We start from the raw sequence: 112148 nt of genomic DNA on the forward strand, positions 1-112148 counted from the left end.
CGTGAAATTGGCGTTCGCAAACGGCTTGGCGGCGATGTCGTCGAACTTGAAGCCCTGCTTTTCGACCATGCACCAGACGATGCGGCGTTCGGCATCCATCACGGCATCGGCGTCGGCAAAGTAGCGCGGCATCTTGACGTAGGCGCCTTCGACCTTGCCGATGCCCTGGCCGAGGTCGCAGCTTTCGGCCAGCGAGACATTCTTCGGGCCGCGCTTGGTCTTCCACTGCTCCTGCCCCTTCATTTCGAACAGCTCGGCCGGGTTGCTTTCCTCCATCTCGGCGCGGAACTTCTCGAACTCCAGGGTCGCGGCATCCTTTTCCTCGACCGCTGGCGCCATTTTGGCTGCGGGCTTCGCTGCCGGCTTCTTCGGGGTCTGGGCGAACGCGCCTCCCATGACCGCCACGGCGCAGAGCGCGCCAATGAGGTTCTGTTTCATGTTCTCCTCCTGTCCAATTAAGGGCTCGGGCGGGTATGTCCCGCCGCGGTTTGTGTTATGTCCCTGCGCGCCGCCGGAGCATGTCCCCGGCGCCGCACATGGATGAGACGGTCAGGCTACTGCGGCTTCGTCGGTTCGTTTGTCGCCCTTGTTGTCCACCCAGCTGACGACAACCTTGTCGCCCGCCTTGGCGCCCTTGACCTTGAAGCCGAAGACGGGGTTGCGCGACACGGAGGTGCCGATCTGTCCGTCGACGACACGCTTGCCGCCCACATCGACCGTCATCGACTGTATGAAGTGGGCGGGAATGGGCTTGCCTGCGGCATCCTTGCGCTGGCCGGTTTCCATCGCGTGCCCCATCAGGATGCGAATTTCTGCGACGTCGCCTTTCATCTGGGCGCGAATTTTCATCGGATCTGCCATGGTGTCTTCCTTATATCCGTTGGGTTGGATCAGCCGCCGCAGCCGCCGACCGTGACCTTGACTTCTTTTTGAGCCGTATAGAACTTGCCGTCTGCCTTGGCTATCGCCTTGACCAGGGAGGTCTGGCCCATTTTCAGGCGTGCCGAGACTTCCGCCACAGCGCCGTTGGCAAAGTCGAACTCAGCGCAAAGCGGTTGCGGATTCTTTTCGACCAGGATCGCGATCGAACTGGTGTTCGGAATCTTGCTGACCACGTCCACGGGCACCACGGCGCCGTTTTCCGCAATGTCAGGTACCTTCAGCATCAGATCCTTGCTGTCGGCAGTTGTCGCTGCGCCCAGGCCCTTGAGCGCGCCGGCCGTGTCCTTGGCCTCAAAGGCGGCCTTGTTCCATTCCGCGGCGTAGGCCGCGGTCGGCTTCAGAACGCCGGCCATGATCAATGCAGAAAGCGCCCCCAAGCTTCCTGCGCCGCGCAGCACGGTCCTCCGTGTGACGTTCATTTCCATTGTTTTGTACTCCTCCGTATCGTCAGATGTCTGGCTATTTCCTGGGCAAACCTAGCACCTTATGTATAGAAAATTAAGTGCCTTATTGGATTGCCGAGAGAGCCAGTTTTGCATACTAATTGCGCAAGGTAAATCGAAATAAACTAATTTGGCTAATCGCTCAAACAATGGAATAAAACAGCCTCCGCAATCGTCAGCTAGTCTGCTGCGATGCACCAGATGCGCCGGTTTGTCAGAGCTCAACCTGGGTTCCAAGTTCGACGACGCGATTGGTCGGCAGCTTGAAGTAATCGGTCGCCGTACCCGCATTGCGGAACATCCACATGAAAAGTATTTGCCGCCACAAGGTCATGGCCGGCACACGATTGGGGACGATGGTTTCATGACCGAGGAAAAACGAGCTTTCCATCATCTCGACCGGAGCCATGCCGTGACTGCCGCATAGTTCGAGCGCCAGCGGGACGTTGGGATCGTCCTTGAAGCCGTAATTCAGGACGATGCGGTAGAAGCCATCGCTCAGCGCTTCGACCAGAATCCGTTCGCTGGCGTCGACATGGGGGATGTCCTGCATATTGACATTGAGCAGGATGACCCGCTCGTGCAGCACCTTGTTGTGCAGCATGTTGTGCAGCATGGCGCGCGGCACGCCGTCGGGGCGGGTAGTCATGAATATGCCGGTGCCGGCGACGCGATGCGGCCCGCCGTATCTAAGGCTGGCGAGAAAGACATCGAGCGGCATCGAATCCAGCTGTAGCTTCTCGTAGAGCAGGGCGCGACCACGCCTCCAGGTGGCGAACAGCGTGAATATGCCGAGGCCGAGCACCAGGGGGAACCAGCCGCCGTCGAATACCTTGATCAGATTGGCCGAGAAAAACGCGAAGTCGACCACGATGAACAGGATCAGGAACAATCCGGCCTGCAGCCAGTTCCAGTTCCACAGGGCGCGCACCACGACAAACGCCAGCAGGGTGTCGATCATCATGGTCAGGGTCACGGCGATGCCATAGGCCGAGGCCAGGTTCGACGAGGACTTGAAGCCGAGCACCAGAATGATCACGGCCAGCAGCAGCAGCCAGTTGATGTTGGAGATGTAGATCTGACCTTTTTCGCGCTCCGAGGTGAACTTGACCTGGAGCCGCGGGCAATAGCCCAACTGCATGGCCTGGCTGGTCAGCGAAAACGCCCCGGAGATCACGGCTTGCGAAGCGATGACGGTGGCGGCGGTCGCCAGGCCGACCATTGGATACAGCAGTTCGTCGGGTACCAGCATGAAGAAGGGATTCTTCACGGCCGCCGGATTGTCGAGGATCAGCGCACCCTGGCCGAGATAGTTCAGGTAAAGGCAGGGAAATACATATCCCAGCCACGCCCACTTGATCGAGCGCCGGCCGAAATGTCCCATATCGGCATACAGCGCTTCGCCGCCGGTGATCGCCAGCACCACCGCGCCCAGGGCGAGATAGGCGTGGGAGCGGTTTTCGAGGAAGAAGTGCAGTGCATACCAGGGGTTGATGGCAGCGATGACGGCGGGGTGCTTGAGGATGTTCCAGATGCCCAGCACGCCGAGCGTGCCGAACCAGAACAGCATCACGGGTCCGAACAGGGCGCCGACGCTGGCCGTGCCGCGCGGTTGAAACAGGAACAGGCCGCAGAGCACCAATATGGTGATCGGGACGATATAGGGTTTGAACATCGGGGTGGCGACTTCCAGGCCTTCGACGGCGGACAGCACCGACATCGCCGGCGTGATCACCGCGTCGCCGTAGAACAGGCCGGCGCCGAAGATGCCCAGTCCCGACAACAGCCACATCATCTGCGGTCCGGCGCCACGGGTGCGCAGGGCGAGCGATGTCAGCGCCATGATGCCGCCTTCGCCACGGTTGTCGGCGCGGGTGATGAACATCACATACTTGAGCGACACCGTGATGGTCAGTGCCCAGAAAATCAGCGACAGAATGCCCAGCAGGTTGTCCGGCGATACCGCGACGGCATGGGGGCCGTTGAATACTTCCTTCATGGTGTACAGCGGGCTGGTGCCGATGTCGCCGTAGACCACGCCCATGGCCGCGACGGAAACGGCGGCGAGGCGAGGCTTCATGCTGCCCGGCGGATTATTATTGTTGCTCTGCACCATTAAATAATTATAGGCGCATTGCAAATCATGAGTTGCCGCGCCGCGGCCGGCATCCCGATCGCCAGGGGCACAAGCGGTGCGACGCTTCGATGCGCGACTTTTCGTCTTGAGGTGGATTGTGGGACGCCCGGGTTTGTCGGATAATGCGCGCCTCGCGTGCTGCATATCCAGTACCGCGACATCCCGGGCCGGGGTGACGGAATCGGTAGACGTAGCGGTCTCAAACACCGCCGCCGCAAGGCATGGGGATTCGACTTCCCCCCCCGGCACCAACAATACTTGTCTGGCAAACCGAGTCGGGCCGGCAAGACGGACGCCGGCAGAAAAATCGGCGATATTCCGATTACACTTGGCTCCCGGTGCGATGTAGTGGTTTTCACGGAGGGGATGTAGTGATTGCGCGGAATGCTGGAGTTTCAATGACCGTCCTGCGGGCGTTGCCGATCTTCGAGATGCTCGATGACGAATGCCTGAAGCCGTTGACCCGTGTCGCCATGCTGCGCCAGATTCCGCGAAATACCGTCGCCCTGCACGCCGGCGACCATACCGACAACATCTACTTCGTGCTTTCGGGCTCCTTGAAGGTTCAGGTCAGCGACGAGGAAGGCCGCGAAGTCATTCTGTCGATGCTCGGACCGGGCGAGTTGTTCGGCGAAATGGGAGTGCTCGACGACCATCCGCGTTCGGCCACTGTGCTGGCCGTCGAACAAAGTGAAGTCGTGGTGATGGGCAAGGCGGATTTCAAGCAATGCCTGGTGGAAAACCCCGATGTTTCCCTGTTCATCATGCGCAACCTGACCAAGCGCCTGCGTCTGGCCGACCGCAACATCGAGAGCCTGGCGCTGCTGGATGTCTATGGACGCGTTGCACGCCTGCTGCTCGAGGCGGCAGAGACCATCGACGGGCGCAAGGTGGTGACGCACAAGTTGAGCAAACAGGATATTGCCAAGATGATCGGCGCTTCGCGCGAGATGGTCAGTCGGGTGATGCGCGATCTCATGGCTCAGGGCCTGATCATGGAACGCGGCGGACAGTTGATCCTGGTGGACCTGGCGGCGTTCAGGCGCCATGGCGACCTGGACGTGACGAATTGATCGTCGACGCCGCGGATACTGCGGCGCCCGAGGCCTAAAGAGCGGCCGCTCTGCTACCATGCGCGCCGGCCGACGCAAGGCCGGCCAAAGCTGCAAGCCCTTCTCCGCTTCCCGATGCCTTTCACACTCGCCGATTTCGATTACGCGCTGCCGCCGGAACTGATTGCCCAGGCTCCCCTGGCGCAGCGTTCGGCAAGCCGTCTGCTGGTCGTCGATGGCGACCGTCGCAGCGATAGCCGCTTTGTCGATCTGCCGCAATGGCTGCGCGCCGGCGACCTGCTGGTGATGAACGATAGCCGGGTCTTGCATGCGCGCTTGCTGGGACGAAAAGACAGCGGAGGACAGGTCGAAGTCCTGGTCGAACGTCTGCTCGATCACAACACCGTGCTGGCCCAAGTGCGGGCGAGCAAATCGCCGCAAGCCGGCAGCAGGCTGCGGCTCGAAGGTGAACTCGATGTCGAGGTGCTGGGGCGCGAAGGTGAGTTCTATCGCCTGCGCTTTGCCGACGATGCCGCCGAATTGATCGAGCGTCATGGCCGGCTGCCCTTGCCGCCCTATATAGAACGCCAGGTCGAAGCCCCCGACGAGTTGCGCTACCAGACCGTGTATGCGCGCGAGAGGGGTTCGGTGGCGGCGCCTACCGCCGGCCTGCACTTCGACCAGGACATGCTGGCGCAGCTGCGCGAGCGGGGAGTCGGCATCGCCTATGTCACCTTGCACGTGGGCGCCGGAACCTTTCAGCCGGTGCGCGCCGGCAAGCTGACTGAACACCGCATGCATACCGAGCGCTATGTCTTGCCGCCGGCCACGGCGGAGGCGATTGCAGCGACCCGCGCCGGCGGCGGCCGCGTCGTGGCTGTCGGCACCACCTCCTTGCGCACCCTGGAATCCGCGGCGTTGGACGGGGGATCGAAAGCCCCCCCCGAAAATCCCGCTGCGCTCGATTCTCCCCCCGGGGGGCCAAAAAACACTGGGGACGGCCCGGCGTGTTTTTTGAAAGTTGGCGCTGGCGAGACGGCGCTGTTCGTCACTCCCGGCTTTGAATTCAAGATGGCGGACATGCTGATCACCAATTTCCACTTGCCCAAGTCCACCTTGCTGATGCTGGTTGCGGCGTTTTCGGGCATGGAGGAAATCCGCTCCGCCTATCGGCATGCGATTGCGGCGCGCTATCGCTTTTTCAGTTATGGCGACGCCATGTTGCTGCATCGAAGGCGGGAACAATGAACTTTGAGCTGCTTGCCAGCGACGGCGCGGCGCGACGCGGAACGCTGACGCTGACGCATGGTGCGGCGCCGACACCGACTTTCATGCCGGTCGGCACCTATGGCACGGTCAAGGCGATGTCGCCGGACGAGCTGGTCGATATCGGCGCCTCCATCGTGCTCGGCAACACCTTCCATCTCTGGCTGCGGCCAGGACTGGAGGTGGTTGCGGCGCACGGCGGCCTGCACCGCTTCATGGGCTGGAACGGTCCTATCCTGACCGACTCGGGCGGCTTTCAGGTGTTCTCGCTGGGCGAGCTGCGCAAGATCAGCGAGGAAGGCGTCAGGTTCGCTTCGCCGATCAATGGCGACCGGCTGTTCCTGACGCCGGAGGAGTCGATGCGCATCCAGCATGTGCTGAACTCCGACGTGGTGATGATTTTCGACGAATGCACGCCCTATCCGGCGGACCTGTCCACGGCGGCGCAATCGATGCGGCTCTCGCTGCGCTGGGCGCGGCGCTCGCGCGACGAACATGACCGGCTGGAGAACAGCAATGCCCTGTTCGGCATCGTCCAGGGCGGCATGCACGAAAGCCTGCGCGACGAATCGCTGGCGGCGCTGGTCGACATCGGCTTCGACGGTTTTGCCATCGGCGGCCTCTCGGTCGGCGAACCCAAGGAGGAAATGGCGCGCATCCTGGCCCACACCGCGCCGCGCCTGCCGGCCGACAAGCCGCGCTACCTGATGGGCGTCGGCACGCCGGAAGACCTGGTGTATGCCGTGGGGCAGGGCATCGACATGTTCGATTGCGTGATGCCGACGCGCAATGCGCGCAACGGCTGGCTATTCACGCGCTGGGGCGACGTCAAGATCAAGAACGCCAGCCACAAGAACGATACCCGGCCGCTGGACGAGGCCTGCGGCTGCTATACCTGCCGCAATTTCACGCGCGCCTATCTGCATCATCTGCATCGCGTCGGCGAGATACTCGGCGCGCGGCTCAATACCATCCACAATCTTTACTATTACCAAACCCTGATGGCGGAAATGCGCCTCGCCATCGAGCAGGGCGACTTCGCCGGCTTCCGTCTCGGCTTCAAGCGGGGACGGGCCGGCGAGCAGGTATAATTCGCGGCTTCATTTCAGACATTCCTGGAGATTCATAGTGCTGATTTCAAATGCTTACGCGCAGGCGGCCGGCGCCGCTGCTGCCGATCCGTTGGGTGGCCTGATGGGCATGCTGCCCATTCTTTTGATGTTCATCGTGCTCTGGTTCGTCATGATCCGGCCGCAGATGAAGAAGGCCAAGGAACAGCAGAAAATGGTCAGCGAACTGGCCAAGGGCGACGAAGTGGTGACCCAGGGCGGTATCACCGGCCGCATTGCCAAGGTGGGTGAAAACTACCTGAGCCTCGAAGTGGCCGAAGGCAAGGACGGCCCGGTGGTGATCACCGTGCAGAAGAACGCCGTGGGTGCGCTGCTGCCCAAGGGTACGCTGAAGAACCTGTAATTTTTCGGGCCGGCCGCGTCAAAGCGCGGGCCGGGTACCACGCCATGAACCGCTACCCCCTCTGGAAAAACGCCACGGTGCTGATCGCCCTGGTGCTTGGCCTGCTCTACACGCTGCCCAACTTCTTCGGCGAGGCACCGGCCGTGCAGGTGGCCAGCGTCAAATCGACGCACAAGGTCGACGCCAAACTCCTGGCCCAGGTGGAAGCGGCGCTCAGAACTGCATCGATCGCCCCGCAAGGGATGGTGCTCGATCTCAACAGCGTGCGCGTGCGGCTGGCCGACACCGATACCCAGCTCAAGGCGCGGGACGCCATCGAGAGAGCCCTGAACCCGGTGGCGGCGGATGCGACCTACAGCGTGGCGCTGAATCTGGTCTCGGACTCCCCCAACTGGTTGAACAGCATCAACGCCCTGCCGATGTATCTCGGCCTCGATCTGCGCGGCGGCGTGCATTTCCTGTTGCAGGTCGATATGAAGGGTGCACTGACCAAGCGGCTCGATTCGATCGGCGCCGATTTGCGCAGCCTGATGCGTGACAAGAACATCCGTCATGGCGGCATCAGCCGCGAGGGACAGACCGTGGCGATACGTTTCCGCGAGGCGGAAACCCGCGACAAGGCGCGCGGCGTCCTGGCCGACAGCCAGCCCGACCTGGAACTGGTCGACGCCCAGGAAGGTGCGGATCTCAAACTGGTGGCGACGCTCAAGCCGGTGGCGCAAAAGCGCATCCAGGAATTCGCCGTCAAGCAGAACATCACCACCCTGCACAATCGCATCAACGAGCTCGGCGTCGCCGAGCCGGTGATCCAGCAGCAGGGCATAGACCGTATCGTGGTGCAGTTGCCGGGGGTGCAGGACACCGCCAAGGCCAAGGACATACTCGGCCGCACGGCAACGCTGGAAGTGCGCATGGTCGATGACGAAGCCAGTGCCAATCCGAGCGTCATGGATCAGGCCGCCCGCGGCCAGCCGCCTCCCGGGACCGAATACTACGTCGAGCGCGGCGGCCGCGGCCTGCTGGTGAAGAAGCAGGTGGTGTTGACCGGCGAGCGCCTGACCGATGCCCAGCCCGGATTCGACAACCAGACCCAGGAACCGGCGGTGCACCTGTCGCTCGATTCCGCGGGCGCACGCATCTTCAAGGACGTGACGCGCGAGAGCGTGGGCAAGCGCATGGCCATCCTGCTGATCGAAAAGGGCAAGGGCGAGGTGGTCACGGCGCCGGTGATCCGCACCGAGATCGGCGGCGGCCGCGTGCAGATATCGGGCCGCATGAGCACCGTCGAAGCCCACGATGTCGCCCTGCTGCTGCGGGCCGGCTCGCTGGCGGCGCCGATGGAAATCATCGAGGAGCGCACCGTAGGCCCCAGCCTGGGTGCCGAGAATATCGCCAAGGGCTTCAACTCGACCATGTGGGGCTTCATTGCCATCGCCGTGTTCATGATGTCCTACTACCTGCTGTTCGGCGTCGTATCGGTGTTCGCGCTGTCGGCCAACCTGCTGTTCCTGGTGGCGCTGTTGTCGCTGCTGCAGGCGACGCTGACCCTGCCCGGCATTGCGGCCATCGCCCTGACCCTGGGCATGGCGATCGACGCCAACGTGCTGATCAACGAGCGGGTGCGCGAGGAACTACGCGGCGGAAATTCGCCGCAGGCGGCGATCACCGCCGGCTACGAGCGCGCCTGGGCGACCATTCTCGACTCGAACATCACAACGCTGATCGCCGGCATCGCATTGCTGATTTTTGGCTCCGGTCCGGTGCGCGGCTTTGCCGTGGTGCATTGCCTGGGCATCCTGACCTCGATCTTCAGTTCGGTCGTGGTGTCGCGTGCGTTGATCAACTGGATCTACGGCCGCCGGCGCAAGCTGGAAGCGGTGAGCATCGGGCAAGTCTGGAAGCCGGGAGTCTGACATGGAATTTTTCCGCATACGCAAAGATATTCCCTTCATGCGCCATGCCCTGGTGTTCAACATCATCTCGTTGATCACCTTTTTGCTGGCAGTGTTCTTCCTGAGCACCAAGGGGCTGCATTTTTCCGTCGAGTTCACCGGCGGCACGCTGATGGAAGTCAGCTATGCCCAGGCGCCCGACTTGCGACAGATCCGCCAGCAACTGGAGTCCGACGGGTTTGTCGACCCGCAGGTGCAGAACTTCGGTTCCTCGCGCGACGTGCTGATTCGCGTCCCGCTGACGAAGGGCGCCGAAAGCTCGAAGGTCGGCGAGCAGGTGATGGCCTCGCTGATGAAAGTTGGTGCTGGCGGTACGGCGCCCGCGATAACGCCCGAACTCAAACGGGTCGAGTTCGTCGGGCCGCAAGTCGGCAAGGAACTCGCCGAAGACGGCGCGCTGGCGCTGCTGCTGGTGGTGGTCGGCATCATGCTGTATCTGGCCTTCCGCTTCGAATGGCGCTTCGCCCTCTCCGCCATCATCGCCAACATGCATGACGTGGTGATCATCCTCGGCTTCTTCGCCTTCTTCCAGTGGGAGTTCTCGCTGCCGGTGCTGGCGGCCGTGCTGGCGGTGCTGGGCTATTCGGTCAACGAGTCGGTGGTGGTGTTCGACCGGGTCCGCGAAACCTTCAAGAAGAAGCGCGGCATGACCACGCCGCAGGTGCTCGACCACGCCATCACCAGTACCATCTCGCGCACCATCATCACCCATGGCTCGACCCAGATGATGGTGACCTCGATGCTGATTTTCGGTGGCGCTGCGCTGCACTACTTCGCCCTGGCGCTGACCATCGGCATCCTGTTCGGCATCTATTCGTCCGTTCTGGTGGCGAGCCCCCTGGTCATGTGGCTCGGCGTTTCGCGCGAGCAGTTCGTCAAGCCCAAGGTAGAAAAGCAGGAAGCCGTGGTCTGATGCAACGCATCAGCATCTGGGATCTGCCGACCCGGGTGTTCCACTGGGCTTTGGCGCTCTGCGTGGTCGGCTCCTTTGTGACGGTGAAGATAGGCGGCAATGCCATGGTCTGGCATGGCCGCATCGGCGTGACCGTGGTCGGTTTGCTGGCGTTTCGCCTGGTCTGGGGTTTTGTCGGTTCGACCCATGCGCGCTTCAGCCAGTTCGTCCGCGGGCCGCGCGCCATCAAGGACTATATCGGTGGGCAGTGGCAGGGCGAAGGACACAACCCGCTCGGCGCGCTGTCGGTCTTGGCCATGCTGGGCACGTTCATGCTGCTGGTGGCGACCGGAATGTTCGCCAACGATGACATCGCCTTCGAGGGACCGCTCTACGCACTGGTGGGCAAGGAATTCTCGGATCGGGTGGCCGGCATCCATCGCCTGATCGAGCCCTTGACCATCCTTTTGGTGCTGGCACACCTGGGCGCCATTGCGTATTACGTCCGCTTCAGGAAGCAAACCCTGATCATGCCCATGATCACGGGCTGGAAAGTTATGCGAAGCGGTATCCCCGGGGATGGTGCTGGCGAGACGGCGAAGGGCGGCGGAGCGCTGGCCTTCTGCTTCGCGCTGTCGATTGCCCTGGCAGCCGCCTACGGCGCCAGCGGCGCCTGGATCGCGTCACCCCAGCCCACCCTGGCGCCTGCCACGGCGCCGAGCTGGTAATACAAAACGGCCACCCGAAGGTGGCCGTCGCAGCGGTATCGAATGCTTCCGCCATGGGCGATTTATTTCTTCTCTTCCTTGCGGAATTCGTCGTGGCAGCCCTTGCAGGCCTTGCCCAGATTGCCGAACTGGGCCTTGACCGCAGCGGCATCTCCGCCAGCGGCAACTTTGGCTATTTCGTTGGCTTCCTTGTTGTAAGCCATGCCGACTTCCCGCAATTTGGCGGCATTGGTGAACAGTTCCGGTTTCACATTGGTGTCGCGCCAGCCCTTGCCGGTGTCGGTTCCCGGCTGGAACAGCCCGCCTGATCCTGAGTTGGCCAGCGCCTGAATGGTGTTCGCGGCCTGGATCACCTGATCCTTGTTGTAGCTGCCTTCGATGTTGGCCTTGATGCGGCCCATGCTCCAGCCGAGGGTCTGCATTACGGACTGGCGCCAGCGAATCTGATCTTCGGCCTTGCCTATCGTTTGGGCCAGGGTTGCGCCGGAAAGACCAATGGCGAGAGTGGCGACGACGAACTTGTTGAATTTCATTTGAACTCCTTTTTCTGTCGAGGGGAAGGCCAGCAGGTACCGGCATCCGGTATACGATCAGTGTCCGGAAATTATTCCATGCTTCCGTCAACGGCTAAGTGACCTGGGTTACAGACGCAGGAGCTCGCGGGGTATCGCCCCAAATGCCGGGGATGGCGCCGGCTATTCGATTCCAGTGGCGAAGAGGTGTTTGACGCGCAGCAGGCGCTTGCCGTCGGCCGCCAATGCCAGCAGGCGGTCGATGTTGGGATGCTTGCCGGGATTCTGCCTCGCATCGTCGGTATGCTCGGCGTACAGCTCCAGCCCCTTTTTGGCCGCCTCGGCGGTGATCGCTCCGTATATTTGCCCGAGATGGTTGTAGACGGAAAGCGAGCCGGTCTGGCCCGGCTTGTTTTCTATCGTTGCGGCAACTGCGCCTTCGCTGTCCAGCAACTGGATTGCCGCCAGATGCGAGATGCGGGGCAGCTGTTTGAGATTGTCGGCAAACGCCATGTCAGATCCGCCTGGCCAGTTCCGCCGCCTTGCCGATGTACGAAGCGGGTGTCATTTCGAGCAGGCGCTGGCGGTCTGCCTCAGGCAACGGCAGTTTGGCGATGAACTCGCGCAGGGCCTGTTGCTCGATGCCTTTGCCGCGCGTGAGTTCCTTGAGCTGCTCGTAGGGGTTGGGCACGCCGAAGCGGCGCATCACCGTCTGTACCGGCTCGGCCAGCACTTCCCAGGCTTCGTCGAGATCTTCGGCGAGGCGTAGCGGGTTGGCTTCGAGCTTGTTCAGCCCGCGCAAGGTCGAATCGAAGGCCAACAGCGTATAGCCGAAGGCCACGCCCATGTTGCGCAGCACGGTCGAGTCGGTGAGGTCACGCTGCAGGCGGGAGATCGGCAGCTTTTCCGCCAGGTGACGCAATAGCGCATTGGCCAGACCCAGATTGCCCTCGGAGTTCTCGAAGTCGATCGGATTGACCTTGTGCGGCATGGTCGATGAGCCGATCTCGCCTTCCTTGAGCTTCTGCTTGAAGTAGCCCAGCGAGATGTACTGCCAGAGGTCGCGGTCGGCGTCGATCAGAATCGTGTTGGCACGGGCCATGGCATCGAACAGTTCAGCCATCGCATCGTGGGGTTCGATCTGGATGGTATAGGGATTGAATTCCAGCCCGAGAGACTCGATGAAGCGGCGGTTGAAGCTCTCCCAGTCGATATCCGGATAGGCCGCGAGATGGGCGTTGTAGTTGCCCACGGCGCCGTTGAACTTGGCACTGAGCGATACCGCGGAAATCTGCTTGCGACTGCGGATCAGGCGCGCCGCGATATTGGCCATTTCCTTGCCCAGCGTGGTCGGCGTGGCGGGCTGGCCGTGGGTGCGGGCCAGCATCGGCAGCTCCGCCAACTGATGGGCCAGGTCGCGCAGGCGGGCGATCAGGCGGTCGAGTTCCGGCAACAGGCTGCCGCCGATCGCATCCATGAGCATCAAGGCATGGGACGTGTTGTTGATGTCTTCCGAAGTGCAGCCGAAATGGATGAACTCGCTGACGCGCATTACTTCGGGATTGCTCGCCAGGCAGTCCTTGAGCCAGTATTCCATGGCCTTGACGTCGTGATTGGTGCGGGCCTCGATGGTCTTGACGGCCTCCGCATCTGCGACCGAGAAATTGGCGATAACCGAGTCCAGCTGTTTGATCGTGGCGGTCGAGAACGCTGGACATTCGGCGATTTCCCCTGCGGCGGCGAGCGTCTTGAGCCATTCGATTTCGACCCGAATGCGATTGCGGATGAGGCCGTATTCCGAGAAATGAGTGCGCAGGTTTTCGACCTTTGCGGCATAGCGACCATCGAGCGGAGAAAGGGCAGTGAGTGCGGTGAGTGTCATGTCTTTGGCGAGGAGAGGACGATGCGCGGGAGGTCCCGACAGCATAGGTAATTTTAACATGCAGGCTATCGCCCTCCGATCACCGGTCCGCGGCCACCAACGGGCGGCGTGCTATAGTTTCCTTGCCCGAAACCTTGTGATTCATCCCAATGAAACTGATCGGTTCACTTACCAGCCCTTATGTCCGCAAGATACGCATCGTGCTGGCGGAAAAGAAGATCGACTACGATCTGGTCATCGATTCGCCGTGGGCGGAGGGCAACCAGGTCGCCGCGCTCAATCCGTTGGGCAAGGTTCCCGTGCTGGTGCTGGACGACAACAGCACGCTCTACGATTCCCGGGTCATCGCCGAGTATCTGGACATGGTGGCACCCAACAGTCGCCTGCTGCCTGCTTCCGGCCGCGAGCGCATCAGCGTCAAGCGTTGGGAGGCTCTTGCCGACGGCGTGCTGGATGCCGCCGTGGCAGCGTTTCTCGAGGCGCAGCGTCCTCTTGGCGAGCGCAGTCCGTCATGGATAGCACGGCAGCGCGGCAAGACTACCCAGGCGCTGAAGGCCATGTCGGAAGATCTGGGCGAGCAGCCCTGGTGCCATGGCAACAGCCTCTCGCTGGCGGACATTGCCGTCGGCTGTGCGCTGGGCTATGTATCCTTCCGCCTCGGCGACATCCGGTGGCGCGAGGACTACCCCAATCTGTCGCTGCTGTATGAAAAACTGATGCAGCGTCCCGCGTTCGCGGAAACCGTACCGCCGGGCTGATTCCCGACTCGGCCCGGGGCACTGCCGGGAAAGTCCGCCTTCCCTGGATTTATTCTTCGGCCGGGTTTTGCTCGGCGGTGCCGTCGAGTCTCGCAATCAGGCGCGGCAGCAACTTCTTTTCGGCTTGATGGGTGAGTTCCCCCATCAGTTGATCCGCCAATCCATCCGTGACTTTCAGGACGGCGTGCGGCAATTCCCGCTCAAGCCAGCGCGAAAGTTCCTCGCGCAAGGCGTCGAGATGCTCCTGCAGGTGCGGCGGCGCGGTGGCCAGCGCGGCTTCCTGATCCGTGACGATGTCGGTAAGGACAGGCAAATCGTCGTCGGGTGGCGGGACCTGAGGGGCTGCCGGGACCGAGCCGGCAACATAGGTCCGGTTGCGCCGAATCAGCGCATCGGCCTGGCGCAGAAGATCAGCCGTATCGTCGTCAGCCATCTATCGGAAGCCTCCGGAGATGTCACGGTTTTCCAACGGGTAACCGCGTTCGCGATAAAAGCGGAAGCGTTCGCGACCTGGCAAGCGGTCGGCATCTTCGATGCTGACGATTTCGATCAGTTCCTCGAAGCGGCTGAAACCCGACGGGACTTCGTCCGACAGATTCAGCAGGCATTCGTCGTGGAGGGGATTGTCGAGCCCCGATGCGAAGACGATAGGGGTTTCTGCCGCCAGATCGTTCTCGGCACGGCAGTGGGGCGTGAAGCCGGTAGCGGGTTGAGTCCACAGTAGGCGGTCGAGATGGTCCCGGCGGTCGCCGGCAGGTACATACACCAATACTCGTCGGCCTTCGCCGCTGGCGCGCTCCAGCCATGCGGCGACAGCCTGCAGCCGGTCGCGCGCGCCATGGAGAAAGGTGATTTTGGTCATCCCCGCTTGCGCTTGGCTACCGGTTTCGGGGCGCTTTTGGCGCGATCCATCAGAAAATGGCTGAGCAAGGGCACCGGTCGTCCGGTGGCGCCCTTGTCCTTGCCGGAACGCCAGGCGGTGCCGGCAATGTCGAGATGCGCCCAATGGTACTTATCGGTGAAGCGTGCGAGGAAGCAGGCCGCGGTGATGGTGCCGGCCGGCCGGCCGCCGATATTCGCCATGTCGGCGAAGTTGCTCTTCAATTGCTCCTGATAGTCGTCCCACAGGGGCATTTGCCAGGCGCGATCGTAGGCGTCCTGGCCCGCATCGAGCAGTTCCCTGGCGAGGCCGTCGTTATTGGCGAGCAGGCCGGTGGCGACATGTCCCAGTGCAATCACGCAGGCGCCCGTCAGCGTGGCGATATCGACCACGCATTCCGGGTCGAAGCGCTCAACGTAAGTGAGGGCGTCGCACAGGATCAGGCGGCCCTCGGCGTCGGTGTTGAGTATTTCCACGGTCTGCCCCGACATCGAGGTGATTACGTCGCCCGGCTTTGTCGCCGCGCCGCCGGGCATGTTTTCCGTGGATGGAATGACGCCGACGACATTGAGCGGCAGCTTCATCATGGCAGCCGCCTTGAGCGTTCCGAGTACGCTGGCAGCACCGCACATGTCATACTTCATCTCGTCCATTTCCGCCCCGGGTTTGAGCGAAATGCCACCGGAATCGAAGGTGATGCCCTTGCCCACCAGTACCACCGGTTTGGCTCCGGAGACACCTCCGGAGTGGCGCAGGACGATGAACCTGGGCGGCTCATGCGAGCCGCGCGCGACGGAAAGCAGGGTGTGCATGCCGAGCTTTTCCATATCGGCACGATCGAGAATATCGACGCCCAATGCGTGCGATTTTGCGAGCTGCCTGGCCTGGTCGGCGAGGTAGCTCGGCGTGCAGATGTTGCCCGGCAGATTGCCGAGATCCTTGGCCAGATCCATCCCGGCCGCAATCGCCAGCCCTTCCGCCAGCGCGTTTTCGGCGGTGGCAAGTTCATTGCGACGGGTGACGCAGAAGGTCAGTTTGCGCAGCGGGCGACGCACTTCCTCTTTCTTTGATTTGAGGCGATCGAAGCGGTAGAGCGTTTCCTGCACCACCAGCGCGGCCTGTCGAATTTTCCAGGCGACATCGCGCTTCTTGACCGCAAGTTCGGTCAGATAAAGCGTGCCGTCGAAGCCCCCGGTTTCGTTGAGCTGTCGCACCGCGGTGGCCACGGCGGTGCGGTATTCCTTTTCGCGGAATTCCCTTTCCTTGCCAAGTCCGACCAGCAGGATGCGATCCGCCTCGACGCCGGGAACACCATGGAGCAACAGGCAGCTACCGCTCTTTCCCTCCATGTCGCCGCGGCGCAAAATATCGCTGAGAAACTGGTGGGCGGCATTGTCAATGACCTCCGCCGCTGCGGAAAGCTTCCTCGGTTCGAAGACGCCGACTACAACGCACGCGCTGCGTTGCTTTTCCGGGCTTCCGCTTTTTATGCTAAATTCCAAAATGCTCTCCTTGGAGGTGGCGGAAAATCGGAGAAATTGTTCTGTTTCGAGTGGTTTCCGCCAATACCGCGATTATTCCCCAAGTTTTCACCAAAAGTCAAAGCAGATATTCTGTTACACGATGATTTTCCAGCGCGCCGCAATTAGGGAGTTCACCCATACGGCGGTGGGGGTTTTTGTCGCCCTCTTCGCGATCCTGATGACCACCCAGTTGATTCGTCTGCTGGGGGACGCGGCGGGTGGAAAGCTGGCTTCCGAGGCGGTAATTGCTCTGCTGGGTTTTCGTGCGATCAGCTATCTGCCGGTACTGCTTTCGCTGACCCTCTTCGTCGCGGTGCTGATGACGCTGTCGCGCTGGTACCGCGATTCGGAGATGGTGGTCTGGCTGTCATCAGGGATCCCCCTCACCGCCTGGGTCAAGCCGGTATTGAAGTTCGTTGGGCCGCCGGTACTCGTGATAGCCGTTCTTTCACTGCTGCTGGCGCCATGGGCGACGCAAAAGAGCGAGGCATACCGCCAAAGCATGGATCAGCGCGACGACGTGGCACGCGTGTCCCCGGGCGCATTCAACGAGTCGAGTGGCGCCGACCGCGTATTTTTCGTGGAAAGCGTTGCCGGCGAGGATGGGAAGGTAAAGAACGTATTCATCAGCTCCATCCAGCAGGGCCGGTTGGGCGTCATGGCGACGGCGCAAGGCCACACCGAAACCGTTCCCAACGGTGATCGTTTTCTCGTGCTGGATCATGGGCGGCGCTACGAGGGTACCGCGGGAACACCGGAGTACCGGGTGATGGAGTTTGATCGCTATGCCTTGCGCATCGAAACCAAGGAAGCCCGCGGCTTTGAGGATTCGCCGCGCACCAAGCCGGTGTGGGAACTCGTGCGAGATCCTCAGGCGGCCCATCTGGCCGAACTCCTGTGGCGTCTCGGCCTGCCTCTTGCGGCATTGAATCTGGCCGTTCTGGCGATACCGCTGGCATTCGTCAATCCGCGTGCCGGACGGACCAACAACCTGATATTCGCACTGCTTACTTACATGATCTACAGCAATCTGCTCAGTGTCAGTCAAGCTTGGGTTGCGCAAGGCAAACTGCGTTTTGAGATTGGCGTCTGGGCGGTTCACGTCGGCATGTTCGTGCTGCTGCTGGTGCTTTTCTATCGACGGCAGAATCCCCTGGCATGGGGGAAACTGCGGTGGCGCTGAAACTCTACGAACGCCACCTGGCGCGTGAGATCTACGCGTCGACTGGCTTGGTGTTGCTGGCATTCCTGATGCTCTTTGCGTTCTTTGACCTGATTCATCAACTTGAAAGCATAGGCAAGGGCAGTTACCAGATTCAGCATGCGCTGGGCTATGTGATTCTGACCTTGCCCGGCCGGCTCTATGAGCTGTTCCCAATCGGCGTTTTGATCGGCACGCTGTACGCCCTTACCGTTCTGGCGCGTCACTCCGAAATTACCGTGCTGCGCGCCGCCGGCCTCTCGACGAAGGATCTACTGTTCACTTTGGCCAAGATCGGACTGGTGTTCTCTGCATTGACCCTGCTGGTCGGCGAGTTTGTGGCTCCGCCATCGGAGCGGGCAGCTCAGCAACTGAGGCTCGAGGCAATGGGCTCCCTGGTGGCACAGGAGTTTCGTTCCGGCCTGTGGGTCCGGGACGAGCGCTCGTTCGTGAATGTTCGCGAGGTGCTTCCGGACGCGACTTTGCACAACGTGCGCGTGTTTGAATTCGATGACCGGTTTCAGCTGCTTTCCATCACCCAAGCGGACGGAGGCACCTATTTCGGTGCGAATACATGGTCACTCGATGGCGTAGTCCGCACGGTATTTTCCGGCGATATGGCACACGTGGAAAGGTATCGCGAGCTAAGCTGGAAATCAGCACTCAATCCGGACCTGTTATCCGTGCTATTGGTGGTGCCGGAGCGCATGTCGCTGGTCAATCTATATCTCTTTATCCGCCACTTGAGCGGCAATCAGCAAAAGACAGATCGCTATGAAATAGCGATGTGGAAGAAACTCTTCTACCCCTTGGCGGCGCTGGTGATGATGTCTTTGGCCCTGCCGTTTGCCTATATGCAGGATCGAATGGGCGCGGTGACCATCCGCGTATTTGCCGGCATCATGCTCGGCATCGGTTTCCACATGTTGAATGGTCTATTTTCAAGTCTCGGCGTAATCAACAGCTGGCCACCCTTCTACTCCGCGATAACGCCAAGCGTGCTGTTCTTGATGACCGCCGCCGGAATGCTATGGTGGGTTGATCGACGCTGAGGAACCCTGCTGTCGCTTGAACACCAATCGGGTCCCCGCCAGGCGATCATGGAGGAATTGGCGATCGCGATCGAACAGAGCCCAGAGCACTCCGGCGCCAAAATAGAGGAGGCTGGGCCAGGCCAGAACATAACGCAGTGCGAGACGTGCCGAGGATGGTTGAGCGCCACTTGGAGTGGTCAGCCTGATATTCCAGGTCTGCATCGCCAGCGTCTGCCCACCATGAATCCAGTACCAGAGAAAATAGGCGCCCAGCACGACGAATACGTGGCCGAGCAGCACCCAACCCGGTAAGACGATGTCGAATCCCATTCCCAGGGCAAGGTGCGGCAGCATGAAACTGACGGAAAGCACCCCAAGCAGCAACAGACTCTCGTAAAGCATGCTTGCAACCCGGCGACGCAGGCTCGGCAGTTGGGCGGTGGCAGGCGCCGCTGCGACAGACATAATTGCCGACTAACGTGTTGTCGCGGGAGCGACCGGGGCGACAGGCGGCGGTCCGCCCGATGGGCTCGATGGTTTGGGCACAACGGCTGGCTTCGAGGGCGCAGGGCGTGGCGTGGGCTTGCGCGCGGCCTCAGTCTTGAGGCGGGTTTTCTCGCTCTCCGGAAGTTCTTTGTACTCCTGCCACTTCAACTTGACCGCTTCCTTTTTTTCTGCGGGCGCTTTTTGCAATGATCTGTACTTGTCTCTTGCCCGCTTGCGCTCGTCGGGCGTGAGTTTGGCCCAATCGGTCATGCGTCTCTGCATGCGGGCCTGTTCGCCGGGAGCCATGGACTGGTAGCGCTGAGCAATACCCAGCCACTTCTTTCGTCGGAAACCTTCCATACTGTCCCATTCGCTGGAAAGCGGAGCGAGAACGCGCTTCTGCTCCGCAGTCAACTCGGACCAGGACGGCTGCGAAAGCGGAGGAACTATGGCTGCATGACTGGGCGGGAGGGCCAGCCAGAACGCTACTGCGAGGATGAGTCCGAAGCGTACTCGAGCCATGCGTGGAAGCCTCGATCAAGATAGGCGGCAGGGGGTAGTTCGTCGGCCAGTAGTGCGCTGTCGATTTCCTCGAATTCCCGGGCCTGCTCATAGGCATCCCAGTAGTAGGTTCCTATGGCACCGACACTCAAAGCCACAACAGCAAGCAGGTTCCGCACTTGCGGAAAAATTGCAAGCTCCACGCTGTGCCCAATTCCTGCGATGCGCAAGCCCATTACCGTCGGGCGCTGCCCATTCAGGGCGGTTTGGCGAGCTTCATAAAGACGAGCAGTCACCTTCTTGTCGAGAATATCAACACCCTCGTTCAGGATCTGCCTTGTCTTGTAGCCAAATTCCGTATTTTCATTCATAGCTCTATGCCTTTTGCCCTGAGCGCTGCGGCCAGGGTATGCGTGGCGCGCGAACAGTGTGTCTTAACGCTGCCTTCCGTGCAACCCATCACCGCCGCGGTCTCAGCAATGTTCATTTCCTCCCAGTAACGCATCAGGAAGGCTTCACGTTGACGCGGCGGTAGTTTTTCAATCTCTTTTTCAATAATACCAAGGAGTTGCGATCTTTCCAGCTGCTGGTGCGGCGGAGCCAGGGCGGCTGACTCGTTCTCTCCGGCAAAGGTTTCAAGCGGGTCGGTATCGTCATTTTCATTCGGCGACAGGGATGACAGCAGCGTAGTCCACAAGGACCTTACCTTGGATCGCCGGTAACAGTCGCGAATGGCATTTTGCAGGATTCTCTGAAACAGCATCGGCCATTCCGCGCCTGGGCGGTTGCCGTATTTTTCCGCGAGACGCATCATCGCATCCTGAACAATGTCCAGTGCGGTCTCCTCGTTTCGAATGGCAAACATGGCCTGTTTGAAGGCGCGCCGCTCTATGCCGGCAAGGAAATTGGATAGTTCAGTTCGGGAACTCAGGAGTGACTCCTGTCACCTTTCGGCAGTTTTTCACTGCGAGAGACAGACTATATCCGCAAGGGATACCGTCTGCGGTGCGAGCTCCGCAGACATAAATCTTGACCATTCGCGGGCGAGTCAGTAAGGTTATACGTTTCACTCGAAAAGTGTAACAGGTGTAATCAATGCAGCTAACCGGCGCAGAAATTGTAATCAGGTGCTTGCAGGAGGAAAAGGTCGAATACGTATTCGGCTATCCCGGCGGCTCGGTCCTATATATTTACGACGAACTCTTCAAACAGGACAAGTTCAAGCATGTCCTGGTTCGCCATGAACAGGCGGCCGTTCATGCGGCGGATGCCTACTCGCGGTCTTCGAACAAGATCGGCGTCTGCATGGTCACCTCGGGGCCGGGTGTGACCAATGCGGTAACCGGGATCGCCACGGCCCATATGGATTCAGTGCCGATGGTTATCATCAGCGGCCAGGTACCTACGGCCTACATCGGCCAGGATGCCTTTCAGGAATGCGACACAGTCGGCATTACCCGGCCCTGCGTCAAGCACAACTTCCTGGTCAAGGATGTCAGGGATTTGGCAATAACCCTGAAAAAGGCTTTCTACATTGCCAAGACGGGCCGCCCCGGTCCGGTCCTGGTGGATATCCCTAAGGACATCACCAACCAGAAGTGCGAATTCGAATACCCCAAGACCATCGCCATGCGCTCCTATAACCCGGTGGTCAAGGGCCATAGCGGGCAGATCAAGAAGGCGGTGCAGATGCTGCTGGAAGCCAAGCGGCCGATGATTTACGCGGGTGGCGGCGTGATTCTTTCGGATGCGGCTGAAAGGCTGGTCAAGCTTGCCCAGACCCTCGGGTATCCGGTGACCAATACCCTGATGGGTTTGGGGGGGTATCCGGCGACCGACAAGCAATGGCTCGGCATGCTGGGCATGCATGGCACCTACGAGGCCAACATGGCCATGCAGAATTGCGATGTGCTGATCGCCGTCGGTGCGCGCTTTGATGATCGCGTAATTGGCAATCCGGCGCATTTTGCCGAGGTTTCGCGCAAGATCATCCATATCGACATCGATCCCTCCTCGATTTCGAAACGGGTCAAGGTCGATGTACCCATTGTCGGTAATCTGCCTGATGTGCTTGACGAATTGCAGAAGCTTCTCGAGGCCTCTGCCGGAGTGCCTGATCCGAAGGCGCTGGCTGCCTGGTGGAAGCAGATCGACGAGTGGCGCGCCAAGAAGTCGCTCAAGTACAAGCAGGGCAAGGAAATCATCATGCCCCAGTATGTGGTGGAAAAGCTCTATGAAGTTACTGGCGGCGAGGCCTTCATCACCTCTGACGTGGGGCAGCACCAGATGTGGGCGGCGCAGTACTACAAATTCGACAAACCCCGTCGCTGGATCAATTCCGGCGGCCTCGGCACCATGGGCGTAGGTCTGCCCTATGCGATGGGCGTACGCTTCGCCAATCCGAAAGCGACTGTGGCGTGCATTACCGGCGAAGCCTCGATCCAGATGAATATCCAGGAGTTGTCTACGGCCAAGCAGTTCCGCCTGCCGATCAAGATCATCAACCTGAACAATCGCTATTTGGGGATGGTGCGCCAGTGGCAGCAGATGTTCCATGGTAATCGCTACTCCGAGTCCTATGTCGATGCCCTGCCGGATTTCGTCAAGCTGGCGGAGTCCTACGGCCATGTAGGCATGAAGATAGAGCGTCCGGCCGACGTGGAGCCGGCGCTGCGTGAGGCTTTCACCAAGCACAAGAACGACCTTGTGTTCATGGATTTCCTCACCGATCAGACGGCCAATGTCTATCCGATGGTGGCGGCCGGCAAAGGCTTGTCGGAAATGATTCTGGCCGAGGAACTGTAAGCATGCGACATATCATTTCCATTCTTATCGAAAACGAGGCCGGCGCGCTTTCCCGTGTTTCCGGCTTGTTCTCCGCCCGGGCGTTCAACATCGAGTCGCTGACCGTAGCGCCGACCGAAGACGCCTCGCTTTCCCGCATGACCATTGTCAGCACCGGATCGGACGATGTCATTGAGCAGATCACCAAGCAGCTCAACAAGCTGATAGATGTTGTCAAGGTGGTGGATCTGTCCGAAGCTGCGCATATAGAGCGCGAGCTGATGCTGGTAAAGGTGCGCGCCGCCGGCAAGGATCGTGAGGAGATGAAGCGGATTGCGGATATTTTCCGCGGCCGCATCATTGATGTCACCGATTCGACTTACGTGATCGAACTGACGGGCAACGGCTCCAAGCTGGATGCCTTTCTTGAAGCCATTGATCGCTCCCTGATACTTGAAACCGTTCGCACCGGCGTTTCAGGCATCGGACGCGGCGATCGAATCCTCAAAGTATGAACTCTGGAACGAAGGAAAACGAATGAAAGTCTATTACGACAAGGATGCCGACCTTTCCCTGATCAAGGGCAAGAAAGTCACTATCGTCGGCTACGGTTCGCAAGGCCACGCTCACGCGCAGAATCTCAAGGATTCGGGTGTCAAGGTGACGGTTGGTTTGCGCAAGGGAGGGGCTTCCTGGGACAAGGCGAAAAAAGCCGGACTCAAGGTCGAGGAAGTTGCCAAGGCGGTGAAAGATGCTGACGTCGTCATGATGCTGCTGCCCGACGAGACCATTCCTGCGGTCTATTACAGCGAGGTCGAGGGCAACATGAAGAAGGGTGCCGCGCTGGCCTTCGCTCATGGCTTCAATGTTCACTACAATCAGGTGATTCCCCGCGCGGACGTGGACGTGATCATGATCGCCCCGAAGGGCCCCGGCCACACCGTGCGCTCCGAATATCTACGGGGCGGTGGAGTGCCCTCACTGATCGCGATTCATCAGGACAAGTCGGGCAAGGCCAAGGATATTGCCTTGTCCTACGCAGCGGCGAACGGCGGCACCAAGGGTGGCGTGATCGAAACCAACTTCCGCGAGGAAACCGAGACCGATCTGTTCGGTGAGCAGGCGGTGCTTTGTGGCGGCCTGGTGGAATTGATCAAGGCCGGCTACGAAACGCTGACCGACGCTGGTTACGCGCCGGAGATGGCGTACTTCGAGTGCCTGCACGAGGTCAAGCTGATCGTCGATCTGATATTCGAGGGCGGCATTGCCAACATGAACTACTCGATCTCGAACAACGCCGAATATGGCGAGTATGTGACCGGACCGAAGGTAATCGGCGCCGAAGCCCGTGCCGCCATGAAGGATGCCCTGAAGGCGATTCAAGAAGGGGAATATGCCAAGAAGTTCATCCTTGAAGGCCGCACCAATTACCCGGAAATGACCGCCCGTCGGCGTCTGATCGCCGCCCATCCGATCGAGCTGGTCGGCGAGCAGTTGCGCGCGATGATGCCGTGGATCAAGAAAAACAAGCTGGTCGATCAAACCAAGAATTGATTCCTGCCGTCGTATCGCGAAGGGCGCAGCTGTGCTGCGCCCTTTGTGTTTTTCGTGGTCGGAGCTGTGCGAGCGCCTCGGAACAGGCTCGACGCTCAAGCAGTACGACGCGTGTTGGTTGCCGAACCAGCATGAGCCGTTAGAATAGGCTACGTTCCCTTCTGTAATTCAACCATGCCGGCAATTCCACCTCGCAAGGCGCTGATGAATTCCGAACTGCGTCGGCGCGGCATTTACCTGCTGCCCAACCTGCTGACGACGGCAGCGCTGTTTTCCGGTTTTTACGCCATAGTCCAGGCGATGACCGGACGCTTCGAACATGCGGCGGTGGCAATTTTCATCGCCATGGTATTCGACGGCCTGGATGGCCGTGTGGCGCGCATGACGCGAACGCAGAGTGCTTTCGGCGCGGAATACGATTCACTTTCCGACATGGTGTCCTTTGGCGCGGCTCCGGCACTGATTGCCTTCGAGTGGGCGATGAAGGGCATGGGCAAGTGGGGCTGGATTGCTGCATTCGTCTATTGTGCCGGCGCAGCATTACGCTTGGCCCGCTTCAATACCAATATTGGAATTGTGGATAAGCGCTATTTCCAGGGATTGCCCAGCCCGGCAGCGGCCGCGCTGGTGGCGGGTTTCGTATGGATAATCAACGATCTGAATATTCCCGGCGAAGAAGTGCGCTGGTATGCGTTTGCCTTGACGCTGTTTGCCGGCATCACCATGGTCAGCACTGTGCCCTACTGGAGTGGTAAGGATATCAATCTGCGCCGTAGCGTGCCATTCATCGTCCTTCCCGCCATCGTCCTCGGTTATGGACTCGTGTCGTCGTATCCGCCGGGAATTCTGTTCGCCCTGTTTCTTGCCTATGCCCTGTCGGGTTACGTCATGGCGCTGTGGAAGCGTAGTCGGCGAAAGCACAATGCCGGCGATAGCTGACATCGGATTTGCCGGTGTTTCGCGCGGCGGTCCTGACAAAATCTGTTGCGCGACCAGAGCAATATCTTTATAGTCGTAGCTATGTTTGAGATGCTGACTTTTCCCATACTGTTTCTTGCCCTCTCCGGCGTGCTACTTGCGCGCCTGCCGCTGCGCGCCAAGCTGCTTCCGCTGCTGCGCCGCGCGCGCTAAATACACCTCCCCCACAATCCGGTTGTTGACAGTGCCCGCGCCACGAGGGGCGGGATAAGCCATTTTTTGGTTTTAGTTGCGGTCGCTGCGCTTAATACGAATACACCGGCGTCAGCCTCGACTGAAACTTGATTTTCCCCAGGAGAAAACCATGTCCAAGGAACAGTTGATCATTTTTGACACCACCTTGCGCGACGGCGAACAGAGTCCCGGCGCTTCAATGACCAAGGAAGAAAAGCTGCGGATTGCCCGGCAACTTGAACGGATGCGTGTGGATGTTATCGAGGCAGGGTTCCCTGCTGCGTCCAACGGTGATTTCGAGGCGGTCAAGGCCGTTGCCGAAACCATCAAGGACTCGACGGTGGCCGGTCTGTGCCGGGCTTTCGACAAGGACATTGCGCGGGCGCTCGAGGCGGTCAAGCCGGCGAAATCGGGGCGCATCCATACCTTCATCGCGACCAGCCCGATCCACATGGAAAAGAAGCTGCGCATGTCTCCCGATGACGTGCTTGTCGCCGCCCAGCATGCGGTGCGCTTCGCGCGCAACGGAATCGACGATGTGGAGTTTTCCTGCGAGGATGCCGGGCGGTCGGATCTGGATTTCCTCTGCCGCATCATCGAGGCGGTGATCAAGGAGGGGGCGTCCACCATCAATATTCCGGACACCGTCGGCTATAACGTTCCGGAACAGTATGCCGAACGGATTCGCCAGCTGCGCGAACGCATTCCCAATTCGGACAAGGTCATCTGGTCGGTGCATTGTCATAACGACCTCGGTCTGGCGGTTGCCAACAGTCTTGCCGCGGTGATGGCGGGTGCGCGTCAGGTCGAATGCACGATCAACGGCCTGGGCGAGCGAGCCGGCAATGCCGCGCTGGAAGAGATCGTCATGGCGGTGCACACCCGGCAGGATGTGTTTCCCTGCATTACCCGAATCGATACGACGCAAATTGTCGCGGCATCCAAGATGGTGTCGAGCATCACCGGATTTCCGGTGCAGCCGAACAAGGCGATCGTCGGTGCCAATGCCTTTGCCCATGAGTCCGGCATCCACCAGGACGGGGTGCTCAAGCACCGTGAAACCTACGAGATCATGCGTGCCGAAGATGTGGGCTGGAACGCCAACAAGCTGGTGCTCGGCAAGCACTCCGGTCGCACCGCCTTCAAAGCGCGCCTCAAGGAACTCGGTATCGAGGTCGAGAGCGAACAGGTTCTGAACGCCGCCTTCACCCATTTCAAGGAACTGGCCGACAAGAAACACGAGATTTTCGATGAGGACCTGCACGCGCTGATGAGCGACGAAATGGTCCTCACCGACGACGAGCACTACAAACTCGTGTCCTCGATGTTCCACTCGGAAACCGGCGAGGTGCCTCAGGCGCGGCTGACGCTTTCTGCCGGCGGCGCCGAGCAGCAGGCCGAAGCCAGCGGCAGCGGACCCGTCGATGCAACCTTCAAGGCGATCGAGGCCATTGCAACGAGCGGTACCGAACTGCTGCTCTACTCGGTGAATGCCATCACTACCGGCACGGATGCCCAGGGCGAGGTGACGGTTCGCTTGTCGAAAGACGGTCGAATTGTGAATGGCCAGGGCGCGGACACGGATATCGTGGTTGCGTCGGCCAAGGCCTATATCAACGCCCTAAATAAACTGCGTTCCGGGCAGGAAAAGCTCAATCCCCAGCTTTGATCGTTCTGGAGGGGGCGGCTGCACGCGCGTGGCCCAGGCAACCGGCGAAAAGCAGGGTTGCCAGGGCGGCTTCAGCCATTGCCAGTGCCTGGCTCGCGCCCTGGTCGGATGCCGCACGCACCAGACCTTCGGTGACATAGGCCAGCGCCAGCATGGAGGTCCATTGGTGCGTGTAGCGTTTGCCGCGCAGGATGCCGAACAGCGGCAGCAGCAGCGGCAGGGCTTTCAGCGCCAGCATCGAGCCGCCGGGACGCAGCGGAGCCAGCCACAGTTCCCATGCCAGGCAGAGAAACAGCAGGCCGACGAGGCTGACGGATGCCAGGCGGTTGAACCATGGATTCATGGCGCGAGTTTTTTCGCCGTTTCGGCCAAGCGGCGTCCGAGCGCGACGGCAAGCAGCTTTTCATGTTCGCTGGCAGCCGTATCGCCGTTGTCGCCGCTGACATGGCTCGCGCCATAGGGTGTACCGCCTTCGCGTGTCGTGGAAAGCGCTGCCTCGGTATAGGGGATACCGAGGATCAGCATGCCGTGATGCAGTAGCGGCAGCATCATCGACAGCAAAGTGGATTCCTGGCCGCCGTGCATGGTCGTTGTCGAGGTGAACACGGCCGCTGGCTTGCCCGCCAACGCGCCCTTGAGCCAAAGGCCGCTGGTCGAATCGAGGAAGTATTTCAACGGCGCTGCCATGTTGCCGAAGCGGGTCGGACTGCCCATCGCCAGACCGACACATTCTTCGAGATCGCGGGTTTCGGCATAGGGTGCTCCCTCATCCGGGATCGCCGCGGCGGTTGCCTCGCAAACTGCGGATACCCTGGGTACGGTGCGCAGGCGCGCAGCAATGCCGGGTATCTGCTCTATGCCACGCGCGATGTGGCGCGCCAAGTCGCGTACCGAGCCATGGTGGCTGTAATAGAGCACGAGAATTTCGCGAGTGTCGTTTGCCTTCTGCATTTACCGGCCTCCAGTAGAATCCGATTATATGTGGCTCCTGGCACCCTTCCGGCTGATCGTGCGGACATTAGGTCGTTTTCACGATGAGCATTGCGTACAGACGGCGGCGGCACTTTCCTTCGCCACCCTGATCGGCCTGGTGCCGATGATCGCAACGGCGTTTGCGCTGATCTCCTGGTTCCCGGTTGGGGTCGGACTTGGTTCCGCGCTGGAGAAGTTTTTGCTGGCCAACCTGTTGCCTGAGAAGGCCGGCGCCATAATCGCCAAGTACATCGGGCAGTTTGCGTCTCGTGCCGGCCGCATGACCGTGCTTGGGATTGTGGTGCTGGGAGCTACTGCGCTGATGCAGATGCTGACCATAGAACGGGCCTTCAACCACATTTGGCGGGTCAAGTCCGGGCGTCCGCTGTTGCGACGCTTGGCCATGCACGGCTTGGCGCTGTTGCTCGGACCGCTGGTGTTCGGTGCCAGCATTGCCGCGATATCGTTCGTTGCGGGGGTATCGCTTGGCCTGGTCGACGAACCGCGCTGGGTGAATACCTTCGTGATCCGCGGTCTCCTGCCTTTCGCGTTCATGACCGCCCTGTTCGGTCTGCTCTATTGGGGCGTACCCAACAAGCGGGTAGTGGCCTGGCATGCGGGTCTTGGCGGAGCGGCCGCTGCGCTGGGCTTTGTCGGTCTGCAGAAGTTGTTCACACTGTATATCGCAACCGGATTCACGGTGAATGCGGTGGTCTATGGCGCCTTCTCCGCAATTCCGGTATTTCTGGTCTGGCTCTATGCATCGTGGAGCGTGATCCTGATCGGCGCATTGATTGTCGCCGAGTTGCCGCAATCCGCACGCGCCTAATTGGCCGCCTGGTTGCGAGTGAATTCAAAGACTTCAACGCTGGAGGTTTCGATGAGGCTGCGCTGCGGCATGCATTCGGCGACGAGCAGGTTGTCCGCACGTTCCTGCAGTAAGGTGAATGGCCGGGCGTTGTAGTCGCCCCGCATAGCCAGGATCGCTTCGCTGCGGTTGAGGCTTGGCAGCGGCGGAAGCAGCAAGGCGGGTACCGGCGGTTCCGAATTGCGATTGCCGAGAGCCTGTATCCTGACCGGTATGGCTGACGGCGCAAGAACCTCCAGCCCCAGCTCAAGTTGGCTGCTGCTCTTGCTGCGAGCCCAGCGCACCAGGCAAATCTGCCAGGCGGCGCCGTTGCCGGTGCGCAGGCCTACGGCGCAGCCCGCCACGATCCCGGTGATCCCGCCGACGACATGTACGATCGCGTAGCCCGAGGGACCGTCGTTGAGTATCGTCCAATCGCTGTAAGTCAATTCGCAGGCGCAGGAATCCGCCTCCTGATGGGAACCGCTTTCCAGGGACGACCAAAGGGAACTGAGCTGGGTGCAGACCTCGACTGGCAGCGACTGTGCGCGGCGATTGAATGTACGTCGGCGCGGTGCTGCCCAGCATTTGCGGGCCCGTTCCAGCGCGTTGCGGTAGTCGGCACCGGCGGCTTGCAGTGGCAGCCCGAGCAATGCCGGTGGCACGCCGTCGTTAAGTTGGTCGAGATGTCGCGTCGCCTGTTCGGCAAGTTCGCCAAAGCGGAAGAACAGACAATTTTGGCCAGCCGGCCTCATGCGCTCCAGCGCAACCGGTGGCTGATCAAGATTGGCGTCGAGCCAGAACCAGTCGCCGGCGCTCTCGGGACAGATCATGTCTATCCTGGCAAGGGCTGCGTGAGTCTCCAGGTACTCGGCGAGGAAAACGATTTCGCGCGGCGCGAGCCCTTCGGGTTGCGCCGCGGTGAGCGCCAGGATGGCCCTGAAGCGTACATGGATCGCGCTGATTTCGACGGGCAGGGTCGCCGTCGGGTCGACTGACTTATGGGCGCAATGATACAAAGCCTGGGTATTGCGCCAGAAACCCGTGGGCATCGGAATCGCCACCAGCAAGGTGGCAATGAACTGCCGCGACAGATTGAGCACTCCCTGCAGGCAAATCTGTGCGCTGCTCCGATGCACTCGGGCAAGTTCCTGCGGATCGGCCTCGCCGGCGAGCTTCAACCATGCTTCGCCCAGTTCCGCACGCAGGCTGATCAAGCCTTGGGCGACGGTTCCCAGGTGAACCGGCAGGGGTAGCTTGACATCGAGCAGCATCGGTATCAGCGCATCGTCAATATGCGCGGAACGCTGCTGGAGCAGTTCGTAGATCTTGAGACGGTGCAGGGCGGGAAGTTCCAGCGCGTCGATCGCCGCGATGTGGTTGCGCAAGGGAACCAGGTCAAGCAGGGGATCGTCCTGCGTTGGCTCGACGAGCCAATCCAGCACTTGCTGAAGCTGGATGGGGGGTGGAGTAGGGGTCTTCTTGCGGCGCATGATGATCTCAACGGCCGGGATCGAAGCATTATTCTAGTGGAATCCGGACACTTTATCTTAGGTTGAAAGGAGTCCGGATTGAGTAGTTTGCAGTCGACCAAGCCCGGCGATTCCTAATGGCGGCGTGATCGCGGTCCAGGTTTTTCGGGAAGCCGATGTTGTTCGCGTCTTCTTGAACGAGCTTGGCGAGACGTCGAATTTGGTGGCTGCCCCAGGTGGTGCGCCGCATACCGCAGGCGGGCCGCGAGGTGTTTTCCAGACACGGCTGCCGGCATGGCGGGTGCCCCGGTCGCGTAATGGCCGGCAAAATGGCCAACGCTACGCCTTGTTTTCTCCGGGTTTTTGCAATAAAATCGCCGGCTTTCCGGCTTTTCAAGAGAACACCATGGTTGTTATTCGTCTCGCCCGCAGCGGTGCCAAGAAGCGCCCGTTCTTCAATATGGTGGTGGCTGATTCGCGCAACCGTCGCGATGGCCGCTTCATCGAACGCATCGGTTATTACAATCCCGTCGCCGCCGCCAACGAGCAGGGGCTGGTGATCAACACCGAGCGTCTGGCTTTCTGGCAGGGACATGGCGCCCAGCTGTCGCCGACTGCCGCGCGTCTGGTCAAGCAAGCCGCAGCGACCAAGGCCGCCTGAATCGCATGATTGTATTGGGGCGCATAGTCGCCCCGTTCGGGGTGCATGGTTGGCTGCGGGTTCATCCCTTCGGCGATGACCCCGAGGCCTGGAAGAAGATGCCGCAGTGGTGGTTTTCCGCGGATGTCGATGCCCCGGCAGAAAAGTGGCAGGCACGCGCGATCGAAGCGGTCAAGCGGCACGGCGATGGCGTCGTGGCGAAGTTGGTCGGCATCGACGATCGCGATGCATCCGAGGCGCTGGGCAGCTGTTATTTCGGTGCGCCGCGCGAGGCTTTGCCGGCGCCGGCGCAGGACGAATACTACTGGGCTGATCTGATCGGCCTGGCAGTGAAGAATATGCAGGACCAGCCCCTGGGCCGGGTCAAGTCTTTGATCGAGACGGGCGCGAATCAGGTGCTGGTAGTGGTTGACGGCGAGCATGAACGCTTGCTGCCCTTCGTCGAACAGGTAGTGAAGGCGGTGGATGTTGCGGGAGACCTGATCCGCGTCGATTGGGGCAGCGACTGGTGAGCTTGCGCTTTGATGTCATCACGCTGTTCCCCGAGATGTTTGCGGCACTTACCGCATCGGGAATAACGCGGCGGGCATTGGAGCGTGGCTTGTGGCAGCTCGAGTGCTGGAATCCGCGGCAGTGGACGCAGGATGTGCATCGCACGGTGGATGACCGGCCTTACGGCGGCGGTCCTGGCATGGTGATGATGGCGTCGCCGCTGGAGCAGGCGATCAGTGCGGCCAAGGCGGCGGCAAAAGCGGCCGCAGGAGTTGACGCTGGCGGTACGGCGAAAGTGATTTATCTATCGCCGCAAGGGGCGCCAATTGCCCAGCGGCGGGTGGTGGAACTGGCGGCAAGCTCGGGGGCGATTCTGCTTTGCGGACGCTACGAGGGAATTGACGAGCGGCTGATCGAGCGCTGCGTGGATGAGGAGTTGTCGCTGGGGGATTTTGTGCTTTCCGGCGGCGAACTGGCGGCGATGGCCTTGATGGACGCCTGCATCAGGCAGTTGCCGGGTGCATTGAATGACGAGGCTTCGGCGGTGGAGGATTCATTTGCCGCCGGCTTGCTGGACTGTCCGCATTACACGCGGCCGGAAGTGTATGAAGGATCAACGGTGCCGGAGGTCTTGTTGTCCGGCAACCATGAAAGAATCCGCCGCTGGCGCCTGAAGCAGGCGCTGGGACGGACCTGGCAACGGCGCCCGGATCTCCTGGAGACGAGGGTGTTGAGTAGTGAAGAGGCCGAACTGCTGGCGGAATTCCAGCGGCAAGGTAATTAGAAACGGCGCGTATCAGGACCTTGTCGGTCCTGCTCTGGGCGCAAGGTTGGCGGGCAGTAACCGCAGCCATAAATGATGGAGTAAAGCATGAACCTGCTTCAGCAACTCGAAAACGAAGAAATCGAACGCCTGGGCAAGACCGTCCCCGCGTTCGCCCCCGGCGACACGGTGATCGTCAATGTGAATGTGGTCGAAGGCGATCGCAAGCGTGTCCAGGCTTTCGAAGGCGTCGTCATTGCCAAGCGCAATCGCGGCCTCAATTCGAACTTCATCGTGCGCAAGATTTCGTCCGGCGAGGGTGTCGAGCGCACCTTCCAGACCTACTCGCCGCTGATTGCCAGCATCGAGGTCAAGCGTCGCGGCGACGTGCGTCGCGCCAAGCTGTACTACCTGCGCGATCGTTCCGGCAAGTCGGCGCGCATCAAGGAAAAACTCACCCGTAGGGTTTCTCCCGCAGCCTGAGAACTCACGCGCCGGACCTGATTCGGCAGCAGACGGCAAAACGGGCCGCCCGGAGGATACTCCGGGCGGCCCGTCGCGTTTGGAACGATGAGTAGCTGCCTCGGTCGGGTCGGATCAGAAGCGCTTCTTGTTCCACTCGATCAGCGCATAGGCCGAATGGTTGTGGATCGATTCGAAGTTTTCGCTTTCGACCACATAGGCATCGATGCGCGGGTCGGCATTGAGCGCGCCGGCGACATCGCGCACCAGATCCTCGACGAATTTCGGATTGTCGTAGGCCCGCTCCGTGACGAATTTCTCGTCAGGGCGCTTGAGCAGCCCGAACAGCTCGCACGAAGCCTGGGTTTCGGCCATGTGCACGATGTCCTCGATCCACACCAACTGGTTGGTGGTTGCGGTGATGGTGACGTGCGAACGCTGGTTGTGCGCGCCGCGCTCGGAGATCTTCTTCGAGCAGGGGCACAGGCTCGTGACCGGGACCACGACCTTGATGGTCTGCCGGTAGCGGCCGCCTTCGATGATTTCGCCGATGAAGGTCACGTCGTAATCCATCAGGCTCTTGACGCCCGATACCGGTGCCACCTTGTTGATGAAATAAGGGAAGCTCATTTCGAGATGCCCGGTCGCCGCCTCCAGACGGGTGACCATTTCGCGCAACATGGTCTCGAAGCTCTCGACCGATATCTCATCCTCGTGCGAGTTGAGAATCTCGACGAAACGCGACATGTGGGTGCCCTTGAAATTATGCGGCAGCCCGACATACATGTTGAAATTGGCGATGGTGTGACGCACTCCGCCGCTCTTGTCCAATACCTTGAACGGATGGCGTATGTCCTTGATGCCGACCTTGTTGATCGGCAACTGGCGCGAATCCGGGGTGCTTTGAACGTCGGCAATGACGGATTTTTCGGGTGGGGCCATGGGATTCCTGCAATTCATTCTAATTTTGGGTGGTTGTCGGATTTGGGCTAACGACTATATCATTATCCGACGAATTTACTCAACTATTAATTTCAGCGGCCAATCGCGCCTCGACGCTACGCACAATACCGGCTTCGTCGAGTCCGATTTCCGCCAGCAGCAAGGTCGAATCGCCATGGTCGATGAAATGGTCCGGCAGTCCCAGGCGCAACAGGGGAGTACGCAGGCCCGATGCTTCCAGGGCGCGTGCCACTTCGGCGCCGGCGCCGCCGATCAAGGCATTTTCTTCTATCGTAACCAGCAATTCGTGGTTTGCGGCAAGTTCTTCGACCAGCTTGCTGTCCAATGGTTTGACGAAGCGCATATTGGCGACCGTGGCGTCGAGCGTTGCGGCGGCCTTGAGCGCCGGTGCGAGCATGGCGCCAAAGGCCAGCAGAGCCACACGCTGCCCCTGGCGCCGGAGTTCGCCCTTGCCTGTCGGCAGGGTTGTCAGACCCGGCTCTATGGCGGCTCCAGGGCCGCTACCGCGCGGATAGCGCACCGCGCTGGGCCCGTTCAGGGTCAGCGCGGTGGAGAGCATCTTGCGGCATTCGTTTTCATCGCTCGGCGTCATCACCACCATATTGGGGATGCAGGTGAGGTAAGACAAGTCGAACGCGCCGTTATGCGTGGCACCATCGGCGCCGACCAGCCCGCCGCGGTCGATGGCGAACAGCACCGGAAGATTCTGCAGGGCGATGTCGTGAATCAGCTGGTCATAGGCACGCTGGAGAAAGGTCGAATAGATGGCGACCACCGGCCTCATGCCCTCGCAGGCGAGCCCGCCGGCAAAGGTGACCGCATGCTGTTCGGCAATACCGACATCGAAGTAGCGGTGGGGGAACTCCTGGGCGAAGCGGACCATGCCCGAGCCTTCCCGCATCGCCGGTGTGATCCCGATCACACGCGGATCGGCCTGCGCCTGGTCGCACAGCCAGTCGCCGAACACCTGGGTATAGGTCAGCCGGCCAGACGCCTTGCCCGCTTCGATGCCATTCACGGCATCGAACTTGCCGACGCCGTGGTAAAGGATCGGGTCGGCTTCGGCGAGTTTGTAGCCCTGGCCTTTGCGCGTGATGACGTGGAGGAACTGCGGACCCTTCAGTTTGCGCAGGTTCTGCAGCGTGGGAATCAGCGCGTCGAGGTCGTGGCCGTCGATCGGGCCGAGGTAGTTGAAGCCGAATTCCTCGAACAGGGTGCCCGGCGAGATCATGCCCTTGACGTGCTCCTCGACGCGGTTGGCGAATTCGAGGACGTTCGGCATCGAAGCCAGCACCTTTTCTCCGGCGCGGCGCGCGGCATTGAAGGTGCCGCCCGACAGCAGGCGCGCCAGATACTTGTTGAGCGCGCCCACCGGCGGCGAGATCGACATGTCGTTGTCGTTGAGGATGACCAGCAGGTTGGCATCGATCACGCCGGCGTTGTTGAGCGCCTCGAAGGCCTGGCCGGCCGACATCGCGCCGTCGCCGATGATGGCGGCGACGCGCCGTTCCTCGCCCCGATTCTTCGCCGCGACGGCCATGCCCAGCGCGGCGGAGATTGAGGTGGATGAATGGCCGACGCCGAAGGTGTCGTATTCGCTCTCGCTGCGGCGCGGAAAGCCCGACACGCCGCCCTTCATGCGCAGGCGTTCCATGCCGGCACGGCGACCGGTCAGCGCCTTGTGCGGATAGGTTTGATGCCCGACATCCCACACCAGCCTGTCCTCGGGCGTGTCGAATACATAATGCAGCGCCACGGTCAGTTCGACCGTGCCGAGGTTGGAAGACAGGTGCCCACCGGTCTTCGACACCGATTCGAGCAGGAAGGCCCGCAGTTCGGCGGCGACCTGGGGCAACTGGTCGCGTTCCAGTGCACGCAGATCGGCAGGGGATTGGATGCAGTCGAGCAGCGGATAGCTCATCAGAAAGTCCGCTCGACGATGAAATCGGCAAGTTCATGCAGGCGCCGGGCGGAGTCGCCGAACGGCGCCAGTGCGTCGTGCGCGTCCTGTCTCAGTTTGCTTGCCATGGTTTTCGCTTCTCTTGCGCCGAGGATATTGACGTAGGTTGGTTTGTTCTGCGCGGCGTCCTTGCCGGCGGTCTTGCCCAGGGTGGCGGTGCTGGCTTCGGCGTCGAGGATATCGTCAACCACCTGGAACAGCAGTCCGATGCGGTTGGCAAAGTGCCGCAGGCGCTCCAAGGCATCCGGCGCAGCTTCGCCGCAATGGGCGCCCAGCAATACTGCAGCGCGGATCAGCGCTCCGGTCTTGTGAATATGCATGTATTCCAGCTCGCCGATGGTCAGCTGCTGGCCCACCGCGGCGAGATCGATGGCCTGGCCGCCGGCCATGCCGCGCGATCCGGAGGCGAGCGCGAGCAGATGCAGCATGTCCAGCTGGCGTGCCGCGGCGATGCCGGCGAGGCGAGTCGAAAGCGTCTGGAAAGCCAGCGTCTGCAAGGCGTCGCCGACCAACAGGGCTGTTGCTTCGTCGAACTGGACATGGCAGCTGGGCTTGCCGCGGCGCAAATCGTCGTCGTCCATGCAGGGGAGGTCGTCATGCACCAGCGAATAGGCGTGGATCAGCTCGACGGCGATCGCCGGTGCGTCCAGAACCTTGCTGTCGACATCGAAGATCGCGCCGGCCGCGTGGCACAGCAGGGGGCGCACGCGCTTGCCGCCGCCCAGCACCGCATAGCGCATGGCGTCATGCAGTCGGGCGGGCGCGAGGTCGGGCGCGGGCAGGGCGGCTTCCAGGGCCGACTCGGTGCGCTGCTGGATGGTGTCCATCCAGGTCAAGAAATCCATGAGCGTTTCAGCCTTCCTGTTTGCCGTCGGTTCCGGCATCCCCCGGGGCTAGCTGCGCGGCATCGAAGTCGCGCAAGCCATCGGCGTCCAGGATGCGTATCTGCTGCTCCGCCGCGGCCAGGGTGGCCTGGCACTGGCGCAACAGCGCCGCGCCGCGCTTGTAGGCGTCCAGCGCGTCCTGCAAGGGCATTTGACCGGCTTCCATCGCGGCGACGATGCCCTCCAGTTCGCTGAGGGCGCTTTCAAACGACGGGCTAGCGCTTGCTGAATCGGTGTCTGGATCAGTGTTCGGGAGTGTGGCCATGAGTGAAGCCTTGGCCGAAAACGGTGACCAGCGGCAAGGGAAAACCGTAAAAATAGCCTAAGGTGCGCCCTCTGGTCAAATTGGCTACAATTGCGCGGCTGGTTTTCAGCGCAGATTGTCTCTCCTGACGGTCATTCAGTTTCGGCGTAACGCCCGCCTACGTGGGCATCGGCCTGATCTGAAACTTTGTTTTCCGTCCGTTTCCGGTTTCCGGGTAAACCCTCTTGGAGGTTGGGAATCATGTCCGAAGTTGGCTCGCGAAAGCTCCTCTCGCCGGGAGCGTCGCAGTTTCCGGTTGCGTGGTATTTCGACGAAAAGCTTTTCGAGCTGGAGAAAAAGCTGATCTTCGACGCCGGCCCGGGCTATGTCGGCCATGAACTGATGATCCCCGAGGTGCATGACTACCGTTCGCAGGAGTGGAACGATCACGCGCGCCTGCTGGTGCGCCAGCCCGACGCCTGCTACGAAATGTCGAATGTCTGCCGCCATCGCCAGGCGATCATGCTCGCCGGCGCCGGCAATGCGAAGAACATCGTCTGCCCGATCCATCGCTGGACCTACGACAGCGGCGGCGAACTGATCGGCGCGCCGCATTTTCCGGCCAATCCCTGCCTCAACCTGGCCAAGCAGAAGCTGGAGAACTGGCAGGGGCTGCTGTTCAAGGGCCCGCGCTCGGCCAACGCCGACCTGGCCGGCATGAAGGTCGGTAGCGAGCTCAAGTTCGACGGCTACAAACTCGATCACGTTGAGCTGCACCAGTGCAATTACAACTGGAAGACCTTCATCGAGGTCTATCTCGAGGACTATCACGTCGTGCCCTATCACCCGGGACTCGGCGGCTTCGTCACCTGCGACGACCTGACCTGGCAGTTCGGCGACTGGTATTCGGTGCAGCGCGTCGGCGTCACCTCGCTGGCGAAGCCGGGTTCCGCCACCTACCAGCCCTGGCACAAGGCGGTGCTCGATTACTACAACGGCGAATTGCCGAAGCATGGGGCGATCTGGCTCACCTATTATCCGAACATCATGGTCGAGTGGTATCCCCACGTGCTGGTGGTGTCCACCCTGATTCCGCAGGACGTGGACCGCACGCTGAACGTGGTCGAGTTCTACTATCCCGAGGACATCGCGCTGTTCGAGCCCGAGTTCATCAAGGCCGAGCAGGCCGCCTACATGGAAACGGCGATCGAGGACGACGACATCGGCGAGCGCATGGACCGCGGCCGCCGCGCGCTGCTCAAGCAGGGGCGCAACGAAGTCGGTCCCTACCAGTCGCCGATGGAAGACGGCATGCAGCACTTCCATGAGTTCTACCGGCGCGTGATGGCCGAACACATCTGAGAGCTTGTGAATAAATCTACTGCGCGTGCCGGATCGGCGTCCGGGCGGTGCTCGCTATCCTCATGTACAACGACGTACATTCCGGTAGCTGCGCTCCGGCCGCACCCCGCTGCGGCCCGCTCGCTACGATTTCTTCACAAGCTCTGAGCTCCGCATACTCACACCAGCGCCGGCCCTTGGCCGGCGTCTGCTTTTTCAGGAACTGAATCGCTACATGCAGTCACTCTGGATGGTCGCCGCAAGCTTGCTGTTCGCCAGCATGGGCGTCTGCGTCAAGCTCGGCGCGGCGCAGTTCGCGGCCGCGGAACTGGTGTTCTGGCGCGGCTTCATCGCCACGCTGCTGCTCGGCTCCTTCATCCTGGTGCGCAGGCTGCCGCTGGCCACGCCGCACATGCGGACTCATGTGGTGCGCGGCCTGGCCGGCTTTGTCTCGCTGGTGATGTACTTCTATGCCATCAGCCTGATTCCGCTGGCGGCCGCGGTGACGCTGAATTACACCTCGCCGCTGTTCCTCGCGTTGTTGCTGGTGCTGTGGCTCAAGGAACCGGTGCGGCGCGGCTTCTACGCGGTGCTGGCGGCGGGTTTCGTCGGCGTCGTGTTCCTGCTGCAGCCGACGCTGGCTCGCGACCAGTGGCTGGGCGCGGCCTTCGGTCTCGGTTCCGGGATCATTTCCAGCATCGCCTATCTCAACGTGCGGCGCCTGGGCGAACTGGGCGAACCGGAATGGCGCACGGTGTTCTATTTTTCGGCCCTGTCGGCGCTGGGCGGCCTGCCCTGGCTGCTGCTGGCCAATCCTTTTCATGCCATCGACCTGCGCGGCTGGCTGCTGCTGCTCGGGGTGGGCGGCTTCGGCGTGCTGGCGCAGCTGTGCATGACCGCCGCCTACAAGCGCGGCAAGACGCTGGTCTCGGCCAGCCTGGCCTACAGCACAGTGGTGTTTTCCAGCGCTTTCGGCATGCTGTTGTGGGACGAAACCCTGCCCTGGTCCGGCTGGCTGGGCGTGATCCTGATCGTCGCCAGCGGCGTGCTGGCCACGGCGTTTTCGCGCCGCACCGACACCGCAGCCGTCACCGACTGAAACTCCGCTGCGTGTATTGGGTCAGCCGGTGATCTTGCGCTTCAGCGCACGGGTCACCATGCGCAGGCGCTGGGCCAGCGGCAGGCGCTTGAAGTTGGTCTTCACCGCGCCCTGGGTGAAGGCCGTGCGCTTCGAGTAGTCCATGATCAGGTCGACGATCACCGGCCGTCCCGCCGCGGCGAATTGGCGGGCCTGGGCGATGGCCTGCGCCACGCCGTCATTCGACGGCACCCGGATGTATTCGGCGCCGGTGGCGATGGCGACGCCGCTGAAGTCGATCGCGCCGAGCGCCGTGCAGGGCTTGCGGTTGAAGGGAATCTCCTGCGCCTGGGCGATCTGCGACAGCTCGCCGTCGTGGAACACGTAGTACACCAGACCAAGGCCCAGCCGCGTCGCCGAGACGATTTCCATGCAGGTCATGGTGAAGGCGCCGTCGCCGACGATGGCGAACACCTCCCGCTGCGGATTCGCCAGCTTGGCGCCGATGGCGGCCGGCACCGCGTAACCCATGCTGTTGAAATCGGTCGGCACGATCAGCGCCTTGCTCTGCCGCACCGGGAACAGTTCGGCGGTCAGGTAGGTGTGGTTGCCGTCGTCGACCACCGCAATCGCATCGTCGGGCACCGCTGCGCGCAGCGCGTTGAAGAACACCGCGGGGTTCACCTTGCCGCCGCTGTCGTGATTCAGCCACTCGTCGTTGTAGGCGGCCTTGTCGCGGGCGATGCGCTGTTGCAACTCCATATTCGCCGTGCGGCCAGCGCCGACTCTTCGCAGTTCTTCCAGCAGCGCCGCCAGCACCGCCGCCGCGTCGCCTTCCAGCGCCACGGCGGCCGGGTAGTTGGCGCTGAACACCGCCGGATTGATGTCGGCGTGGATCAGGTTGGGCGGCACCGTGACGCCGAAGCTGCCGGTGGCGATTTCGGCGAAGCGGGTGCCCACCGCCAGCAGGCAGTCGCAGTCGGCAAAGGCGTTGCGCGCCGCCGGCACCGCCGCCGCGCCGAAGCCGAAACCGGTGTGCAGCGGATGGGCGGCGGAGAACACCGAGAGGCCCTGCAGCGTGGTCGCCACCGGCGCCTGGAGGAATTCGGCGATGGCACGGGTCTGCGCGCAGGCATCGCGCGCGCCCCAGCCGATGAAGAGCGCCGGGCGCCGTGCCGCCAGCAGCAACTCTGCGGCGCGCCGGATGTCGCTGGCCGTTGCGCGCTGTCGTGCGGCGATCACCGGCCGGCTGGGCATCTCGCCCACCTCGCCGGGGAACATCTGCAGGTTCACCGGAATCTCGACGAAGACCGGGCCCGGCTCGCCGGAGTGGGCGATTTCCCAGGCCTGGAACAGGGTCGGCACGATCTCGGCGTGCGTGGTGACGAGGAAGGTGGCCTTGGTCAGGGGCTTGAGGAAGGCATGCTGATCGAGCTCGTGCAACTGATAGGACTTGTCGAGGTCGGTGCGTATGCCGCCGCAGATCACCAGCATCGGCACGCCGTCGAGGAAGGCCTCGCCGATGCCGCTGGCGGCATGGGTAGCGCCGGCGGCGGGGACGATGACCAAGGTACCCGTCAAATCAGAGGTGCGGCTCATGCCGTCGGCCATGAAGGCGGCGCCGCCTTCGTGGGTCACCAGCACCGGCGTGATCTGTTCCGAACTGTTGAGTTCGTCGTACAGTTCGGTGTTGTGCACCCCGGGTATGCCGAAGGTGTATTTTATGCCAAGGGCTTCGAGGGCTCGTACTGCCATCCAGGCGCCGGTTCTTTTCATTCAGGTATCTCCGAGACAGTGTTCAGGTGCTTGCGGCCGCGGCCTGGCCGGCGATGCGGCCGCTGAGGATGCAGCCGCCGAGGAAGCTGCCTTCCAGCGCGCGCAAGCCGTGCATGCCGCCGCCGCCGAAGCCGGCGGCTTCGCCGGCGGCGAAGAGGCCTGCAATCGGCTCGCCGGCGTGGTCGAGCACGCGGCTTTGCAGATCGGTCTGGATGCCGCCCAGGCTCTTGCGGCTGATGATGAATTCGCGTACCGCGATCAGCGGCCCGGCCTGCGGGTCGAGGATCTTCTGGAACTTGCAGGTGCGGATGCGGTCGCCCTTCCAGTGCCGCACATAGGCGATGCGGCGCAACTGTTCGTCGTTGTGGAAAGTCTGGCCGCGGTCGATCTGCGCGTCGTAGGCCGCGGTGGCCGCATGCACGGCGGCGAGGCTCACCGCATCGTCGCCCTGCAGCGCGTTCATCTTCGCCACCAGTTCCGGCAGGTCGCGGCCGACCACGAAGTCCTCGCAGTTGCCGATCATCTCGTCGTAAAGCCAGCGATTGCCGAACAGCAGATCGCGCAGGAAGGCGAACTTCTTCCTGTCGCGGATCGAGGGGTTGTACTCGGCGCCCGATACCGCGAGTTCCTTCAGCGCGATGCGCCGGTTCATCAGTTGCCAGGAATACTGCCGCTCCTGGGCGCACACCTGGGTCACCAGGTCGCGCGTGTCGAAGCCGGTGACCAGCGGCATCGGGCCGATGCGCCGGCCCTGCCAGTCGAGCCACAGCGCCGAGCGCGGCGGCACCAGCGAGAGGCCGTGGCCGGGCTTCTTCGGCCGTGGGTGATGCACGCCGGCGGCATAGTTCCACATCGCGTCCAGATGCGTGAGCTGACCGCCGATCGTGCCGACCGCGTCGTGCAGTCTGCCGTCGGCATAGCGGTGCGAGCCGTTGAGGATCACCGGCGGCGGCGTGCCCCAGTCGCGGTGCCAGTGCTGGCGCACGCGTTCGATATTGCCGTTGAAGCCGCCGGCGGCGACGATCACGCTGCCGGCGGTGAACTCGAAGGAAATCTGGTCTTCCTCGCCGACGCCGCGGCAACCGGTCACCGTGCCGTCGGAACTCAGCAGTGCTTCGACGCGCTGGCCGAAGCGGATTTCCAGGTTGGCGCGGCGCGGATGCTGCTCCAGGGCATCAATCAAGCGCAGCGCCAGTTCGCGCCCGGTGCCCCAGACAATATGAAAGCGCGGCACGGAATTGCCCGGCGTGTAGAGGCCGCGCTCGACCCAGTGCGGTGCCGGCAGGAAGCCGACGCCGCGGCTGCGCAGCCAGACCCCGACCTCGTCGTGGCAGCGCTGCACGTAGGCCTCGGCCCAGGCGCAGGGCCAGCGGTCATTTGGGTCCTTGGGGTCGAGTTCGCCGAAGGCGTGCCAGTCGGCCAGCGCCAGTTCGGGTGTGTCGCGGATGCCGGCGCGGCGCTGTTCCGGGGTGCCGACCAGGAAGATGCCGCCGAAGCTTTCCTTCGCCAGGCCGCCGAAGTTGTCGGCCGTATCGCGTTCCAGCAGCAGCACGCGGCGTCCGGCGTCGAGCAGTTCCAGCGCGGCGCAGATCCCCGCAATCCCGCCGCCGATGACGATGACTTCGCTCATCTCGCACCTCCCGGTTTTTGCCGAAGTGTAGCCGGAAACCGGTTTTGCAGCGGGCCTCTGGCGGGAGCCGGGGGAAAGATGCGAAGATTGGCGATTGCCCAAGGACTGGCGCGGCCCGATGATTTCCCGCAAATACCTCTACCTGATCGCCCTGGCGCGCGAGAAGCATTTCGGTCGCGCGGCGGCGGCCTGCCATGTCTCGCCCTCGACGCTCTCGGCGGCGATCCGCGATCTGGAAACGGAGCTTGGCGTCGCCGTGGTCGAGCGCGGCCAGCAATTCGCCGGGCTGACGCCCGAGGGGCGCAGCGTGGTCGAGTACGCCCAGCGCATGGCCGCCAGCGCCGAGGGCCTCAAGCAGGAACTGGCGACGCTGCGCGACGGCCTCACCGGCCGCCTGCGGCTGGGCGTGATCCCGACCGCGCTGACCGTGGTCGCGGCGCTGACCGCGTCGTTTGCGCGGCGCCACGCGCATGTCACGGCCGAGGTGCTGTCGCTGGCCACCGACGAAATCCTGGCCCGCCTGCGCCGCTTCGAACTCGATGCCGGCATCGTCTATGTCGAATCGGCGCAGGTCCCCGGTTTCGACATCGTGCCGATCTGGCGCGAGCGCCACGTGCTGCTGACCGGCGCCGCCGGCCGCTTCGCCGGGCGCGAGGCGGTGCGCTGGGCCGAGGCGGCGACGGTGCCGCTGTGCCTGCTGACGCCCGACATGCAGAACCGCAAGACCATAGACGCGGTGTTCGCGAGAGTTGGCGCTGGCGTCACGCCGATGCTGGAGACCAATTCGATCGTCAGCATCCTGGCTCATGTCGGTTCCGGCCACTGGTCGTCGATCGTGCCGCGCAGCGTGCTGGAACAGGTCGGCACGCCGCCGGGGGTGGTCGCGATCGAGCTGGTCGAGCCGGCAGTCGATTGGGCGACCGGTCTCGTCACCCTGGCGCGCGAACCGCAGCCGCCCATGGTTGCCTCGCTGATCGCCGAGGCGCGGGCCCTGGCCGAGACGTTCGAAAAACCCACATAGGCCTTCGGTTTTTCCCGCTTTCGCTTTCGCCGCGGGCGGAGTACAAAGTCGCATGGAAAGCTTGGTCACCGTCGCATCCATCATCGAGGCGCACCGGCTACGGCCCGGCGCGCTGCTGCCGATCCTGCACGGGATCCAGGACGCGCTGGGCTTCATCCCGCCCGAAGCCGTGCCGCTGATCGCCAGGGATCTCAATCTTTCGCGCGCCGAAATCCATGGCGTGATCAGCTACTACGCCCACTTCCGCCAGACCCCGCCGGGTCGCCACGTGGTCCGCGTCTGCTGCGCCGAGGCCTGCCAGGCGGTGGGCGGCCAGGCGCTGGCCGAGCATGCGCGGACGCGGCTTGCCGGCAGCGAGCTGAGTTTCGAACCGGTGTACTGCCTCGGCCTGTGCGCCTGTGGCCCCGCGCTGCAGATCGACGAGACGACGCTGCATGCGCAGGTCACGCCCGAAAAATTCGACGCGCTGCTCGCCGCGCTGGAGGCCGCAGCGTGAAGGTGGAAACCATCACCACGGAGTCCGTGGGCGAATCGACCTCGACCCTGCCGCTGGTGCGCGGGGCAGGAAAGGCGATCGCGAGAACCACGATCTTCGTGCCGGGCGACGCGGCGGCGCTGGCACTGGGCGCCGATGCCGTGGCCGCCGCGATTGCCGTCGAGGCGGCGCGGCGCGGCATCGCCCTGCGCCTGGTGCGCAACGGTACACGCGGCATGGTCTGGCTGGAGCCGCTGGTCGAGGTTGCCACGCCGCGTGGGCGCATCGCCTATGGCCCGGTCGTGGCGGCCGACGTGCCTGGATTGTTCGCCGCGGGTTTCCTGGCCGGCGGTGCCCACGCGCTGTGCCTTGGGCCGACGGACGAAATTCCCTGGCTGGCGCGCCAGCAGCGCCTGGCCTGCCGGCGCATCGGGGTTGTCGACCCGCGTTCGCTGGTGGACTACATCGCCTGCGGCGGCGGCGAGGGTCTGCGCCGCGCGCGGGCCATGGCGCCGGCCGCGATCGTCGATGCCGTGACCGAGTCCGGCCTGCGCGGCCGCGGCGGCGCGGCCTTTCCGGCCGGCATCAAATGGCGCACCGTGCTGGCGACGCCGGCCGCGCAGAAGTACATCGTCTGCAATGCCGACGAAGGCGACTCCGGCACCTATTCGGATCGCATGCTGATGGAGGGCGATCCCTACTGCCTGCTCGAAGGCATGGCCATCGCCGGCCTTGCGGTCGGTGCCACGCAGGGCTACATCTATGTCCGCTCCGAATACCCGCATGCGGTCGACGCGCTGAATGCGGCGCTGGCCGGGGCCGGTGACTTTCTCGGCGATTTCAAAGTTGAAGTGCGCAAGGGCGCCGGGTCGTACGTCTGCGGCGAGGAAACCGCGCTGCTGGAAAGCCTCGAAGGCAAGCGCGGTATCGTCCGCGCCAAGCCGCCGCTGCCGGCGATCAGCGGGCTGTTCGGCCGGCCGACGCTGATCAACAACATGATCACCCTGGCCAGCGTGCCCGACATCCTGGCGCGGGGCGCCGCGGCCTACCGCGAGCTCGGCTGCGGCCGTTCGCGCGGCACGCTGCCCTTCCAGCTTGCCGGCAACATCAAGTACGGCGGCCTGGTCGAAGTGCCCTTCGGCCTCACGCTGCGCAATCTGCTTTACGATTTCGGCGGCGGCTCGCGCTCGGGCCGGCCGCTACGCGCGGTGCAGGTCGGCGGGCCGCTGGGTGCCTATCTGCCGGCCTCGCAATTCGACACCGTGCTCGACTACGAGGCCTTCGCCGCCCTTGACGGCGCCGGGCTGGGCCATGGCGGCATCGTCGCCTTCGACGACACCGTGGATCTGGCGCGACAGGCGCGCTACGCGATGAAGTTCTGCGCCATCGAATCCTGCGGCAAATGCACGCCCTGCCGCATCGGCTCGACGCGCGGCGTCGAAGTCATCGACCGCATCCGCGCCGGTGATACTCGGCAGATCGCGCTGCTGGAAGAACTGTGCGAGACCATGACGCAGGGCTCGCTGTGCGCCATGGGCAGCATGACGCCGATTCCTGTGCTGTCGGCGTTGCGGCACTTTCCCGAGGATTTCGGAGACAAACGCACATGAACGCTCCGCAGACAATCGATTTCGGTACGCCAAGAGTTGGCGCTGGCTCGCTCTGCGTACCTGGGACTCCGCTTCGCGGGCAGGTAACGGTGAGGCTGGAGATCGACGGCATCGCCGTCGACGTGGCGGCCGGCACCTCCTTGCTGCGCGCCGCCGCCGAAGCCGGCGTGATGATTCCCAAGCTCTGCGCTACCGACATCCTCAAGCCTTTCGGCTCCTGCCGCCTCTGTCTGGTCGAGATCGAGGGCCGCAAGGGCTATCCATCTTCCTGCACCACGCCGGCCGAAGCCGGCATGAAGGTGCGCACCCAGTCGCCGCAACTGGCGAAACTGCGGCGCAACGTCATGGAGCTTTACATCTCCGATCACCCGCTGGACTGCCTGACCTGCTCCGCCAACGGCAACTGCGAACTGCAGACCATGGCCGGCGTGGTCGGCCTGCGCGAAGTGCGCTACGGCGCCGGCGAGAACCATTACAGCGAGGTCGTCAGGGACGAGTCGAATCCCTACTTCAGCTACGACCCCGGCAAGTGCATCGTCTGCAACCTCTGCGTGCGCGCCTGCGAGGAGCAGCAGGGCACGTTTGCGCTGACCATCGCCGGGCGCGGCTTCGGCTCGCGGGTCACGGCGGGGCAGGGCGAGAGTTTTCTGGAGTCCGATTGCGTTTCCTGCGGCGCCTGTGTGCAGGCCTGTCCGACCGCGACGCTGATGGAAAAGACCGTCATCGAAAAAGGCCAGGCCGAGCACAGCGTGACCACCACCTGCGCCTATTGCGGCGTCGGCTGCGGCCTGCGCGCCGAGATGAAGGGTGCCGAAGTGGTACGCATGGTCCCCTGGAAAGACGGCCGCGCCAACGAAGGCCACGCCTGCGTCAAGGGCCGCTTCGCCTGGGGTTACGCCACGCATCCGGACCGCATCACCAAGCCCATGATTCGGGCCAGGATCAGCGATCCCTGGCGCAAGGTGTCGTGGGACGAAGCGCTGGCGCACACCGCGCGCGAGTTCCGCCGCATCCAGCAAGCGCATGGCCGCAATGCCATCGGCGCCATCGTTTCCAGCCGCTGCACCAACGAAGAGGACTACCTGGTGCAGAAGCTGGTGCGCACGGCATTCGGCAACAACAACGTCGATACCTGCGCCCGCGTCTGTCATTCGCCGACCGGCTACGGGCTCAAGCAAACCTTGGGCGAGTCGGCCGGGACGCAAACCTTCAAGTCGGTCGAGCAGGCCGATGTCATCGTCGTGCTCGGCGCCAACCCGAGCGATGCCCATCCGGTGTTCGCCTCACGCCTCAAGCGACGCGTGCGTGAGGGCGCGCGGCTGATCGTGATCGACCCGCGCGAGATCGATTTGGTGAGTTCGCCGCATATCAAGGCCGAACATCACCTGAAACTCCGGCCCGGCACCAATGTCGCGGTACTCTCGGCCATGGCGCATGTGATCGTGAGCGAGGGCCTGGTCGATGAGGCCTTCGTCGCCGAGCGCTGCGAAGCCAAGGCCTTCGCCGACTGGCGCGAGTTCGTCATGCGCCCGGCGAATTCGCCCGAGGCGCTGCAGGCCGCCAGCGGCGTGCCGGCGGCGGCGGTGCGCGCCGCGGCGCGCCTGTATGCGACGGCCGACAACGCGGCGATCTACTACGGCCTTGGCGTCACCGAGCACTCGCAGGGCTCCACCGCCGTGATCGCCATCGCCAACCTTGCCATGGCCACCGGCAACCTCGGCCGCGAAGGCGTCGGCGTCAATCCGCTGCGCGGGCAGAACAACGTGCAGGGCTCCTGCGACATGGGCAGCTTTCCGCACGAATTGCCCGGCTATCGCCATGTCTCCGACGCCGCCACGCGCGAGATGTTCGAGCGCGACTGGGGCGTCGAAATACAGTCCGAGCCGGGCCTGCGCATACCCAACATGTTCGAGGCGGCGCAGGACGGCTCCTTCCTCGGCCTCTACTGCCAGGGCGAAGACCCGGCGCAGTCCGATCCCGACACGCAGCACGTCACGGCCGCGCTGTCGGCCATGGAATGCGTGGTGGTGCAGGACCTGTTCCTCAACGAGACGTCCAAGTATGCCCATGTCTTTCTGCCGGGCGCTTCCTTCCTCGAAAAGGACGGCACCTTCACCAACGCCGAGCGCCGCATCTCGCGCGTGCGCCGCGTCATGGCGCCGCTGGCCGGCATGGCCGACTGGGAAGTGACGCTGGCTCTGTCCAAGGCGCTGGGTTACGAGATGCACTACGACGGGCCATCCGACATCATGGACGAGATCGCGCGCCTGACGCCGACCTTCGCCGGCGTCAGCTACGCCAAGCTGGAACGCGCCGGCAGCCTGCAGTGGCCCTGCAACGACGATGCACCGGAGGGCACGCCGACCATGCACGTCAATGAGTTCGCCGGTTTACGCGGGGGCAAGGGCCGCTTCCTGATCACCCAGTACGTGCCGACCGACGAGAAGGTCACACGACGCTTCCCGCTGCTGCTGACCACCGGCCGCGTGCTCTCGCAGTACAACGTCGGCGCCCAGACTCGCCGTACCGCCAACACCAACTTTTATGCCGCCGACCTGCTCGAAATCCATCCGCACGATGCCGAGGAGCGCGGCATCCGCGAGGGCGACCGGGTCGGCGTCGAGTCGCGCGCCGGCAAGACCGTGCTGCCGGCGACCGTCACCGAGCGGGTGCAGCCGGGCGTGGTCTACACGACATTTCATTTTCCGGAATCGGGCGCCAACGTGGTCACCACCGACAACTCGGACTGGGCCACCAACTGCCCCGAGTACAAGGTCACCGCGGTGCAGGTCTCGCGGCAGTCCGGTGCATGAAGTCCGCATGAAGCCTGTATGAAACCCGTGGTCCAGCGCCCGGTGTGGCGCGACGGCGCGAGCCGGCCCGACGACCTGGCCGAGGAGATTCCGGTCGCCTTCGAGTACAACGGCATCAGCCACGCGGTGATGCTGGCGACCCCGGCCGACCTCGAGGATTTCGCCGTCGGCTTCAGCCTGACCGAAGGCATCGTGGCGCGCCGCCAGGATATTTTCGACATCGGCGTCAGCGACTCGGCGGCCGGCATCACGCTGCAGATCGAGATCGCCGGCGACGCCTTCGCCCGCCTCAAGGCGCATCACCGCAGCCTCACGGGGCGCACCGGCTGCGGCCTGTGCGGGGTCGAAAGCCTCGACCAGGTGCAGCGTGTGCTGTCGCCGCTGCCGCAGGCCGCGCCGTTTCCGCTGGCCGCGCTGTACGCCGGCATGCGCAGCCTGCCGCTGCAGCAGATCCTGCAACAGGCCACCGGCGCCACCCATGCCGCCTGCTGCGTCGACCGCGACGGCAGCATCGATTACGTGCGCGAGGACGTCGGCCGCCACAACGCGCTGGACAAGACGCTCGGCGCGCTGGCGCGCATGGGAGGCGTCCCCGGCGCAGGCGCGCTGGTGATCACCAGCCGCGCCAGCTTCGAGATGGTGCAGAAGGCCGCGGCACTGGGCGCCGGCACCCTCGCCGCGGTGTCGGCGCCGACGGCGGCCGCGGTGCGCCTGGCAGAAAAGATCAACCTGACCCTGGTCGGATTCCTGCGCCAGGAGGCCTGCGTGGTCTATACCGGAACGATGGCGGAACACGCCGTATGAAGCGCGACAACTTGATCAAAATGGCCAACCGGATCGGCGCCTTTTTCGAGGCCATGCCGGATCGCCAGCAGGCCGTCGCCGACGTCGCCACCCATCTGCGGCGCACCTGGGACCCGCGCATGCGCGTCGAGATCCTGAAGTCCCTCGGCACCGCCGAGGAAGCACAACTCAAGCCCGTGGTGCGCGATGCGCTGCTGGCCCTCGCGCGCACCGACGCTCAGTTGGGTTGACGGCCGGGTTGCCGGCGAAATGACCGTTTCATCGGGATGGGCCGTAGGGCGGACTTGTAGGGCGGACTTCAGTCCGCCATCGCAATCCGGCCGACTTAAGTCGGCCCTACAACGGCCTTACAGCGCCAACCAACCCGGCCGCCGAGGTCCGCTCGCATCGACCACCGGAGGCCGCGTGTGCATTCGGCAGGTTGTCGCCGGGCCGCAGAGTTGGCGCTGGCGACACGGCGCCGCCAAGCGGCGGCTCAGGTCTTGCTGACGCAGTTGAGCATCCAGTGGATGCCGAAACAATCGACGAGACTGGCGAAATAGCCGCCCCAGAACATTTCCTGCAGCGGCATCTCGACCACGCCGCCGGTCGAAAGCGCGGCGAACAGACGGTCGGTTTCGGCACGCGTATCGGGTTCGAGATTGATGTACATGTTGTTGCCGGACTTCACCGTGAAGCCCATCGACTCCGGCGCGTCGGTGCCCATCAGGACGTGCCCGCCCAGAATCGGCAATTCGACATGCATCACGAGTTCCTTGTCGGCCTCGGCCAGCGGCGGCTGGCCGGGCGCGGCGGGAATGTCCTTGAAGCGGGCGATGGGCATCGCGAATTCGGTGCCGAAGACCGATCGATAGAACTCGAAAGCCGCTTCGGTCGAACGCGGAAAATTGAGGTAGGTGCTGACGCGGGCCATGGCAGGTCCTCCACTGGTTGTCGTCGGGCGGGATCAGCCGCCGTCAAAGGCGCTTTGCAAAGTCGCGATATCCAGGCGTTTCATGCCCAGCAAGGCGGTTATGGCCAGCTCGCGGGAGCCGCGCCGATCTTGCGGCACTTGCCCGACAAATTAGTTTAGTAGTAAAGCAATGCCAGGGCAAATTCAAATTGGGCGAGGCGTTGGCGGGCACATGGCCGGCTGCAAAAACAAAACGCCCCGAAAGGGGCGTTCTGTCTGATTGGCTGGAGGGCCAGCAGGTATGCACACAAACTGGCTACCCTGCAGCGGCGACTTCCCTCAGCACCTCCGGGCGACGCTCAGCGATGGTAATCAGGGTCTGAGCAGCCTTTGAAGGCGAGCGGCGCCCCTGTTCCCATTCCTGAAGAGTTCGTACCGAAACCCCAAGCAGTTCTGCAAACTGCGACTGACTAAGGCCAGATTTGATCCGGGCAGAGACAACCTGGGAAACCTCGACCTTGCTTCCCTTTTTGGCAATCATTTCCTTGACCGACTTGCGCAATTCCGCAGCGATATCAAGCGAGGACTCGAAGGCCTGCAGAGCTTCGTCAGTCAATGGCTTTTTCGATTTCATTCTTCATCTCCCGGAGAACCTCGCCCGCAATGGAATCGAGTTCCGCTTTCGCATACATGAACAGCAGCCAGATTTCACCGTTTGCCAGGCGGTTGAAATAAACAACGCGAACGCCGCCGGACTTCCCCGATCCGGTACGCGTCCAGCGAAGCTTTCGAACACCGCCGGACTTGCGAACGACATCGCCAGCCGCGGGATTCTCCGACAGCCATGCAGCAAACTCACCGCGCTCGTCTTCGGTCCAGTAATGGGGCCAAAGGCGGGAAAATGTCGGGGTTTCGACAATCGTCAGCATTGGACTCATTATACGTCAACGACGTATATCGACCCATCCTTGCGGAGATAACGCCCGGCATGCCCATTGGTCGGTCTTGCGCAATTACCCCGGTCTGATCTTGCCGACCGATCCCGCTTCCGATGCGGGGGTATGGGCAGGAGTATGGGCCGAAAAACAAAACGCCCCGAAAGGGGCGTTCTGTCTGATTCACTGGCGGAGACGCAGGGATTCGAACCCTGGATCCAGGTTTTGCCCAGATGCGCCCTTAGCAGGGGCGTGCCTTCGACCACTCGGCCACGTCTCCGAAAGCGGCGATGAACGTGAGTTCCCCGCCGTTTGCAGGGGGCGGAGTATACCCGAATCGGGCGCCGCTGTTGGCAAACCCTTGGCGCGGCGGTCGCAGCCTGGCGAACGGCGCTAGACGCGCAGGCTGATCTGCGGCCAACCGCGCTGGGCGGCGGCTTGCGCCAGCGTGGCGTCGGCGTCGACCGCCACCGGATGCGTGACTTTTTCCAGCAGTGGCAGGTCGTTGTGCGAATCGCTGTAGAACCAGCTTTGCTCGAAGCTGCCGAGCCACAGGCCGAGCGATTCCAGCCAGGCCTCGACGCGGCTTATCTTGCCTTCGCGGAACGAGGGCGTGCCGCGCGGCTGGCCGGTAAAGCGGCCGTTCTCCTGCGCCGGTATCGTCGCGATCAAATGCGGGATGCCGAACTCGCGGGCGATCGGCCCGGTGACGAAGCTATTGGTGGCGGTGACGATGGCCAGCAGGTCGCCGGCCGCGGCGTGCTTCGCCACCAGCGCGCGCGCCGCGGCGCTGATCTGCGGCCGGATGCGCGTGGCGAGAAATTCTTCGTGCCAGGCGTCGAGCTCGCTGCGGGCATGGCGCGACAGCGGGGCCAGCTGGAAATCGAGGAAGACATGGATGTCCAGCGTGCCGGCCTTGTATTGCTCGAAAAATTCGAGGTTGCGTGCTTCATGCACCTCGCGGTCGAGCACGCCTTTGCCGATCAGGAATTGCGCCCATTCGAAATCCGAATCGCCGGAGAGCAGGGTGTTGTCGAGGTCGAAGAGGGCGAGTTTCATGGCTGTCCGCCGGGCCGCCCCAAGGCAGCCGCTCCGAAAGCCTGCGAGCGTAGCGAGCCGTAGTCACCCCTTTTCTCGGAAAAGGGGGTGGGGGATATGTCGTTCATGATTTTTCCAGGTCGAGTGAAGTTTGCATCAACTCGCGCAGCAGGGGCAGCGTGGGTGGGCGTTTCTGTTCCAGCGAGGCGCGGTCGAGGTTGTTGAGCATGGCCATCAGCGAGGGCAGGTCGCGGCGGCCGTGGCGCAGCAGGTAGTGCACCACGCCGGCATCCATCAGCATGCCGCGCTCGATGGCATGGCGCCATAGCGCGGCGGCTTTTTCCTCGTCCGACAGCGACTGGATTTCGTAGATCAGGGTCTGGCCGATGCGGGTGCGCAGGTCTTCGCGCAGCGTCAGGCGCAGCGGGGGTTCGTTGCCGGCCAGCAGCAGGGCCAGGCCAAGGAAGCGCGCGGCATTGAAGGCGCGGAACAGTGCGATCTGCGCCTCGGGCCCGAGCTGCTGCACGTCGTCGATCACCAGCAGGCTGCCTGGGGCGGGCGACAGTTCGTCCCCGGCTTGCGCGCCCTGCAGATGCTTAACGGGGCGTTGCTCGCTCGCGCACGCGGCGGCGGCGGCCAGCAGGTGGCTCTTGCCGCTGCCCGGCGGCCCCCAGATGTACAGCGCGTCGAAGCTGTGCGTTTCGCAGAGGTTGCGCAGGCGCCGCAGCAGTTCGCCGTTGGCGCCGGTGACGAAGTTGTTCAGCGTCGGCGGCTGCTCGGGCTTGAGGTCGAGCAGCAACTGGCGTTGCGGCGTTTCCATTCAGCGCCCCTGGTAGAAACCGCTGGCCAGATACAGCGTGCGCACTTCGCGCAGGCCGACCAGCAGCGCGGCCGAGGCCGGCAGCGCGGCCAGCACGCCGAAGAAGCCGAACAGCTGGCCGAAGGCCATCAGCGCGAAGATCGCCGCCAGTGGATGCAGGCCGATGCGTTCGCCGACCAGGAAGGGCGTGAGCACGAAGCTTTCCAGCAACTGGCCGATGCCATACACGATCAGCACGGCGACGATCGGCCCCCAGCCGGCGAACTGCAGCGCGGCGACCAAGAGCGCCAGGATCAGGCCGGTGGCATAGCCGAGATAGGGGATGAAAATCAGCAGGCCGGTGACGACGCCGATCGACAGCGCCGAGGGAATGTCGGCCAGCCACAGGGCGATGCAGTAGTAGGCGGCGAGGATGGCCATGACCAGGATCTGGCCGCGCAGGTATTGCGAGAGCACGGCGTCGATGTCGGTGGCCACCGCGATCAGCTTGGCGTGCCAGGGGCGCGGGATGATGCCGGCCAGGCGCTGCGTCATGCCGTCGCCGTCGAGCAGCAGGTAGAACAGCACCACCGGGGCCAGCATCAGGTTCACCGCGAGGCCGACCAGGGCCACGCCGCCGATCTTGAGCGAGCCGTAGATGCGTTCGAGGATCACCTGCACGGTGTCCCAGTTGCCGGCGGCGAGCTTCTGCAGCGAGGCGGAATCGAAGCGCAGCCGGATGCCGAAGTTCTGCCGCAGCCAGGGCGCCAGCTTTTCGTTGGCCAGCGCCAGCGCCTCGGGCGCGCGTGCGGCGAGCACCGCGGCTTCCTCGTAGAGCAGCGGCAGGATGATCAGGATCAGGCCGGCGCCCAGCGCGGCCAGCGCCAGGATCACCAGCACCACGGCCAGCAGGCGCGGCACGCCGGCGCGCGCGATGCGATCGGTCACGGGATTGCAGATATAGGCGAGGATGCCGGCCAGCAGGAAAGGCGTCAGGATCGGCGACAGCGCATACAGCAGCGCGAGGACCGCCAGGCCGGCCGCGACCCATAGGGTGGTTTGCAGGCGGTCGCTGTGCTTGGCTTCTGGCGGCGCGGTCATTTCCGGTAAAATTCGCAGCTTCGCTATATTTGGCAGCGCGAATTATCGCCGATCCGGCGGCAAACCGCGTCCCTCCCGCTCATTCCGCCCGCTACTTCAAGGATTTCATCTTGACTGCCTCCACCTCTTCATCATCCCCGCTCACTTACCGCGATGCCGGTGTGGATATCGATGCCGGCGATGCCCTGGTCGAACGCATCAAGCCGGCGGCGAAGCGCACCATGCGGCCGGAAGTGCTGGCCGGCATCGGCGGTTTCGGCGCGCTGTTCGAGATTTCGAAGAAGTACCGCGATCCGGTGCTGGTTTCCGGCACCGACGGCGTCGGCACCAAGCTCAAGCTGGCTTTCCAGTGGAACCGCCACGACACCGTCGGCCAGGACCTGGTGGCGATGAGCGTCAATGACATCCTGGTGCAGGGCGCCGAGCCGCTGTTCTTCCTCGACTACTTCGCCTGCGGCAAACTCGACGTGAATACTGCGGCGACGGTGATCGAAGGCATTGCCCGCGGCTGCGAACTGGCCGGCTGCGCGCTGATCGGCGGGGAGACGGCCGAGATGCCGAGCATGTACCCGGAAGGCGAATACGACCTGGCCGGCTTCGCCGTGGGCGCCGTGGAGAAGTCAGCCATCATCGACGGCAGATCGATCCGGCCGGGCGACGTGGTGCTCGGCCTGGCTTCCTCCGGCGCCCATTCCAACGGCTATTCGCTGATCCGCCGCATCATCGAGCGGGCGCAGCCCGGCGCCGCGCTGAAAATCGGCGGCGTGCCGCTGCAGGACGCGGTGATGGCGCCGACGCGCATCTACGTCAAGCCGCTGCTGGCGCTGATCCAGGCGATGCCGGTGAAAGGCATGGCGCATATCACCGGCGGCGGCCTCACCGAGAACATACCGCGCGTGCTCGGCGGGCATCTGACCGCGATCATCGAACGCGGCCAGTGGCCGCTGCCGCCGCTGTTCCAGTGGCTGCAGCGCGAAGGCCAGGTGGCCGACGCCGAAATGCACCGGGTCTTCAACTGCGGCATCGGCATGGTGGTGATCGTCGCCGAGGCCGATGCCGGATCGGCGATGCAACTGCTGGCAGCCGCCGGCGAGCAGGTCTATCTGCTCGGCCACATCGCCGCGCGCGGCGCCGGACAGGCGCAGACCGTCGTCGTCTAGTCGGCGGCGTAGGGCGGACTTCAGTCCGCCATCGTAATCCGGCCGACTGAAGTCGGCCCTACAGCGCCATCGTAATCTGGCCGACTGAACCCGGCCCTACATAACGCCGTATTGCCAGCGCCAACTATTGCAGGTGGGCGGCGACGGCCGCCAGCACCGCCGCCGCCGGGTCTGCGGCCAGCGGATCGACGGTCTGCAAGTCACCCATGCTCTTGAGCCAGGTCAGCTGCCGTTTGGCGAACTGGCGCGTGGCGAAGACGCCGCGATCGCGTAGTTCGGCGCGCGGCAGATTTCCTTCCAGCATGTCCCAGACCTGGCGATAGCCGACGCAGCGCATCGAGGGCAGGCCGCCGTCGAGCCGGTACTTTGCGCGCAGGCCGAGGACCTCCTCGACCAGGCCGGCATTCAGCATGGCATCGAAGCGCTGCTCGATGCGCCGGTGCAGGACGCTGCGGTCGCCCGGTACCAGCGCCAGCGCCAGCAGGCGGCAGGGCAGGGCCTGCGCTTGCTGTGCGGCGAAGAAACTGCCCAGGGTACGCCCGGTCAGGCGCAACACTTCGAGGGCGCGCTGGATGCGTTGGGCATCGCCCGGTTTCAGGCGCGCCGCGGTGTCCGGGTCGAGCCGCGCCAGCTCGGCATGCAGCGCCGGCCATCCGCGATCGGCGGCTTCGGCGTCGATCGCGGCGCGCAGTTCCGCATTGGCCTGCGGCAGGTCGGCCAGGCCTTCGCGCAAGGCCTTGACGTAGAGCATGGTGCCGCCGACCAGCAGCGGAATGCGCCCGGCCGCCGTGATCGCCGCCATTTCGCGCAGCGCATCGCTGCGGAACGCCGCCGCCGAGTAGCGCTCCTCGGGCGTGATCAGGTCGATCAGGCGGTGCGGAAAACGCGCCAGCGTCGCCGCATCGGGCTTGGCGGTGCCGACGTTCATGTCGCGGAACACCTGCGCCGAATCGACGCTGACGATGTCGCAGGGAAAGCGCGTCGCCAGCTCGAAAGCCAGCGCGGTCTTGCCGCTGGCGGTGGGGCCGGTCAGGAGTATCGCGGGGGGCAGGGACATCGCGGTGAATTCGGGGCTGGGACGCCGTAGTCTAATGAAAGTTGGCGCTGGCGCACCGCCGATTGACTTGAATTTGAGCGCCGGGGATACTGCCCCCCTGCCGGCCGGAGTCGCGGATTCCCGTGCCCGCCTTGAAAGGACCAATCCACCGATGGACACGAACCAGAAACCGATTTCCGAATTGATGATCCGCACGGTATGCGAGGTCAGCACCGATTTCTCCGCGGCCCAGGTGCTGGAGCTGATGCATCGCAAATCGGTCAGCTCGGTGCTGGTGATCGAGGAACGGCTGACCCTGGGCATCGTCACCGAACGCGACGTGGTGCGCAACCTGCACCGCGTCGGCGGGCTGCAGGGCCTGAGTTGCGCCGACCTGATGCAGGCGCCGGTGGTGACCGTGGAGCAGACCGAGAACTGCATGGATGTCTATCACCTGATGAGCAGCCGCCGCATCCGCCATATCGCCGTGACCGACGCCGAGGGCCTGCTGGTCGGCGTGGTCAGCGAAGGCGACATCCTGCGCGATTTCGGCGTCGAGTACTACATGCGCTTCCACGACGTCGGCGGCGCGATGGCCGCCGAGGTCGGCCTGCTGCCGGAAACCGCCAGCGTCGCCGAGGTGGTCGCGCTGATGGACCAGGGCCGCCATAGCTGCGTGTTCGCGGTCGATGCGGCGTGCCGCCCGCTGGGCGTGCTGACCGAGCGCGACATCGTGCGCCTGTGCCATTTGCATGAGAACCCCGAGCGCCTCTCGCTGGCCGAGACCATGAGCAAGCCGGTCAGGACCGTGAAGCAGGCCGACCTGCTGCACGATGCGGTGAAGACCATGGACCAGGCCCACATCCGGCGCCTGGCGGTGGTCGACGCCAACGGCAGCGTGTGCGGCGTGCTGACCCACCATGAGGTCGTCAGCGGCCTCGAAGGGCAGTACGTCAGCTATCTCAAGGACATGCTGCAGCGCCAGGAGGAAGTGCTCGAAAGCCGGCAGGCCGTGGTCGACCAGAAACAGGTGCTGGAAAACATCCTGCGTTCCGCGACCGGCACCGCGGTGGTCGCCACCGACCGGGCCTGCCGCATCGCCTACTGCAACCCGGCGGTCGCCGCGATGCCCAAGCTGCAGGACTTCGCCACGCCGGGCCGCGACCTGCGCGAAGTGCTGACGCGCCTCGGCTGGCCGGGCTGCACCGAGATCCTGCTGCCCGGCGCCCTGCGCGACGGCCGCGTCCACAGCCAGGCGCTGGACTGGACCGTGGGCCAGGACAACTACCATGCCGAGCTGCAGATATCCCTGCTGATCGACGACGCCAACCTGCCCCAGGGCTATCTGCTGCTGCTGCGCTGACGCGCGCTGGTCAAGAGTTGGCGCTGGCGGGACGGCGGCGTGTTTTCCGTTGTAGGGCGGACCGTAGGGCGGACTTCAGTCCGCCATCCACGCTAGCCAGCCGCCTTGAACGCCTCGTGGAACTCGACGCTGCCCTGCGGCATGCGTCCGTCGAACGACATGACAAAGAAGACGTCCTGTGGAACCCCTTCGAGGCCGAGCCCCCGGGTGTTCTCGAATCCGAAACGCCGGTAGTAATCCGGATGCCCCACCAGGCAGCATCCCCGGGCGCCAAGCTTCTTCAGCCGCGACAGGCCCTCCTGTATCAAGGCCCCGCCTATCCCCTGCCGTTGGTATTCGGGCAGGACCGATACGGGTCCCAGTCCGTACCAAGCCGAAGAACCGTCGGACATCGCCACTGGGGAAAACGCTATATGTCCAACGACGCGCCCGTCGATCTCGGCCACGAGCGAAACCGTCAGAGCCTTGGCGGCGCGCAGCGCGGCAATGATGAACTGCTCCGTGTGATTGCTGATCGGCAGCGTGCTGAATGCCGCGATAGTGAGGTCGGCAATGGCGCCGGCATCGGCATCGGTTTCATTGCGGATAGCTGTCCCGGTTCCCATGTGCTTTCTCTATTCGTTGGCAACGCCTGAAATCACGGCAGGAAATCGTGTTCCCCAATGCCCCTGGATACGGTCAACGGTGGAACCTACTTCCTGCCGTAAGTGGCGTCGTGGTCCGTCGCCTCGATCTCAGCCTTTGCCACGAAGCTTCTCCAGCACGGCAGCGGCCTTGCGGTCGGTCGGCGGATTGCTTTGCGCCCAGGCCAGCGCCTCCTGGAGTTGGGCTGCCGACTGAGCTTCGTGCAGCCAGCGTTCGTTGTCGGGAATCACCGTGGCGGTCCTCACCAGCCAGACGCCCGGTTCCTTCTCCTCGACGAGCACCTGCCTCCCGGCGAATTGCTTGCCGAGCGAAATTTCGCCGTTGGCGCCGATGATCTTTACCCTGGGTTGAGCGGCTGTCGCTGCCATGATTGCACCTCTTTTGGTCGCTGCACGACCTCACCATAGCACCAGTATGGAAAAGGCGGATGACGGTGGCGTTGCCGGAACGTTACGGAAGTCAGTGTTGGCGGGGCGGCGAATCCCGGTGCTCGGCGCGTTTCAGGCCGCAACATTGGCGAATCATCGAAAAAACGGATATCACCTCTTCCAAGCTCAAACTCGGCCTCAGGCTGGATGGGCAGTTCCACGACTCGGGGGCGCGGTTTTCGTTTTGTGCTGATCTTCCGCCATGGTCAAACCCAAAGCCTGGCAGCGGGCCTCTGCTGCCTTTGAGTAAGCGAGCAGGTCGTCGTGATACTGATCCGCAAGCTGTTCGCGCGCCGCATGAATTTCCGCGACGATCGGATCGTGCCAAGGTGTGGTGGCGTTCATTCGAAGGTCTCCATCAATTCAAAGGGTGTAACGAGTTCTGGCAGCGTGTAACCTTTGGCAGCGCACAAACCGCGCATTACCGGCAGCTTCGCCGGATTGGCGATATGGGTGCAATTCCAGGTCAGCAGGACATCGATTTCATGATACGCCGCGCTCGCGATATGCAACGCGTCGAGCCTTGCCTTTGGCGGTAGACCACCGCCGAGCAAGAGAAATTTCGCCAGATCAAGAATTTCAGGGGCATTGGGCAACACGGGAATCATCCGCAATGCCTCTATGCGCTCCGAGGCGGCTATCGGGTCCCGGCACTCGCTTCCTCAACAACATAAGGCGAAATAAATGCCAAGACCGACTCACGCCCCGAAGCCCACCATAGCCGAGTGATCTGCTGGCATGCCGACTTGATCGAATCATCGCTCGGGCGAGCGGTCAGGTAGCTAATGACAGATGTTTCGATGTAGACCTTGCGTTTCATGATTTCACTCCGGTTCGGAAAAGCGTGGTCTGCCGCCTATTGTTAATGCTCAGAAGATCAAATGTCTCCGACCCCTATGGCAGTCTATGGATTGAGATGTGCATCGATGTTGGAGACCAAGGTACGGAGCCTATGTGCCGCGGCGGGACTGACGACTGATTGAACAGTTTCTATTTGGCTCGCAATTTCCTTCCAAACGACATCAATACATTTCACGGGAACAATAGCGCCCTTGTGCAGTTTGAACGAGATGATTCCAGTTGCTTCAAGTCCGTTCAACACGCCTATCGCATACTGATACGACAATAGGTCCAGCTTTTCGAACACATCAGACTCGATGATGCGGTTCTTCCGAGACGATTGAACAAATAGGTACAGCACAGCCATGGCAGTAAACTGCAATTTTCCGAACATCCACAAGAACTGAGGCCGCTCAATCTTCAGCGGAGCAAGTATTTCGCCGCTCTTATCTTCCTGAGGTTGTTCTGGTGCAGGTGCCGATCTAACTGTGTCGAAATCGGCCGACATGTTGTCAAGCGTAGCGCGGAGCGATTGAAAATGCTGTGGTGCTTCTCGCGCAAAGGTACGCATTTCACTAGCCGCGGAAGTGATGTCGTTCGCCGCGTTGTTGAGGCTAGCGTTCGTTTCAATCAGCTTGGTAAGTTGCAGGTCCTGTTTTTGCGCGGAGACAACGGTATAGAAAATTGCTAGGACAGCAAGTACCAACGACGAAATCGTGAGTGCAAACGACAGTTTGTCGACTAGGGCGGGAACGTCGAAATACGCCAGCGCAAACAATAAGATGATCGCCGAAATCAGGTACGAAATGAGGTAGCGATAATGGAGTTCTTTCGTCGAATTCATAGCGATCACCTGATTGCCTAACGCGAAATGCTGGATCTAAATGACGGAACGCTTTCGGTTACGACGCAAAACATACCGTCTCTTGGGTTGGATATACAGCGGCACATTCATGTAATTGTCCAAAGTATCGATCAAGGAGCGTCAGCAGCCAGCGCTACTTGAAATGGATTAAACGATTTATCCGGCATTTTGGCAAGCGCGTGCCGCTGGCGCCCTGAAAGTTGGCGCTGGCGGTACGGCGGTTTGCGGAATGCGACGGCCGCCGCCGCCGCGGGACCTCAGGCTCCGGCGGCTTCCTTCTCCTGCAGCGCGCGCCACATCACCTTGCCGGTGGCGGACTTGGGCAGGGAGTCGACGAACTCGACGATGCGCGGCGATTTGTAGGCGGCCATGTTGGCGTGGGCCCAGGCGACGATTTCCTGCTCGCTGACCTTGCCGCGCTGGGCTTCCTTGAGCACCACGATGGCCTTCACCGTCTCGCCGCGATGCGGGTCTTTCGCCCCGATCACGCAGGCTTCCTGGATCGCCGGGTGCTGGTACATCAGGGCCTCGACCTCGGCCGGCCAGACCTTGAAGCCGGAGGCGTTGATCATGCGCTTGAGGCGATCGACCATGAAGAAGTAGCCGTCCTCGTCGACGCGGCCGAGGTCGCCGGTACGGAACCAGCTCTTGCCGTCGAGCTCGACGAAGGCATTGCGCGTCGCCTCGGGGTTGTTCCAGTAGCCCTTGAACACTTGGGGCCCGCGCGTGAGGATTTCGCCGACTTCGTTGGCCGGCAGTTCCTTGAAGGTATTCGGATCGACCACCATGGATTCGACGTCGAAGATCGGGATGCCGAGACACTGCTTCCTGGCGCGGTCGGGCGGGTTGATGTAAAAACGGGAACACGAATGTTTCATAGTAGTAGAACCGACGGGAAGTCGCGCGGTATTTGTCGTTCGTCAAGATAAGTCAGGAACTGACCATGGCTTTATGCCGACCTTGGCCAGCGGTCGGTATCGGCTGGCAATACCAGGTTTCGCATACAATGCGACATGCGCGTCATATCCAAGAGGCCCTTGCGGGAGTTCTGGACTCTTCATCCGGAATCCAGACCCCTGCTCGAGGACTGGTTTCGGAAGGCGTCGCGGGTAGAAGCGTCCTCATTCCCGACGCTGCGCCAGACCTTCGGCTCGGCGGATTACGTCGACGGATACACGATCTTCGACGTTGGCGGGAACCGCTACCGCATTGCCGCAGTCATTCACTACGACAAGCGGCGGCTCTACGTCAGGCAGGTGATGACGCACGCCGAGTACGACCGCAACACATGGAGGAAATGATGAACGCCGTAATCGATTTGCATCGCGTTGTTCCTGCCTGGCAGGCGCTTCAGTCTACCTTGCCTCTGGCGCACATCGAGACCGAGGCGGACTATGCCCTGACGACGGCTTTGCTCAATACCCTACTCGATACTGTGCGCGATGACCGCGAGCACCCGCTGTATTCGCTGGTGTCGGTCGTTGGGGACTTGATCGAGGCTTACGAGATCGACCACGAGCCTCAGTAGCAAATGACAGGATGGGATATTCAGGAGCAGACCTCCGAATATTCCATGGTAACAGTGCCGACAACAGCTCGCGCGGCATTCGTCGGTCGCCAGGAGTTGGCGCTGACAGCACGGCATCGAGCCCGTCCGGCGCACTTCGGTGCGCGGCGAAATCCGGATTCCAGTCCCTCGTTCCGCATTGCTACCGCCCCGCCGCGCGCGTTCAGGCTCCGGCGGCTTCCTTCTCCTGCAGCGCGCGCCACATCACCTTGCCGGTGGCGGACTTGGGCAGGGAGTCGACGAACTCGACGATGCGCGGCGATTTGTAGGCGGCCATGTTGGCGTGGGCCCAGGCGACGATTTCCTGCTCGCTGACCTTGCCGCGCTGGGCTTCCTTGAGCACCACGATGGCCTTCACCGTCTCGCCGCGATGCGGGTCTTTCGCCCCGATCACGCAGGCTTCCTGGATCGCCGGGTGCTGGTACATCAGGGCCTCGACCTCGGCCGGCCAGACCTTGAAGCCGGAGGCGTTGATCATGCGCTTGAGGCGATCGACCATGAAGAAGTAGCCGTCCTCGTCGACGCGGCCGAGGTCGCCGGTACGGAACCAGCTCTTGCCGTCGAGCTCGACGAAGGCATTGCGCGTCGCCTCGGGGTTGTTCCAGTAGCCCTTGAACATCTGCGGCCCGCGCGTGAGGATTTCGCCGACTTCGTTGGTCGGCAGTTCCGTGAAGGTATTCGGGTCGGCCACCATCGATTCGACGTCGAAGATCGGGATGCCAAGGCACTGCTTCTTGGCGCGGTCGGGCGGGTTGATGTGCGATGGCGCGATGGTTTCCGAGAGGCCGTAGCCTTCGACGTAGGTGATGCCCATGTCGAGCAGCTTCTGTGCGATGGCCTCCGGCATCGCGGCGCCGCCGCCGCTCATGCGGCTGATCGAACTGAGATCGTAGTCGCCGAGCTTGGGGTTCATCAGGAAGTCGATCACCATGGTCGGGATCGCGGTCAACGAAGTCACCCCGTAGCGGGCGATGCACTGCGCTGCGGCGTCGCGGTCCCAGCGCGGCAGCAGCACCACGGTGGAGCCGGCCTGCAGCGGGCCGCTCATGCTGCCTTGCATGCCGGTGACGTGGAAGAAGGGCAGCACCGCGAGATACACGGCGTCCTGCTGGATGCCGAACCACTGGTAGCCGGCCATCATGGTGTGCATCACCGTGCGGTGCGTGTGCATGCAGCCCTTGGGATGGCCGGTGGTGCCCGAGGTGTAGGGCATCACGCAGAGGTCGTCGGGACCGACCGTGATCGGGCCGGGTTGAAGTTCTTGCGTCAGCGCGTCTGACCACAGCGTGACGCCAGACTCGGTGAGGGCCTGCCGCGGTGCCTTGACGAAGTCGGGCACCTTGAGGTCGGTCTCGGCTTTCAGATAGTCGGCGTAGGCCGCGACGAGGATTTGTTGCAGGCCCTGGCCTTCACCCGCGCCGAGCAGCGGCTGCATCTGCGGGTAGATGTCCTGCGCCACAATGGCCACGGTCGCGCCGCTGTCACTGACGTAATGGCGCAACTCGGTCGTCATGTTCATCGGATTGACCGGCACCACCACGGCGTTGGCGCGCAGGATGCCGTAGTAGGCCAGCACGAACTGCGGGCTGTTCTGCATATAGAGCAGCACGCGGTCGCCCTTCTTCACGCCCTGCTTTTCCAGCCAGCCGGCGATGCGCTCCGCTTCATCCTTGAACTCGGCGAAAGTGATCTGGGTGTCGTAGAACACCAGGTAGGGCTTGTTCGGGAAGCGGCGCGCCGAGACTTCGACGTTGTAGAACAGGTCGGTCTCGGGCACGCTCATGTGCCGTGGCAGGCCCTTGGGCCAGTGCGCGAAGTGACGGTCTGACATGGGTTTCCTTTCTCTTGTTTGAGTTACGCTCCCTCTCCTTCAAGGGGAGGGCTGGGGTGGGGATGGGGCAAGCTTGCGGCGACACCTCGGTATAATGCCGTTTTCATTTCCCCATCCCCCTCCCGGCCTCCCCCTTGAAGGGGGAGGAGGAGCCCCCCAAAGGGTTTGCCTACTTGGCGAGATAGCGGCCGAGTTCCTGCTTGGCGATGGCGTTGCGATGCACCTCGTCGGGGCCGTCGGCGAAGCGCAGGGTGCGCGCCTGGGCGTAGGCCGCAGCGAGCGGGAAGTCGTCGGAGACGCCGGCGCCGCCATGCGCTTGCATGGCCCAGTCGATCACCTGCAGCGCCATGTTGGGCGCGGCGACCTTGATCATGGCGATTTCCTGCTTCGCCACCTTGTTGCCGGCGGTGTCCATCTTCCACGCCGCGTTGAGCGTCAGGAAGCGCGCCTGGTCGATCATGATGCGCGCCTCGGCGATGCGCTCGCGCGTCACGCCCTGGTCGGCGATCGGCTTGTGAAAGGCGACGCGCTTCAGCGCGCGCTTGCACATCAGCTCCAGCGCGCGTTCGGCCAGGCCGATCAGGCGCATGCAGTGGTGGATGCGGCCCGGGCCGAGGCGCCCCTGGGCGATCTCGAAGCCGCGCCCTTCGCCGAGCAGGATGTTGGAAACGGGAACCCGCACGTCCTTGAAATCGACTTCGCCGTGGCCGTGCGGCGCGTGGTCGTAGCCGAACACGCTGAGCGCGCGCACGCGGGTCACGCCCGGGGTGTCCATCGGCACCAGCACCATCGACTGCTGGTTATGCCGGCTGGGATTGTCGGGGTCGGTCTTGCCCATGAAGATGAGGATCTTGCAGCGCGGGTCGGGCGCGCCCGAGGTCCACCACTTGCGGCCGTTGATCACGTAGTGGTCGCCGTCCTCGCCTTTTACTCGCTGGATGCGCGCTTCGATGTTGGTGGCATCGGACGAGGCCACGGCCGGCTCGGTCATGGCGAAGGCCGAGCGGATCTTGCCTTCCAGCAGCGGCATCAGCCACTCGTTGCGCTGCGCGTCGTTGCCGTAGCGCTCGATGGTTTCCATGTTGCCGGTGTCGGGCGCGGAGCAGTTGAAGGCTTCCGGCGCGATGTGCGAGCGGCCCATGATTTCGCACAGCGGCGCGTATTCGAGGTTGGTCAGCCCGGCACCGCGTTCCGACTGCGGCAGGAACAGATTCCACAGGCCGGCGGCGCGCGCCTTGTCCTTCAACTCCTCCATGATCTTGGTCGGCACCCAGGGATTGCCCCTGGCGCGGTTGGCCTCGACCTCGGCGTGGAAGGCATCCTCGTTCGGGTAGATGTGCTGGTCCATGAAGGCATTGAGGCGCTTCTGCAGGTCCTTGACCTTGGGGGAGTAGTCGAAATCCATGGTGTGTCCTTGGTGATGGTGTTTAGTTGGCGGCAATCAGGCGCTCGACCTGGCGCCAGGCTTCTTCGGCCAAGGGGCGCGCGCGCTTGCCGGTTTCGATGGCTTCGGTGCTCGACGCATTGCCCTGCAGGGCGCGCGCCAGGATGCCTTGCAGGATGCCGGCCAGGCGAAACATGTTGAAGGCCATGTAGAACTCCCAGTCGCGCGGCGGGATCGGCGCGCGGCCGGTGCGCCGGCAGTAGGCGGCGACGTAATCGGCCTCGGAGGGGATGCCCAGCGCGGCGAGGTCGTAACCGGCGAGGCCGCGGAACTGGCCCGGCGAGAGGCGCCAGCTCATGCAGTGGTAGGCGAAGTCGGCCAGCGGATGGCCGAGCGTCGACAACTCCCAGTCGAGCACGGCGAGGATGCGCGGCTCGGTCGGATGGAATACCGTGTTGTCGAGGCGGAAGTCGCCATGCACGATGCTGGTTTCCTCGCCGAGCGGAATGTTCAGCGGCAGCCAGTCGATCAGCTTGTCCATGGCCTCGATCTTCTCTGTTTCCGAGGCGCGGTACTGCTTGCTCCAGCGCGCCACCTGGCGCTCCAGGTACTTGTCGGGCTTGCCGTAATCGGTGAGGCCGACGGCGTCCTGATCGACCTGATGCAGGGCGGCGATGACGCGGTTCATTTCGTCGAAGATCGCGCCGCGCTCGGCGGGGCTCATGCCGGGCAGCGAAGGGTCCCACATGATGCGGCCGTCGACGCAGTCCATGATGTAGAAGATGGTGCCGATCACGGAGTCGTCCTCGCACAGCGCCCAGGTGCGCGCCACGGGCACGTCGGTCACGGCCAGGGCCGAGATCACGCGGTATTCGCGGTCCACCGCATGGGCGCTGGGCAAGAGCTTGCCGGGCGGCTTGCGGCGCAGCACGTACTTGCGCTTCGCGTCGCGCAGCAGGAAAGTCGGGTTGGACTGGCCGCCCTTGAACTTCTCGACCTGCAGCTCGCCGGAGAAACCTTCGACGTGATCCTGCATCCAGGCCGCGAGGCGGCCGGTGTCGAAGGCGTCCTGTTCGGTGATGGGACGCGTGCCGGTGAATTTGTCGCTCATGGTTCGATTGAATGCTTCAAGAATTCAAAAATATCCGTAGGAGCGAGCTTGCTCGCGATAAGCGCTTATCGCGAGCAAGCTCGCTCCTACGGTGGGTCTCATGTCAGCTTCACCAACTGCTTGCCGAAGTTGCCGCCCTTCAACAGGCTGATGAAAGCGGCCGGCGCATTGGCCAGGCCGTGGGCCACGCTCTCGCGATACTTGATGCGGCCCGCGGCGACGTGGCCGGCGATTTCCTTCAGCGCCGGCGGCCAGCGCGTGAGGTCGTCGGAGACGATGAAGCCCTGCATCTTGATGCGGTTGATCAGCACCGAACCGAGGTTCTGCATCGGGTAGGGCGCCGAGTTGTACTGTGCGATCAGGCCGCAGACGGCGATGCGCGAGAAGGGATTCATGCGCGTCAGCAGGGTGTCGAAAATCTCGCCGCCGACGTTCTCGAACACGCAGTCGATGCCCTTGGGCGTAGCTTCCTTGAGGTCGCCGCGCAGATTGCCGGCCTTGTAGTCGATGCAGGCATCGAAGCCGAGTTCGTCGACCACGTAGCGGCATTTCTCGGCGCCGCCGGCGATGCCGACCGCGCGCGCGCCGTGGATCTTCGCCAGTTGGCCGACCACGCTGCCCACCGCGCCCGATGCCGCCGTGACCACCACGGTTTCGCCGGGCTTCGGCGCGCAGATGTCGAGCAGGCCGACCCAGGCCGTGACGCCGGGCATGCCGACCGGGCCGAGCCAGGCCGAGAGCGGAATCGCACTGTCATCGACCTTCTGCAGCGCGCCGCCGTCGGCCACGCCGTAGAGCTGCCAGCCCAGCGGGCCGACCACCTTGTCGCCGGCGGCGAACTTCGGATGATTCGACTTGAGCACTTCGCCGGCCGTGCCGCCGACCATGACTTCGCCGATCTGTACCGGCGTGGCATAGGACTTGGCGTCGGACATGCGGCCGCGCATGTAGGGGTCGAGCGAAAGCCAGTGATTCTTTACCAGCACCTGGTTGGCGCCGGGCTCGGGAATCTCGGATTCTTCGAGGCGGAAATTGCTTTCCTCGACCCAGGCGGCGGGGCGGTTGGCGAGGACGATCTTCTGGTTCTTTTCCATGGTGGGGAGCTTCCTTTTATTGGTTTGCTTGCAACAGTTGGCGCTGGCGCTACGGCGAATCTTGCGCCTGTTCCGGCTTGCTGCGGGCCTCGCGGCGCAGCTTGAAGGTGCCCAGCGACTTGGCCACCAGTTCGCCGGATTCGTCGAAGGCCTCGCCCTCGCAGAAGTGCAAGGATTTGCCGCCGCGCAGCAGCCGGCCCTCGGCGACGATGCGGCCCTTGGCCGAGCGGATGAAGGAGAGCGACATGTCTACCGTCATGACGCCGCCGACATGCTCGTGCGTGGTGCGCGCGGCGACCGCCATGGCGACGTCGAGCATGGTCATGATGACGCCGCCGTGGGATACCTCGAAGCTGTTCATCAATTCCGGACGCAGCTCCAGCGAGATGCGCGAACGCCCGCCTTCCGCCATTTCGGCCTTGACGCCGAGATGCGCGAGAAAGGGCACCTTGAGGCCGAAGAAGTCGGCCGCGCCGCTCATCGCCGTTGCGCCTAGAACGACAGGCTGCCGCCGTCGACCGGCAACGCATGGCCGGTGATGTGGCGGCCGGCTTCGGAGGCCAGCAGCACCACGGTGCCTTTCAAGTCCTCGTCGCCGCCGACGCGGCCCAGCGCGGTGCCGGCGATGATGCGGTCGCCGAGCTTTTCCATGATGCCGCTGGCCATCTTCGAGGGGAAGAAGCCGGGGCAGATGGCGTTGACGTTGATGTTGTACCTGCCCCATTCGGCGGCCAGGGCGCGCACGAAATTCACGTCGGCGCCTTTGCTGGTGTTGTAGGCGATGGTCTGCATGTCGGGCGGGTTGCCGCGCAGGCCGGCGATCGAGGCCGTGACGATGACCTTGCCCGAACGCTGCGGAATGAAGGCGTGCTTGCCGACTTCACGGGTCAGGAAGAACATGCCATTGACGTTGAGGTTGATCACCTTCAGCCAGGCTTCGTTCGGGTGGTCCTCGGCCGGTGCGCCCCAGGTGGCGCCCGCGTTGTTCACCAGGATGTCGATCTTGCCGTAGTGCTCGAGCACCGTGCTGACGAGGCCGGGGATCTGGTCGAACTTCGACAAGTCGTTGGTCACGGTGAGCACCTCGATGCCGAGCTTTTCCAGGTGGGTCTTGGCCTCCGCCAGTTCGTCGGCCTTGCGCGCCGTGATGGCGAGCTTCGCGCCCATCTCGCCGAGTGCTTCGGCCATTTGCAGGCCCAGCCCGCGCGAACCGCCGGTGATGATCGCGACCTTGCCGGTCAGATCGAATAGTTGTTTGACGCTCATGAAATTCCTTTCAAATGATGCTTTTGTAGGAGCGAGCTTGCTCGCGAAGGTTTTGACTTCTGCACCCAATTCGCGAGCAAGCTCGCTCCTACAAGAGTTGGACCGATCCGATTTGCATACCGATTACACCACCTCGAACAAACCGGCGGCGCCTTGTCCGCCGCCGATGCACATGGTGACGACGACGAGTTTCGCGCCGCGCCGCTTGCCTTCGATCAGCGCATGGCCGGTCAGGCGCGCGCCGGAAACGCCGTAGGGGTGGCCGACGGCGATCGCGCCGCCATTGACGTTGAGCCGGTCCATGGGGATGCCCAGCGTGTCGGCGCAGTAGAGCACCTGCACGGCGAAGGCTTCGTTGAGTTCCCAGAGGTCGATGTCCTTGACCGTGAGGCCGGCCTTCTTCAGCAGCTTCGGGATCGCGAACACGGGTCCGATGCCCATCTCGTCGGGTTCGCAGCCGGCCACGGCGAAGCCGCGGAAAATACCCAGCGGGGTCAGGCCGCGCTGTTCCGCCAGCTTGGCATTCATCACCACGGCGGCCGAGGAACCGTCGGAGAACTGGCTGGCATTGCCGGCGGTGATGACGCCGCCGGGCAGCGCCGAGCGGATTTTCGAGACGCCTTCCAGCGTCGTGTCGGGACGGATGCCTTCGTCGGCGGCGATGGTCACTTCGCGGGTTCCCAGCGCGCCCGTGGCCTTGTCGGCGACGCCCATGATCACCGTCATCGGTACGATCTCGTCGCTGAACTTGCCGGCGAGTTGGCCGGCGGCGGCGCGCAACTGGCTGTTCACGCCGTATTCGTCCTGGCGCTCCTTGCCGATCTTGTAACGCTTGGCCACCTGCTCCGCCGTTTGCAGCATGCTCCAGTACACCTCCGGCTTGATCTTCAGCAGCGCGGGGTCGGCGATCATGTGGCGGTTGGCCTCCTGCTGCACGCAGGAAATGCTCTCGACGCCGCCGGCGACCAGGATGTCGCACTCGCCGGCGATGATGCGCTGGGCCGCCATGGCGATGGTCTGCAGGCCCGAGGAGCAGAAGCGGTTGATGGTGGCGCCGGGCACCGTCACCGGCAGGCCGGCGACCAGCGCGATCTGGCGTGCGATGTTGCTGCCGGTGGCGCCTTCGGGCGTGGCGCAACCCATCAGCACGTCCTCGACCTCGGCCGGGTCGAGCTTGGCGCGGGCCACGGCGTGCTTCACGGCATGCGCGCCGAGCGTGGCGCCATGGGTCATGTTGAAGGCGCCCTTCCAGGACTTGGCCAGTCCGGTGCGGGCGGTGGATACGATAACGGCATCAGTCATTTCTAAACTCCTTTTTTTGCCACAGAGGACACAGAGGTCACAGAGAAAATCGAATTCATTCGGTTTGTGCCCTTCTCTGTGTTCTCTGTGTCCTCTGTGGCTAATTGTTTTTCAGGTTAAGGACTTTCCTTCGGCGACGCGCTTGGCGATCAGCGGCGCCGGTTCCCAGAAGGCGTCGCCGGAACTGGCGGCGAACTCCTGCATGCTGCGCGCGACGTTGTACAGGCCTACTTCATCGGCATAGAGCATGGGGCCGCCGCGATGCAGCGGGAAGCCGTAGCCGGTCAGGTAGATCATATCGATGTCGGAGGCGCGGGCGGCGATGCCTTCTTCGACGATGCGCGCGCCTTCATTGACCAGCGCGTAGATGCAGCGCTGGACGATTTCGGCGTCCGAGATCTTGCGCGGCGTGATGCCCAGTTCCTTGCGGTAGGCCTCCAGCATCTGGTCGACTTCCGGATCGGGAATCGCCTTGCGGTTGCCCGGCGCGTAGAGGTACCAGCCCTTGCCGGTCTTCTGTCCGTAGCGGCCCTGTTCGCAAAGGCGGTCGGCGAATTTGGCGTAGCGGATATGCGGCTTCTCGACATAGCGGCGCTTGCGGATCGCCCAGCCGATGTCGTTGCCGGCCAGATCGCCCATGCGGAAGGGGCCCATGGCCATGCCCCATTTTTCCAACGCCTTGTCCACCTGCGCCGGAGTCGCGCCTTCTTCCAGCAGGAAGCCGGCGACGCGGCCGTAGTGCTCGATCATGCGGTTGCCGATGAAGCCGTCGCAGACGCCCGAGACGACGGCCGTCTTCTTGATCTTCTTGGCCACCTGCATCACGGTGGCCATGACGTCCTTGGCCGTTGCCGCGCCGCGCACCACTTCCAGCAGCTTCATGACATTGGCCGGACTGAAGAAGTGCATGCCGACGACATCCTGCGGGCGCTTGGTGAAATTGGCGATCTTGTTCACGTCGAGCGTCGAGGTATTGGAGGCGAGGATCGCGCCGGGCTTGGCGATCTCGTCGAGCTTCTTGAACACGGTTTCCTTGACGCCGATCTCCTCGAACACCGCCTCGATGATCATGTCGGCGTCCTTGAAGTCGTCGTAGGACAGGGTGCCGTTCAGCAGGCCCATGCGCTGGTCCAGTTTTTCCTGGGTCAGCTTGCCCTTCTTCATGCTGTTCTCGTAGTTCTTGCGGATCGTGGCGATGCCGCGGTCCAAGGCTTCCTGCTTCATTTCGAGCATGGTGACGGGGATGCCGGCATTGAGGAAGTTCATGGTGATGCCGCCGCCCATGGTGCCGGCGCCGATCACGCCCACCTTGGCGATCTTGCGCGTCGGCGTGTCGTCGGGCACGTCGGGAATCTTCGAGGCGGCGCGTTCGCCGATGAAGGCATGACGCAGGGCGCGCGATTCCGGCGTGCCCATGAGTTCGATGAAGAAGCTGCGCTCAGTCTTCATGCCTTCGTCGAAGGGCTTGGTCACGGCGGCTTGCACCGCGTCGATGCACTTGAAGGGCGCGGGGAAGGGGCCGGCGACGCCCTTGACCATGTTGCGCGAGAACTGGAAGTAGGCCTCGTGGTTCGGCTGGTCGATCCTGATGTCGCGGATGCGCTTGAGCGGGCGCTTCTCGGCGACGACCTTGGCGGCGAAGGCCAGTGCGCCCTGGAGCAGGTCACCTTCGATGAATTCGTCGAACAGCGGCGTGCCCTTGAATTTCTCGGAGGGCACCGGGTTGCCGGAGAGGATCAGGTTCAGCGCGGCCTCGACGCCGATGATGCGCGGCATGCGCTGCGTGCCGCCGGCGCCGGGCAGCAGGCCCAGCTTGATTTCGGGCAGCGCGATCGATGCGCCGGCCACGGCGACGCGGAAGTGGCAGCCCAGCGTGAGTTCCAGTCCGCCGCCCATGCAGACGCCGCCGATCGCGGCGACCACCGGCTTGGGGCAGGCCTCGACGATGCGGATCACGGTCAGCAGGTTGGGTTCGGCATAGGACTTCGGCGAGCCGAATTCGCGGATGTCGGCGCCGCCCGAAAAGGCGCGGTCGGAACCGATCAGGACCACCGCCTTGACCGCGGGGTCGGCCGTCGCGCGGTCGATGCCGGCGACGATGCCGCAACGCAGGTCATAGCCCAGGCCATTGACCGGCGGGTTGTCGAGTTTGATGACGGCGGTGCCGCCGTGCAATTCATAGTTGGCGCTGCTCATGCTTGCTCCTTGCTTAATTGATCGGGATTCACACTTCCAGCCACTCCTTGCGGATGGCCGCGTTGTTTTTGAGATCGGCCGGCGTACCTTCGAACACGATGCGGCCGTGGCCCATGAGGTAGAGGCGTTCCGAGATGTCCAGCGCGATCGCCAGCTTCTGTTCGATCAGCAGGATCGAGATGCCGCGCTTCCTGATCTCCTCGAGAAACTGGCCGACCTGCTCGACGATCTTCGGCGCCAGGCCCTCGGTCGGCTCGTCGATCATGATCAGATCGGGGTCGCCCATCAAAGTTCGGCACAGGGTCAGCATCTGCTGCTCGCCGCCCGAGAGCACGCCGCCGGGCGTGCCGTCGCGTTCCTTGAGGCGCGGGAACAGCGCATACATGTCGTCGATGTTCCAGCGCCCGACCGCGCGCGGATCCTTGACCCCCAGCAGCAAATTCTGCCGCACCGTCAGGTCGGGAAAGATCGAACGGTCCTCGGGCACCAGGCCCAGGCCCCGGCGGGCGATTTCGTAGGCCTTCAGCCCAAGGATCTCTTCGCCCTTGAAGCGGATGCCGCCGCGGGCCACGACCTGGCCCATCACCGCCTTGGCCGTGGTCGAGCGACCGACGCCGTTTCGGCCCAAGAGGCAGACGATCTCGCCGGGATTGACATGCAGATTGACGCCATGCAGGACATGGCTCTTGCCGTAGTAGGCATGCAGATCGCTGACTTGCAGCATGGGCGAGGCGGCATCACTCATGGTGGCTCACGCTGGTTCCAAGATAGGCTTCCTGCACCGCCGCGTTGCAGCGAATCGCCGCCGGCGCGTCGGTGGCGATGATCTGGCCATAGACCAGCACCGAGATGCGGTCGGCGAGGCCGAACACCACGCCCATGTCGTGCTCGACCATGACCAGGGTCTTGCCTTCGGTGACGCGGCGGATCATCGCCACGGCCTCCTCGGTCTCGGTATTGCTCATCCCGGCCGTGGGCTCGTCGAGCAGGATCACGTCGGCGCCGCTGGCAATCGTGATGCCGATTTCGAGCGCACGCTGTTCGGCGTAGGAGAGGATGCCGGCCGGCGTATCGCGGCGGCGGGCCAGGCCGATGTCCTCCATCACGGCTTCGGCGCGCTGGCGCGCATCCTTGAGCCCGGCCAGGCGCTGCCAGAAGGAATAGCGATAGCCCAGCGACCAGAGCACGGCGCAGCGCAGGTTCTCGAATACCGAGAGGTTGTGGAAGATGTTGGTGATCTGGAAGCTGCGCGAGAGGCCGCGGCGCGCGATCTCGAAGGGCTTGAGGCCGACCACGTTCTCGCCCTTGAGTTCGATCGCACCGGCGGTGACGGGCAGGCGCGCGCTGATCAGATGGAACAGCGTGGACTTGCCGGCGCCGTTGGGACCGATGATGGCGTGGCGTTCGCCGCGATGGATGTCGAGATCGACGCCGCGGATGATTTCGCTGGCGCCGAAATTCTTGGTGAGGCCTTGAATCCGTATCGCGGGCGCCGTCATGCCTTGTCTCCGTGCAGGGTCGCCAGCGCCGAGTTCCAGGCCACGCGGGTGCGGCTGCCGATCCAGCGCGTCAGCAGCAAGCCCAGCGCCGCGGTGGCCAGCGCCGCCGCCCAGGGCTCGGGCGCATTCAGCTGCAACTCCATGCCCATGACCTTGGTCGCCGTGTCGCCAGCGCCAACTCCTTCGCCGGCCAACAGCGCATAGCCCATTTCGATGAGTCCGACCAGGCCGGCCAGCAGCACCAGTACGGGCAGGGCCGTGGCCAGGTAATGCGGCAGCATGCGGGGGAGCAGCCCGGCGGCCCACAGCTTGTGCTGCACCGCGATCAGGCTGGCGATGCCGCCCGGCGCCATCAGCACCATGAAGAGGAAGAACAGGCCGAAGTAGAGCAGCCAGGCGTGGGTCAGGCCGCCGATCACGATCTGCATCACGGTGATCAGGATCGCGCCGATGATCGGCCCGAAGAAGAAGCCGATGCCGCCGACGAAAGTCATCAAGAGCACCACGCCCGAGGTGTGCGCGTTCAGCGTCTCGGCCGTGACGATCTCGTAGTTCAGCGCCGTGAGGCCGCCGGCGATGCCGGCGAAGAAACCGGACAGGATCAGCATCAGGTAGCGCACGCGCTGCGTGTCGTAGCCGACGAACTCGGCGCGCTCCGGGTTGTCGCGCACGGCATTGGCCATTCGCCCCAGCGGCGTCTGCGTCAGGGCGAACATGGCGACGGTGGCCAGGAAGGCCCAGACCACGATCAGGCCGTACATCTCGACCTGCGGCCCCCAGGTGAAACCGAGGAAAGTCTGCTTGGCGATCACGCGGTTGCCCGAGATGCCGCCTTCGCCGCCGAAGAAGCCGGGAAACATCAGCGAGCAGGCGGCGACCAGTTCGCCGATGCCGAGCGAAATCATGGCGAAGGTGGTGCCGGCTTTCTTGGTCGTCACATAGCCGAGCACCACGCCGGCCAGGAGCCCGGCCAGCCCGCCGACCAGCGGCAGCAGGGCCACCAGCAGCGGGCTGCCGTCCTTGCCGATCAGGTTCAGCGTGTGCATGGTGGCGAAGGCGCCGAGGCCGTAATACACGGCGTGGCCGAAGGAGAGCAGGCCGGTCTGGCCCAGCAGCATGTTGTAGGACAGCGCGAACACCACCATGATGCCCATCTGGCACAACAGCGAAACCATGAAGCCGCTCTTGAATACCAGCGGCAAGGCGATCGCGAGGGCGAGGCTGCCGCCCCAGAGCAACAGACGGCCGCGGGAAAATATTGCGCTGTTCATGACTCGCGCGCTCCCATCAGGCCGCGCGGGCGGAAGATCAGGATCGCCACCATCAGCACGTAGGGCAGCACCGGCGCTAGCTGGGTGATGGTCAGGCGCGCCACTTGCGAGCCCTCGGGCAGCGTGACGCCGACCAGGGCGAAGACGTCGGTGATGGACAGGGTCATCGCCACCGAGAAGGTCTGGATGCAGCCGATCAGCAGCGAGGCGACGAAGGCGCCACCCAGCGATCCGAGGCCGCCGACCACGACGACGACGAAGACGATGCTGCCCACGGCGGCGGCCATGCCCGGTTCGGTGATGAAGGCATTGCCGCCGATGACGCCGGCCAGCCCCGCCAGCGCGGTGCCGCCGCCGAAGACCAGCATGAAGATGCGCGGCACGTTGTGGCCCAGGGCTTCGACCATGTCGGGCTTGGTCAGCGCGGCCTGGATGATGAGGCCGATGCGGGTGCGGGTCAGCAGCGCATACAGGGCGACCAGCATGCCGACCGAGACCAGCATCATGAAGCCTTTGTAGATAGGAAAGGAGGTGTCGAACAGGGTGAACAGCGTGCCGTCGAGTTCGAGCGGAATCCGGTAATCCACTGCGACCTTGCCCCAGATCAGGTGCACGATTTCCTCGACCAGGAAGGCCAGGCCGAAGGTGAATAGGAGTTCGGCGACATGGCCGAAGCGGTGCGCGCGGCGCAGGCCGTAGCGCTCTACCGCCGCGCCGACGGCGCCGACCACCAAGGGCGCGACCAGCAGGCCGGGCCAGAAGCCGACCCAGGTGCTGATCTGGTAGGCGAAGTAGGCGCCGAGCATGTAGAAGCTGGCATGGGCGAAATTGAGGATGCCCATCATGCTGAATATCAGCGTCAGCCCGGAAGACAGCATGAACAGCAGCAGGCCGTAGGTGATGCCGTTCAGCAGCGAAATGACGACGAACTCCACTGGACCTCCTGGCTATGCGGTTTGGGTGCGACGGTTGGGCAAATCAAAACCCGGAGGCAGTCGCTGCCTCCGGGTTGGCTCAAGCAGAAAGCTTGCTTACGGGCGTTCCATGATGCAGGAGGTCGGCAGCTGCGAATCGCGCTGCGAGACGGAGGCCAGGGTCTTCCAGCCGTAGCCGGTGCCTTCGGAGTCGTGCTTGACCGCTTTGCCGTCCTTCTTGGCAAATATCGAGATGTACAGCGGCTGCATGGCCTGGTGGTCGCTCTTGCGCATCCAGACTTCGCCGGTATCTACCGGGAAGCGCATGTCTTCCAGCGCCAGCGCAACGGCCTTGGGATCGGTCGACTTGGCGGTGTTCATCGCCTTGGCCACCATCTGCACCATGTTGTTGACGCGCAGGTAGTAGAAGTAGATGCCCGGATACTTCTTGTTGAAGTCCAGCGCGAACTGCTCGGTCGCCTTGGTCGGCACGTTCATGTGCCACTCGGTGAGCTGGATCACCTTGTTCTCGCCGGAGGCGCCCATGGCCTGCGGTGTGCCGAGGCCGCCCGCGTAGTAGGTGAAGAAGCGCGCGTTGAGGCCGGCGTCCTTGGCGGCCTTGACCAGCAGCGAGAGGTCGTTGCCCCAGTTGCCGGTGATCACCGTGTCGGCGCCGGAGGCCTTGATCTTGGCGACGTAGGGAGCGAAGTCCTTGACGCGGCCGATCGGGTGCAGGTCTTCGCCGACGATCTTGATGTCCTTGCGCTTCTTGGCCAGCATTTCCTTGGCGGCGCGGGCGACCTGGTGGCCGTGGGCGTAGTCCTGGCCGATGATGAAGACCTTCGTGATCTTCTTGTCATTTTCCATGAAGCTGGTGATGGCCTCCATCTTCATGTCGGTGTTGGCGTCGAAGCGGAAATGCCAGAAGCTGCACTTCTCGTTGGTCAGCGTCGGGTCGACCGCCGCGTAGTTGAAGAACAGCACCGTCTTGTCGGGGTTGCGCGCATTCCACTTGTTCACCGCATCGATCAGCGAATGGGCGGCGCCGGAGCCGTTGCCCTGGGTGATGAAGCGGAAGCCCTGGTCGATCGCAGCCTTGAGCTGGATCTGGCTTTCCTGGGGGCTGCCCTTGTTGTCGAAGCCGACGAATTCGAGCTTCTGGCCCATGATGCCGCCCTTCTGGTTGACCAGGATTTCGGCGGCTTCCCTGAAGCCCTTGAGGCCGCCGTCGCCGACGTTGGCAAAGGGTCCGGACAGCGGGTCGATGTAGGCGATCTTGACCTGGGCGAAGGCGCTACCGCCGATCAGCATGACACTCGCGGCAAGGGTAAGGCGTTTGACGAAGCTGTTCTTCATGGATGTCTTCTCCTGTGTGTAGTCCGGCCCTGGTCCTGGCTCCGGTGGCTGTATCATCGTGTTCCGCTTAGCGGAACATAGTTCTGTAATACACGAGAGATGATACTGATAGTGGGGTGGGCTGTAAACGATTTTTTGAGTCCCGCAGACGCCATTTGGTTCGGGCCGTCCTCATTGGGCGGCAGCCCTGCGGCAGACGGCCGCACATTCCCGAGGGGCACGGCTGGCTTTGCAATGGAAATTCAAATGCTGCACCGCAGAATAATCTGCGGCCATCCTCGCGGCTTGGCGCCGGCTCAGGAAATAGCGGAAGCTATTTGGTGTGACAGGAGAGGCAAACCGTGGCGCGCGGCTTGCGCAGGAAGGTGGCGTTGAACAGCGAGCCATTGGTGACGCCGTGGGGATCGTGACAGGAGCCGCATTCGACCGACGCGTCGGCGCCGTTGCCGTACAAGCGGATTTCGCCCTTGTCCATGCGGTTGTCGGCGTCGTCGTCGAAGAATTTCGCACCCGTGACGCTGCCGCCCGGCGTCTTCCAGTCGGTACCGTCGCCGTTTATGGTGGGGTATTTGACGCCTACCGGGTGATCGTCGCGCAGGTCGGTGCCGATCGCGGCCACGGTGAAGTCGGCGGCGCCGGCGCCGATAAATCCGGCGTTCGACGAATGACAGGCCAGGCATTCTCCTTGTTTAAGCCCCAGATGCACGGTCGCATCCGGGCCGCTGGAATTGTTCCATGAGTTGTTGAGGAATGTCGAGTTGTTCGGGGTCGCACTGTAACGCCCGGAACCCGGCATGTTCATGATCGCATCCACCGCCTGTTGTCCGTCATGGCAGGACAGGCACACCAGTGAGGCCGCCCCCGGCTGGGATGCCGTCTGGCTCAAGCTGTTGGAGCTGTAGACGGTGTAGGTCGTGTTCGGAATGGCCCGGTTCCATAGCGGCGCCCCGACATTGGTGTTGGCGGCGTGGGGCGTATGGCAGTAAACGCAGATCTCGCCATAGTCGTTGCGGTAAGGGTCCATATTGACGCCCGACGGCCCGCCCGAGGCCTGCCGCTGCGTCAGGTTGTGCCGGGTGTTGCGGATACTGTCCTGATTGGAGAACTTGCTGGTCAGGTCGACGTCGGCGTTGCTGTCGTCGGCGCCAAGGCCGAGCAGGATCAGGCCGGCGAGGTAACGCGCCGCGAGCATTGATATGCGGCGTGGCGCGCTGCGTCGGCCGGATCGATTCGGGACAGGGATTGCGTTGCGCATCATGATTTCTTCCTCCTCGGTGCCGCGGTCTAGCTTTGGCGCTGCTTGCGCGCCGCCAATTTCAGGCGCGCTTCGTCGTCGCTCAGCCAGCGAAACACTTCGATCTTCTTGAAGTACTGATCCAGCACATACAGGCGTCCGGTCTCATCGATGGCGATGCCGGCAAGCAGGGCGTAGTTGCCCGGGCCGGGGTCGCGGCTCAAGCGGCCCAGGGGCATCAGCAACTGACCGGTGGGGTTGAATATCTGCACATTGTTGAAGCCGCCGTCGCCGACATAGATATTGCCGTCGCGGTCCAGGGAGATGGCACGCGGGCGTGAAAACAGGCCGATCCCGGTTCCCGCTCCGCCGAACTGGAACTTGAATTCGCCCTTGGCGCCGAATGCCTGGATCCTGAAATTTCCCGAATCGACGACGTAGAGCGTGCCGTCGGCGGCGACCGTGGCCGCCAGCGGAATATTGAACTGCCCGGGTGCCTTGCCGCGCGGGCCGAGGCGGAAGCGCTCGCTGCCGTCGGGCGCCAATGCCACCACCTTGTGGTCGTCCTGCTCGACATTGCCGCGATCCACCACGTAGACGGTCTTGCCGTCGCCCTGCACGGCGATGCCCACGGGATTGGTGAATTTGCGGCCGAGGGCGATCGAATGGACGAACAGCCCGATGGCGTCGAAAACCATCACCTTGTGCAACTGCGGATCGAGCACGTATACCTTGCCTTCGTCGTCGAGGGCAAGGGCCTGGGGACGCTTCAGGACATTGGGCTCGCGCAGGCCGAAGCGGAACAGCCGCTTGCGCGAGGCATCGAAGACCGTGATGGCGCTTGCCGACGGTTCGGCGACATAGACGCGGCCGGCCCGGCTGGCGATCGCCGAGGGCTTGTCGAGCACCAGCCCATCGCTGAGCGGTCGCCCGCCCTGGATCGAGCGTTGCCAGCGCTCGGCATCGCTTTCCACCGTGATGTCTTTGGCGGATTGGAGGACGGTCTCGAATTCGAAGCGCGGCTGATCCGGAGGCGGGGGCCACAGCAGGTTTTGCGGGGCGGCGGCCTTGGTCTGCTTGGTGGCAACCGGCGCGCAGGCGCACAGTCCGATCAGAAGCGGGGTCAGCACCAGCCATTGCCGGAACCCGGCGGGCATCCCGGCTGTCGTTCGCAGCTGATTCATGTTCCCCCAGCGCCTTCCATGAAACTCCCTCCCCGGCCTGCCGTTGCGGTCTGGCGGCTATGACGTCGGCCTTGAATCGTTTGATCGCGAGGCACTGTACGATAAAACCATTATAACGGCAAGGTTATATTCGTCATGAGGGCGGCAGCGCCCCGCGCACCGCCGAAAGGCTGCGCCGGCGCTGTCCGGGCGGCCTATTCGGCCGCCGGGTCTTCGGCTGCGGGGGCGAGGGCGGGTTTGCCGGCCGCCAGCATCGCGGCGCGACTGGCGGGGGTTTCCAGGCTGACGCGGCCGAGCTTGCCGGCGCGGTAATCGGTGAGCAGGATCATCGCCGCCTTTTCCAGGTCGAGCTCGCCGCCGCGGCGCCCCTTGACGATGCAGCCGCGCTTTTTCGCCACCGCCTCGACCACGCCGACGCCGTCCATGCCTGCGGTGGCGAAGCCATAGCGCTCGGCCAGCGCCGCCGGGTAGCGCAGCAGCAGCAGCGTCGCGAGGAATATCGCGACTTCCGAGTCGATCACCGCGTTGCGGCCGATGGCGTGGCTGGCGGCCAGCATGAAGCCGTCGCTGTCATGCGTGATCTTGGGCCACATCAGGCCCGGTGTGTCGGTGATGCTCATGGTCGGGCCGAGGTCGATGCACATCTGCGACTTGGTCACCGCCGGCTCGTCGCCGACGGCGGCCACGCGGCGCTTGAGCAGCGCATTCATCAGGGTCGATTTGCCGACGTTGGGAATGCCCATGATCAGCATGCGCAAGGGTTTGACGCCGTCGTTACGGTGTGGCGCCAGGCTCTTGCACAGGCCGGGCACGCGCGCTGCCTCGCCGGGCTTCTTGCTCGATATCGCCACCGCCTTGACCCCGGGCTGGCTGTTGTAATGGTCGAGCCAGGCCTGGGTCGCCGCCGGATCGGCGAGGTCGGACTTGTTCAGCAGCTTGAGGCAGGGGCGCTGGCGGTGCAGGCGCAGCTCGCGGATCATCGGGTTGCTGCTGGCTTCGGGCAGGCGCGCGTCGCAGACCTCGATCACCACGTCGGTCAGGGCCATGGTCTCGGCCGCCTTCTTGCGGGCCGAGGTCATGTGGCCGGGGAACCACTGTATGGTCATGGGACGGCTTTCACGATGCGGATCTCATCGTCGGCCACGGACACCGTCTGGCCGGGGCGCAGTTTGCGGCGGATGCGGGTTTCGACCAGGCCGTCGACATGTACCTCACCTGCGGCGATCAGCGCCTTGGCGCCGCCGCCGGAGGGCGCCAGCGCCAGCAGCTTGAGCAGTACATTCAGCTCGATGAACTCGCCCTGGAGTTGAAAGTCTTGCATGGTCGGTACGCTGTGCGGAAGCGCCAATTATAGTCGCCGCCGTCTTGCCGCCGCGCCGGGCTCAAGAGTTGGCGCTGGCACCACGGCGCGCGCGCCTGGCCACATGGGCGCCGCCTTGGTCCACAATCGCGTTTGCCGGGGCCGCTGAGATGCAGGCGCCGCTTTGCCAGGGAGCAGCAATGAACTTGTTCGACTCATCGTATGAATCGCGCCGGATCGCGGTGAATGGCACGCAGATCCAGGTATTGCTCGCCGAGCGGCCGGGCAAGCCGGTGTTGCTGCTGTTGCACGGCTACCCCGAGACGCATGCCATGTGGCACCGTGTGGCACCGCTGCTGGCGGCGGATTTCGCGCTCGTCATGCCCGACTTGCGCGGCTACGGCGACTCGGCAAAGCCGCCCTCGCTGGCGGATGCCGCGAACCAGTCGAAGCGGGCGATGGCGCAGGACATGGCGGAGCTGATGACGGCGCTCGGGCATCGGCGCTTCCATGTGGCCGGCCACGACCGCGGCGCCCGCGTCGCGCATCGCCTGTGCCTCGATCACGAAGCGCGCGTCGCCAGCGCCTGCATCATGGACATCGCGCCGACCCTGACGACTTTCGAGCTGACCGACCAGGCGCTGGCCACCGCCTATTTCCACTGGTTCTTCCTGATCCAGGCGCAACCGCTGCCGGAACGCATGATCGCCGCCGACCCGGAATCCTGGCTCAGGGGCTGCCTGACGCGCTGGAGCATGGGCAACGAGCAGGCGTTCGCGCCGGCGGCGGTGGCCGAATACCTGCGCTGCTTCTCCAATGCCGATGCCATACGCGCGAGTTGCGACGATTACCGCGCCGCAGCCGGCATCGATCTGGCGCACGACCGGGCCGACGCCCGGCGTCGCGTCGGCGTTCCGCTACTGGTGCTGTGGGGAGCCCGCGGTTTCGTCGGCCGCAACTACGACGTGCTCGCGCTGTGGCGCGAGAAAGCCGCCGACGTCAGGGGCGCGGCGATCGACTGCGGCCACTTCCTGCCCGAGGAAGCGCCGACCGAGGTGGCGAATTACCTGCGGGAGTTCATCCCCGGGTAGTTTCCGTGTCGGGCGACCCGCGGCCGCCTTGCCCGTGCATGCTGCCTGGGGCGGGAGATTCCCGCCTTGTCAGCGTTGCCCGATCACATTCAGGATCTGGTACTCCATCCCGTTCAGCATCAGCGTATGCCGATAAGGCGACAGCTCATGGGCGCGAACGTGCAGGGTGGCGCGCGTCGTCAGGTCGCGCACATCGAGGCGCTCTTCCGCCGCATAGGTCTGCTGCAGCGTCGAGCCGCGCCTGTCGCATCCGCGCAGCAATATCTGATATTTGCTATTCATGGCTGAACTCCTGTGGTGAAGCGGTGGTAGCAGTGGTAGAGGTGCGGCATCCTGAAATCAATCATCGTCATCGTGGTGCCGGTGATGCTTGTGGCGCCGGCCGCCGAAGCGCTGCACCACGTAGGCATTGGCTTCGTAGGGCCGCTCGGTGCCGAGCACGACCGTCATCCCGGGCGCACCCGCGACCACGATGCCGGTCGGCAGGCTGGTGCCAACCCGCCATCCGCCGCCATCCAGCCAGAACCAGAGCTGCGTAGACGGGGCGTAATAGACCTCATGGCGTGGGTAATACACATAGCGGTACTGCTTGGCGCGATAGCCATGGGCCGGCGCCCAGGGCGGCGGATCGGCGAGCGCCACCATCGGCAGGGCCATCCCTGCCAGGAGCATCGAACTCACTGCGAGTCCAAGGAAATGTTTTCTCATCCCATTCTCCAAGCGCGCCGCTTGGTAGGCACGCAATTACGCATGTCATGGTTTGGTCCTTGTCGCCATGCCCGCGCCAATCGGTGCGTAGGCTTAACTACGCAGCGACCGTGCCAGCGCTAAAAGCCAAATATTTTCAATGGGATGGACTGTCTGATGGGTCATGGCCGCGCAGGCCTTCCGTCGCCAAAAGGCGACAGGATTTCCCTTGTTTCAGGCAGGTTGTTGATTCGAGGCGTTTTCGGCTGTCGCCGGATGGCGACAAAAGACGGCATGTGGAAAATGCCCGGATTGGCGACGTTCGCTATTGCGCCGCCCGGGGCGCCAATGCCGGCGCGAGGATCGAAGAGTTGGTGCTGGCGGGACGGCGGATTGCCTCCGGCAGCTCCGCGGCTATCTCGCGGGTGCCGCGGCGGCGGCCAGGTCCTGCGCAGCGTCGGCTGGCGCCGGCGCCTGGGCGGGTTTGAGCGAGGCCAGGCGCGTCACCACGAACCAGACCAGCGGCAGTACGCCGCCGAAAGCGAAAACGGCGCCGCCGACGATGCGCGCCCAGGTCAGCGTGCGGAAAACTTCGCCCTCGATGAATGCCTGCGAGCGCGCCTGCCACAGGCCGTGCGCGAGCACCTCGTTGAGTTGGGCGATGCCGGCCGGAAACAGGTCGATCACCACCATCAGCAGCAGACCCAGGTTGAGCGCCCAGAAGACGCGGCGCAGCAGGCGGGCATCCCAGCGTTCGGCGGCAATCAGGTAGCGGCTGCAAAAAATGATGGCGGCAATCGCCAGATTGCCGTAGACCCCCATCAGCGCGGCATGGCCGTGGTTCACCGTGAGATAGGTGCTGTGCTCGTAGTAATTCACGATCGGCAGGTTGATGATGAAGCCGAATACCCCGGCGCCGAAGAAGTTCCAGAAGTTCACGCCGATCAGGAACAGGAAGGCCTCGGCCTGGCCGAAGGCCGGCTGTCCTGCGCCGCGCCCGCCCATGGCTTGCCGCGGCGCGTTGCGGAACTGCCAGGCCTCCAGGGTGAGCAGGATCAGCGGCACCACCTGCAGCGTGGAGAAAATGCTGCCCAGGGCCAGAGTCGCCACCGGCTTGGCGTTCCAGTAGAAGTTGTGGGAAATGCCCAGCAGGCCCGAGCCGAGAAACAGCAGGGTCGCCAGGTAGATGATGCGCGAGGCGGCGGCATGGCTGACGAAACCCATGAGCACCATGAACCAGGCCAGCAGCGCGGTGGTGAATACCTCGAAGAAGGCTTCGACCCACATGTGGATCACCGCCCAGCGCCAGAAGTCGGCGACGACGAAATTGGTCTCCGGCCGCGCGACGAAGCCGGAAACGAACAGCAGCAGTACGCTGGCCACCGCATACAGCAGCCACTTCGGCAGGGTCCAGGCATCGCCCTCGTGCCACACCGCCCGCGCCAGGCGCGCGACGATGCGCAGCCACAGGGCGAAGACCACGAACAGCACGCCCTGCCACAGCTTGCCCATTTCGACGAATTCCCAGCCCTGGTTGCCCAGCAGGTTCCAGTACTCGCCGAGCAGCCCCCTGGAGCCGAGGGCAATGCCGATCAGCGTGCCGGCCACCCAGACGACGAAGACGCCGAACAGGAGGTTCAGCTCCCGCTGCAAGCCTTGCGGCGTCTCGCGCTGCGCAGCGGACAGGACGAATACCGAAGCCCCCACCCAGCAGGCGGAAATCCACATCAGGGCCAGTTGCAGGTGCCAGGCGCGCACGATGGTGATGGGCAGCGCCGCGGCGAGGTCGATTCCCAGGCTGCGGCTGATATGCAGGAAGTCGTCAAGGGTCAGCGCGCCGGCGACGATCTGCAGCAGGAAGAGCAGCGTCGCGGCGGCAAAGAATTTGTAGGTGGCGCGCTGCAGGGCTGTCGGCTCAAAGCCGTCGACGCGCGAACGAGTTGCCAGACCGGTCGCGGCGCCGGCCTGGCGCCAGCCGGCCAGGCTGCCATAGCGTCCATGGAGGAACAGCACGATGCCGAGGGCGACGATCAGGCCCAGCGCCGCGGCGACGCTCCACATCATGATCGGGGCACTGGGGCGGTTGCCGGCCAGTTCGTCATAGGGCCAGTTGTGCGTGTAGCTGTAGTCCTCGCCGGGACGCGCGGCGCCGCAGACCCAGCCGCCCCAGAAAAAGAAGGCGGCGAGATCGCGCAGTTCGGCGGTATCGGTGATGTAGCCGGCGGGATGGAAGGGCTCCTCGCCCTCGCCGCGGAACATCGCGGCATAGCGGCGTTCCAGCTCGCGCGCGGCATAGGCCTGCGCCTCGCCCAGCATCACCCGGTTGCCGGCGGCAGCGTAGCGGTTCGCCCGGATCTCCGTCTGGGTGCGGGCCTGGGCGGTGGCGAGATCGACGCCGTCGCGCGAGGCGTGATGGTCGCGCATCGCGCGCGCCATGGCGTGCAGGGCATCGGCGGTGAAGTCGGGACCGCGGCCGGCGCCGTCGCCGAACATCGAGCCGTAGTTCATCAGGCCATACTTGAGGAACACGATCTGGCCGCGCGTGATCGCGGCAGCCGGCAGCAGCGTCTCGCCGGACTCCGCAACGAAATCCGGAATCGGCGGCGCGTCCTGGTAAGTGCGCGTGCCGACGTAGATCATGCTGCCCAGACCGATGATCAGCACCGCGGTCAAAGGCAACCACCAGTTGCGCCTATCCATCACCAGGCGGTTCCAGAAGTTGCCGAGCAGATGCCGACTCATAAGCTTCCTTTGGCGGCAGGGGCGGGCGCCGCACAGTCGGTGCTGACGACACCGTCCAGGGGCAGGATCGGCGGCAGCTCGGGGACGGCGACGAGCAGCGGGCGCTCCATGCTCAAGGCTTCGAGAAACGCCACCAGGTCGGTCTTTTCTTCGCTGCGCAGGCCGAGCGGCTTGAGCAGCGGCGACTTGTTCGCTGTCTCGCCGCCGCCGGCGTCGAAGAAATCCACGACCTCGCGCAGCGTCGCGAAGACGCCGTTGTGCATGTACGGCGCGGTGTACTTCAGCTCGCGCAGGCTCGGCGTGCGGAACTTGCCGATGTCGGCCGGATCGCGCGTGCGGTAGTAGCGACCGAGGTCTTCGTCCCGATTGCGATACACGGCGCGCGGCACGTCGCGCTGGCGGTTTTGCCAGCGCACGGCGATCTGCACCCGCGGATTGGAGTCGAACAACTGCTGGCGCGGGACCCCCAATGCATGGAAGCCTTCATCGCTGGCAAGCGCGCCGTGATGGCACTGGACGCAGCCGGCCTTGCCCTCGAACAATGCCAGCCCGCGGCGGGCGGCCGGGGACAGCGCAGTCCGGTCGCCCGCCAGGTGGCGGTCGAAGGGCACCTGGCGCGGATCGGACACCAGCGTGCGTTCGAACGCGGCGATCGCACGCCAGGCATCGTCCAACTGCGGCCACTCGCTGCCGAACACGCGACGGAAGCGCTCGACATAGTCCGGGATCAGGCGCAGGCGCATTTCCACCATGAAGGCCTTGCCGTTGCCTTCGACCGGCGCCTGCATCGCCGAGCGCGCCTGGATTTCCAGGCTGTCGAGCGTGCCGTCCCACATCAGATGCCTGAAGTAGGCGGCATTCAATACCGTCGGATTGTTGCGCCACAGGCGATGCCCGGGATAGCCGGGCGCCAGTGCTTCGCTGTGGCTCCAGCCGTGCTGCGGCAGGTGGCAGGACGCGCAGGAGGTGGAAGCGTCGCCCGACAGGCGCGCATCGAAGAACAGCAGACGCCCCAGGGCGATCTTTTCCTCGCTCATCGGGTTGTGCGCAGGCACCGGCACCGCCGGCAGCGAGGCCAGGGATGCCGGCCCCAACAAAGGCGATGGCGACGGCGACGGTGCCCAGGCGGCTGCGGCAAGCGCCGCAAAAGCCATGGCGATGAACGCAAGCCTTCTCACCACCGTCTCCCGTCCACCGCATTGTAGTCGTGGGCCGGCGGTTCCGCGACCTTCTCCAGCGGCGCGGAAAGGGCTTGCAGGAAGGCCACCAGCGCCCTCCGTTCCTGCTGGCTGAGGCCCAGCGGGCGCAACTCGCTGCCGGGGCCGCCGCCGCGATCATGAAAGTCCACCACCTCGTCGAGGCTGCCAAAACGGCCGTTGTGCAGATACGGCGCGGAGTGGTTCAGGCCGCGCAGGCCGGGCGTGATGAAGCTGCCGCGCTCGGCCGGATCCTTGCTGATGGCATAGACGCCGGGATCGCCGCGCGTCGCCATCGGGTTGGGCAGTTTATGCAGTGCGACATGGCGCAACAGGCTCACGGTGCGCAAGGGCTCGCGCATCAACGCCGGATGCTCGGGCACGCCGAGCCGGTGCGGCTTGCCGTCGGAGAGCAAAGGCCCGTGGTGGCAGGCCACACAGCCGGCCTTGCCGGTGAACAGGCGCATTCCCTGGTCGGCCAGGGGCGGCAGGCCGGCTTCGCCGCGCAAGGCGGCGTCGACCGCGCTGCGGCCGAAATCCAGGGTCTTCAGGTACTCGCCGATTGCCAGGAAGGCCTGTTCGCCGCGCGGCTCGCTGCGCTCGCCGAAGGCGCGCCGCCATAGCGCGAACAGCGGCGGCATCTGGCGGATCCGTTCGGCGATGATGCCGGCATTGCCGTTCATGAACTGCGCATCGAGCACCATTTCGCGCACCACGGCGGTCAGCTCGGTGCCGCGGCCGTCCCACATCAGCCGCGGCTTGAGCCGCACCGAGAGCAGGCCGGGCGCGTTGCGAAAATACTCGGTGCCGTTGTAGCCCCGCGACAGCGGCTCGCCGTCGGCAAAGCCCCGTGCCGGAATATGGCAACTGGCGCAGCTGCGGCTGCCGTCTCCCGACAGGCGCGGCTCGAAGAACAGATGTCGCCCCAGGTCGGCCAGTGCCGGGTCGACTTTCGCCGGCGCCGGCAAAGGCTGCAGCTGCGGCGCCTCGGCCTTGGCTGCCGACCAGCCGGCGGCAAGCAGGCACAGCATCGGCAGCGCACGGAAAGTTTTTTGCAGCCAGCTCATCGCGGACCCGTGTACTGCAGGAAAGCGGCATTCTGGAGCACCACCGGGCAACTCTTTTTCCAGCTCAGGATCTCGCTCAGGAGCAGGGCATTCTGTTCCTTGCCGAGGGGCTTGCCGCCGTTGTCCGGGACGCGAATGAAAAACATGCGGCCGCTTTCGGTATGCGCAAACTGCCCGACCAGGAAGGGCGCCTGTCGACGAATCGCTTCGGGCGGGAAATGGCATCCCATGCAATTGAGCGCATACAGCGTCGCCGCCGCCTGTTCGGCAGTCTCGCCGCGCACGCCGGGAACTGCCAGCAGCAGCGCCGCGGCCAACACCAGGCGGGCCTTCGACAAGTGCGGCATGTTGGATCTCCGATCCGCCACGTCCGGCGCCGCAGCCGGTACCCGCCATGCGGCAGCTACCGGCGTTGCGCTCACTTCTTCAGGCTGATGACCTGCGGCTGAGTCACCGCTTTCAGCCCGTCGACACCGAACTCGACGCCGTAGCCGGAACCCTTGATGCCGCCGAAGGGCACCATGGGGTGGATCATGCCGTGCTGGTTGATCCACACCGTGCCGGCCTGGATGCGGCTGGCGACGGCCCTGGCCGCCTCGATGTCGTTCGACCAGACCGAGGCGCCGAGGCCGGCACGCAGCCGGTTGGCGCTGGCCACGGCGTCATCCACGTTGCGGTACTTGATGATCGGCAGCACCGGGCCGAACTGTTCCTCGTCGACCAGCCTTGCGCCGTCTTCGAGCCCCGTCACCAGGGTCAGCGGATAGAAATTGCCCGGTCCGTCCTTGGGCTTGCCGCCACAGACGATGGTGGCGCCGGCCTGCTTCGCGCTCTCCACCAGGTCGACCACCTTGTCATACTGCATGCGGTTCTGGATCGGCCCCATGACCATGCCTTCCTCCATGCCGTTGCCCATCGGCATCGCCATGGCCAGTTCCTTCAAGGCCTCGACGGTCTGGTCGAACAGCGATTCGTGGACATACAGGCGCTTGGCGGCGGCGCAGGTTTGCCCCATGTTGATGAAGGCGCCCCAGAACAGGCCCATCGCCATGGCCTTCAGGTCGGCGCCGGGGAGGACGATGGCGGCATCGTTGCCGCCGAGTTCCATGGTCGTCGGCACCATGTTGCGCGCCGCGGCCGCGGCGATTTTCGCCCCGGTATTGGAGGAGCCGGTGAACATGATCTTGTCGATGCCCGGATCGCCGACCAGCCAGGAGCCGACTTCGCCCGGACCGCTGACGGTGTTGATCACGCCCGCGGGCAGCAGTTCGCCGATCACGCGCACCAGTTCCAGCGTGCCGATGGTGGTGTATTCCGAGGGCTTGATGACGACGGTATTGCCAGCGCGGATCGACGGGATGATCTGCCAGATGGCGATCAGCAGCGGCCAGTTCCAGGGAGCGATGGCGGCGACCACGCCGAAGGGCTTGCGGTGCACTTCGTCGCGGCGGGTATCGTCCTCGAACACCACGTCCACCGGCAGGTCCAGGCTGGCCGGAACTTGCGTCCACACCTCGCAGCCCCAGAGTTCGAAGCGCGCGCCCGGCACCTGATCGGGACCGAGGCCGCCGAGGGGCTTGCCCTGCTCGCGGGTGACCCACTCGGCAAGGTAGGGCGCGTTCTGCTTGATTGCCTCGGCCAACTGCATCATCAGCGCCTTGCGTTCCGCATCGGGACGCGCCGCCCATGCCGGCTGGGCCGCGTGGGCGGCGGCGATCGCCGACTTGACCTGCGCCGCGGTGGATATCGGGGCGAGGCCGAGGACTTCGCCGGTTGCGGGGTTGCGCGATTCGAAAGTCTGCTCCGAACCTACGGGCTGGCCGTTGACGAAATTCAGGTAGGTCTTCATGGCGGGTCTCCAGATGTTGGTGTTATTAGGTGAAATCGGATGCTCAGGCCAGGCCGCCGGCGCAGGCATGCGCGGCGAAACTTTGCCGGACAGCCGCAGCGTTGCGACCACCCGATGGGCACGGTGACTTGACCTTATCAACACTGGAAAGCCGGCGTTATCACAATTCGGCAATCTGCTCCGCATCGAGGCGACGAGCCGGATGCTCGCAGCCAGTCCCTGAAAACCATTCCAATGTAATGGTCTATTATCAGGCCAGGAAATGACCGTTCGAGCCTGTCCAGTCCTGGCTCGGATCGTGAAAGTACTTGTTGCGGTGCGACATGAAAAGGTAGTTCGCGGCAGGCTGAAAATTGCCGAAATTGGATAACGTATCCAGTATCCACAACCTAGTATCACCCTCGGAATAAGAACAAAGGATCGTCCGGGCGTCCGGGCGGCATTCGAGGAGTAGGACCATGCTACCAAGGTCATTGCTTGCGTTCGGGTTAGGCATGCTGTGCTCGTGGGCAGCCCTTGCCGCCAGCGCCGCGGCGGAGTTGCCGGTGGATCGCATCACCGTGAGGAATCTGCCGGTGGCCACCCCGTATCGGCTCTACCTCAACGATGCGGCGTTTCCGCACATCATCGACGGCAAGCTGATGGTCATCGATGGTGCCAGCCTGAAGCTGGAAGGCATGGTGGGCACCGCTTATGTCGCGCACACGGCGCTCTCGCCGGATCGTTCGGAAATCTATGTCGCGACCACCTATTACGCGCGCTTGAACCGCGGCGAGCGCTTCGACCAGATCGACGTGTACGACGCGCTTACGCTCAAGCTCAAGACGGAGATCGCCGTGCCGAACAAGCGCGCCCTGGCGCTGGCCTACAAGGGCCTGATCCGCAGCTCCGCGAATGGGCGCTTCATCTTCGTGCAGAACGCGACGCCGGCAAGTTCGGTGAGCATCGTCGATCGCAGCGCCGGCAAATTCGTCACCGAGGTTGCGACCCCGGGCTGCTGGGCGATCTATACGCCGGCCAGCGTTTCCGACAGGTTCTCCTCGCTGTGCGGCGACGGCACCATGCTCACGGTCGTGCTCGATGACAAAGGCAATGTCGTGGGGCGCAAGAAGAGCGCCGTCTTCTTCGATCCCGATGAGGATGCCTTGTTCGTGTCGGGCGAAAAAGTCGGTGACCGCTACTACTTCGCCTCCTTCAAGGGCCATCTGCAGCCGGTCGATATCGGCGGTGATGTGGCGATCGCCGCACCGCGCTGGTCGCTGGTCCCGGCAGCGGATGCCAAGGGTCGCTGGCGGCCGGGCGGCTATCAGCTGATGGCCGTGCACGAACAGAGCGAAACCCTCTATGTCGGGATGCACAGGAACGGCGCGGAAGGCAGCCACAAGAATCCTGCCGACGAAATCTGGGCCTACGACCTGGCATCCGGCAAGCGCATTGCCCGCAGTCCGGCGGCAGGTACCACGACGCTGGCCGTGACCCAGGGCGTCGCGCCACGCCTGCTGGCTTTCGACGGCACCAAGGCGATGTTGAACGCGTTCAACGCGACACCGCATCAGGGACGCATGAAGTTCCTGGCCAGCGGCGGTCCTTTCGGCGAAACCCCGACACTCATGGATACGCAGTGAGCGCCGCCCGCCGGGCCGCCCCAAGGGCGGCGCAGCCATTGACACGGAGCGAGCGCAGCTCGCGAACCGAAGTCACCCCCGCCCTTGGGGAGGGGGCCGGGGGGTGGGTAGTCCAGAGCGCCGCCCGCCGGACCGCCCCAAGGGCGGCGCAGCCATTGACACGGAGCGAGCGCAGCTCGCGAACCGAAGTCACCCCCTCCTCTGGTGAGGGGGCTGGGTGGAGGCTAGTCCAATGATGATGCCGTTGCAGGTCGACCCGGTGCTGTCCCACGCCATGGGGGCTGCGCTTGCCGTGGTCTTGCTGTCGGGCGCCTGGCAGAAGCTGAGGGAGCAGGAAGCCTTCGCCGCGGCCCTGGAGAACTATCGCCTGCTGCCCGCCGCCATGGTGGGCTGGATGGCCAGGCTGCTGCCGCTGGCGGAGGCGCTTGCCGGATCGCTGCTGCTGTTTCAGTCCACGCGCCTGCCGGCCGCGCTGCTGGCATTTGCACTGCTGTTTCTGGTGACGTCGGCAGTGGCAATAAACCTGTTGCGGGGTTACTCCGAAATCGAATGCGGCTGCGGCGGATTCGGTGGCGGCGTCGGCGACCAGTCGATTTCATGGGGCCTGGTGGCGCGCAACCTGGTCCTGATCGCCGCGATTCCGTGGATCGCCGCCGAGTCCATCCCGCGTGACCTGGTCTGGATGGATTACCTGACCGTGGCCTGCGCCACCCTGGCCCTGCTCGGCCTGTATGCCCTGGTCAGTCAGTTGCTGGCCACGCAACCACGCCTGAGCGCTTTGAGGAACTCCTGAAATGATCGATGCGATTGTGATTTCGAACGTCTTGCTGTGGGCGGTGGTATTGGTTCTCATGGTTACGGTGCTGGCCCTGGCGCGCCAGATCGGAATCCTTTACGAACGCGTCGCCCCGATGGGCGCGCTGATGCTCGACAGCGGGCCCAAGGTGGGCGAGGCCGCCCCCCGGCTGGATATCGAGTCGCTGTCCGGCAGCCGTGTCGCGATAGGTGGCGCGGGAAATTCACGCAGTCAGCTGCTGTTCTTTCTTTCGCCGACCTGTCCGGTCTGCAAGAAGCTGTTGCCGATTCTGCGCTCGGTGCGGCATAGCGAACGCAGTTGGCTCGACGTGGTGCTGGCCAGCGACGGCGAGCCTGCCGAACATCTTGCCTTCTATCGATCGGCCAAGCTGACCGACTTCCCCTATCTGCTTTCGGCGCAACTGGGCATGGCGCTGAAGGTCGGCCGCCTGCCCTATGCCGTGCTGATCGGCGACGACGGCCGGATACGCGCCAAGGGTCTGGTCAATTCGCGCGAACAGCTGGAGAGCCTGTTCACGGCGAAGGAACTGGGTGTCGCCTCGGTCCAGGAATTCCTCGACCAGCGGGCGTGATGGTCGGCACTCGACAAAATCCCAAGGAGAGATCAGGTGAAATGGTTCGATAGCTTTTTCGAACAAAAGACGCGCATGGCGGCACAGGGAATCTCGCGGCGCAGCGCCCTGTCGCGGATTGGCCGTGCGGTGGTCGGCGCGGCTCTGATCCTGCCGATCTTGCCCTTCGATCGCGTGGCGCGGGAAGCCCATGCGGCACCGAAGGACAAGCGCAATGACGATACCGCCTGCGAGTACTGGCGCTACTGCGCACTCGATGGCTGGTTGTGCACCTGCTGCGGCGGCACCATTTCGAGCTGTCCGCCGGGAACCGAAGTATCGAAAGTGACCTGGGTCGGCACTTGCCACAACCCGAATGACGGCAGGGACTACCTGATCAGCTACAACGACTGCTGCGGGGCCACCAGTTGCGGCCGCTGCCTGTGCAACTTCAACGAAGGCGAAAGACCCGGCTACCGCATGGGCGTGCACAACGACGTCAATTGGTGCATGGCCAACAGCAACAACAGCTACCACTGCACGGTCGCTGCCGTGGTCGGAACAGCCGAGTCGCCTCGGGCGCGGTGATGGAGAGGCGGCTGCTCTTGCTGGCGATGGCGGTGGCCCTGGGCAGCACCTCGATCTGCGCCCAGACCCATGGCGCTGCGGGCGCCGAGCTTTTCGGCAAGCACTGCGTGGCCTGTCACCAGGCCGACGGCGAGGGGATACCCGGACTGGCGCCGCCGCTCGTTGGAGCCCTGAAGAAAGTTGCGGAGGTCGACCTGGGGCGCACTTATATCGCCCATGTCCTGGTCTCCGGAATGGCGGGCACGATCAAAACCCGTGTCGGCAAATTTATTGGGGCCATGCCATCCCAGGCGGCGCTTTCGGATCATGAGCTGGCGGCGATCGCCTCGTATGTGCTGTCCACATTCAACGACAGCCCGGTAGCACTGAAAGCGGAAGGCTTTGCGGCACTTCGCAGCAAGCCGCTGCCGCCGGGAGAAGTTCGCAAATTGCGAGAGCAGGTCTTGGCGCAAATCGGTGGGCAGTAGATAGCGGTGGCTGGCGCGGCGACCTGATACGAAAAACCATACCTAGAGGAGTAATGGCAATGAGGGAGAAAATGAAACTGATCGCAATGGCGGTGACCGCGATGCTTTGCGGAGCAAGTCTTGCGGCATCGCCCCAAGAGGCCGAGCGGCTCGGCAAGGACCTGACCCCCGTCGGTGCGGAAAAGGCCGGCAACAAGGACGGCTCCATACCCGCATGGCCCGGCCGCCAGGCGCAGGGCCCGGGCTGGAGTCATGGCCAGAATCGTGCTGCCGCATGGAAGGACAAGGGTGAAAAGCCCCTGTACTCGATCACCGCTGCCAATCTCGACAAGTATGCCGACAAGCTGACTCCGGGGCAGGTGCAGCTGATCAAGCAAACGCCGGGCTACCGCATGGACGTCTACCCGACGCATCGCAGCTGTGCGAACCCGGACTTCGTCGAGCAAAACACCAGGAAGAATGCCACCGCGGCCAAACTCGGCGCGGACGGCTGGAGCCTGAAGGAGGGCTTCATGCCGGGCATCCCGTTCCCGGTCCCCAAGTCCGGCGCCGAGGCGATGTGGAACTACAAGATGAAGTACGCCGGCATCGGCTTTGAATGGGCGCGCAACTTCATCACGCTCTCGCCGCGCAAGGGCAGCAGCGACTGGGTTCAGGCCGGGGCCACGCAAACCTACTACTTCCCGTGGGGCGCCAAGGGTTCGGCCTCGCTGGCCGACCTGCCGCCCATCGAGTACTACACCTACTTCGCCTATGAAAGCCCGGTGGCGCTGGCGGGCCAGGCCCTGGCAATCGCCTACTACACCGACCGGGTCGGCAGCGATACGTTCTACTATTTCCCGGGACAGCGCCGCGTCCGCCGTATGCCCTCGTATTCCTACGACGCGCCCCAGATCGGCTTCGAGAACCAGTACACGCTGGACGAACCGCGCATGTTCAACGGTACCATCGATCGCTTCGACTGGAAGCTGGTCGGCAAGAAGGAAATCTACGTCGGCTACAACTCCTTCGGCATCTACGATCCCAAGGCCAAATTCAATGACGTAGTCAAGCCGGAAGGCATTGATCCCGCAGCGCGGCGCTACGAGCTGCACCGCGTCTGGGTGGTCGAAGCGACGGTCAAGGCCGGCGTGCGCCATGTGGTGCCGAAGCGCACCTTCTATCTGGACGAGGACAGCTGGGCGATCTCCGTGGCCGAGGATTTCGACGCCAACGGCAAGCTGTGGAAGCTGCGCGAGAGCTTCGTAATCCCTGTTTATGAAACCGCCAGCTGCGACAACCCGGCCTTCGTCCAATACAACATGCTGGAAGGCGGGCGCTTTGTTTTCGACCAGAGTCCGCTGGGCGCAGGAAGCGACATGCGCTGGGTGGTCGAGTCGAAAGACGCGAAATTCAGGAAAGAGTTCTATTCGGCTGAAAACCTGCGCGCCATCAGCGAGCGTTGATTCTTTAGGGAGAAGACATGAAAACACGGACAACACGACTCGCCGCCGCGATGATGGTGGCCGGGCTGTACTCGGTGGGCGCCCAGGCCTTCACCTTCGAGGGTGAATCGGTCAAGGGTTCATTCGATTCGACCGTCACCTTCGGCTTCGGCAAGCGCCTGAAGAACCAGAGTTGCTCCCTGGTGGGCGATGTCACCGGGCCTTGCGGCGCCAGCGCCGATTTCGCGGTCTGGTCGAACGGCGACGACGGCAACATGAACTACAACAAGGGCGATTTCTTTACCACCTATCTCAAGGGCAACCACGAACTGCTGCTCAAGCTGCCGTCCGACATCACCTTCATGGCGCGGGCGAACTGGATGCAGGACTTCGCCGCCGACAAAACGCGCCGCACCGAACTGCTGGGGGATGCGAAACAGCAGATGACCTCGGATGTGAATCTGATGGACCTCTGGGTCAGCAAGGAATTCAACATCGGTGAGCAGCGCGCGCGGGTGCGGGTCGGCAACCAGGTGGTGAGCTGGGGCGAGAGCCTGTTTGCGCCCGGCGGCATCAATTCCACCAATGCCATGGACATCAACCGCCTGTCCAGCCCGGGAATGCAGCTGAAGGAGGTGTTCCTGCCCGCCCCGATCATCAGCTTTGCCACCGGGCTCGGTCACGGCCTGAACTTCGAGGCCTACTACCAGACCAGCTGGAATCGCAGCAAGCTGCCCGCGGTCGGCAGCTATTGGTCGGTCGCCGACTTTGCCGGCAAGGGATCGCACAAGCAGCTCTATCTTGATTTTGGCGGCGGCCCCGGCGGCCTTTCCTGGCTCAACGGTATCGACGCGCCGACTTACGCGCGGATGAACGGGGTCAGCCTGGCCGCCGCCGAGGCGGCGCTGGCAGGCTTCGCGTTTGCCGGCGTCGGCGCATCGGCAACTGCCTTTGCGGTACCGCAGACTTCCGATCTGACGCCGAAGAACTCGGGGCAGTACGGCTTGTCGCTGCGCTGGACGCCGCCGGACAGCGACCTCAATCTCGGTTTCTACTACATGAACTATCACGACAAGACACCCAATGGCCGCTGGTGGAAGGACACCGGGCTGGCGCCCTTCGGCACGGTCGAGAACGTGTTCCTGGAAAACCGGAAAATGTATGGCGTCAGCGTCAATACCTCGATTGGCAACTGGGCGGTCGGCGCCGAGCTGTCCTACCGGCCGAAAGATGCGGTATCGCTCTCGGCCTGCACGCCGACGGGAACCGGCGGACCGGCACAGAACTTCATTCCGGCCACGGTCGGCCCGGGCGCCTACGACTGCGATGGCTGGATCGACATGAAGAAGTACCAGACCCATCTAACCGGCATCCTGGCGTTGACGCCGGGCGATCACGGCTGGTTCCTCGATGCCGTCGGCGCGCAGACCGGCACCTTCCTCGGCGAGTTCGTCTGGACGCGCTACCCGGAAGCCGATCCCAACAAGATCTATACGCGGACGGTGAACGGCACCGGCGGTCCGATAACGGTCGACCAGGTGATCGCCGGGGGGCTCTACACCTGGCCCGCCAACGGCAACAAGACCACGGTCAAGGGCACGGGCAGCAAGGACTCGTTTGGCTACATGTTCGATTTCAGCCTGGTCTACGACAGCTCGCTGATCAGCGGCTGGCAAGTGATTCCCGGCATCTTCATGATGGGCGCCCTGAAGGGCGAAACGCCCAATCTGGTGGCGTTCTGGCAGGAGGGTGCGAAATCGGCGAACTTCTATGTCAACTTCGTGCAGAACCCGGCGAAGTGGCAGGCCGGCGTCAACTACACCACCTTCTGGGGCGGCAAGTCCGAGTACCATCAAGTGCTGAAGGACAGGGACTTCGTCGGCGGCTACGTGTCGTACAACTTCTGATTCGATCTCCGGTTCCGGCGGGCCTCGGTCCGCCGGTTTTCGTAAACCCCTTGTCCGCCGCCGCCAGTGCCAAAACTATTTCAAATTGACGACCTCGATCAGTTTCTAACGCGGCGTCTGAAGCAACTGGAGTCTTTCTGTTTCCGCTTTCGCCTGCCTATCCTCGCAGTGCTCGCGGTATTTACGGTGTTCATGGGCTATTTCGCGCTGCAGTTGCGCATGGATGCCGGATTCGAAAAGCAAATGCCCTCCGGGCACGAGTACACCGAAACCTTCAACAAGTATCGCGACGACGTACTGGGCGCCAATCGTCTCAATGTGGTGGTCAAGGCACGTCAGGGCACGATCTGGACCCAGCAGGGGCTGACTCGCCTCTACGAGGTGACCCAGGCCGTCGCCTATCTGCCCAGCATCGATCGTCTGGGCGTGCAGTCCTTGTGGACGCCGAACAGTTTCGTCAACGAAATAACCGAGGAAGGTTTTCGCGCCGACCCGTTGATTTCGGGGACCGTCACGCCGCCGCAACTCACTTCCGAGATAATCGCCGGCATACAGCGCGCGGCCAGCCAGGGCGGTTTCGTCGGTACGCTGGTATCGCACGACCAGCGCAGCGCGATGATCGTCGCCGAGATCCAGGAATACGACAAGGACGGCAAGAAGGTCGATTACATCGCCTATAACCGCCTGCTCGAAGAGCAGATCCGCGCCAAGTTCGAGGACGGCGATTACGAAATCCAGATCATCGGCTTTGCCAAACAGATCGGCGATATCGCCGATGGCGCCTCCGCCGTCGTCGAATTCTGCGGCATCGCGCTGTTGCTGACGGCCCTCGCGGTGTATTGGTACTGCCACTCGATACGCTTCACCATCCTGCCCATCGTCTGTTCGCTGACTTCCCTGGTCTGGCAGTTCGGCGCCTTGCGCCTGCTGGGCTATGGGCTCGATCCGCTGGCGGTGCTGGTGCCCTTCCTGGTGTTTGCCATCGGCGTTTCGCACGGTGTGCAGCAGATCAACTTCATCGTGCGCGAGCTTTCCCACGGCAAGAGCAGCGAAGAGGCGGCGCGCAACAGCTTCACCGGCTTGCTGATTCCGGGCACCCTGGCTCTGGTGACCGCCCTGGTTTCCTTCATCACCCTGATACTGATTCCCATCCCGATGGTGCGCGAGCTGGCGATCACCGCCTCGCTGGGCGTCGGCTTCAAAATCATCACCAACCTGGTGATGCTGCCGATCACGGCATCCATGTTCAACTTCACCAAGCAGTATGCCGACGAGGCGATGCTCAAGCGCGAGCAGCGGGCCGGCTGGCTGCGCGTCCTCGCGCGGGTTGCGGAACCGCGCAATGCGCTGGTCGTGATCGGCATCACCACCGCGATCTTCGGCGTGGCGGTTTGGCAAAGCCACGATCGGGTGATCGGCACGCTGCAGCCCGGCGCGCCCGAGTTGCGCGCCGACGCCCGTTTCAACCTCGACGCCGTGGCGATTGCCGAAAACTACGACGCGGGCCTCGACTGGCTGACCGTGATCTTCGAGGCCGCCCCCGAGTCCTGCGAGAACGTCGCCCTCGGGGTTTTCCAGGACCAGTTCACCTGGACCCTGCAGAATGTTCCCGGGGTGCTCTCGGCGAATTCCTATGCGGGGCAGTTGCGGGTGTTCAACGAAGGCTACAACGAGGGCAATCCGAAAATGAGCGTGGTGCCCATCGATCCGGGCAACTATTCCGCGCTCAGCGTCGAGATCGGCCGTAACCGCGGCTACATGAAGAAGGACTGCAGCATGACTGCGGTTCATCTGTTCCTCAGCGATCACAAGGCCAAGACCATCAATCGGGTGGTCGACGCGGTAAAGGCCTTCCGCGACAGCTACCGGCTGGAGGGAGTGACGATACGCCTGGCCTCCGGCAACGCCGGCGTGCTCGCCGCGGTCAACGACGAGGTGGAGAAGAGCGAGCTGCCGATGATGCTCTACGTGTATGCGGCAATCATCGTGCTGGTGGCGATGGTGTATCGCGACTTCCGTGCCGTGATCGCCTGTTGCCTGCCGCTGACGGTGGGCACCTTCATCGGCTACTGGTTCATGAAGGAACTGCAGATCGGACTGACCGTGGCGACGCTGCCAGTGATGGTGCTGGCGGTGGGCATCGGGGTCGACTATGCGTTCTATATCTATAACCGCCTGCAGATGCACATGGCCCGCGGCCAGCCCATCGTCAAGGCGCTGGAGCACTCGATACTCGAAGTCGGGACGGCGACCATTTTTACCGCGGTGACTCTGGCGATCGGCGTCGCGACCTGGAGTTTCTCGGCACTCAAGTTCCAGGCCGACATGGGCAAGCTGCTGGCCTTCATGTTCATGGTCAACATGATCATGGCCATGACCGCCCTGCCGGCCCTGGCGGTCTGGCTGGAGCGGCTTTTCCCGCGCCGCGGACCCGTCCGCGCGCCGGGCATCCTGACGCATTGAACGATCGACATGAATCCCAGACTTCTGCTTGCATTCGGTTTCCTGCTCGGCTTGCCGCCTGCCGTGCCTGCCGCAGCGCCAGGCGCCGCATTGACCGCACAGGCGGCTGTCGCCAGTTCGTATGCGGGCAAGGCGCCCGTGCTCGCCGCCGCGCGCGCCGGCAAGCGCGTCGTCTCGGTCGGCGACTACGGCACGGTGATGATTTCCGATGGCGGCGCGTTCCGGCAGGCGCGCGAAGTGCCGGTGAATTCCACGCTGACCGCGGTGACTTTTGTCGACGACAAGTTCGGCTGGGCGGTCGGCCATTGGGGCGCAATCCTGCACACCGCGGATGGCGGCGAGACCTGGACCCGGCAGCGCCTCGACACGACGATAGACCGGCCCTTGTTCTCGGTGCATTTCATCGACCGCAACCACGGCGTTGCCGTCGGTCTCTGGTCGCTGCTGCTGACGACCGAGGACGGCGGCAAGAGCTGGAACAGCGTGAGCCTGCCGAAGCCGCCCGACGGCGGCAGGGGCGACCGGAATCTGTTCAAGGTATTCGGCAACCGCGGGGATGTCCTATACGTCGCCGCCGAGCGCGGCACCGTACTGCGCTCCGCGGACCGCGGGGCGACCTGGACCTATCTCGACACGGGCTACAAGGGCTCGTTGTGGACCGGTCTGGTGCTGCATGACGGCAGCCTGGTCGTGGCCGGCTTGCGAGGAACCGCATACCGCAGCGTCGATGACGGAAAGTCATGGAGTCAGGCGATGACCCATACCAAGAGTTCCATCACCGATCTGGTGGAGTCGGGCAACACGCTATGGGGCGTAGGGCTCGACGGCGTGACGCTGAGCAGCTCCGACGCGGGTGTCAGTTTCGTCGCCAGGCAGCGGGACGACAGGCTTGCGCTGACCGCGGCGGTGGTCGCCGGCGACGGCGCGCTGCTGACTTTCTCCAAGCGCGGACTGGTGCTTGCCACAGAGCGCTAGGCGCAAGCTGTGGCACGGGCGCGCCGTGTCGCCAGCGCCAACTCTTGCCTGGTACGCAGGCATGTTGAAACCGATGGATGTAGGAGCGAGCTTGCTCGCGACAACGGCTTATCGCGAGCAAGCTCGCTCCTACAGGGAATGCGCCATTTCCCTGTTGACTGACTACCAGTCGATCGCCGCCAGCGCCATTTCGGCCGCCACATAGGGGTGGCCGAGTTTCTCTTGGTGCATCTTTGTGTCCTTGGTGTCTTGGTGGTGAGATTTTTCCATCAGATCGAGTTTGACTGACCACTAGGCGCAAGCCGTGGCGCGGGCTCGCCGTGTCGCCAGCGCCAACTCTTGCCTGGCACGCAGACATGTTGAAACCGATGGATGTAGGAGCGAGCTTGCTCGCGACAACGGCTTATCGCGAGCAAGCTCGCTCCTACAGGGAATGCGCCTTTTCCCTGTTGACTGACTACCAGTCGATCGCCGCCAGCGCCTCCTCGGCCGCCACATAGGGGTGGCCGAGCTCCCGGGCCACGGCCTCGCAGGTAACGCTGCCGCCGCAGACGTTGAGTCCGTTGCGCAGGTTGCCATCGCGCAGCAAAGCCTGCCTGATGCCTTGGTTGGCAATCGCCAGGGCATGTTCCAGCGTCGCGTTGGTCAGCGCCTGGGTCGATGTCCGGGCGACGCCGCCGGGCATGTTGGCGACGCAATAGTGGATCACGCCGTCGACCACATAGGTCGGGTCCTGATGGGTGGTTGCATGCGAGGTTTCGGCGCATCCGCCCTGGTCGATCGCGACATCGACCAGCACCGATCCCGGCTTCATCAGCCTGATCATTTCCCGCGTGACCAGTTTCGGTGCCGCTGCACCGGGAATCAGCACCGCGCCGATCACCGCGTCGGCCATGCGCAGCTCATGCTCGATGGCGTCATGGGTCGAGAACAGGGTGCGAATCCGCCCGCCGAAGTCGTTGTCGATTTCCCGCAGGCGCGCCAGCGAACGGTCGAGGATGGTCACCTGCGCCCCCAGTCCCAGCGCCATGCGGGCGGCATGGATGCCGACCACGCCGCCGCCGATGACCGTGACATGGGCCGGGGCGACGCCGGGCACTCCGCCCAGCAGCACCCCGGAACCGCCGGACGATATTTCCAGCGCCTTGGCCGCGGCCTGGACCGACATGCGCCCGGCCACCTCGGACATCGGCGCCAAGAGCGGCAGGCCGCCGCGCCCGTCGGTCACGGTTTCGTAGGCGATGCATGTCGCGCCGCTGTCGATCAGGCCCTGCGTCTGCAGCGGATCCGGCGCCAGATGGAGGTAGGTGTAGAGAATCTGTCCGCGGCGCAACTGCCGGTATTCGGCCGGCTGGGGCTCCTTGACCTTGATGATCATGTCGCAGTCGGCAAAAATTTCGGCGGCCGTGGCGGCGATTTGCGCCCCGGCCGCAGCATATTGCCCGTCGGTGAAGCCGATAGCCTTGCCGGCATCGGCCTGCACCGTGACCTGATGGCCGCAGCGCACCAGTTCCCGGCTACCCGCCGGAGTGAGTCCGACGCGATATTCGTGATTCTTGATTTCCTTGGGTACTCCGATACGCATTCCAACTGTCTCCTGATTCAATCAATATTACTTCGGCATCCCGCCGACCAACGCCGGATTGGCCTCGAACAAGCCCTTGTTCATGAAGATCTTGATCCACAGTGCGCCGATCACGGCGATCAGCGCCAGCACCGTTCCGAGGGAGGTGAATATCGGTGCGACCAGTTCCGGTGCCGGCGCGCTGTTAACCACAACGTAGCCGAGGCCGAGAATGGCGATCACCTGCGGCAGCGGGAACAGAGGCACGCGATAAGGCCGCGGTGCGTCCGGCATGCGCAGGCGCAGGACGATCAGCGCCAGGTGGGCAATCATGTAGGAAATCAGCCACGCACTCGCCGCGGCGATGATCAGCGGCAGAATCTTGCCGACGTCGCCGCCCGACCAGGCCACCCCGACCAGCGGCAGACAGGCGACGAACAGCAGGGCCACCCAGGGCGTGCGGTAACGCGCGCTCAGGCGCTTGAAGACCGGAAACACCTGGCCGCTCATCGCCATGCCGTGCAGCATTTGCGGCAAGGCCCCGAGCACGGTGTTGACCAGGCTGGCGGTGGCGGTGATGGCGATGGCGCCGAACACCAGCTTGGCCATCGGGCCGAACACGGCGACGGCATACTCGAGGTGCGGGGTGGCGGCGCTCGTCAATGTTTCGCGCGACAGCAGCAGGCCGGCGCCGATGCAGAACAAGGCATTGGCGATGGTCACCACCGTCAGGCCGATGAACATCGCGCGCGGGATGTCGCGCGCCGGATTCTCGGCGTCTTCCGCCAGGGGCGTGACGAATTCGGTGCCGATCAGGGAGTACAGCACCAGCGACACCACGCCGATTACCGTGACGTTCTCGGCCATTGCGGCCAGGCCGGCACCGCTGGCCACAGCAGCCCCGGCGTGGAAACCGCCGGTGGCGGCGACGATGCCGGTCAAGGCGAGGAAAACCAGCATCACGACGGTCAGCAGGGTTTGCGTGCGCGCGAATACATCGGTGCCGAGGTAATTCAGGATCACCAGGACGGCGAGCAGCAATACCGCCCAGCCCATGGCCGGCATTGCACCCGGCAGCAGTTGCGCCATCACGCTGTCGACCAGCATCAGTTCCGCCGCCTGGCCGAACAGTGCCGGCACGACGTAGCCGGCGAACACGGCGAAGATCGCCGGAAAGTGGCCCAGCGAAGCCTCGCAATACGCGGAGAGGCCGCCGTGGCGGGGCATCATCAAGGCCAGTTCGGCGAAGGTGGCGGAGTTGCAGAGCATCAGCACATAGGCGATGGCCATCGCGCCGAGAAATCCCCAGCCGGCGATGCCCGCGGCCTGCAGCAGCGAAACGATGGTGCTCTGGCCGACGATGACGCCGATCGCGATGCAGAACAGCGAAAAGAATCCGATGCCTTTCTTCATGCCCGGCGGCTTGTCCATGCCCACTCCTTTAACGTGAAATAACTGGTTCGGAGCGATGGGTGATAGTCGAGCGCAGCGAGCCGATTGGTAACCCCCCGCGAGGGGGGAAGGGGGGCGGGCGACTAAACAGCCTTTCGCGTGTTTCATCTTCTGCGGGTGGCGCTCGGTGCCATGAGCGTTAACGGTCGGGATCAGTTGCCCTCGACCTTGTCGAATGCTTGCCGGAGAATATCGCAGAGCAAATCGATCTGTTGCCGCGAGATGGTCAGCGCGGGCGACAGGATGATGTTGGGGCCGGACACCCGGACCATCGCCCCCATCTCATAGGCGGCGCGCGCGATGGCCATCGGCTCGCTTGCGCCGCGGGGAAAGCTGGCCTTGGTCGCCTTGTCGGAAACCAGCTCGAAGCAGGCCATCAAGCCGGCGCCGCGCACGTCGCCGACCAGGCGCGAGCCGGCCCCGATTTCACGCATGCGGCGCAGCAGATGCTCGCCCTCGCGCGCCGCATTGCCCACCACGTCCTCGCTTTCGAGTATGTCCAGCGTCGCCAGGGCGGCGGCGGCGGCCACCGGATGGGCGCTGTAGGTGTAGCCATGGGTGACCGCCCCCAATGCCGCATCGCCGCCGTCGAAAACCTCCGCCACCTTGCCCGAAATGGCGGTCATGCCCAGCGGGATATAACCCGAAGAGAGGCCTTTTGCCAGGCACCACATATCGGCCTTGACGCCCCACATGCGGGTACCGAACATGTGGCCGGTGCGACCGAAGCCCGTCACCACTTCGTCGGCGATCAGCAGCACCTCGTACTTGTCGCAGATTTCGCGGATGCGCGGCCAGTAATTCGCCGGCGGCACGATGACGCCGCCCGCTCCCTGCACCGGCTCGGCGATGAAGGCCGCCACCGTGTCGGGCCCCTGGAACACGATCTCCCGCTCCAACTGGCGGGCACAGATCTCGCCCAGTTCCTGCGGGTCGTCGGTGTAAGGGTTGCGGTAGAGCCAGGGCGTGTCGATATGAAAGCAGCCCGGCAGCAGCGGTTCGTAGGCACGGCGGAAATTGGTGTTGCCATTCACGCTCATGCCGCCGAAATGCACGCCGTGATAACCCTGGCGCAGCGCAATGTACTTGGTCCGGTCGCGCTGGCCGCGGATTTTCCAGTACTGGCGCGCCAGCTTCAGCGCGCCCTCGACGGCATCCGAGCCGCCGTTGGAAAAGAAGCTGGCGACCACGCCGTCTTCGCGCATGAACTCGGCCATCCGCGTCGATAACTCGATGGCGCGCGGGTGCGTGGTGCCGCGAAACACGTTGTAAAAGGCCAGCTCGTCGAGCTGCGCCACGATGGCATCGCGAATCTCGGTGCGTCCGAACCCCAGGTTGGCGCTCCACAGGCCGCCGACCCCATCGACCATCTTGTGCCCGTCGATGTCCCAGATCCAGCTGCCTTCGCCGCGCGCGATGATGTCCGGCGGGGTTTCGCGCATGGCCTTCGGCTGCGCCATGGGATGCCAAAGATAGCGTGCGTTGTTGGCCTTGAGTTCTTCCTTGCTGAAACGCTTCATTGCGTGGCTCCGGGCGAGATATCGAGACTTAGACGCGCGGCAATGGCGGCGCTGCAACCCGTCACGTCGCGCAGATCGAAATACTGGGTTTGCAGGCCTGCCGCCTGGGCGCCGGCGATGTTGCGAAACTGGTCGTCGACGAACAGCAGCCGCGCCGGCGGCAGCTGCATGGCATCCACCGCCGCGCGGTAGGCCGCGGCATCCGGTTTGAGGTTCTTGCTGTGGCTGCCGTCCACGACGACGGCGATGTCCGCCATGATGTCGAGTCGATCGAGAAAGGTCTGGCCGTAGAACAATTCGAGTTCGTTGGACAGGATGCCGACCTTGATTCCGGCGCGCGCGGCGGCGCGCACCAAGGCGCGCATGTCGCTGCGAATCGCCGCATTGGGCTGGGTATGCCGCACCCGGCTGAGCAGCGCGTACATGTCCCATCCGGGCTCGCCGCAGGCGCGCCCGATTTCGTCGGCGCGCCGCGCCCAGTAGTCGCGTTCCGTGATCCGGTTGTCCTGCATGGCGCGCCAAAGCTCGTCGGTCGAGGGATCGAGCGGCCCCAGCCAGTCGAGGCTGTGCGCCGGCAGGCCGAGTATGGCTTCGGTATCGCGATGCTTTTCGAACAGGGAATAGGTCAGCACGCTGCCAAAATCCAGCAGCAGGCCGGCGGGCCTGATCCTCATGACACGCCTGCCTGGCCGGCGCCGATCACGCCGCGCGCCACCCATTCGTCGAAGATCGCCAGCACCCCGGCAGAGAAACCCTCGTCGTTGATATGCACGTCCAGCTCCACGAGTTGCACCGGAGCCTGCACATGCCTCCGCAGCTCGTCGATAAACGCGCCGTGGGCTTCCGGCGCATGCAGCGCCCGGTCGGGACGATCCCATTCCTGGACGCCCTTGAGCGGCAGTACCAGCGCCGTCGGCCCGGTCGCGTGCGCCAGCTTGTCGGCAATGTAGCGCGCCGTCGCGCAACGCTCGGGCGGCGTCGTCGCCACCGAGGCGATCAGCCGGTTGTGCGCGTGATAGGCCCGCTCCGCGTAGCGTTGGGGCAGCGGCTGCCAGGTCGGCAGGTCGATCATGTCGACCGCTCCGGGAGCGACGATCTGGGGCACGCCGGCGCGTCCGGCGGCCTCCAGGCGTCCGGCGCCGGAGGTGACGATGGAGCCGTTCACGTGATTGCTGACCTCCTGCAGGCTGAGATCGAGCACCGCGACGAAACGCCCCTGCGCCACCAGGGCTTCGAAGGCGCTGCCGCCCATGCCGGTGGTATGAAACACGGCGACCTCGTAGCCGCGGGCTTCCAGGGCCGGCTTGAGGGTCGTCATGTAGCTGAGGCAACTTTTGCCCAGCGAGGTCATGCCCACGATCGGCCGCCGATTGCGCGCCGGCACCGTCACGCTGCAGGCGCCGAGGACGGCGCCGGCGGCCTGGCTCAACATGGTCCGGCAGATGCTGTTGAGGCCATAGAGTCCGCCGGCCCAGAGGATCATCATCAGGTCCGGCGCGATCCGCTCGGGCGGAATCAAGTGCGAGAAAGACACCGTCGACACCACCAGTTTCGGCACGCCGAGGGGCAAGGCGGCGGTCAGGTCGAGAGCCAGATCGGTTCCCATGGTGCCGCCCAGAACGATCACCGCATGCACCGCGCCCTGTTCATGGAGGTCTTTCGCCAGCGCCACGGCACCGACCGCCATGCGCGTCATGGCCTGGTTTTCGTCGCCGAGCGCGGCGAGCTCTTCCAGCGTCACTCCGGCGGCGGCGGCAACGGCGGTATTGGGTATGTCCGGCGCGAAGCCGGGTTCGCCGAGGACGCCGACATCCATGATCAGTCCGGCGCCGCCGATACGCACCAGTTCCTCGCGCAGGTAGCGCACCTCGTCGGCCTTGGTGTCGCAGGTGGCGACCAGGAGCACGGTCTTCAATTGTTCTGGCATGTTGGCCTGGTGTCCACCGATTCGATCATCCCGGTTCTCTGGTCGGGTCCGGCATCAGGCCGCAATGCTCACCAGTTTCACCTCGGTGTAGGCGAGCAGGCCCTCCATGCCGCTTTCCTGGCCCATGCCGCTTTCCTTCCAGCCGCCAAACGGAGTTTCCGGTTGCGATACGCCGAAATGATTGATGCCGACCATGCCCGCTTCCAGTTCTTCGCCCAGGCGATGCGCGGTCGCCAGGTCGCGGGTGAAGGCGTAGGCGCTCAAGCCGACGGCAAGGCCGTTGGCCCTGGCCAGTGCCTCGTCGAGCGTGGAGAACGGCTGCAGCAGCGCGATCGGGCCGAAGGGCTCGACTTGCTGCACGCGGGCAGCCGCGGGCACGCACTCGAGCACGGTCGGCGGATAGAAATGCCCCTTGCCGGGCAAGGCCTGTCCGCCGCAGCAGAGCTTGCCCCCCAGCGCCAGCGCATCATCGACGAAGTTTTGCATTTCGCGCAGCCTGCGGCCATGGATCAATGGCCCCATGTCGCTGCCCTGGTCGAGCCCGGAGCCGACCTTGAGCACCTTGGCATGGGCAACGAAGCGGTCGCGAAACTCGGCATAGCGGGATTCGTGGATATGGAAGCGGATCGGCGAGGCGCAGACTTGTCCGGCATTGCGGAATTTTGCCGTCACCGCCAGCTTCGCCGCGCTTGCGATATCGGCGTCGGCACAGACGATCACCGGCGCGTGGCCGCCAAGTTCCGCCGTGTAACGCTTCATGCCGCGCGCCGCCAACTCGCCCAGCATCTTGCCGACGGCGATCGATCCGGTGAATGACGCCTTGCGGATCGGTTCCGCGGCGAGCAGCGCGGAGGAGATTTTCGCCGGATCGCCGCACACCATGTTGATGACGCCCGGCGGCAAGCCGGCGTCATGAAACGCCTCGACGATCAGCATGCAGCCGGCCGGCGTTTCCTCGGCCGGCTTGATGATCACGCTGCATCCCGCCGCCAGTGCGCCGCCAAGCTTGCGGCTGGGAAGATTGACCGGAAAATTCCAGGGCGTGAATGCCGCCACCGGTCCCACCGGCTGGCGCATCACCGTCTGGCTCAAGACGTTCGCCTGGCGCGGCGGCACCGTGCGTCCGTACAGGCGCTTACCCTCTTCCGCAAGAAAATCGATGATGTCGGCCGACAGTTGCACTTCGCGCAGCGCCTCGGCCAGGGGCTTCCCCTGCTCCAGGGTGATCGCGCGCGCAATCCGCGGCGCCCGTTCGCGCAGCAGCCGTGTCGCCTGGGTGATCACCTGGTAGCGCTCGAATGCCGAACGCGAACGCCATATTCGGAAGCCGCGTCCGGCGGCTTCCAGTGCCGCATCGAGCTCGGTGTCGCCGGCCACGGGCAGCCGGCCAAGCTCGCTGCCGTCGGCAGGATTTTCAACCCCCATGCTGCCGGAGCCGGTGCTATCGACCCACTGGCCGTCGATATAAAGCCTTAGCTTCGGGTAATCGTCCATATTGGCTGTTCCTCATCCGGAGCGGTCGATGCTCCGGTCTTTGCGGAAGACTTTAGTCGCGGCAGGCGCGCGGCGTTATCTATCTTCAGCAATTCCGCGCCGGATACGGGCGGCGCGCGGCTTTCGGCAAGGGCCTGGTCTTGGGTGCAGTGCAACTTGACGTCCAAAGCAAAATGAACAACCATCCACCGCTACGGTGATCGGCGCGAGATCGGTCCCGGCGGAGAGACACATGACAACAGCTGAAATGGCGGCGACCCGAGCTTATAGGCGCGACCGTGAATTGCTCGACTCGCAGGATCACGCCAGGGAACTCGCCGGCTGGAACCAGAACTACGATCAGATTTCCCGCGGCGCTTTTCGCAGCCGGCTGGTGGAGATCGAGTTCGACAATATCCACATCTTCCAGGAAGAGCTGTCGCAGGCCGTGTTTCAGACCGGACAATGCTGTAAGGGCACGGTGGCGCTCGGCGTATTCTCGGCGATGTCCGGCGAGGCGCGCTGGCATGGCGGTGCGGTGGGCATGGACGACGTGCTGTTTCTCGACGGGCAGGGTGAATTGGTTCTGACCACGCCCAAAACCAGTTGCATATTGGGTGTCGGATTGCCTGCCCAAGAGCTCGAAATCTGGTGCGACGATATGGGCGGCTCCACGGGCGAACGCGTGCGCCGTCTTTCCGCCAGTCCTCTGCGCGATCGTTTGGCGGCGGAACGCCTGCGCACCAGTCTCATCAGCCTGATAGGCGAACTGCTGAATCGCCCGGACGACAAATTACCCGTTGCGGTCGCACGGCAGTTGCACGATGAACTCGCTGGGCTGATCGTCGACCTGCTCTGCGGCGAACCCGGCAAAGAGGAAAGGCGCATCACCGGCAAGGCCAAAAAGGTGGTGCAGCGAGCCCGTGCCTATGCCCTGGACCGGCGGGAAGAGCCGCCGACCATGATCGACGTCTGCAAGCACACCTATGTTTCGCTGCGCACCCTGCAAAACTGCTTCCAGGCCGTACTCGGGGAAAGCCCGGCCACTTACCTGAAAATGCTGCGTCTCAATGGCGCCAAGCGCGACCTGATCAAGCGCGGCGGCAATGCCCTGGTCAGCGATATTGCCGCCGATTGGGGCTTCTGGCACTTGTCGCAGTTTTCGTCGGATTACCGCCGCATGTTCGGTGAACTGCCTTCGGCGACCCGCATCATGCGGGGCGGCAGCCTCGTGGCGCCGGAACGCCGTGAATGCCGGGGCAGGTGTAGTTCGGGGCCATGCCGGCGGCTGCAGACCTGAGCGTCCAAGAGTTGGCGCTGGCGCCCCGGCGCCATAGCGGATGGCGGGGCGGCGCGACGCCTGCCGGTCGTCAAACCGAAGGCGCCCGTCGGCCCGGGCCTCAAACCGGCTTGCGCTGTCGGGCGATGAAACGATCGAGCTGGTTGGCGAAGTTCTGCCGGTCGCCCAGGCCGAAGGCCGGCGGCCCGCCGGTATCCACGCCGCTGCTGCGCAGGCTGTCCATGAAGTTGCGCATGTCCAGCAACTGGCGGATGTTCTCCACGCTGTAGAGTTCGCCGCGCGGATTCAGCGCAAAGGCGCGCTTTTCGATGACCAGGGCCGCCAGTGGGATGTCGGCGGTGATCACCAGGTCGCCCGCCGCCGCCTGTTCGACGATATGGCTGTCGGCCACGTCGAAGCCCTGCGCCACCTGCACGCTGCGGATCCAGGGCGAGGGCGGCACGCGCAGCCACTGGTTGGCGACCAGGGTCAGCGGCAGCGCATGCCGCGCGGCGGCGCGGTAGAGAATTTCCTTGATGACGCCGGGACAGGCGTCGGCATCGACCCAGATCTGCATAATGCGGCTTTTGAGTTTTGGACAAGCACGATGAGCGATGGTAACAGCGGCCACTTCGCGCCGCCCGCGGACGGTCTGGCAAATCTGGCGGCGCCCGAACTGCAGCGCCTCGCCGCACGCATGGCGCAGGATGCCTTCACGCGCATCTTTCGTCTCACGGTCGAGGCCGACGCTGCCGCGCTGGACGCCGCCGTGGGCGAGATCGGCGAGCGTGCGCGCAACTGGGCGCGCGCCGCAGCGGACGAGGAGGCGCGCGCCCTGCGCCTGGCCCTGCTGGTGGCCGGCATCGACCAGTGGGGGCTGGCCTATGCGCAGGCCTTCGGCCTCGCTGCGATGCCCGGCGTCAGCGGCTTGCTCGGCAGCCTGCGCATGGATCTCGACGCCGCCGTCGAGGCGCGCCTGCAGCGGGCTTTCGCGGCCATCGAGCAGGCCGAAGGCAATGCCGTCGATTTCAAGATGGAACTGCGGCGCAACATTCATCTCGCGCTGTGGCACGCCATGATCGCCTGCGCAGAGCGGGAGCAGGCCACGCCCATCCTCGCCGCGCTGGGCGCCATGATGGTGGCGCTGGTGGAGCGCATGCCGTTACTCGGCTGGCGGCTGGTGGCCGACGCCCTGGCCCACATTCAGTTGCGCTGCCTGAGCGATGCGGCGGCGAGCACCGAGCTGGCACGGGAAACCAACGCGGCGCTGTTCACGGCTTTGCGCCAGAGCCTGCCGCGTGAAATTTCCGAACCGATGATGGCTCATGCCAACCGGGCCGTGATTGCCTGGCAGCAGGCGCGGCGCACCCGGCACTAACGCGCCGCCGGCCCTAACGCTCATTCCGCGTTGGCGGCACCCTTGATGATGAAACCCGCGAAAGGCAAATTGAAGACCCCCCACCCCGTCCCCGCCCCAGGGCGGGGCTACTATCCAGCTCGCTTCGCTCGACAATCACCCGTCGCTTCGAACGAGTTGTTTCACGTTAAATGCCGCCGGCGATCACCGAGGCATACACCAGTTGCGCCGCGACGGCATCCTCGACGGCCTGGCCCAGCGCCTTGAAGATGACGGTGACGCCTTCCGGCACCTGCACCTTGCCGGCCAGCACTTCGCCGATTTCGCATTGCACTTTGGCGCCGGAAAGGATCACGTCGCCCGATTCGGTTTCGGCCGCCTGGCGCTGGTCGGCGATCAGGTAATTGCCCATCGCCTCGTCGTCGAGTTCGCGCCAGCCCGGGCGCGGCGCGCCGACCGCATGCACCAGCGCGCCGGGCTTGAGCCAGCGGCCCAGGAGGACAGGCGTGCTGGCGTTGGTCACCGTCACCACGATGTCGGCCTCGCGCACGGCGCCCTCGGCATCGGCACAGGCGTGGCCGTCGATGTCGGCGGCGCAGCGTTCGGCGTTGGCGCGGGTCGGGCTCCAGACGCGGATGTCGGCGAGCGGGACGACTGTGGCGAGCGCCAGCGCGTGGCTGCGCGCCAGTGCGCCGGAACCGAGAATCGCCAGGCGCTTGGGCTCACGGTCGCGCAGGGCGCGCGTGGCGACCGCCGAGACGGCGGCGGTGCGCAACTCGGTCAGCCAGGTGGCGTCCATCACCGCCAGCGGCACGCCGGTCTGCGCATCGAGCAGCAGCAGCGTTGCGATCATGGTCGGCAGGCCGCGCGCGGCATTGCCCGGCACCTGGGTGATCAGCTTGGTGGCCAGGGCGCCGCCGTGACTCTGTCCGTCGGGGACGCCCCTTCGGGGCCCGACGAAGGCCGGCTTGACGAAAAGCAGGCTGCCGGGGCCGGGCAGTTCCAGCACGGTGCGCAGCGGCTGCAGCACGCGGCCGGCGGAAAGTTCGATCAGGGCCTGTTCGATGGCCGGCAGCAAGGCGTCGAGCGCGAGGTGGCGGCGCACGATGTCGTTGTCCAGCAGCAGGGGAAGGTCGCGCGCGGCGTTAGCGATTTGAGGGCGGGTCATGGCGGGAATGTAGGGTCGGCCGGGTCCGCCATCCTACCTCGTCGGCGCCGGATGCATTAGGATGCGAGTCTTGACATTCGTTGCCGGAGAAAGATATGAAAAAGCTGTCGCTAGAACTTCATGCAGAACTGGAAATTCCCGACGACTGGGAACTGGTCGAGCATTCCTCCGGCATCTATGTACTCAAGATCGGCGACCGCTTCGTCGATTTCGACATCACGCCGCTGGTCACCGCATCCACCGCGCCCGACGCGACCTGG

General features: G+C 63.7%; 114 protein-coding genes and 2 tRNA genes (2 of these 116 running past the window's edge). 46 read left to right on the forward strand and 70 right to left on the reverse strand.

Annotation, left to right across the window (positions count from 1 at the left end; translation table 11 throughout):
- The 4 genes from soxA to RMO95_RS09790 form a co-directional block, all read right to left on the reverse strand.
- On the reverse strand, positions 1-438 hold the 5' portion of the coding sequence (gene soxA, locus RMO95_RS09775; protein ID WP_310450434.1) for a sulfur oxidation c-type cytochrome SoxA. 426 nt of this gene lie to the left of the window's left edge; 438 of the gene's 864 nt are visible here — the first part of the coding sequence; the start codon lies at positions 436-438; the stop codon falls past the left edge of the window.
- A gap of 111 nt (positions 439-549) precedes the next feature.
- Positions 550-861, reverse strand: coding sequence for a thiosulfate oxidation carrier complex protein SoxZ (gene soxZ / locus RMO95_RS09780; protein WP_310450435.1), 312 nt, complete (start codon positions 859-861; stop codon positions 550-552).
- Positions 862-890: 29 nt separating this feature from the next.
- Positions 891-1361 (reverse strand): thiosulfate oxidation carrier protein SoxY, encoded by a 471-nt coding sequence (gene soxY, locus RMO95_RS09785; RefSeq protein WP_310450436.1) that lies wholly within the window; start codon positions 1359-1361, stop codon positions 891-893.
- A gap of 238 nt (positions 1362-1599) precedes the next feature.
- On the reverse strand, positions 1600-3465 hold the full coding sequence (locus RMO95_RS09790) for a potassium transporter Kup (RefSeq protein ID WP_310450437.1): 1866 nt from the start codon (positions 3463-3465) through the stop codon (positions 1600-1602).
- Between the two features lie 223 nt (positions 3466-3688).
- Between RMO95_RS09790 and RMO95_RS09795 the strand changes: the two genes are divergently transcribed.
- The 8 genes from RMO95_RS09795 to RMO95_RS09830 all read left to right on the forward strand — a co-directional run bounded on the left by RMO95_RS09795 (position 3689) and on the right by RMO95_RS09830 (position 10885).
- A tRNA-Leu gene (locus RMO95_RS09795) sits at positions 3689-3773 on the forward strand.
- A gap of 147 nt (positions 3774-3920) precedes the next feature.
- Positions 3921-4595, forward strand: coding sequence for a Crp/Fnr family transcriptional regulator (locus tag RMO95_RS09800; protein ID WP_310450438.1), 675 nt, complete (start codon positions 3921-3923; stop codon positions 4593-4595).
- Between the two features lie 114 nt (positions 4596-4709).
- Positions 4710-5822 (forward strand): tRNA preQ1(34) S-adenosylmethionine ribosyltransferase-isomerase QueA, encoded by a 1113-nt coding sequence (queA, locus tag RMO95_RS09805; protein ID WP_310450439.1) that lies wholly within the window; start codon positions 4710-4712, stop codon positions 5820-5822.
- A complete protein-coding gene (gene tgt, locus RMO95_RS09810; RefSeq protein ID WP_310450440.1) occupies positions 5819-6931 on the forward strand; it encodes a tRNA guanosine(34) transglycosylase Tgt in 1113 nt (370 codons plus the stop codon). The genes queA and tgt overlap by 4 nt, the downstream gene beginning before the upstream one ends.
- Before the next feature lie 37 nt (positions 6932-6968).
- Positions 6969-7313: a preprotein translocase subunit YajC gene (gene yajC / locus RMO95_RS09815; RefSeq protein WP_310450441.1), complete on the forward strand. Its 345-nt coding sequence runs from the start codon at positions 6969-6971 to the stop codon at positions 7311-7313.
- Between the two features lie 44 nt (positions 7314-7357).
- Positions 7358-9226, forward strand: a complete 1869-nt coding sequence (secD, locus tag RMO95_RS09820) for a protein translocase subunit SecD (RefSeq protein WP_310450442.1) — start codon at positions 7358-7360, stop codon at positions 9224-9226.
- A 1-nt stretch (position 9227) separates the two neighbouring features.
- Positions 9228-10178 (forward strand): protein translocase subunit SecF, encoded by a 951-nt coding sequence (gene secF / locus RMO95_RS09825; RefSeq protein WP_310450443.1) that lies wholly within the window; start codon positions 9228-9230, stop codon positions 10176-10178.
- Positions 10178-10885 (forward strand): cytochrome b/b6 domain-containing protein, encoded by a 708-nt coding sequence (locus tag RMO95_RS09830; RefSeq protein ID WP_310450444.1) that lies wholly within the window; start codon positions 10178-10180, stop codon positions 10883-10885. The genes secF and RMO95_RS09830 overlap by 1 nt, the downstream gene beginning before the upstream one ends.
- A 62-nt stretch (positions 10886-10947) precedes the next feature.
- On the opposite strand, the gene RMO95_RS09835 is transcribed toward RMO95_RS09830, so the two are convergent.
- The 3 genes from RMO95_RS09835 to purB form a co-directional block, all read right to left on the reverse strand.
- The gene (locus tag RMO95_RS09835; RefSeq protein ID WP_310450445.1) at positions 10948-11418 is read right to left on the reverse strand and encodes a cytochrome c; all 471 of its coding nucleotides are present in this window, start codon (positions 11416-11418) and stop codon (positions 10948-10950) included.
- Between the two features lie 162 nt (positions 11419-11580).
- Positions 11581-11910 carry a DUF2322 family protein gene (locus RMO95_RS09840; RefSeq protein ID WP_310450446.1) on the reverse strand — a complete coding sequence of 110 codons (330 nt, stop codon included), beginning with the start codon at positions 11908-11910 and terminating at the stop codon, positions 11581-11583.
- Between the two features lies 1 nt (position 11911).
- Positions 11912-13279: an adenylosuccinate lyase gene (purB, locus tag RMO95_RS09845; RefSeq protein ID WP_310450447.1), complete on the reverse strand. Its 1368-nt coding sequence runs from the start codon at positions 13277-13279 to the stop codon at positions 11912-11914.
- Between the two features lie 149 nt (positions 13280-13428).
- Between purB and RMO95_RS09850 the strand changes: the two genes are divergently transcribed.
- On the forward strand, positions 13429-14037 hold the full coding sequence (locus RMO95_RS09850; protein WP_310450448.1) for a glutathione S-transferase: 609 nt from the start codon (positions 13429-13431) through the stop codon (positions 14035-14037).
- A gap of 49 nt (positions 14038-14086) precedes the next feature.
- Here the strand turns inward: RMO95_RS09850 and RMO95_RS09855 are convergent, their stop codons facing one another.
- The 3 genes from RMO95_RS09855 to RMO95_RS09865 are packed head-to-tail and all read right to left on the reverse strand — an operon-like array spanning position 14087 to position 16419.
- Positions 14087-14470 (reverse strand): hypothetical protein, encoded by a 384-nt coding sequence (locus RMO95_RS09855; RefSeq protein WP_310450449.1) that lies wholly within the window; start codon positions 14468-14470, stop codon positions 14087-14089.
- Positions 14471-14899, reverse strand: a complete 429-nt coding sequence (locus RMO95_RS09860) for a DNA polymerase III subunit chi (protein WP_310450450.1) — start codon at positions 14897-14899, stop codon at positions 14471-14473.
- The gene (locus RMO95_RS09865; protein WP_310450451.1) at positions 14896-16419 is read right to left on the reverse strand and encodes a leucyl aminopeptidase; all 1524 of its coding nucleotides are present in this window, start codon (positions 16417-16419) and stop codon (positions 14896-14898) included. The genes RMO95_RS09860 and RMO95_RS09865 overlap by 4 nt, the downstream gene beginning before the upstream one ends.
- 121 nt (positions 16420-16540) lie before the next feature.
- On the opposite strand from RMO95_RS09865, the gene lptF reads away from it, so the two are divergent.
- Positions 16541-17623, forward strand: coding sequence for an LPS export ABC transporter permease LptF (gene lptF, locus RMO95_RS09870; RefSeq protein WP_310450452.1), 1083 nt, complete (start codon positions 16541-16543; stop codon positions 17621-17623).
- The gene (gene lptG / locus RMO95_RS09875; protein ID WP_310450453.1) at positions 17614-18693 is read left to right on the forward strand and encodes an LPS export ABC transporter permease LptG; all 1080 of its coding nucleotides are present in this window, start codon (positions 17614-17616) and stop codon (positions 18691-18693) included. The genes lptF and lptG overlap by 10 nt, the downstream gene beginning before the upstream one ends.
- Here lptG and RMO95_RS09880 read toward each other — a convergent pair.
- Genes RMO95_RS09880 through RMO95_RS09895 form a run of 4 tightly spaced genes read right to left on the reverse strand, consistent with a single transcriptional unit; the run spans position 18670 to position 20593 of the window.
- Positions 18670-19140: an RDD family protein gene (locus RMO95_RS09880; RefSeq protein ID WP_310450454.1), complete on the reverse strand. Its 471-nt coding sequence runs from the start codon at positions 19138-19140 to the stop codon at positions 18670-18672. The genes lptG and RMO95_RS09880 overlap by 24 nt on opposite strands.
- 9 nt (positions 19141-19149) lie before the next feature.
- On the reverse strand, positions 19150-19683 hold the full coding sequence (locus RMO95_RS09885; protein ID WP_310450455.1) for a DUF3106 domain-containing protein: 534 nt from the start codon (positions 19681-19683) through the stop codon (positions 19150-19152).
- On the reverse strand, positions 19647-20033 hold the full coding sequence (locus RMO95_RS09890; RefSeq protein WP_310450456.1) for a DUF3619 family protein: 387 nt from the start codon (positions 20031-20033) through the stop codon (positions 19647-19649). Before RMO95_RS09890 ends, RMO95_RS09885 begins: the two co-directional genes overlap by 37 nt.
- Positions 20030-20593: an RNA polymerase sigma factor gene (locus tag RMO95_RS09895; RefSeq protein ID WP_310450616.1), complete on the reverse strand. Its 564-nt coding sequence runs from the start codon at positions 20591-20593 to the stop codon at positions 20030-20032. Before RMO95_RS09895 ends, RMO95_RS09890 begins: the two co-directional genes overlap by 4 nt.
- A 164-nt stretch (positions 20594-20757) precedes the next feature.
- On the opposite strand from RMO95_RS09895, the gene RMO95_RS09900 reads away from it, so the two are divergent.
- The 5 genes from RMO95_RS09900 (at position 20758) to RMO95_RS09920 (ending at position 26821) form a co-directional block, all read left to right on the forward strand.
- Positions 20758-22467, forward strand: a complete 1710-nt coding sequence (locus tag RMO95_RS09900; protein ID WP_310450457.1) for an acetolactate synthase 3 catalytic subunit — start codon at positions 20758-20760, stop codon at positions 22465-22467.
- A gap of 2 nt (positions 22468-22469) precedes the next feature.
- A complete protein-coding gene (ilvN, locus tag RMO95_RS09905; protein ID WP_294986642.1) occupies positions 22470-22961 on the forward strand; it encodes an acetolactate synthase small subunit in 492 nt (163 codons plus the stop codon).
- Between the two features lie 22 nt (positions 22962-22983).
- On the forward strand, positions 22984-24000 hold the full coding sequence (ilvC, locus tag RMO95_RS09910) for a ketol-acid reductoisomerase (protein WP_310450458.1): 1017 nt from the start codon (positions 22984-22986) through the stop codon (positions 23998-24000).
- A gap of 204 nt (positions 24001-24204) precedes the next feature.
- Complete coding sequence (gene pssA, locus RMO95_RS09915) at positions 24205-24939, forward strand: CDP-diacylglycerol--serine O-phosphatidyltransferase (protein ID WP_310450459.1); 735 nt, start codon at positions 24205-24207, stop codon at positions 24937-24939.
- 343 nt (positions 24940-25282) lie between these two features.
- The gene (locus RMO95_RS09920) at positions 25283-26821 is read left to right on the forward strand and encodes a 2-isopropylmalate synthase (protein WP_310450460.1); all 1539 of its coding nucleotides are present in this window, start codon (positions 25283-25285) and stop codon (positions 26819-26821) included.
- Here the strand turns inward: RMO95_RS09920 and RMO95_RS09925 are convergent.
- Together RMO95_RS09925 and wrbA are read right to left on the reverse strand one after the other, a co-directional pair.
- Positions 26805-27164: a DUF2069 domain-containing protein gene (locus RMO95_RS09925; RefSeq protein WP_310450461.1), complete on the reverse strand. Its 360-nt coding sequence runs from the start codon at positions 27162-27164 to the stop codon at positions 26805-26807. The genes RMO95_RS09920 and RMO95_RS09925 overlap by 17 nt on opposite strands.
- Positions 27161-27772, reverse strand: a complete 612-nt coding sequence (wrbA, locus tag RMO95_RS09930; RefSeq protein WP_310450462.1) for an NAD(P)H:quinone oxidoreductase — start codon at positions 27770-27772, stop codon at positions 27161-27163. Before wrbA ends, RMO95_RS09925 begins: the two co-directional genes overlap by 4 nt.
- Here wrbA and RMO95_RS09935 point away from each other — a divergent pair.
- Positions 27753-28622: a YihY family inner membrane protein gene (locus RMO95_RS09935; RefSeq protein ID WP_310450463.1), complete on the forward strand. Its 870-nt coding sequence runs from the start codon at positions 27753-27755 to the stop codon at positions 28620-28622. The genes wrbA and RMO95_RS09935 overlap by 20 nt on opposite strands.
- On the opposite strand, the gene RMO95_RS09940 is transcribed toward RMO95_RS09935, so the two are convergent.
- Positions 28619-30133, reverse strand: coding sequence for a hypothetical protein (locus RMO95_RS09940; RefSeq protein ID WP_310450464.1), 1515 nt, complete (start codon positions 30131-30133; stop codon positions 28619-28621). The genes RMO95_RS09935 and RMO95_RS09940 overlap by 4 nt on opposite strands.
- Positions 30134-30518: 385 nt before the next feature.
- Here RMO95_RS09940 and rpsP point away from each other — a divergent pair, with 385 nt between their 5' ends.
- The 4 genes from rpsP to rplS all read left to right on the forward strand — a co-directional run bounded on the left by rpsP (position 30519) and on the right by rplS (position 32511).
- Positions 30519-30773, forward strand: coding sequence for a 30S ribosomal protein S16 (gene rpsP, locus RMO95_RS09945; protein WP_310450617.1), 255 nt, complete (start codon positions 30519-30521; stop codon positions 30771-30773).
- A gap of 5 nt (positions 30774-30778) precedes the next feature.
- Positions 30779-31285, forward strand: coding sequence for a ribosome maturation factor RimM (gene rimM, locus RMO95_RS09950; RefSeq protein ID WP_310450465.1), 507 nt, complete (start codon positions 30779-30781; stop codon positions 31283-31285).
- Positions 31279-32049, forward strand: a complete 771-nt coding sequence (trmD, locus tag RMO95_RS09955; RefSeq protein WP_409574940.1) for a tRNA (guanosine(37)-N1)-methyltransferase TrmD — start codon at positions 31279-31281, stop codon at positions 32047-32049. Before rimM ends, trmD begins: the two co-directional genes overlap by 7 nt.
- Before the next feature lie 87 nt (positions 32050-32136).
- Complete coding sequence (rplS, locus tag RMO95_RS09960) at positions 32137-32511, forward strand: 50S ribosomal protein L19 (RefSeq protein WP_310450467.1); 375 nt, start codon at positions 32137-32139, stop codon at positions 32509-32511.
- A gap of 114 nt (positions 32512-32625) precedes the next feature.
- Here the strand turns inward: rplS and folE2 are convergent, their stop codons facing one another.
- From folE2 to RMO95_RS09980, 4 genes are all read right to left on the reverse strand, one after another.
- Positions 32626-33432 carry a GTP cyclohydrolase FolE2 gene (gene folE2 / locus RMO95_RS09965; RefSeq protein WP_310450468.1) on the reverse strand — a complete coding sequence of 269 codons (807 nt, stop codon included), beginning with the start codon at positions 33430-33432 and terminating at the stop codon, positions 32626-32628.
- A gap of 79 nt (positions 33433-33511) precedes the next feature.
- Complete coding sequence (gene dxs / locus RMO95_RS09970; protein WP_310450469.1) at positions 33512-35374, reverse strand: 1-deoxy-D-xylulose-5-phosphate synthase; 1863 nt, start codon at positions 35372-35374, stop codon at positions 33512-33514.
- Positions 35374-36258, reverse strand: coding sequence for a polyprenyl synthetase family protein (locus RMO95_RS09975; RefSeq protein ID WP_409574939.1), 885 nt, complete (start codon positions 36256-36258; stop codon positions 35374-35376). Before RMO95_RS09975 ends, dxs begins: the two co-directional genes overlap by 1 nt.
- A 7-nt stretch (positions 36259-36265) precedes the next feature.
- Positions 36266-36562 carry an exodeoxyribonuclease VII small subunit gene (locus RMO95_RS09980; RefSeq protein WP_310450470.1) on the reverse strand — a complete coding sequence of 99 codons (297 nt, stop codon included), beginning with the start codon at positions 36560-36562 and terminating at the stop codon, positions 36266-36268.
- A gap of 240 nt (positions 36563-36802) precedes the next feature.
- On the opposite strand from RMO95_RS09980, the gene RMO95_RS09985 reads away from it, so the two are divergent.
- Together RMO95_RS09985 and RMO95_RS09990 are read left to right on the forward strand one after the other, a co-directional pair.
- Positions 36803-37903: an aromatic ring-hydroxylating dioxygenase subunit alpha gene (locus RMO95_RS09985; protein WP_310450471.1), complete on the forward strand. Its 1101-nt coding sequence runs from the start codon at positions 36803-36805 to the stop codon at positions 37901-37903.
- 214 nt (positions 37904-38117) lie between these two features.
- On the forward strand, positions 38118-38981 hold the full coding sequence (locus tag RMO95_RS09990) for a DMT family transporter (protein ID WP_310450472.1): 864 nt from the start codon (positions 38118-38120) through the stop codon (positions 38979-38981).
- Between the two features lie 21 nt (positions 38982-39002).
- On the opposite strand, the gene RMO95_RS09995 is transcribed toward RMO95_RS09990, so the two are convergent.
- Entirely contained in the window at positions 39003-40736 is a 1734-nt protein-coding gene (locus tag RMO95_RS09995) for a thiamine pyrophosphate-binding protein (protein WP_310450473.1), read from the reverse strand.
- A 22-nt stretch (positions 40737-40758) separates the two neighbouring features.
- A complete protein-coding gene (locus RMO95_RS10000) occupies positions 40759-42366 on the reverse strand; it encodes an FAD-binding dehydrogenase (RefSeq protein WP_310450474.1) in 1608 nt (535 codons plus the stop codon).
- Positions 42367-42484: 118 nt separating this feature from the next.
- On the opposite strand from RMO95_RS10000, the gene RMO95_RS10005 reads away from it, so the two are divergent.
- The 6 genes from RMO95_RS10005 to RMO95_RS10030 all read left to right on the forward strand — a co-directional run bounded on the left by RMO95_RS10005 (position 42485) and on the right by RMO95_RS10030 (position 49319).
- Complete coding sequence (locus tag RMO95_RS10005; RefSeq protein ID WP_310450475.1) at positions 42485-43387, forward strand: LysR family transcriptional regulator; 903 nt, start codon at positions 42485-42487, stop codon at positions 43385-43387.
- Positions 43388-43439: 52 nt separating this feature from the next.
- The gene (locus RMO95_RS10010) at positions 43440-43883 is read left to right on the forward strand and encodes an NAD(P)H-dependent oxidoreductase subunit E (RefSeq protein WP_310450476.1); all 444 of its coding nucleotides are present in this window, start codon (positions 43440-43442) and stop codon (positions 43881-43883) included.
- Positions 43884-43960: 77 nt separating this feature from the next.
- The gene (locus RMO95_RS10015) at positions 43961-45472 is read left to right on the forward strand and encodes an NADH-ubiquinone oxidoreductase-F iron-sulfur binding region domain-containing protein (RefSeq protein WP_310450619.1); all 1512 of its coding nucleotides are present in this window, start codon (positions 43961-43963) and stop codon (positions 45470-45472) included.
- A complete protein-coding gene (gene fdhF / locus RMO95_RS10020; protein WP_310450477.1) occupies positions 45469-48285 on the forward strand; it encodes a formate dehydrogenase subunit alpha in 2817 nt (938 codons plus the stop codon). The genes RMO95_RS10015 and fdhF overlap by 4 nt, the downstream gene beginning before the upstream one ends.
- Before the next feature lie 18 nt (positions 48286-48303).
- Positions 48304-49089, forward strand: coding sequence for a formate dehydrogenase accessory sulfurtransferase FdhD (gene fdhD / locus RMO95_RS10025; RefSeq protein WP_310450478.1), 786 nt, complete (start codon positions 48304-48306; stop codon positions 49087-49089).
- Positions 49086-49319: a formate dehydrogenase subunit delta gene (locus RMO95_RS10030; RefSeq protein ID WP_310450479.1), complete on the forward strand. Its 234-nt coding sequence runs from the start codon at positions 49086-49088 to the stop codon at positions 49317-49319. The genes fdhD and RMO95_RS10030 overlap by 4 nt, the downstream gene beginning before the upstream one ends.
- 245 nt (positions 49320-49564) lie before the next feature.
- On the opposite strand, the gene RMO95_RS10035 is transcribed toward RMO95_RS10030, so the two are convergent.
- The 7 genes from RMO95_RS10035 to RMO95_RS10065 form a co-directional block, all read right to left on the reverse strand.
- On the reverse strand, positions 49565-50002 hold the full coding sequence (locus RMO95_RS10035) for a VOC family protein (protein ID WP_310450480.1): 438 nt from the start codon (positions 50000-50002) through the stop codon (positions 49565-49567).
- A gap of 295 nt (positions 50003-50297) precedes the next feature.
- A complete protein-coding gene (locus RMO95_RS10040) occupies positions 50298-50615 on the reverse strand; it encodes a helix-turn-helix domain-containing protein (protein ID WP_310450481.1) in 318 nt (105 codons plus the stop codon).
- A complete protein-coding gene (locus RMO95_RS10045) occupies positions 50590-50910 on the reverse strand; it encodes a transcriptional regulator (RefSeq protein WP_310450482.1) in 321 nt (106 codons plus the stop codon). The genes RMO95_RS10040 and RMO95_RS10045 overlap by 26 nt, the downstream gene beginning before the upstream one ends.
- A gap of 193 nt (positions 50911-51103) precedes the next feature.
- Positions 51104-51196, reverse strand: a tRNA-Ser gene (locus tag RMO95_RS10050).
- 113 nt (positions 51197-51309) lie between these two features.
- Positions 51310-51975, reverse strand: coding sequence for an HAD family hydrolase (locus RMO95_RS10055; protein ID WP_310450483.1), 666 nt, complete (start codon positions 51973-51975; stop codon positions 51310-51312).
- A 103-nt stretch (positions 51976-52078) separates the two neighbouring features.
- On the reverse strand, positions 52079-52774 hold the full coding sequence (hda, locus tag RMO95_RS10060; protein WP_310450484.1) for a DnaA regulatory inactivator Hda: 696 nt from the start codon (positions 52772-52774) through the stop codon (positions 52079-52081).
- Positions 52775-53854 carry an AI-2E family transporter gene (locus RMO95_RS10065; protein ID WP_310450485.1) on the reverse strand — a complete coding sequence of 360 codons (1080 nt, stop codon included), beginning with the start codon at positions 53852-53854 and terminating at the stop codon, positions 52775-52777.
- A 110-nt stretch (positions 53855-53964) separates the two neighbouring features.
- On the opposite strand from RMO95_RS10065, the gene purM reads away from it, so the two are divergent.
- On the forward strand, positions 53965-55014 hold the full coding sequence (purM, locus tag RMO95_RS10070) for a phosphoribosylformylglycinamidine cyclo-ligase (protein ID WP_310450486.1): 1050 nt from the start codon (positions 53965-53967) through the stop codon (positions 55012-55014).
- A 124-nt stretch (positions 55015-55138) separates the two neighbouring features.
- Here the strand turns inward: purM and miaA are convergent, their stop codons facing one another.
- The gene (gene miaA / locus RMO95_RS10075; protein WP_310450487.1) at positions 55139-56071 is read right to left on the reverse strand and encodes a tRNA (adenosine(37)-N6)-dimethylallyltransferase MiaA; all 933 of its coding nucleotides are present in this window, start codon (positions 56069-56071) and stop codon (positions 55139-55141) included.
- Positions 56072-56222: 151 nt separating this feature from the next.
- On the opposite strand from miaA, the gene RMO95_RS10080 reads away from it, so the two are divergent.
- A complete protein-coding gene (locus RMO95_RS10080) occupies positions 56223-57413 on the forward strand; it encodes a CBS domain-containing protein (protein ID WP_310450488.1) in 1191 nt (396 codons plus the stop codon).
- Between the two features lie 92 nt (positions 57414-57505).
- Here RMO95_RS10080 and RMO95_RS10085 read toward each other — a convergent pair whose 3' ends face one another.
- The 7 genes from RMO95_RS10085 to RMO95_RS10115 all read right to left on the reverse strand — a co-directional run bounded on the left by RMO95_RS10085 (position 57506) and on the right by RMO95_RS10115 (position 61069).
- A complete protein-coding gene (locus RMO95_RS10085; RefSeq protein WP_310450489.1) occupies positions 57506-58018 on the reverse strand; it encodes an N-acetyltransferase in 513 nt (170 codons plus the stop codon).
- Between the two features lie 129 nt (positions 58019-58147).
- Positions 58148-58426: a hypothetical protein gene (locus RMO95_RS10090; protein WP_310450490.1), complete on the reverse strand. Its 279-nt coding sequence runs from the start codon at positions 58424-58426 to the stop codon at positions 58148-58150.
- A 198-nt stretch (positions 58427-58624) separates the two neighbouring features.
- Positions 58625-58831, reverse strand: a complete 207-nt coding sequence (locus tag RMO95_RS10095; RefSeq protein ID WP_310450491.1) for a hypothetical protein — start codon at positions 58829-58831, stop codon at positions 58625-58627.
- Positions 58828-59094, reverse strand: coding sequence for a hypothetical protein (locus tag RMO95_RS10100; RefSeq protein WP_310450492.1), 267 nt, complete (start codon positions 59092-59094; stop codon positions 58828-58830). The genes RMO95_RS10095 and RMO95_RS10100 overlap by 4 nt, the downstream gene beginning before the upstream one ends.
- Positions 59095-59123: 29 nt before the next feature.
- On the reverse strand, positions 59124-59306 hold the full coding sequence (locus RMO95_RS10105) for a hypothetical protein (RefSeq protein WP_310450493.1): 183 nt from the start codon (positions 59304-59306) through the stop codon (positions 59124-59126).
- A gap of 84 nt (positions 59307-59390) precedes the next feature.
- Positions 59391-60170 (reverse strand): hypothetical protein, encoded by a 780-nt coding sequence (locus RMO95_RS10110; RefSeq protein WP_310450494.1) that lies wholly within the window; start codon positions 60168-60170, stop codon positions 59391-59393.
- A 278-nt stretch (positions 60171-60448) separates the two neighbouring features.
- The gene (locus RMO95_RS10115; protein ID WP_310450495.1) at positions 60449-61069 is read right to left on the reverse strand and encodes an AMP-binding enzyme; all 621 of its coding nucleotides are present in this window, start codon (positions 61067-61069) and stop codon (positions 60449-60451) included.
- A 135-nt stretch (positions 61070-61204) separates the two neighbouring features.
- Between RMO95_RS10115 and RMO95_RS10120 the strand changes: the two genes are divergently transcribed.
- Positions 61205-61492 (forward strand): type II toxin-antitoxin system HigB family toxin, encoded by a 288-nt coding sequence (locus RMO95_RS10120; protein ID WP_310450496.1) that lies wholly within the window; start codon positions 61205-61207, stop codon positions 61490-61492.
- A complete protein-coding gene (locus RMO95_RS10125; RefSeq protein WP_310450497.1) occupies positions 61492-61719 on the forward strand; it encodes a hypothetical protein in 228 nt (75 codons plus the stop codon). Before RMO95_RS10120 ends, RMO95_RS10125 begins: the two co-directional genes overlap by 1 nt.
- Before the next feature lie 202 nt (positions 61720-61921).
- Here the strand turns inward: RMO95_RS10125 and RMO95_RS10130 are convergent, their stop codons facing one another.
- The 17 genes from RMO95_RS10130 to RMO95_RS10210 all read right to left on the reverse strand — a co-directional run bounded on the left by RMO95_RS10130 (position 61922) and on the right by RMO95_RS10210 (position 80721).
- The gene (locus tag RMO95_RS10130) at positions 61922-63589 is read right to left on the reverse strand and encodes a long-chain fatty acid--CoA ligase (protein ID WP_310450498.1); all 1668 of its coding nucleotides are present in this window, start codon (positions 63587-63589) and stop codon (positions 61922-61924) included.
- Positions 63590-63758: 169 nt separating this feature from the next.
- Positions 63759-64994 (reverse strand): acyl-CoA dehydrogenase family protein, encoded by a 1236-nt coding sequence (locus tag RMO95_RS10135; RefSeq protein WP_310450499.1) that lies wholly within the window; start codon positions 64992-64994, stop codon positions 63759-63761.
- A 22-nt stretch (positions 64995-65016) separates the two neighbouring features.
- Entirely contained in the window at positions 65017-66084 is a 1068-nt protein-coding gene (locus RMO95_RS10140) for a phosphotransferase (RefSeq protein ID WP_310450500.1), read from the reverse strand.
- Between the two features lie 98 nt (positions 66085-66182).
- A complete protein-coding gene (locus RMO95_RS10145) occupies positions 66183-67178 on the reverse strand; it encodes an NADP-dependent oxidoreductase (RefSeq protein ID WP_310450501.1) in 996 nt (331 codons plus the stop codon).
- 49 nt (positions 67179-67227) lie between these two features.
- Positions 67228-67659, reverse strand: a complete 432-nt coding sequence (locus RMO95_RS10150) for a PaaI family thioesterase (RefSeq protein WP_310450502.1) — start codon at positions 67657-67659, stop codon at positions 67228-67230.
- A gap of 11 nt (positions 67660-67670) precedes the next feature.
- On the reverse strand, positions 67671-68444 hold the full coding sequence (locus RMO95_RS10155; protein WP_310450503.1) for an SDR family oxidoreductase: 774 nt from the start codon (positions 68442-68444) through the stop codon (positions 67671-67673).
- 123 nt (positions 68445-68567) lie between these two features.
- Positions 68568-69746: an acetyl-CoA C-acyltransferase gene (locus RMO95_RS10160; protein WP_310450504.1), complete on the reverse strand. Its 1179-nt coding sequence runs from the start codon at positions 69744-69746 to the stop codon at positions 68568-68570.
- Between the two features lie 111 nt (positions 69747-69857).
- Positions 69858-71942, reverse strand: coding sequence for a 3-hydroxyacyl-CoA dehydrogenase NAD-binding domain-containing protein (locus tag RMO95_RS10165; protein WP_310450505.1), 2085 nt, complete (start codon positions 71940-71942; stop codon positions 69858-69860).
- Between the two features lie 28 nt (positions 71943-71970).
- The gene (locus tag RMO95_RS10170; RefSeq protein ID WP_310450506.1) at positions 71971-72687 is read right to left on the reverse strand and encodes an ABC transporter ATP-binding protein; all 717 of its coding nucleotides are present in this window, start codon (positions 72685-72687) and stop codon (positions 71971-71973) included.
- Positions 72680-73441: an ABC transporter ATP-binding protein gene (locus RMO95_RS10175; RefSeq protein ID WP_310450507.1), complete on the reverse strand. Its 762-nt coding sequence runs from the start codon at positions 73439-73441 to the stop codon at positions 72680-72682. The genes RMO95_RS10170 and RMO95_RS10175 overlap by 8 nt, the downstream gene beginning before the upstream one ends.
- On the reverse strand, positions 73438-74712 hold the full coding sequence (locus tag RMO95_RS10180; RefSeq protein WP_310450508.1) for a branched-chain amino acid ABC transporter permease: 1275 nt from the start codon (positions 74710-74712) through the stop codon (positions 73438-73440). The genes RMO95_RS10175 and RMO95_RS10180 overlap by 4 nt, the downstream gene beginning before the upstream one ends.
- On the reverse strand, positions 74709-75647 hold the full coding sequence (locus tag RMO95_RS10185) for a branched-chain amino acid ABC transporter permease (RefSeq protein ID WP_310450509.1): 939 nt from the start codon (positions 75645-75647) through the stop codon (positions 74709-74711). The genes RMO95_RS10180 and RMO95_RS10185 overlap by 4 nt, the downstream gene beginning before the upstream one ends.
- 96 nt (positions 75648-75743) lie before the next feature.
- Positions 75744-76982, reverse strand: a complete 1239-nt coding sequence (locus tag RMO95_RS10190; protein ID WP_310450510.1) for a branched-chain amino acid ABC transporter substrate-binding protein — start codon at positions 76980-76982, stop codon at positions 75744-75746.
- A gap of 313 nt (positions 76983-77295) precedes the next feature.
- Complete coding sequence (locus tag RMO95_RS10195; RefSeq protein ID WP_310450511.1) at positions 77296-78174, reverse strand: cytochrome c3 family protein; 879 nt, start codon at positions 78172-78174, stop codon at positions 77296-77298.
- Positions 78175-78266: 92 nt separating this feature from the next.
- Entirely contained in the window at positions 78267-79400 is a 1134-nt protein-coding gene (locus RMO95_RS10200; RefSeq protein WP_310450512.1) for a hypothetical protein, read from the reverse strand.
- Between the two features lie 194 nt (positions 79401-79594).
- On the reverse strand, positions 79595-80506 hold the full coding sequence (ylqF, locus tag RMO95_RS10205) for a ribosome biogenesis GTPase YlqF (RefSeq protein ID WP_310450513.1): 912 nt from the start codon (positions 80504-80506) through the stop codon (positions 79595-79597).
- Positions 80503-80721, reverse strand: coding sequence for an RNA-binding S4 domain-containing protein (locus RMO95_RS10210; RefSeq protein WP_310450514.1), 219 nt, complete (start codon positions 80719-80721; stop codon positions 80503-80505). Before RMO95_RS10210 ends, ylqF begins: the two co-directional genes overlap by 4 nt.
- A 179-nt stretch (positions 80722-80900) precedes the next feature.
- On the opposite strand from RMO95_RS10210, the gene RMO95_RS10215 reads away from it, so the two are divergent.
- The gene (locus RMO95_RS10215) at positions 80901-81791 is read left to right on the forward strand and encodes an alpha/beta hydrolase (protein ID WP_310450515.1); all 891 of its coding nucleotides are present in this window, start codon (positions 80901-80903) and stop codon (positions 81789-81791) included.
- Positions 81792-81860: 69 nt separating this feature from the next.
- Here RMO95_RS10215 and RMO95_RS10220 read toward each other — a convergent pair whose 3' ends face one another.
- The 7 genes from RMO95_RS10220 to RMO95_RS10250 all read right to left on the reverse strand — a co-directional run bounded on the left by RMO95_RS10220 (position 81861) and on the right by RMO95_RS10250 (position 89332).
- The gene (locus RMO95_RS10220; protein ID WP_310450516.1) at positions 81861-82073 is read right to left on the reverse strand and encodes a hypothetical protein; all 213 of its coding nucleotides are present in this window, start codon (positions 82071-82073) and stop codon (positions 81861-81863) included.
- A 57-nt stretch (positions 82074-82130) separates the two neighbouring features.
- A complete protein-coding gene (locus RMO95_RS10225) occupies positions 82131-82472 on the reverse strand; it encodes a hypothetical protein (RefSeq protein ID WP_310450517.1) in 342 nt (113 codons plus the stop codon).
- Between the two features lie 420 nt (positions 82473-82892).
- Positions 82893-85220: a cbb3-type cytochrome c oxidase subunit I gene (locus RMO95_RS10230; protein ID WP_310450518.1), complete on the reverse strand. Its 2328-nt coding sequence runs from the start codon at positions 85218-85220 to the stop codon at positions 82893-82895.
- On the reverse strand, positions 85217-86398 hold the full coding sequence (locus tag RMO95_RS10235) for a cytochrome-c peroxidase (protein ID WP_310450519.1): 1182 nt from the start codon (positions 86396-86398) through the stop codon (positions 85217-85219). The genes RMO95_RS10230 and RMO95_RS10235 overlap by 4 nt, the downstream gene beginning before the upstream one ends.
- Entirely contained in the window at positions 86395-87483 is a 1089-nt protein-coding gene (locus RMO95_RS10240; protein ID WP_310450520.1) for a cytochrome-c peroxidase, read from the reverse strand. Before RMO95_RS10240 ends, RMO95_RS10235 begins: the two co-directional genes overlap by 4 nt.
- Complete coding sequence (locus tag RMO95_RS10245) at positions 87480-87830, reverse strand: hypothetical protein (protein ID WP_310450521.1); 351 nt, start codon at positions 87828-87830, stop codon at positions 87480-87482. The genes RMO95_RS10240 and RMO95_RS10245 overlap by 4 nt, the downstream gene beginning before the upstream one ends.
- A gap of 71 nt (positions 87831-87901) precedes the next feature.
- Positions 87902-89332, reverse strand: coding sequence for an aldehyde dehydrogenase family protein (locus tag RMO95_RS10250; protein WP_310450522.1), 1431 nt, complete (start codon positions 89330-89332; stop codon positions 87902-87904).
- 458 nt (positions 89333-89790) lie between these two features.
- Here RMO95_RS10250 and RMO95_RS10255 point away from each other — a divergent pair, with 458 nt between their 5' ends.
- From RMO95_RS10255 to RMO95_RS10295, 9 genes are all read left to right on the forward strand, one after another.
- Positions 89791-90957, forward strand: coding sequence for an amine dehydrogenase large subunit (locus RMO95_RS10255; RefSeq protein ID WP_310450523.1), 1167 nt, complete (start codon positions 89791-89793; stop codon positions 90955-90957).
- A gap of 232 nt (positions 90958-91189) precedes the next feature.
- Positions 91190-91750 carry a MauE/DoxX family redox-associated membrane protein gene (locus RMO95_RS10260; protein WP_310450524.1) on the forward strand — a complete coding sequence of 187 codons (561 nt, stop codon included), beginning with the start codon at positions 91190-91192 and terminating at the stop codon, positions 91748-91750.
- Position 91751: 1 nt separating this feature from the next.
- Positions 91752-92345: a methylamine dehydrogenase accessory protein MauD gene (gene mauD / locus RMO95_RS10265; RefSeq protein ID WP_310450525.1), complete on the forward strand. Its 594-nt coding sequence runs from the start codon at positions 91752-91754 to the stop codon at positions 92343-92345.
- Between the two features lie 36 nt (positions 92346-92381).
- Positions 92382-92912, forward strand: a complete 531-nt coding sequence (locus RMO95_RS10270) for a methylamine dehydrogenase light chain (RefSeq protein WP_310450526.1) — start codon at positions 92382-92384, stop codon at positions 92910-92912.
- Positions 92913-92938: 26 nt separating this feature from the next.
- A complete protein-coding gene (locus RMO95_RS10275; RefSeq protein ID WP_310450620.1) occupies positions 92939-93379 on the forward strand; it encodes a cytochrome c in 441 nt (146 codons plus the stop codon).
- A gap of 71 nt (positions 93380-93450) precedes the next feature.
- On the forward strand, positions 93451-94824 hold the full coding sequence (locus RMO95_RS10280) for a DUF1329 domain-containing protein (RefSeq protein WP_310450527.1): 1374 nt from the start codon (positions 93451-93453) through the stop codon (positions 94822-94824).
- Positions 94825-94841: 17 nt separating this feature from the next.
- Positions 94842-96710, forward strand: a complete 1869-nt coding sequence (locus RMO95_RS10285) for a DUF1302 domain-containing protein (protein WP_310450528.1) — start codon at positions 94842-94844, stop codon at positions 96708-96710.
- Between the two features lie 66 nt (positions 96711-96776).
- Complete coding sequence (locus RMO95_RS10290; protein WP_310450529.1) at positions 96777-99173, forward strand: efflux RND transporter permease subunit; 2397 nt, start codon at positions 96777-96779, stop codon at positions 99171-99173.
- A 9-nt stretch (positions 99174-99182) separates the two neighbouring features.
- The gene (locus tag RMO95_RS10295; protein ID WP_310450530.1) at positions 99183-100148 is read left to right on the forward strand and encodes a WD40/YVTN/BNR-like repeat-containing protein; all 966 of its coding nucleotides are present in this window, start codon (positions 99183-99185) and stop codon (positions 100146-100148) included.
- Between the two features lie 457 nt (positions 100149-100605).
- Here RMO95_RS10295 and ald read toward each other — a convergent pair whose 3' ends face one another.
- From ald to RMO95_RS10325, 6 genes are all read right to left on the reverse strand, one after another.
- On the reverse strand, positions 100606-101733 hold the full coding sequence (gene ald, locus RMO95_RS10300) for an alanine dehydrogenase (protein WP_310450531.1): 1128 nt from the start codon (positions 101731-101733) through the stop codon (positions 100606-100608).
- 27 nt (positions 101734-101760) lie between these two features.
- A complete protein-coding gene (locus tag RMO95_RS10305) occupies positions 101761-103143 on the reverse strand; it encodes an APC family permease (protein WP_310450532.1) in 1383 nt (460 codons plus the stop codon).
- Between the two features lie 173 nt (positions 103144-103316).
- Positions 103317-104684, reverse strand: coding sequence for an aminotransferase class III-fold pyridoxal phosphate-dependent enzyme (locus RMO95_RS10310; protein ID WP_310450533.1), 1368 nt, complete (start codon positions 104682-104684; stop codon positions 103317-103319).
- A complete protein-coding gene (locus RMO95_RS10315; protein ID WP_310450534.1) occupies positions 104681-105358 on the reverse strand; it encodes an HAD-IA family hydrolase in 678 nt (225 codons plus the stop codon). The genes RMO95_RS10310 and RMO95_RS10315 overlap by 4 nt, the downstream gene beginning before the upstream one ends.
- Complete coding sequence (locus RMO95_RS10320; RefSeq protein ID WP_310450535.1) at positions 105355-106611, reverse strand: Tm-1-like ATP-binding domain-containing protein; 1257 nt, start codon at positions 106609-106611, stop codon at positions 105355-105357. The genes RMO95_RS10315 and RMO95_RS10320 overlap by 4 nt, the downstream gene beginning before the upstream one ends.
- A gap of 54 nt (positions 106612-106665) precedes the next feature.
- On the reverse strand, positions 106666-108105 hold the full coding sequence (locus tag RMO95_RS10325; RefSeq protein WP_310450536.1) for an NAD-dependent succinate-semialdehyde dehydrogenase: 1440 nt from the start codon (positions 108103-108105) through the stop codon (positions 106666-106668).
- 232 nt (positions 108106-108337) lie between these two features.
- On the opposite strand from RMO95_RS10325, the gene RMO95_RS10330 reads away from it, so the two are divergent.
- Positions 108338-109384, forward strand: coding sequence for a helix-turn-helix domain-containing protein (locus RMO95_RS10330; RefSeq protein WP_310450537.1), 1047 nt, complete (start codon positions 108338-108340; stop codon positions 109382-109384).
- A gap of 100 nt (positions 109385-109484) precedes the next feature.
- Here RMO95_RS10330 and RMO95_RS10335 read toward each other — a convergent pair whose 3' ends face one another.
- Positions 109485-109940, reverse strand: coding sequence for a YaiI/YqxD family protein (locus tag RMO95_RS10335; RefSeq protein ID WP_310450538.1), 456 nt, complete (start codon positions 109938-109940; stop codon positions 109485-109487).
- A 30-nt stretch (positions 109941-109970) separates the two neighbouring features.
- On the opposite strand from RMO95_RS10335, the gene RMO95_RS10340 reads away from it, so the two are divergent.
- A complete protein-coding gene (locus RMO95_RS10340; protein WP_310450539.1) occupies positions 109971-110741 on the forward strand; it encodes a hypothetical protein in 771 nt (256 codons plus the stop codon).
- Between the two features lie 166 nt (positions 110742-110907).
- Here the strand turns inward: RMO95_RS10340 and RMO95_RS10345 are convergent, their stop codons facing one another.
- Entirely contained in the window at positions 110908-111888 is a 981-nt protein-coding gene (locus RMO95_RS10345) for an ornithine cyclodeaminase family protein (RefSeq protein WP_310450540.1), read from the reverse strand.
- Between the two features lie 95 nt (positions 111889-111983).
- Here RMO95_RS10345 and RMO95_RS10350 point away from each other — a divergent pair, with 95 nt between their 5' ends.
- On the forward strand, positions 111984-112148 hold the 5' portion of the coding sequence (locus RMO95_RS10350; protein ID WP_310450541.1) for a hypothetical protein. The gene runs 87 nt beyond the window's last position; the window shows 165 of its 252 coding nt (coding positions 1-165); its start codon is at positions 111984-111986; the stop codon falls past the right edge of the window.

Source organism: Sulfuritalea sp., from assembly GCF_031426875.1.
Classification (GTDB): Bacteria; Pseudomonadota; Gammaproteobacteria; order Burkholderiales; family Rhodocyclaceae; genus Sulfuritalea.

Coding starts and splice junctions, on each gene's coding strand:
- soxZ (WP_310450435.1), bottom strand. CDS start 861: ATGGCAGATCCGATGAAAATTCGCGCCCAGATGAAAGGCGACGTCGCA.
- soxY (WP_310450436.1), bottom strand. CDS start 1,361: ATGAACGTCACACGGAGGACCGTGCTGCGCGGCGCAGGAAGCTTGGGG.
- RMO95_RS09790 (WP_310450437.1), bottom strand. CDS start 3,465: ATGAAGCCTCGCCTCGCCGCCGTTTCCGTCGCGGCCATGGGCGTGGTC.
- RMO95_RS09800 (WP_310450438.1), top strand. CDS start 3,921: ATGACCGTCCTGCGGGCGTTGCCGATCTTCGAGATGCTCGATGACGAA.
- queA (WP_310450439.1), top strand. CDS start 4,710: ATGCCTTTCACACTCGCCGATTTCGATTACGCGCTGCCGCCGGAACTG.
- tgt (WP_310450440.1), top strand. CDS start 5,819: ATGAACTTTGAGCTGCTTGCCAGCGACGGCGCGGCGCGACGCGGAACG.
- secD (WP_310450442.1), top strand. CDS start 7,358: ATGAACCGCTACCCCCTCTGGAAAAACGCCACGGTGCTGATCGCCCTG.
- secF (WP_310450443.1), top strand. CDS start 9,228: ATGGAATTTTTCCGCATACGCAAAGATATTCCCTTCATGCGCCATGCC.
- RMO95_RS09830 (WP_310450444.1), top strand. CDS start 10,178: ATGCAACGCATCAGCATCTGGGATCTGCCGACCCGGGTGTTCCACTGG.
- RMO95_RS09835 (WP_310450445.1), bottom strand. CDS start 11,418: ATGAAATTCAACAAGTTCGTCGTCGCCACTCTCGCCATTGGTCTTTCC.
- RMO95_RS09840 (WP_310450446.1), bottom strand. CDS start 11,910: ATGGCGTTTGCCGACAATCTCAAACAGCTGCCCCGCATCTCGCATCTG.
- purB (WP_310450447.1), bottom strand. CDS start 13,279: ATGACACTCACCGCACTCACTGCCCTTTCTCCGCTCGATGGTCGCTAT.
- RMO95_RS09850 (WP_310450448.1), top strand. CDS start 13,429: ATGAAACTGATCGGTTCACTTACCAGCCCTTATGTCCGCAAGATACGC.
- RMO95_RS09855 (WP_310450449.1), bottom strand. CDS start 14,470: ATGGCTGACGACGATACGGCTGATCTTCTGCGCCAGGCCGATGCGCTG.
- RMO95_RS09860 (WP_310450450.1), bottom strand. CDS start 14,899: ATGACCAAAATCACCTTTCTCCATGGCGCGCGCGACCGGCTGCAGGCT.
- lptF (WP_310450452.1), top strand. CDS start 16,541: ATGATTTTCCAGCGCGCCGCAATTAGGGAGTTCACCCATACGGCGGTG.
- RMO95_RS09880 (WP_310450454.1), bottom strand. CDS start 19,140: ATGTCTGTCGCAGCGGCGCCTGCCACCGCCCAACTGCCGAGCCTGCGT.
- RMO95_RS09885 (WP_310450455.1), bottom strand. CDS start 19,683: ATGGCTCGAGTACGCTTCGGACTCATCCTCGCAGTAGCGTTCTGGCTG.
- RMO95_RS09890 (WP_310450456.1), bottom strand. CDS start 20,033: ATGAATGAAAATACGGAATTTGGCTACAAGACAAGGCAGATCCTGAAC.
- RMO95_RS09900 (WP_310450457.1), top strand. CDS start 20,758: ATGCAGCTAACCGGCGCAGAAATTGTAATCAGGTGCTTGCAGGAGGAA.
- ilvN (WP_294986642.1), top strand. CDS start 22,470: ATGCGACATATCATTTCCATTCTTATCGAAAACGAGGCCGGCGCGCTT.
- ilvC (WP_310450458.1), top strand. CDS start 22,984: ATGAAAGTCTATTACGACAAGGATGCCGACCTTTCCCTGATCAAGGGC.
- pssA (WP_310450459.1), top strand. CDS start 24,205: ATGAATTCCGAACTGCGTCGGCGCGGCATTTACCTGCTGCCCAACCTG.
- RMO95_RS09920 (WP_310450460.1), top strand. CDS start 25,283: ATGTCCAAGGAACAGTTGATCATTTTTGACACCACCTTGCGCGACGGC.
- RMO95_RS09925 (WP_310450461.1), bottom strand. CDS start 27,164: ATGAATCCATGGTTCAACCGCCTGGCATCCGTCAGCCTCGTCGGCCTG.
- wrbA (WP_310450462.1), bottom strand. CDS start 27,772: ATGCAGAAGGCAAACGACACTCGCGAAATTCTCGTGCTCTATTACAGC.
- RMO95_RS09940 (WP_310450464.1), bottom strand. CDS start 30,133: ATGCGCCGCAAGAAGACCCCTACTCCACCCCCCATCCAGCTTCAGCAA.
- rpsP (WP_310450617.1), top strand. CDS start 30,519: ATGGTTGTTATTCGTCTCGCCCGCAGCGGTGCCAAGAAGCGCCCGTTC.
- rimM (WP_310450465.1), top strand. CDS start 30,779: ATGATTGTATTGGGGCGCATAGTCGCCCCGTTCGGGGTGCATGGTTGG.
- rplS (WP_310450467.1), top strand. CDS start 32,137: ATGAACCTGCTTCAGCAACTCGAAAACGAAGAAATCGAACGCCTGGGC.
- folE2 (WP_310450468.1), bottom strand. CDS start 33,432: ATGGCCCCACCCGAAAAATCCGTCATTGCCGACGTTCAAAGCACCCCG.
- dxs (WP_310450469.1), bottom strand. CDS start 35,374: ATGAGCTATCCGCTGCTCGACTGCATCCAATCCCCTGCCGATCTGCGT.
- RMO95_RS09975 (WP_409574939.1), bottom strand. CDS start 36,258: ATGGATTTCTTGACCTGGATGGACACCATCCAGCAGCGCACCGAGTCG.
- RMO95_RS09980 (WP_310450470.1), bottom strand. CDS start 36,562: ATGGCCACACTCCCGAACACTGATCCAGACACCGATTCAGCAAGCGCT.
- RMO95_RS09985 (WP_310450471.1), top strand. CDS start 36,803: ATGTCCGAAGTTGGCTCGCGAAAGCTCCTCTCGCCGGGAGCGTCGCAG.
- RMO95_RS09990 (WP_310450472.1), top strand. CDS start 38,118: ATGCAGTCACTCTGGATGGTCGCCGCAAGCTTGCTGTTCGCCAGCATG.
- RMO95_RS09995 (WP_310450473.1), bottom strand. CDS start 40,736: ATGAAAAGAACCGGCGCCTGGATGGCAGTACGAGCCCTCGAAGCCCTT.
- RMO95_RS10000 (WP_310450474.1), bottom strand. CDS start 42,366: ATGAGCGAAGTCATCGTCATCGGCGGCGGGATTGCGGGGATCTGCGCC.
- RMO95_RS10005 (WP_310450475.1), top strand. CDS start 42,485: ATGATTTCCCGCAAATACCTCTACCTGATCGCCCTGGCGCGCGAGAAG.
- RMO95_RS10010 (WP_310450476.1), top strand. CDS start 43,440: ATGGAAAGCTTGGTCACCGTCGCATCCATCATCGAGGCGCACCGGCTA.
- fdhF (WP_310450477.1), top strand. CDS start 45,469: ATGAACGCTCCGCAGACAATCGATTTCGGTACGCCAAGAGTTGGCGCT.
- fdhD (WP_310450478.1), top strand. CDS start 48,304: ATGAAACCCGTGGTCCAGCGCCCGGTGTGGCGCGACGGCGCGAGCCGG.
- RMO95_RS10030 (WP_310450479.1), top strand. CDS start 49,086: ATGAAGCGCGACAACTTGATCAAAATGGCCAACCGGATCGGCGCCTTT.
- RMO95_RS10035 (WP_310450480.1), bottom strand. CDS start 50,002: ATGGCCCGCGTCAGCACCTACCTCAATTTTCCGCGTTCGACCGAAGCG.
- RMO95_RS10040 (WP_310450481.1), bottom strand. CDS start 50,615: ATGAAATCGAAAAAGCCATTGACTGACGAAGCTCTGCAGGCCTTCGAG.
- RMO95_RS10045 (WP_310450482.1), bottom strand. CDS start 50,910: ATGCTGACGATTGTCGAAACCCCGACATTTTCCCGCCTTTGGCCCCAT.
- RMO95_RS10055 (WP_310450483.1), bottom strand. CDS start 51,975: ATGAAACTCGCCCTCTTCGACCTCGACAACACCCTGCTCTCCGGCGAT.
- hda (WP_310450484.1), bottom strand. CDS start 52,774: ATGGAAACGCCGCAACGCCAGTTGCTGCTCGACCTCAAGCCCGAGCAG.
- RMO95_RS10065 (WP_310450485.1), bottom strand. CDS start 53,854: ATGACCGCGCCGCCAGAAGCCAAGCACAGCGACCGCCTGCAAACCACC.
- miaA (WP_310450487.1), bottom strand. CDS start 56,071: ATGTCCCTGCCCCCCGCGATACTCCTGACCGGCCCCACCGCCAGCGGC.
- RMO95_RS10080 (WP_310450488.1), top strand. CDS start 56,223: ATGGACACGAACCAGAAACCGATTTCCGAATTGATGATCCGCACGGTA.
- RMO95_RS10085 (WP_310450489.1), bottom strand. CDS start 58,018: ATGGGAACCGGGACAGCTATCCGCAATGAAACCGATGCCGATGCCGGC.
- RMO95_RS10090 (WP_310450490.1), bottom strand. CDS start 58,426: ATGGCAGCGACAGCCGCTCAACCCAGGGTAAAGATCATCGGCGCCAAC.
- RMO95_RS10095 (WP_310450491.1), bottom strand. CDS start 58,831: ATGAACGCCACCACACCTTGGCACGATCCGATCGTCGCGGAAATTCAT.
- RMO95_RS10100 (WP_310450492.1), bottom strand. CDS start 59,094: ATGATTCCCGTGTTGCCCAATGCCCCTGAAATTCTTGATCTGGCGAAA.
- RMO95_RS10105 (WP_310450493.1), bottom strand. CDS start 59,306: ATGAAACGCAAGGTCTACATCGAAACATCTGTCATTAGCTACCTGACC.
- RMO95_RS10110 (WP_310450494.1), bottom strand. CDS start 60,170: ATGAATTCGACGAAAGAACTCCATTATCGCTACCTCATTTCGTACCTG.
- RMO95_RS10115 (WP_310450495.1), bottom strand. CDS start 61,069: ATGAAACATTCGTGTTCCCGTTTTTACATCAACCCGCCCGACCGCGCC.
- RMO95_RS10120 (WP_310450496.1), top strand. CDS start 61,205: ATGCGCGTCATATCCAAGAGGCCCTTGCGGGAGTTCTGGACTCTTCAT.
- RMO95_RS10125 (WP_310450497.1), top strand. CDS start 61,492: ATGAACGCCGTAATCGATTTGCATCGCGTTGTTCCTGCCTGGCAGGCG.
- RMO95_RS10130 (WP_310450498.1), bottom strand. CDS start 63,589: ATGTCAGACCGTCACTTCGCGCACTGGCCCAAGGGCCTGCCACGGCAC.
- RMO95_RS10135 (WP_310450499.1), bottom strand. CDS start 64,994: ATGGATTTCGACTACTCCCCCAAGGTCAAGGACCTGCAGAAGCGCCTC.
- RMO95_RS10140 (WP_310450500.1), bottom strand. CDS start 66,084: ATGAGCGACAAATTCACCGGCACGCGTCCCATCACCGAACAGGACGCC.
- RMO95_RS10145 (WP_310450501.1), bottom strand. CDS start 67,178: ATGGAAAAGAACCAGAAGATCGTCCTCGCCAACCGCCCCGCCGCCTGG.
- RMO95_RS10150 (WP_310450502.1), bottom strand. CDS start 67,659: ATGAGCGGCGCGGCCGACTTCTTCGGCCTCAAGGTGCCCTTTCTCGCG.
- RMO95_RS10155 (WP_310450503.1), bottom strand. CDS start 68,444: ATGAGCGTCAAACAACTATTCGATCTGACCGGCAAGGTCGCGATCATC.
- RMO95_RS10160 (WP_310450504.1), bottom strand. CDS start 69,746: ATGACTGATGCCGTTATCGTATCCACCGCCCGCACCGGACTGGCCAAG.
- RMO95_RS10165 (WP_310450505.1), bottom strand. CDS start 71,942: ATGAGCAGCGCCAACTATGAATTGCACGGCGGCACCGCCGTCATCAAA.
- RMO95_RS10170 (WP_310450506.1), bottom strand. CDS start 72,687: ATGAGTGATGCCGCCTCGCCCATGCTGCAAGTCAGCGATCTGCATGCC.
- RMO95_RS10175 (WP_310450507.1), bottom strand. CDS start 73,441: ATGACGGCGCCCGCGATACGGATTCAAGGCCTCACCAAGAATTTCGGC.
- RMO95_RS10180 (WP_310450508.1), bottom strand. CDS start 74,712: ATGAACAGCGCAATATTTTCCCGCGGCCGTCTGTTGCTCTGGGGCGGC.
- RMO95_RS10190 (WP_310450510.1), bottom strand. CDS start 76,982: ATGAAGAACAGCTTCGTCAAACGCCTTACCCTTGCCGCGAGTGTCATG.
- RMO95_RS10195 (WP_310450511.1), bottom strand. CDS start 78,174: ATGCTCGCGGCGCGTTACCTCGCCGGCCTGATCCTGCTCGGCCTTGGC.
- RMO95_RS10200 (WP_310450512.1), bottom strand. CDS start 79,400: ATGAATCAGCTGCGAACGACAGCCGGGATGCCCGCCGGGTTCCGGCAA.
- ylqF (WP_310450513.1), bottom strand. CDS start 80,506: ATGACCATACAGTGGTTCCCCGGCCACATGACCTCGGCCCGCAAGAAG.
- RMO95_RS10210 (WP_310450514.1), bottom strand. CDS start 80,721: ATGCAAGACTTTCAACTCCAGGGCGAGTTCATCGAGCTGAATGTACTG.
- RMO95_RS10215 (WP_310450515.1), top strand. CDS start 80,901: ATGAACTTGTTCGACTCATCGTATGAATCGCGCCGGATCGCGGTGAAT.
- RMO95_RS10220 (WP_310450516.1), bottom strand. CDS start 82,073: ATGAATAGCAAATATCAGATATTGCTGCGCGGATGCGACAGGCGCGGC.
- RMO95_RS10230 (WP_310450518.1), bottom strand. CDS start 85,220: ATGAGTCGGCATCTGCTCGGCAACTTCTGGAACCGCCTGGTGATGGAT.
- RMO95_RS10240 (WP_310450520.1), bottom strand. CDS start 87,483: ATGAGCTGGCTGCAAAAAACTTTCCGTGCGCTGCCGATGCTGTGCCTG.
- RMO95_RS10245 (WP_310450521.1), bottom strand. CDS start 87,830: ATGCCGCACTTGTCGAAGGCCCGCCTGGTGTTGGCCGCGGCGCTGCTG.
- RMO95_RS10250 (WP_310450522.1), bottom strand. CDS start 89,332: ATGAAGACCTACCTGAATTTCGTCAACGGCCAGCCCGTAGGTTCGGAG.
- RMO95_RS10255 (WP_310450523.1), top strand. CDS start 89,791: ATGCTACCAAGGTCATTGCTTGCGTTCGGGTTAGGCATGCTGTGCTCG.
- RMO95_RS10260 (WP_310450524.1), top strand. CDS start 91,190: ATGATGATGCCGTTGCAGGTCGACCCGGTGCTGTCCCACGCCATGGGG.
- mauD (WP_310450525.1), top strand. CDS start 91,752: ATGATCGATGCGATTGTGATTTCGAACGTCTTGCTGTGGGCGGTGGTA.
- RMO95_RS10275 (WP_310450620.1), top strand. CDS start 92,939: ATGGCGGTGGCCCTGGGCAGCACCTCGATCTGCGCCCAGACCCATGGC.
- RMO95_RS10280 (WP_310450527.1), top strand. CDS start 93,451: ATGAAACTGATCGCAATGGCGGTGACCGCGATGCTTTGCGGAGCAAGT.
- RMO95_RS10285 (WP_310450528.1), top strand. CDS start 94,842: ATGAAAACACGGACAACACGACTCGCCGCCGCGATGATGGTGGCCGGG.
- RMO95_RS10295 (WP_310450530.1), top strand. CDS start 99,183: ATGAATCCCAGACTTCTGCTTGCATTCGGTTTCCTGCTCGGCTTGCCG.
- ald (WP_310450531.1), bottom strand. CDS start 101,733: ATGCGTATCGGAGTACCCAAGGAAATCAAGAATCACGAATATCGCGTC.
- RMO95_RS10305 (WP_310450532.1), bottom strand. CDS start 103,143: ATGGACAAGCCGCCGGGCATGAAGAAAGGCATCGGATTCTTTTCGCTG.
- RMO95_RS10310 (WP_310450533.1), bottom strand. CDS start 104,684: ATGAAGCGTTTCAGCAAGGAAGAACTCAAGGCCAACAACGCACGCTAT.
- RMO95_RS10315 (WP_310450534.1), bottom strand. CDS start 105,358: ATGAGGATCAGGCCCGCCGGCCTGCTGCTGGATTTTGGCAGCGTGCTG.
- RMO95_RS10320 (WP_310450535.1), bottom strand. CDS start 106,611: ATGCCAGAACAATTGAAGACCGTGCTCCTGGTCGCCACCTGCGACACC.
- RMO95_RS10325 (WP_310450536.1), bottom strand. CDS start 108,105: ATGGACGATTACCCGAAGCTAAGGCTTTATATCGACGGCCAGTGGGTC.
- RMO95_RS10330 (WP_310450537.1), top strand. CDS start 108,338: ATGACAACAGCTGAAATGGCGGCGACCCGAGCTTATAGGCGCGACCGT.
- RMO95_RS10335 (WP_310450538.1), bottom strand. CDS start 109,940: ATGCAGATCTGGGTCGATGCCGACGCCTGTCCCGGCGTCATCAAGGAA.
- RMO95_RS10340 (WP_310450539.1), top strand. CDS start 109,971: ATGAGCGATGGTAACAGCGGCCACTTCGCGCCGCCCGCGGACGGTCTG.
- RMO95_RS10345 (WP_310450540.1), bottom strand. CDS start 111,888: ATGACCCGCCCTCAAATCGCTAACGCCGCGCGCGACCTTCCCCTGCTG.